At 36.9% G+C, this 115343-nt stretch carries 112 protein-coding genes, 1 tRNA gene, 1 other RNA gene, 3 pseudogenes and 1 other annotated feature (2 of these 118 only partly in view); of the genes and pseudogenes, 29 read left to right on the top strand and 88 right to left on the bottom strand.

Annotation, left to right across the window (positions count from 1 at the left end; all coding sequences use genetic code 11):
• Nucleotides 1–5, top strand: partial view of a DUF418 domain-containing protein gene (locus NSQ40_RS25645; RefSeq protein ID WP_258248355.1) — the final stretch only. It extends 1168 nt beyond the left edge of the window; 5 of the gene's 1173 nt are visible here — the last part of the coding sequence; its start codon lies beyond the left edge, outside the window; the stop codon is at nucleotides 3–5.
• A 40-nt stretch (nucleotides 6–45) separates the two neighbouring features.
• Here the strand turns inward: NSQ40_RS25645 and NSQ40_RS25650 are convergent, their stop codons facing one another.
• The 3 genes from NSQ40_RS25650 to NSQ40_RS25660 all read right to left on the bottom strand — a co-directional run bounded on the left by NSQ40_RS25650 (nucleotide 46) and on the right by NSQ40_RS25660 (nucleotide 4492).
• On the bottom strand, nucleotides 46–1227 hold the full coding sequence (locus NSQ40_RS25650; protein WP_033796559.1) for a NupC/NupG family nucleoside CNT transporter: 1182 nt from the start codon (nucleotides 1225–1227) through the stop codon (nucleotides 46–48).
• 346 nt (nucleotides 1228–1573) lie between these two features.
• The gene (locus NSQ40_RS25655) at nucleotides 1574–2755 is read right to left on the bottom strand and encodes a NupC/NupG family nucleoside CNT transporter (RefSeq protein WP_033796558.1); all 1182 of its coding nucleotides are present in this window, start codon (nucleotides 2753–2755) and stop codon (nucleotides 1574–1576) included.
• 300 nt (nucleotides 2756–3055) lie between these two features.
• Nucleotides 3056–4492 (bottom strand): alanine/glycine:cation symporter family protein, encoded by a 1437-nt coding sequence (locus NSQ40_RS25660; protein WP_003201744.1) that lies wholly within the window; start codon nucleotides 4490–4492, stop codon nucleotides 3056–3058.
• Nucleotides 4493–4816: 324 nt separating this feature from the next.
• Here NSQ40_RS25660 and NSQ40_RS25665 point away from each other — a divergent pair, with 324 nt between their 5' ends.
• Nucleotides 4817–5455 carry an NAD(P)-dependent oxidoreductase gene (locus NSQ40_RS25665; RefSeq protein ID WP_258248356.1) on the top strand — a complete coding sequence of 213 codons (639 nt, stop codon included), beginning with the start codon at nucleotides 4817–4819 and terminating at the stop codon, nucleotides 5453–5455.
• 36 nt (nucleotides 5456–5491) lie between these two features.
• Here the strand turns inward: NSQ40_RS25665 and NSQ40_RS25670 are convergent, their stop codons facing one another.
• The 4 genes from NSQ40_RS25670 to NSQ40_RS25685 all read right to left on the bottom strand — a co-directional run bounded on the left by NSQ40_RS25670 (nucleotide 5492) and on the right by NSQ40_RS25685 (nucleotide 9355).
• Entirely contained in the window at nucleotides 5492–6394 is a 903-nt protein-coding gene (locus NSQ40_RS25670) for a thioester domain-containing protein (RefSeq protein ID WP_003202008.1), read from the bottom strand.
• Nucleotides 6395–6535: 141 nt separating this feature from the next.
• Nucleotides 6536–7096, bottom strand: a complete 561-nt coding sequence (locus NSQ40_RS25675; protein ID WP_003209123.1) for a biotin transporter BioY — start codon at nucleotides 7094–7096, stop codon at nucleotides 6536–6538.
• A 142-nt stretch (nucleotides 7097–7238) separates the two neighbouring features.
• Nucleotides 7239–8081: an aldo/keto reductase gene (locus NSQ40_RS25680; RefSeq protein WP_162617467.1), complete on the bottom strand. Its 843-nt coding sequence runs from the start codon at nucleotides 8079–8081 to the stop codon at nucleotides 7239–7241.
• A 68-nt stretch (nucleotides 8082–8149) separates the two neighbouring features.
• The gene (locus tag NSQ40_RS25685) at nucleotides 8150–9355 is read right to left on the bottom strand and encodes an MFS transporter (protein WP_098159040.1); all 1206 of its coding nucleotides are present in this window, start codon (nucleotides 9353–9355) and stop codon (nucleotides 8150–8152) included.
• Between the two features lie 319 nt (nucleotides 9356–9674).
• Between NSQ40_RS25685 and NSQ40_RS25690 the strand changes: the two genes are divergently transcribed.
• The 3 genes from NSQ40_RS25690 to NSQ40_RS25700 all read left to right on the top strand — a co-directional run bounded on the left by NSQ40_RS25690 (nucleotide 9675) and on the right by NSQ40_RS25700 (nucleotide 12150).
• Nucleotides 9675–10025, top strand: a complete 351-nt coding sequence (locus tag NSQ40_RS25690) for a winged helix-turn-helix transcriptional regulator (RefSeq protein WP_003202000.1) — start codon at nucleotides 9675–9677, stop codon at nucleotides 10023–10025.
• Nucleotides 10026–10486: 461 nt separating this feature from the next.
• Complete coding sequence (locus NSQ40_RS25695) at nucleotides 10487–10927, top strand: DUF1641 domain-containing protein (RefSeq protein WP_003201998.1); 441 nt, start codon at nucleotides 10487–10489, stop codon at nucleotides 10925–10927.
• Nucleotides 10928–10971: 44 nt separating this feature from the next.
• Nucleotides 10972–12150, top strand: coding sequence for an NAD(P)/FAD-dependent oxidoreductase (locus NSQ40_RS25700; RefSeq protein WP_098159041.1), 1179 nt, complete (start codon nucleotides 10972–10974; stop codon nucleotides 12148–12150).
• A 323-nt stretch (nucleotides 12151–12473) separates the two neighbouring features.
• Here NSQ40_RS25700 and tyrS read toward each other — a convergent pair whose 3' ends face one another.
• The 12 genes and pseudogenes from tyrS to psiE all read right to left on the bottom strand — a co-directional run bounded on the left by tyrS (nucleotide 12474) and on the right by psiE (nucleotide 25016).
• Nucleotides 12474–13736, bottom strand: a complete 1263-nt coding sequence (gene tyrS, locus NSQ40_RS25705) for a tyrosine--tRNA ligase (protein WP_098159042.1) — start codon at nucleotides 13734–13736, stop codon at nucleotides 12474–12476.
• 70 nt (nucleotides 13737–13806) lie between these two features.
• Nucleotides 13807–14028: a binding site (T-box leader), on the bottom strand.
• A gap of 273 nt (nucleotides 14029–14301) precedes the next feature.
• Nucleotides 14302–15219, bottom strand: a complete 918-nt coding sequence (gene murB, locus NSQ40_RS25710; RefSeq protein WP_003201991.1) for a UDP-N-acetylmuramate dehydrogenase — start codon at nucleotides 15217–15219, stop codon at nucleotides 14302–14304.
• 474 nt (nucleotides 15220–15693) lie between these two features.
• Entirely contained in the window at nucleotides 15694–17088 is a 1395-nt protein-coding gene (locus NSQ40_RS25715) for a DUF4179 domain-containing protein (protein ID WP_033796556.1), read from the bottom strand.
• Nucleotides 17058–17618 (bottom strand): sigma-70 family RNA polymerase sigma factor, encoded by a 561-nt coding sequence (locus NSQ40_RS25720; RefSeq protein WP_018765075.1) that lies wholly within the window; start codon nucleotides 17616–17618, stop codon nucleotides 17058–17060. The genes NSQ40_RS25715 and NSQ40_RS25720 overlap by 31 nt, the downstream gene beginning before the upstream one ends.
• Nucleotides 17619–17732: 114 nt before the next feature.
• Nucleotides 17733–18128 (bottom strand): SET domain-containing protein, encoded by a 396-nt coding sequence (locus tag NSQ40_RS25725; protein ID WP_141521864.1) that lies wholly within the window; start codon nucleotides 18126–18128, stop codon nucleotides 17733–17735.
• A 222-nt stretch (nucleotides 18129–18350) separates the two neighbouring features.
• A complete protein-coding gene (locus NSQ40_RS25730; RefSeq protein WP_003201983.1) occupies nucleotides 18351–18839 on the bottom strand; it encodes a YndM family protein in 489 nt (162 codons plus the stop codon).
• Nucleotides 18840–19186: 347 nt separating this feature from the next.
• Nucleotides 19187–20389: a Ger(x)C family spore germination protein gene (locus NSQ40_RS25735; RefSeq protein WP_018765078.1), complete on the bottom strand. Its 1203-nt coding sequence runs from the start codon at nucleotides 20387–20389 to the stop codon at nucleotides 19187–19189.
• Entirely contained in the window at nucleotides 20370–21476 is a 1107-nt protein-coding gene (locus tag NSQ40_RS25740) for a spore germination protein (protein WP_341286159.1), read from the bottom strand. The genes NSQ40_RS25735 and NSQ40_RS25740 overlap by 20 nt, the downstream gene beginning before the upstream one ends.
• Nucleotides 21473–23017: a spore germination protein gene (locus NSQ40_RS25745; RefSeq protein ID WP_371411663.1), complete on the bottom strand. Its 1545-nt coding sequence runs from the start codon at nucleotides 23015–23017 to the stop codon at nucleotides 21473–21475. The genes NSQ40_RS25740 and NSQ40_RS25745 overlap by 4 nt, the downstream gene beginning before the upstream one ends.
• 465 nt (nucleotides 23018–23482) lie before the next feature.
• Nucleotides 23483–23629: pseudogene (locus NSQ40_RS25750) on the bottom strand (DUF3955 domain-containing protein); the annotation flags it as partial.
• Between the two features lie 202 nt (nucleotides 23630–23831).
• The gene (speG, locus tag NSQ40_RS25755) at nucleotides 23832–24350 is read right to left on the bottom strand and encodes a spermidine N1-acetyltransferase (protein ID WP_016112470.1); all 519 of its coding nucleotides are present in this window, start codon (nucleotides 24348–24350) and stop codon (nucleotides 23832–23834) included.
• A gap of 261 nt (nucleotides 24351–24611) precedes the next feature.
• The gene (gene psiE, locus NSQ40_RS25760; RefSeq protein WP_003201971.1) at nucleotides 24612–25016 is read right to left on the bottom strand and encodes a phosphate-starvation-inducible protein PsiE; all 405 of its coding nucleotides are present in this window, start codon (nucleotides 25014–25016) and stop codon (nucleotides 24612–24614) included.
• Nucleotides 25017–25383: 367 nt separating this feature from the next.
• On the opposite strand from psiE, the gene NSQ40_RS25765 reads away from it, so the two are divergent.
• The 3 genes from NSQ40_RS25765 to NSQ40_RS25775 all read left to right on the top strand — a co-directional run bounded on the left by NSQ40_RS25765 (nucleotide 25384) and on the right by NSQ40_RS25775 (nucleotide 28553).
• Nucleotides 25384–25713, top strand: coding sequence for a PadR family transcriptional regulator (locus tag NSQ40_RS25765; protein ID WP_003201969.1), 330 nt, complete (start codon nucleotides 25384–25386; stop codon nucleotides 25711–25713).
• Nucleotide 25714: 1 nt separating this feature from the next.
• Nucleotides 25715–26482, top strand: coding sequence for an NADH dehydrogenase subunit (locus tag NSQ40_RS25770; protein ID WP_098159045.1), 768 nt, complete (start codon nucleotides 25715–25717; stop codon nucleotides 26480–26482).
• 577 nt (nucleotides 26483–27059) lie between these two features.
• A complete protein-coding gene (locus NSQ40_RS25775; protein ID WP_003201966.1) occupies nucleotides 27060–28553 on the top strand; it encodes a peptide MFS transporter in 1494 nt (497 codons plus the stop codon).
• A 581-nt stretch (nucleotides 28554–29134) separates the two neighbouring features.
• On the opposite strand, the gene NSQ40_RS25780 is transcribed toward NSQ40_RS25775, so the two are convergent.
• The 5 genes from NSQ40_RS25780 to NSQ40_RS25800 all read right to left on the bottom strand — a co-directional run bounded on the left by NSQ40_RS25780 (nucleotide 29135) and on the right by NSQ40_RS25800 (nucleotide 32028).
• Entirely contained in the window at nucleotides 29135–29641 is a 507-nt protein-coding gene (locus NSQ40_RS25780) for a DUF3995 domain-containing protein (RefSeq protein WP_224796002.1), read from the bottom strand.
• A gap of 176 nt (nucleotides 29642–29817) precedes the next feature.
• Nucleotides 29818–30225, bottom strand: a complete 408-nt coding sequence (locus tag NSQ40_RS25785; RefSeq protein WP_050780603.1) for a VOC family protein — start codon at nucleotides 30223–30225, stop codon at nucleotides 29818–29820.
• A gap of 165 nt (nucleotides 30226–30390) precedes the next feature.
• Entirely contained in the window at nucleotides 30391–31047 is a 657-nt protein-coding gene (locus NSQ40_RS25790) for a GAP family protein (protein WP_258248357.1), read from the bottom strand.
• Between the two features lie 13 nt (nucleotides 31048–31060).
• Nucleotides 31061–31819: a MerR family transcriptional regulator gene (locus NSQ40_RS25795; protein WP_003201960.1), complete on the bottom strand. Its 759-nt coding sequence runs from the start codon at nucleotides 31817–31819 to the stop codon at nucleotides 31061–31063.
• A gap of 65 nt (nucleotides 31820–31884) precedes the next feature.
• Entirely contained in the window at nucleotides 31885–32028 is a 144-nt protein-coding gene (locus NSQ40_RS25800) for a hypothetical protein (RefSeq protein ID WP_003201958.1), read from the bottom strand.
• A 396-nt stretch (nucleotides 32029–32424) separates the two neighbouring features.
• On the opposite strand from NSQ40_RS25800, the gene NSQ40_RS25805 reads away from it, so the two are divergent.
• Nucleotides 32425–33093, top strand: coding sequence for a DUF4097 family beta strand repeat-containing protein (locus tag NSQ40_RS25805; RefSeq protein WP_003201956.1), 669 nt, complete (start codon nucleotides 32425–32427; stop codon nucleotides 33091–33093).
• 51 nt (nucleotides 33094–33144) lie between these two features.
• Here the strand turns inward: NSQ40_RS25805 and NSQ40_RS25810 are convergent.
• The 19 genes and pseudogenes from NSQ40_RS25810 to NSQ40_RS25900 all read right to left on the bottom strand — a co-directional run.
• Nucleotides 33145–33359 (bottom strand): annotated as a pseudogene (locus NSQ40_RS25810) (heteromeric transposase endonuclease subunit TnsA); the annotation flags it as partial.
• A gap of 88 nt (nucleotides 33360–33447) precedes the next feature.
• Nucleotides 33448–33525: pseudogene (locus NSQ40_RS25815) on the bottom strand (VOC family protein); the annotation flags it as partial.
• A 459-nt stretch (nucleotides 33526–33984) separates the two neighbouring features.
• Nucleotides 33985–34343, bottom strand: a transfer-messenger RNA (tmRNA) gene (gene ssrA, locus NSQ40_RS25820).
• Nucleotides 34344–34469: 126 nt separating this feature from the next.
• Nucleotides 34470–34937, bottom strand: a complete 468-nt coding sequence (smpB, locus tag NSQ40_RS25825) for an SsrA-binding protein SmpB (RefSeq protein ID WP_001123909.1) — start codon at nucleotides 34935–34937, stop codon at nucleotides 34470–34472.
• A gap of 221 nt (nucleotides 34938–35158) precedes the next feature.
• The gene (rnr, locus tag NSQ40_RS25830; RefSeq protein WP_033797423.1) at nucleotides 35159–37573 is read right to left on the bottom strand and encodes a ribonuclease R; all 2415 of its coding nucleotides are present in this window, start codon (nucleotides 37571–37573) and stop codon (nucleotides 35159–35161) included.
• Between the two features lie 330 nt (nucleotides 37574–37903).
• On the bottom strand, nucleotides 37904–38644 hold the full coding sequence (locus NSQ40_RS25835) for an alpha/beta hydrolase (RefSeq protein WP_018765082.1): 741 nt from the start codon (nucleotides 38642–38644) through the stop codon (nucleotides 37904–37906).
• A 199-nt stretch (nucleotides 38645–38843) separates the two neighbouring features.
• Nucleotides 38844–39077, bottom strand: coding sequence for a preprotein translocase subunit SecG (gene secG / locus NSQ40_RS25840; protein ID WP_003201945.1), 234 nt, complete (start codon nucleotides 39075–39077; stop codon nucleotides 38844–38846).
• Between the two features lie 94 nt (nucleotides 39078–39171).
• Complete coding sequence (locus NSQ40_RS25845) at nucleotides 39172–39864, bottom strand: LrgB family protein (protein ID WP_018765083.1); 693 nt, start codon at nucleotides 39862–39864, stop codon at nucleotides 39172–39174.
• Nucleotides 39861–40229 (bottom strand): CidA/LrgA family holin-like protein, encoded by a 369-nt coding sequence (locus NSQ40_RS25850; RefSeq protein WP_018765084.1) that lies wholly within the window; start codon nucleotides 40227–40229, stop codon nucleotides 39861–39863. The genes NSQ40_RS25845 and NSQ40_RS25850 overlap by 4 nt, the downstream gene beginning before the upstream one ends.
• Nucleotides 40230–40545: 316 nt before the next feature.
• Entirely contained in the window at nucleotides 40546–41094 is a 549-nt protein-coding gene (locus NSQ40_RS25855) for a hypothetical protein (protein WP_239499958.1), read from the bottom strand.
• A gap of 177 nt (nucleotides 41095–41271) precedes the next feature.
• A complete protein-coding gene (gene eno / locus NSQ40_RS25860; RefSeq protein WP_003201939.1) occupies nucleotides 41272–42564 on the bottom strand; it encodes a phosphopyruvate hydratase in 1293 nt (430 codons plus the stop codon).
• Between the two features lie 33 nt (nucleotides 42565–42597).
• On the bottom strand, nucleotides 42598–44127 hold the full coding sequence (gene gpmI / locus NSQ40_RS25865) for a 2,3-bisphosphoglycerate-independent phosphoglycerate mutase (protein WP_033797424.1): 1530 nt from the start codon (nucleotides 44125–44127) through the stop codon (nucleotides 42598–42600).
• On the bottom strand, nucleotides 44124–44879 hold the full coding sequence (gene tpiA, locus NSQ40_RS25870) for a triose-phosphate isomerase (RefSeq protein WP_003201936.1): 756 nt from the start codon (nucleotides 44877–44879) through the stop codon (nucleotides 44124–44126). Before tpiA ends, gpmI begins: the two co-directional genes overlap by 4 nt.
• A 32-nt stretch (nucleotides 44880–44911) precedes the next feature.
• A complete protein-coding gene (locus tag NSQ40_RS25875; protein WP_003201934.1) occupies nucleotides 44912–46096 on the bottom strand; it encodes a phosphoglycerate kinase in 1185 nt (394 codons plus the stop codon).
• 136 nt (nucleotides 46097–46232) lie between these two features.
• Nucleotides 46233–47237, bottom strand: a complete 1005-nt coding sequence (locus NSQ40_RS25880; RefSeq protein ID WP_003201932.1) for an ArsJ-associated glyceraldehyde-3-phosphate dehydrogenase — start codon at nucleotides 47235–47237, stop codon at nucleotides 46233–46235.
• Between the two features lie 26 nt (nucleotides 47238–47263).
• Complete coding sequence (cggR, locus tag NSQ40_RS25885; RefSeq protein ID WP_033796552.1) at nucleotides 47264–48292, bottom strand: gapA transcriptional regulator CggR; 1029 nt, start codon at nucleotides 48290–48292, stop codon at nucleotides 47264–47266.
• Between the two features lie 135 nt (nucleotides 48293–48427).
• Nucleotides 48428–48673 (bottom strand): glutaredoxin family protein, encoded by a 246-nt coding sequence (locus NSQ40_RS25890; protein WP_018765089.1) that lies wholly within the window; start codon nucleotides 48671–48673, stop codon nucleotides 48428–48430.
• 9 nt (nucleotides 48674–48682) lie between these two features.
• A complete protein-coding gene (gene rpoN, locus NSQ40_RS25895; RefSeq protein WP_018765090.1) occupies nucleotides 48683–49990 on the bottom strand; it encodes an RNA polymerase factor sigma-54 in 1308 nt (435 codons plus the stop codon).
• Between the two features lie 453 nt (nucleotides 49991–50443).
• Nucleotides 50444–50519 (bottom strand) — tRNA-Arg (locus NSQ40_RS25900).
• A gap of 182 nt (nucleotides 50520–50701) precedes the next feature.
• Here NSQ40_RS25900 and NSQ40_RS25905 point away from each other — a divergent pair.
• The 8 genes from NSQ40_RS25905 (at nucleotide 50702) to clpP (ending at nucleotide 55333) form a co-directional block, all read left to right on the top strand.
• On the top strand, nucleotides 50702–50908 hold the full coding sequence (locus tag NSQ40_RS25905; RefSeq protein ID WP_003201925.1) for a DUF1657 domain-containing protein: 207 nt from the start codon (nucleotides 50702–50704) through the stop codon (nucleotides 50906–50908).
• A gap of 115 nt (nucleotides 50909–51023) precedes the next feature.
• Entirely contained in the window at nucleotides 51024–51512 is a 489-nt protein-coding gene (locus tag NSQ40_RS25910; protein ID WP_018765091.1) for a YhcN/YlaJ family sporulation lipoprotein, read from the top strand.
• A gap of 34 nt (nucleotides 51513–51546) precedes the next feature.
• Nucleotides 51547–52023, top strand: a complete 477-nt coding sequence (gene spoVAC / locus NSQ40_RS25915; RefSeq protein WP_003201921.1) for a stage V sporulation protein AC — start codon at nucleotides 51547–51549, stop codon at nucleotides 52021–52023.
• Nucleotides 52024–53040, top strand: coding sequence for a stage V sporulation protein AD (gene spoVAD / locus NSQ40_RS25920; RefSeq protein WP_003201920.1), 1017 nt, complete (start codon nucleotides 52024–52026; stop codon nucleotides 53038–53040). It abuts the gene before it with no gap.
• Nucleotides 53037–53387, top strand: coding sequence for a stage V sporulation protein AE (spoVAE, locus tag NSQ40_RS25925; RefSeq protein ID WP_016112492.1), 351 nt, complete (start codon nucleotides 53037–53039; stop codon nucleotides 53385–53387). Before spoVAD ends, spoVAE begins: the two co-directional genes overlap by 4 nt.
• An 11-nt stretch (nucleotides 53388–53398) precedes the next feature.
• Complete coding sequence (locus NSQ40_RS25930) at nucleotides 53399–53605, top strand: DUF1657 domain-containing protein (RefSeq protein ID WP_003201916.1); 207 nt, start codon at nucleotides 53399–53401, stop codon at nucleotides 53603–53605.
• A gap of 20 nt (nucleotides 53606–53625) precedes the next feature.
• Nucleotides 53626–54501: a DUF421 domain-containing protein gene (locus NSQ40_RS25935; RefSeq protein WP_003201914.1), complete on the top strand. Its 876-nt coding sequence runs from the start codon at nucleotides 53626–53628 to the stop codon at nucleotides 54499–54501.
• Between the two features lie 250 nt (nucleotides 54502–54751).
• Nucleotides 54752–55333 (top strand): ATP-dependent Clp endopeptidase proteolytic subunit ClpP, encoded by a 582-nt coding sequence (gene clpP, locus NSQ40_RS25940; protein WP_001049163.1) that lies wholly within the window; start codon nucleotides 54752–54754, stop codon nucleotides 55331–55333.
• 203 nt (nucleotides 55334–55536) lie between these two features.
• Here clpP and NSQ40_RS25945 read toward each other — a convergent pair whose 3' ends face one another.
• From NSQ40_RS25945 to NSQ40_RS25970, 6 genes are all read right to left on the bottom strand, one after another.
• Entirely contained in the window at nucleotides 55537–56247 is a 711-nt protein-coding gene (locus NSQ40_RS25945; RefSeq protein ID WP_003201913.1) for a Crp/Fnr family transcriptional regulator, read from the bottom strand.
• A 220-nt stretch (nucleotides 56248–56467) separates the two neighbouring features.
• A complete protein-coding gene (rd, locus tag NSQ40_RS25950; protein ID WP_003201911.1) occupies nucleotides 56468–56632 on the bottom strand; it encodes a rubredoxin in 165 nt (54 codons plus the stop codon).
• Between the two features lie 26 nt (nucleotides 56633–56658).
• Nucleotides 56659–57879, bottom strand: a complete 1221-nt coding sequence (locus tag NSQ40_RS25955; protein ID WP_003201909.1) for an NAD(P)/FAD-dependent oxidoreductase — start codon at nucleotides 57877–57879, stop codon at nucleotides 56659–56661.
• Nucleotides 57880–57900: 21 nt separating this feature from the next.
• Entirely contained in the window at nucleotides 57901–59136 is a 1236-nt protein-coding gene (locus NSQ40_RS25960) for an FprA family A-type flavoprotein (RefSeq protein ID WP_003201908.1), read from the bottom strand.
• Nucleotides 59137–59299: 163 nt separating this feature from the next.
• Nucleotides 59300–60007: a class I SAM-dependent methyltransferase gene (locus NSQ40_RS25965; RefSeq protein ID WP_003201907.1), complete on the bottom strand. Its 708-nt coding sequence runs from the start codon at nucleotides 60005–60007 to the stop codon at nucleotides 59300–59302.
• Between the two features lie 164 nt (nucleotides 60008–60171).
• Nucleotides 60172–60894 (bottom strand): YwiC-like family protein, encoded by a 723-nt coding sequence (locus tag NSQ40_RS25970; RefSeq protein ID WP_033796550.1) that lies wholly within the window; start codon nucleotides 60892–60894, stop codon nucleotides 60172–60174.
• Nucleotides 60895–61244: 350 nt separating this feature from the next.
• On the opposite strand from NSQ40_RS25970, the gene ric reads away from it, so the two are divergent.
• The 4 genes from ric (at nucleotide 61245) to NSQ40_RS25990 (ending at nucleotide 64714) form a co-directional block, all read left to right on the top strand.
• On the top strand, nucleotides 61245–61952 hold the full coding sequence (gene ric / locus NSQ40_RS25975) for an iron-sulfur cluster repair di-iron protein (protein WP_003209082.1): 708 nt from the start codon (nucleotides 61245–61247) through the stop codon (nucleotides 61950–61952).
• A 279-nt stretch (nucleotides 61953–62231) separates the two neighbouring features.
• Nucleotides 62232–62918, top strand: a complete 687-nt coding sequence (locus NSQ40_RS25980; protein ID WP_003201900.1) for a Crp/Fnr family transcriptional regulator — start codon at nucleotides 62232–62234, stop codon at nucleotides 62916–62918.
• Between the two features lie 326 nt (nucleotides 62919–63244).
• Nucleotides 63245–63472, top strand: a complete 228-nt coding sequence (locus NSQ40_RS25985; protein WP_003201898.1) for a DUF1858 domain-containing protein — start codon at nucleotides 63245–63247, stop codon at nucleotides 63470–63472.
• A gap of 12 nt (nucleotides 63473–63484) precedes the next feature.
• The gene (locus NSQ40_RS25990) at nucleotides 63485–64714 is read left to right on the top strand and encodes a DUF438 domain-containing protein (RefSeq protein ID WP_003201896.1); all 1230 of its coding nucleotides are present in this window, start codon (nucleotides 63485–63487) and stop codon (nucleotides 64712–64714) included.
• Between the two features lie 93 nt (nucleotides 64715–64807).
• On the opposite strand, the gene NSQ40_RS25995 is transcribed toward NSQ40_RS25990, so the two are convergent.
• From NSQ40_RS25995 to NSQ40_RS26085, 19 genes are all read right to left on the bottom strand, one after another.
• Nucleotides 64808–65065 (bottom strand): HPr family phosphocarrier protein, encoded by a 258-nt coding sequence (locus NSQ40_RS25995; protein WP_003201894.1) that lies wholly within the window; start codon nucleotides 65063–65065, stop codon nucleotides 64808–64810.
• Nucleotides 65066–65088: 23 nt separating this feature from the next.
• Nucleotides 65089–66039: a DNA-binding protein WhiA gene (gene whiA / locus NSQ40_RS26000; protein ID WP_003201892.1), complete on the bottom strand. Its 951-nt coding sequence runs from the start codon at nucleotides 66037–66039 to the stop codon at nucleotides 65089–65091.
• Between the two features lie 87 nt (nucleotides 66040–66126).
• On the bottom strand, nucleotides 66127–67080 hold the full coding sequence (locus NSQ40_RS26005; RefSeq protein ID WP_003201891.1) for a gluconeogenesis factor YvcK family protein: 954 nt from the start codon (nucleotides 67078–67080) through the stop codon (nucleotides 66127–66129).
• A gap of 3 nt (nucleotides 67081–67083) precedes the next feature.
• The gene (gene rapZ / locus NSQ40_RS26010) at nucleotides 67084–67965 is read right to left on the bottom strand and encodes an RNase adapter RapZ (RefSeq protein ID WP_003201889.1); all 882 of its coding nucleotides are present in this window, start codon (nucleotides 67963–67965) and stop codon (nucleotides 67084–67086) included.
• 20 nt (nucleotides 67966–67985) lie between these two features.
• Complete coding sequence (locus tag NSQ40_RS26015) at nucleotides 67986–68444, bottom strand: NUDIX hydrolase (RefSeq protein ID WP_001190078.1); 459 nt, start codon at nucleotides 68442–68444, stop codon at nucleotides 67986–67988.
• Nucleotides 68445–68688: 244 nt separating this feature from the next.
• A complete protein-coding gene (locus tag NSQ40_RS26020; RefSeq protein ID WP_018783320.1) occupies nucleotides 68689–69390 on the bottom strand; it encodes a LutC/YkgG family protein in 702 nt (233 codons plus the stop codon).
• Complete coding sequence (locus NSQ40_RS26025; RefSeq protein WP_003201883.1) at nucleotides 69371–70804, bottom strand: LutB/LldF family L-lactate oxidation iron-sulfur protein; 1434 nt, start codon at nucleotides 70802–70804, stop codon at nucleotides 69371–69373. The genes NSQ40_RS26020 and NSQ40_RS26025 overlap by 20 nt, the downstream gene beginning before the upstream one ends.
• A 16-nt stretch (nucleotides 70805–70820) precedes the next feature.
• Nucleotides 70821–71546 (bottom strand): (Fe-S)-binding protein, encoded by a 726-nt coding sequence (locus NSQ40_RS26030; RefSeq protein WP_003209079.1) that lies wholly within the window; start codon nucleotides 71544–71546, stop codon nucleotides 70821–70823.
• 214 nt (nucleotides 71547–71760) lie between these two features.
• Nucleotides 71761–72570, bottom strand: a complete 810-nt coding sequence (locus NSQ40_RS26035; RefSeq protein ID WP_003201878.1) for a DUF368 domain-containing protein — start codon at nucleotides 72568–72570, stop codon at nucleotides 71761–71763.
• Nucleotides 72571–72743: 173 nt separating this feature from the next.
• A complete protein-coding gene (gene trxB, locus NSQ40_RS26040) occupies nucleotides 72744–73700 on the bottom strand; it encodes a thioredoxin-disulfide reductase (protein ID WP_003201876.1) in 957 nt (318 codons plus the stop codon).
• A 77-nt stretch (nucleotides 73701–73777) separates the two neighbouring features.
• Nucleotides 73778–75289, bottom strand: coding sequence for a tetratricopeptide repeat protein (locus NSQ40_RS26045; RefSeq protein ID WP_003201874.1), 1512 nt, complete (start codon nucleotides 75287–75289; stop codon nucleotides 73778–73780).
• 131 nt (nucleotides 75290–75420) lie between these two features.
• Nucleotides 75421–75942 (bottom strand): acyltransferase, encoded by a 522-nt coding sequence (locus NSQ40_RS26050; RefSeq protein ID WP_003201873.1) that lies wholly within the window; start codon nucleotides 75940–75942, stop codon nucleotides 75421–75423.
• Between the two features lie 21 nt (nucleotides 75943–75963).
• Complete coding sequence (gene ppaX / locus NSQ40_RS26055; RefSeq protein ID WP_003201871.1) at nucleotides 75964–76602, bottom strand: pyrophosphatase PpaX; 639 nt, start codon at nucleotides 76600–76602, stop codon at nucleotides 75964–75966.
• Between the two features lie 65 nt (nucleotides 76603–76667).
• A complete protein-coding gene (gene lgt, locus NSQ40_RS26060; protein WP_003201869.1) occupies nucleotides 76668–77480 on the bottom strand; it encodes a prolipoprotein diacylglyceryl transferase in 813 nt (270 codons plus the stop codon).
• A 23-nt stretch (nucleotides 77481–77503) separates the two neighbouring features.
• Nucleotides 77504–78433: an HPr(Ser) kinase/phosphatase gene (hprK, locus tag NSQ40_RS26065; protein ID WP_016112515.1), complete on the bottom strand. Its 930-nt coding sequence runs from the start codon at nucleotides 78431–78433 to the stop codon at nucleotides 77504–77506.
• A gap of 163 nt (nucleotides 78434–78596) precedes the next feature.
• On the bottom strand, nucleotides 78597–78971 hold the full coding sequence (locus NSQ40_RS26070; RefSeq protein WP_018765105.1) for a phage holin family protein: 375 nt from the start codon (nucleotides 78969–78971) through the stop codon (nucleotides 78597–78599).
• A 319-nt stretch (nucleotides 78972–79290) separates the two neighbouring features.
• Complete coding sequence (gene uvrA, locus NSQ40_RS26075) at nucleotides 79291–82161, bottom strand: excinuclease ABC subunit UvrA (protein WP_003201864.1); 2871 nt, start codon at nucleotides 82159–82161, stop codon at nucleotides 79291–79293.
• Between the two features lie 5 nt (nucleotides 82162–82166).
• Nucleotides 82167–84143, bottom strand: coding sequence for an excinuclease ABC subunit B (gene uvrB / locus NSQ40_RS26080; protein WP_003201862.1), 1977 nt, complete (start codon nucleotides 84141–84143; stop codon nucleotides 82167–82169).
• 310 nt (nucleotides 84144–84453) lie between these two features.
• Nucleotides 84454–84882: a DUF4362 domain-containing protein gene (locus tag NSQ40_RS26085; RefSeq protein WP_003201860.1), complete on the bottom strand. Its 429-nt coding sequence runs from the start codon at nucleotides 84880–84882 to the stop codon at nucleotides 84454–84456.
• A 214-nt stretch (nucleotides 84883–85096) separates the two neighbouring features.
• On the opposite strand from NSQ40_RS26085, the gene NSQ40_RS26090 reads away from it, so the two are divergent.
• The gene (locus tag NSQ40_RS26090; RefSeq protein WP_003201858.1) at nucleotides 85097–86506 is read left to right on the top strand and encodes an amino acid permease; all 1410 of its coding nucleotides are present in this window, start codon (nucleotides 85097–85099) and stop codon (nucleotides 86504–86506) included.
• Nucleotides 86507–86525: 19 nt separating this feature from the next.
• Here NSQ40_RS26090 and NSQ40_RS26095 read toward each other — a convergent pair whose 3' ends face one another.
• From NSQ40_RS26095 to NSQ40_RS26105, 3 genes are all read right to left on the bottom strand, one after another.
• A complete protein-coding gene (locus NSQ40_RS26095; RefSeq protein ID WP_033796549.1) occupies nucleotides 86526–87137 on the bottom strand; it encodes a hypothetical protein in 612 nt (203 codons plus the stop codon).
• Entirely contained in the window at nucleotides 87134–87895 is a 762-nt protein-coding gene (locus tag NSQ40_RS26100; RefSeq protein WP_033796548.1) for a MerR family transcriptional regulator, read from the bottom strand. The genes NSQ40_RS26095 and NSQ40_RS26100 overlap by 4 nt, the downstream gene beginning before the upstream one ends.
• 105 nt (nucleotides 87896–88000) lie before the next feature.
• On the bottom strand, nucleotides 88001–89023 hold the full coding sequence (locus tag NSQ40_RS26105) for a YeiH family protein (protein ID WP_003201850.1): 1023 nt from the start codon (nucleotides 89021–89023) through the stop codon (nucleotides 88001–88003).
• Between the two features lie 302 nt (nucleotides 89024–89325).
• Between NSQ40_RS26105 and NSQ40_RS26110 the strand changes: the two genes are divergently transcribed.
• The 4 genes from NSQ40_RS26110 (at nucleotide 89326) to abc-f (ending at nucleotide 93098) form a co-directional block, all read left to right on the top strand.
• Nucleotides 89326–90219 (top strand): LysR family transcriptional regulator, encoded by an 894-nt coding sequence (locus NSQ40_RS26110; protein ID WP_003201848.1) that lies wholly within the window; start codon nucleotides 89326–89328, stop codon nucleotides 90217–90219.
• 51 nt (nucleotides 90220–90270) lie between these two features.
• Complete coding sequence (locus tag NSQ40_RS26115; protein ID WP_003209068.1) at nucleotides 90271–90639, top strand: MerR family transcriptional regulator; 369 nt, start codon at nucleotides 90271–90273, stop codon at nucleotides 90637–90639.
• 6 nt (nucleotides 90640–90645) lie between these two features.
• Complete coding sequence (locus NSQ40_RS26120) at nucleotides 90646–91179, top strand: flavodoxin family protein (RefSeq protein WP_033796547.1); 534 nt, start codon at nucleotides 90646–90648, stop codon at nucleotides 91177–91179.
• Nucleotides 91180–91463: 284 nt separating this feature from the next.
• Nucleotides 91464–93098: a ribosomal protection-like ABC-F family protein gene (abc-f, locus tag NSQ40_RS26125; protein ID WP_003201843.1), complete on the top strand. Its 1635-nt coding sequence runs from the start codon at nucleotides 91464–91466 to the stop codon at nucleotides 93096–93098.
• A gap of 158 nt (nucleotides 93099–93256) precedes the next feature.
• On the opposite strand, the gene NSQ40_RS26130 is transcribed toward abc-f, so the two are convergent.
• The 5 genes from NSQ40_RS26130 to ftsE all read right to left on the bottom strand — a co-directional run bounded on the left by NSQ40_RS26130 (nucleotide 93257) and on the right by ftsE (nucleotide 98157).
• Complete coding sequence (locus NSQ40_RS26130) at nucleotides 93257–93568, bottom strand: heavy metal-binding domain-containing protein (protein ID WP_003201842.1); 312 nt, start codon at nucleotides 93566–93568, stop codon at nucleotides 93257–93259.
• Between the two features lie 90 nt (nucleotides 93569–93658).
• The gene (locus NSQ40_RS26135) at nucleotides 93659–94861 is read right to left on the bottom strand and encodes a PDZ domain-containing protein (RefSeq protein ID WP_080547262.1); all 1203 of its coding nucleotides are present in this window, start codon (nucleotides 94859–94861) and stop codon (nucleotides 93659–93661) included.
• Between the two features lie 171 nt (nucleotides 94862–95032).
• The gene (locus tag NSQ40_RS26140; RefSeq protein WP_018765116.1) at nucleotides 95033–96469 is read right to left on the bottom strand and encodes a S41 family peptidase; all 1437 of its coding nucleotides are present in this window, start codon (nucleotides 96467–96469) and stop codon (nucleotides 95033–95035) included.
• A 118-nt stretch (nucleotides 96470–96587) separates the two neighbouring features.
• Nucleotides 96588–97481 carry a permease-like cell division protein FtsX gene (ftsX, locus tag NSQ40_RS26145; RefSeq protein ID WP_033796545.1) on the bottom strand — a complete coding sequence of 298 codons (894 nt, stop codon included), beginning with the start codon at nucleotides 97479–97481 and terminating at the stop codon, nucleotides 96588–96590.
• Entirely contained in the window at nucleotides 97471–98157 is a 687-nt protein-coding gene (gene ftsE, locus NSQ40_RS26150) for a cell division ATP-binding protein FtsE (RefSeq protein ID WP_003209063.1), read from the bottom strand. The genes ftsX and ftsE overlap by 11 nt, the downstream gene beginning before the upstream one ends.
• 177 nt (nucleotides 98158–98334) lie before the next feature.
• On the opposite strand from ftsE, the gene NSQ40_RS26155 reads away from it, so the two are divergent.
• Nucleotides 98335–98478 (top strand): hypothetical protein, encoded by a 144-nt coding sequence (locus NSQ40_RS26155; RefSeq protein ID WP_003201830.1) that lies wholly within the window; start codon nucleotides 98335–98337, stop codon nucleotides 98476–98478.
• A 566-nt stretch (nucleotides 98479–99044) separates the two neighbouring features.
• On the opposite strand, the gene cccB is transcribed toward NSQ40_RS26155, so the two are convergent.
• The 10 genes from cccB to NSQ40_RS26205 all read right to left on the bottom strand — a co-directional run bounded on the left by cccB (nucleotide 99045) and on the right by NSQ40_RS26205 (nucleotide 111328).
• Nucleotides 99045–99368, bottom strand: a complete 324-nt coding sequence (cccB, locus tag NSQ40_RS26160; RefSeq protein ID WP_003201828.1) for a cytochrome c551 — start codon at nucleotides 99366–99368, stop codon at nucleotides 99045–99047.
• Nucleotides 99369–99822: 454 nt separating this feature from the next.
• Nucleotides 99823–100924 (bottom strand): peptide chain release factor 2 gene (gene prfB, locus NSQ40_RS26165; RefSeq protein WP_097786915.1). Its coding sequence is split into 2 segments (ribosomal slippage): nucleotides 99823–100851 and nucleotides 100853–100924, totalling 1101 coding nucleotides; the frame shifts between segments, so codons are not numbered across the junction.
• Nucleotides 100925–101212: 288 nt separating this feature from the next.
• The gene (secA, locus tag NSQ40_RS26170; RefSeq protein WP_003201826.1) at nucleotides 101213–103723 is read right to left on the bottom strand and encodes a preprotein translocase subunit SecA; all 2511 of its coding nucleotides are present in this window, start codon (nucleotides 103721–103723) and stop codon (nucleotides 101213–101215) included.
• A 413-nt stretch (nucleotides 103724–104136) separates the two neighbouring features.
• On the bottom strand, nucleotides 104137–104679 hold the full coding sequence (hpf, locus tag NSQ40_RS26175) for a ribosome hibernation-promoting factor, HPF/YfiA family (protein ID WP_003201824.1): 543 nt from the start codon (nucleotides 104677–104679) through the stop codon (nucleotides 104137–104139).
• 646 nt (nucleotides 104680–105325) lie between these two features.
• On the bottom strand, nucleotides 105326–105523 hold the full coding sequence (gene cspC, locus NSQ40_RS26180; protein WP_001162040.1) for a cold shock protein CspC: 198 nt from the start codon (nucleotides 105521–105523) through the stop codon (nucleotides 105326–105328).
• Nucleotides 105524–105649: 126 nt separating this feature from the next.
• A complete protein-coding gene (locus tag NSQ40_RS26185; protein ID WP_033796544.1) occupies nucleotides 105650–106354 on the bottom strand; it encodes a ComF family protein in 705 nt (234 codons plus the stop codon).
• A complete protein-coding gene (locus NSQ40_RS26190; protein ID WP_098715658.1) occupies nucleotides 106354–107700 on the bottom strand; it encodes a DEAD/DEAH box helicase in 1347 nt (448 codons plus the stop codon). Before NSQ40_RS26190 ends, NSQ40_RS26185 begins: the two co-directional genes overlap by 1 nt.
• A 517-nt stretch (nucleotides 107701–108217) precedes the next feature.
• A complete protein-coding gene (locus NSQ40_RS26195; RefSeq protein WP_098101112.1) occupies nucleotides 108218–109513 on the bottom strand; it encodes a C40 family peptidase in 1296 nt (431 codons plus the stop codon).
• A 276-nt stretch (nucleotides 109514–109789) separates the two neighbouring features.
• Nucleotides 109790–110104, bottom strand: a complete 315-nt coding sequence (locus NSQ40_RS26200) for a winged helix-turn-helix transcriptional regulator (RefSeq protein WP_033796543.1) — start codon at nucleotides 110102–110104, stop codon at nucleotides 109790–109792.
• Nucleotides 110105–110485: 381 nt separating this feature from the next.
• Nucleotides 110486–111328 carry a DegV family protein gene (locus NSQ40_RS26205; RefSeq protein ID WP_006096565.1) on the bottom strand — a complete coding sequence of 281 codons (843 nt, stop codon included), beginning with the start codon at nucleotides 111326–111328 and terminating at the stop codon, nucleotides 110486–110488.
• A 240-nt stretch (nucleotides 111329–111568) separates the two neighbouring features.
• Between NSQ40_RS26205 and NSQ40_RS26210 the strand changes: the two genes are divergently transcribed.
• The gene (locus NSQ40_RS26210; RefSeq protein WP_003202049.1) at nucleotides 111569–112210 is read left to right on the top strand and encodes a YigZ family protein; all 642 of its coding nucleotides are present in this window, start codon (nucleotides 111569–111571) and stop codon (nucleotides 112208–112210) included.
• A gap of 27 nt (nucleotides 112211–112237) precedes the next feature.
• Nucleotides 112238–113338, top strand: coding sequence for an LCP family protein (locus NSQ40_RS26215; protein ID WP_006096566.1), 1101 nt, complete (start codon nucleotides 112238–112240; stop codon nucleotides 113336–113338).
• Between the two features lie 69 nt (nucleotides 113339–113407).
• On the opposite strand, the gene wecB is transcribed toward NSQ40_RS26215, so the two are convergent.
• Together wecB and NSQ40_RS26225 are read right to left on the bottom strand one after the other, a co-directional pair.
• Nucleotides 113408–114526, bottom strand: coding sequence for a non-hydrolyzing UDP-N-acetylglucosamine 2-epimerase (gene wecB / locus NSQ40_RS26220; protein WP_003202045.1), 1119 nt, complete (start codon nucleotides 114524–114526; stop codon nucleotides 113408–113410).
• Between the two features lie 458 nt (nucleotides 114527–114984).
• Nucleotides 114985–115343 carry the 3' portion of a UDP-glucose dehydrogenase family protein gene (locus tag NSQ40_RS26225; protein ID WP_003202043.1) on the bottom strand. Its footprint extends 967 nt past the window's final position, so 359 of the gene's 1326 nt are visible here — the last part of the coding sequence; its start codon lies off the right edge, out of view — the gene reads right to left on this strand; the stop codon is at nucleotides 114985–114987.

Consider the following 115343-nt stretch of genomic DNA (forward strand, 5'->3'; position numbering starts at 1 on the left):
GTTAAATAAAAAAAGCAATGAGCGCGCCCATTGCTTTCCTTATTTTTATAGCATAACCCCAACGATAACCGCTGATAATATACTTACTAACGTTGCACCATACACAAGCTTTAATCCGAAAGAAGATACAACGTTTGCTTGTTTTCCATCGATACTCTTCGTTGCACCTGCGATAATCCCAATAGATGAGAAGTTTGCAAATGATACAAGGAAGATTGATAAAATACCTACTGTACGAGCTGATAAATCGCCAGCTACTTTTCCTAAATCAAGCATCGCAACAAATTCGTTTGTTACTAATTTGGTTGCCATGATTTGTCCTGCTTGTAGCATCTCTGATGTTGGGATACCCATAACAAATGCTAATGGTGAGAACACATATCCTAAAATGCTTTGGAACGTAATGCCGAAAATAGAATCAAATACACCGTTAATTGCTGTAATTAATGCTACGAATCCAATTAACATTGCTGCTACTGTTACTGCAATAGAGAATCCAAGCATAATGTATTCGCCTAACATTTCGAAGAACGTTTGCTTCTTATCTTCTTGTAATTCTAAAATGTCTTCTTCTTCACTTACATCATAAGGGTTGATAATATGAATGATAATAAATCCACTAAATAAGTTTAAAACAAGTGCTGTTACTACATACTTGGGATCAAGCATTTTCATGTAAGAACCGACGATTGACATTGATACTGTTGACATAGAAGATGCACAAAGTGTATATAAACGATTTTTTGGCAGCTTGCTAAGTTGATCTTTTACTGTAATAAATACTTCCCCTTGACCAACAATTGCCGCTGCTACTGCATTATAAGATTCAAGCTTTCCTAAACCATTTACTTTACTTAATAAAAATCCAACTGCTTTAATAATGATTGGTAAAATTCTAAGATGTTGTAGTATCCCAATTAACACCGCTAGGAAAATAATTGGAAGTAATACTGAAAGGAAAAACGTAAATTCTCCTTTATTTACAAGTCCACCAAATACAAAATTAACGCCAGATTCCGCATATTTTAAAATGGCTCCAAAGCCATCTGAAATTCCTTTTACTAACACATACCCAATCTTTGTATTTAATAAGAAGTATGCCAATGCTAATTGAATAACAAGCATAATTGCAATTGGTTTATATTTAATTTTCTTCCGATCTGAACTTACAAGAAAACCTAGTACAAATACAGCAAGTAAACCGACTAGAAACATAACTAATTTCATATGTGAATCCTCCACTTTCCATGAGTTATTGGTTGTCCAACGAATGACGTCTGACCATTGATATTTAAAAAATTTAAACCTCTAAAATACTATTTACTTTAAACTGTAACCTAAAACCAGTAAGCGTTTACATAAATTATAATTTACAATTAGTAGTCTCTTCTTCCCTACTTGATTTAAAGTATGAAACTGATACCACCCACAAACAAATTGTAAGCGTTATCTAGAGGAAATGCAACATAATTTTTTCAATAAATGATCTGTTAATTTCTCCCTTACAAATCTCGCTAGAATTTATGCCTATGAAATAAAAAAGCAATGAGCTTCTGCTCACTGCTTTTTATTTCTATAACATCACACCAACGATAATCGCTGATAAAATACTTACTAACGTTGCACCATATACAAGCTTTAATCCGAATGAAGAAACAACATTTGATTGATTTTCATCGATCCCTTTCGTTGCCCCTGCAATAATTCCAATAGATGAGAAGTTTGCAAATGATACCAGGAATACAGAAAGGATACCAACTGTACGAGCTGATAATTCTCCTCCTACTTTTCCAAGGTCAAGCATCGCAACAAATTCATTTGATACTAATTTTGTTGCCATAATTTGTCCCGCTGTTACCATTTCTGATTGCGGGATACCCATTACAAATGCAAGTGGTGAGAAAATGTATCCTAATATTGCTTGGAATGTAATGCCGAAAATAGAATCGAACAAGCTATTAATTGCTGTAATTAACGCTACGAAACCAAGTAACATCGCTGCTACTGTAATCGCAATTGTAAATCCAAGCATAATATATTCGCCAAGCATTTCGAAAAATGATTGCTTTTGTTTATTTTCTAACTTAAGTGTGTCCTCTTCTTCCGTAATATCATACGGGTTAATAATATGAATGATAATAAAACCACTAAATAAATTTAATACAAGTGCTGTTACTACATATTTCGGATCAATCATTTTCATATATGATCCAACAATCGACATAGATACTGTCGACATAGAAGAAGCACAAAGTGTATATAAACGATGCTTCGGTATTTTGCTTAATTGATCTTTTACCGTAATAAATACTTCAGCCTGCCCGACGATTGCTGCCGCTACTGCATTATATGATTCTAGTTTCCCTAGACCATTTACTTTACTAAGTAGATAACCAACAGAACGAATAAATAACGGTAAAATTTTAAAGTGCTGCAGGATTCCAATTAATACGGCAAAGAACACGATTGGTAATAATGCTGTTAAGAAGAAGGAAATTTCCCCTTTATTAACAAGACCACCAAATACGAAAACGATTCCAGATTCTGCATATGTAAGTAATGCTCCAAATCCATCAGAAATTCCTTTTACTAAAATATAACCAATCTGTGTATTTAATAGGAAGTACGATAATGCTAACTGAATAACAAGCATAACCACAATTGGTTTATACTTAATCTTCTTTCGATCCGTACTTATAAGAAACCCGAGTATAAATACAACGAGTAATCCTACAAGAAACATAACAAATTTCATAGATAAAATCCTCCATTTAAACCTTATTCAACGCTATAGAAAATTATTTAACGTTGAACGTCTGACCATATAAAAAATAAATAATCCGAACTTTCACCTAACATATAAAAATATATATGCTATACCTCAAAACCCGTCTTACCTCTTACCTGGAAAGACCTTATACATTCTAACATAAATTTCAACTCACATCTTTATATTTCTAAAAAAATATAATAAACATAAAAACTCTATTAATGTTCGGTTTTTCCTACAAACCATAAAAAAAGGCATCAGATTCTCTCTGATGCCCTTTCCTTATTATACAGCTTTTTCTTCTTTTTCTTTTGTTACCATAGAATCTTCCCAGCATTCTGTGTTTTCCAAACCTGGAATAGAGCTTGCATGGAAGACTGGATCTTTCCCTTGTTTCTTTTGCTTTACATAGTCTGTCAACGCAGCATATGCAAATCGGCCAAGAAGTGTAATCGCAATTAAGTTTGTGATTACCATTAGACCCATAAATAAGTCTGCCATATTCCATACGACTTGAAGCGTCGCAACAGAACCGAATAACACCATTCCAACTACTGCAGCACGGTAAATCATTAACCATGTTTTACTTTTCTTAATGAATTCGATATTTGTTTCACCATAATAATAGTTTCCTAGAAGTGAACTGAACGCAAATAGGAAAATAATAATCGCTAAGAAGCTACTTGCCCATGGACCAATTTGTGAGCTTAGCGCCTTTTGTGTTAATTCAATTCCTTCTAAATTCGTTGCCTTATATGCTCCAGAGCATAGTACGATAAACGCTGTTGATGTACATACTAAAAATGTATCTACTAAAACTCCAATTGTTTGAATAAATCCTTGTTTAGCTGGATGCGTTACATCTGCTGTCGCAGCCGCATTCGGCGCACTACCCATACCTGCTTCGTTCGCAAATAATCCACGCTGAATACCATACTTCATCGCAGCCCCGATACCGCCACCTACAGCTGAATCTAAACCGAATGCACCTTTAAAGATTTCTGTGAAAACATCTGGTAGTAAATAGAAGTTTTTAATAACAACGAAAACAGCTACTGCTATATAAATAATTGCCATTGGTGGAACAATCATTTCTGACATACGTGCAATACTTTTAACGCCGCCAAAAATAATAACTGCGACTAATGCAGCTAATGCGATTCCTACAACATAACGCTCTAAACCGAATGCATTTTTAAATGCTAGCGTAACTGTATTTGCCTGTACTGAGTTGAAAATTAAACCGTAACTAATTGTAATCAGAATAGAAAACCAAATTCCCATCCAACGTTTATTTAAACCTTTTTCCATATAATAAGCAGGACCACCACGGAAGCCGCTGCCATCTTTTACTTTATAAATCTGTGCAAGTGTACTTTCTACAAAGCTTGAAGATGCCCCGATAATTGCAATTACCCACATCCAAAAGACTGCGCCGGGTCCTCCCATAGAAATAGCTAGTGCCACACCAGCCAAGTTCCCGATCCCAATGCGGGCTGCTGAACTCATACAGAAAGCTTGGAAAGAAGATACGCTGCCCTTTTTACGTGTCTTTCCAGTTAATCCATCACTCATTAATCGTACCATTTCGCCTAGATGGGTAATTTGTACGAATTTCAATTTAATAGAAAAATAAAGCCCTAAGCCTATTAACATTGCGATAAGAATATATGACCAAAGAATCGTATTCGTTGATGAAACGAACTGTTCTAAAATATTCATACGATTAGTCCCTCCCTTTTCTTCTCATAAATTGAATTATATTTAAAAAATATTCAAAAATCAACATTTTTCGACAGATTATCGCTTCCAAATGTTAGGTTTTATAACACAATCGTGTTACTTGTTAAGAAATATGACTTCTTATTTTTAGAAGCGCACATACTACTTGAAGAAATATTTTTTATAAACAAAGCGATTGACAAAAACCAACTCTGTAACTATAATAGTTACAACGAGTGGTATCAAACTTGCTTAACGACATCAATTCATTTTTGCACATACATTTTAGGCATTTATTCTATTAAACATTTGGAGGTATATATTATGAAAATCGGAATTATCGGAGCAAACGGAAAAGCTGGAAGTCGTATTATGAAAGAAGCACTTGATCGCGGTCATGAAGTTACTGCAATCGTAAGAAACGCTGCAAAAATCACAGAGAATAATGTAAAAGTTTTAGAAAAAGATGTTTTCGATCTTACTGCTAATGACCTACAAGCATTTGACATAATCGTGAATGCGTTTGGCGCTCCTGCTGGAAGTGAACATCTTCACGTAGATGCAGGGAACGTATTAATTGAGGCAATGAAAGGTGCACCTAATACGAAGTTACTTGTTGTCGGAGGCGCTGGAAGTTTATTTGTAGATGAGGCAAAAACAACACGTGTATTTGATACACCAGGTTTCCCTAAAGAATATCTTGCAACAGCTCAAAACCAAGGAAAAAACCTAGAAATTTTACAACAAACAAACGATATCACTTGGACATTCATTAGTCCTTCTGCTCTATTCGCATTAGGAAAACGTACTGGTTCTTACAAATCTGGTAAAGACCACCTTCTTGTTAACGAAAAAGGCGACAGCTATGTAAGTTACGAAGACTTCGCTGTAGCTGCACTTGATGAAATTGAAAATCCAAAACACGTGAACGAACGCTTTACAGTTGTATCAGAAGCTGAATAATAATATAAAAAAGCGCTGGCAAACGCCAGCGCTTTTTTATCGTTTATAAGGTTTATTCGGTTTCTGCGGAGCTTCAGTCTTTTTCCAGCTTACCGCTAAATCTGGGCTTGTTTTTTCTTCACTGCGCTCTAATAAAACTACCGCATCTTGAATTTTCGGTGTTCCCTTATGCGCGATACCTTGTAATTTTGTTAAAGTTCCTGATACTTTAAAGCTAAATTCACCAGATGGCGTCTGTTTTGGAATTAAAATACGGAACTTTTCCCCCACATTAAACTGTGTTTTTGTTTCGCCCTTTTCATTCACAAATTTAACTCCTGCAGGCGCACCAGTTGCTTGCACTTGGTACGTTCCACTTTTCGCATTTGTTTGCACCGTATATAAACCTGTTTCGAAGAACTCATCTTTTAATACTGCTTCTTGCTTTTCTGACGGCGTAACACTCATCGTAATTTCTTGTACTTCTTCACTGCTCTTTGCTTTCGCAACAATATCTTTCATTACTTTTTCTACATTTTTATTACGAAAATCTAAATCATTAATATCCACTTGTCCCAGCGCATTCCATACAGCGAGCTGCGTCGCATAATGCGCCTCTCTCCAATCAGAGACACCTAATTCTTGTGGACTCTTCTGTGGATATCCATTTAATAACACGCGGTACACCCCAATATCCACCTTACCTATTTCAGGTAAATCTTGACCGCTTGGTGATTTCAAATCTACATTCAAGCAGAATGCAATTTTCCCATCTGCTGTTTTAATAAGCTCTGTTCGGATTGGTTTCTTTTTTGATTTACTGTAGCTCCAATCCATTTGATACTTTGTATGATCCATGACTTCTGCCGATGCTTTTTGGAGTGGGAATAATAAATTCGCAAATACAAATAAAACACTCAAAAAAGCAACCAATAACTTATACGATTGTTTAATATTCATGTTCACAACCCCTTATAAAATAACAAATTTACTACTGTATAGTATCTAGTTAAAAAGTCTTTTTATACATTACTTTTCCCTTCTTAAGACGCTATAAAAAAACACGCGCAGAGATCATTCTACGCGTGTTTCTATTATCATTTAGTTTTCTTGCAATAATAATTTCGAACGCACTAACGCTCCTCTTACCTTAATCCCAACCCATGCAGCTAATGCAGCTTTTATTACACCTACAATAAGGAAGGGCACAAAACCACCCATGAAAGCCGCTTGCCATCCTAGCGATGCCACATACTTTAAGAATACAGTCCCAATTGTTAATGTCACAAACATTCCTAAAACATTTGCCATTAACGAATTCCAAAATGTAAGCTTTGTCTTCTCAGTTAACAAACCAATTAAAAAAGCAGTTGGAATGAAGGCTAATAGGAAGCCGCCTGTAGGACCAAATAAAACGGATAAACCGCCACTAAACCCAGCATAAACAGGAATTCCAGTTGCACCAATTAAAACATATAACAGTACAGATAAAGTGCCATAACGTGAACCTAAAATTGTAGCAGTAAGACCAATCGCTAATGTTTGTCCTGTTATCGGAACGAGCGGCAGAGGAATTGTAACTTGGGCCAAAATACCAATAATAGCAGCAAATAGTGCAGTAACAATTAACATGCGGAAATGATTTGTACGATGATTGTTCATATGTGCCTCCCTAGGAAAATTTCATATTATAAATTTAAGATATCCTATTTCATATACAGAGTAAATATTTGTTTGAATTTTTAGTTTTCTGCAATTAAAAAGAAGAGCACAAATTTTTTTGTGCCCCTCTCTTCTGTTCATTTTAGAAATCAAAGTTATCCGGATCTGGACCAACGCGATGATTCTGATTTAACGCATCAATTTGTTCCATATCTTCTTTTGTTAATTCAAAATTAAATATATCCGCATTTTGGATAATACGGTGTTCTTTTGTTGATTTCGGAATCGTTACAACTTCATTTTGTAAATCCCAGCGCAAGATAATTTGCGCAGTCGTTTTACCGTATTTATCTGCGATTTCTTGTAATGTTTCGTTATCTAATAACTGCCCTTGCATAAGAGGTGACCAAGCCTCCATTTGAATACCTTGTTCACGACAGAAGTCCCGCAATTCTTTTTGCGTTAAACGCGGATGATATTCTACTTGGTTAATCATCGGTTTCACTTCTGCATCTTCCATTACATCTTTCAAATGATGGATTTGGAAGTTACTCACGCCAATTGCACGTACGCGTCCTTCTTTATATAACTTTTCTAACGCTCTCCACGTATCTTTATATTTTCCTTCTACCGGCCAATGAACAAGATATAAATCTAAATACTCAAGCCCTAACTTTTGTAGACTTTCTTCATAAGCTGCTAACGTCTCTTCGTATCCTTGATCTTTGTTCCATACTTTTGAAGTGATGAATAAGTCTTCTCTTGAGATACCTGCTTCTTTAATACCTTCGCGAATTCCTTCTCCTACCGCTTTTTCATTGGCATAAATCGCCGCTGTATCAATGCTGCGATATCCTTGTTTAATCGCCATTTTTACTGCATTAACAAGTTCAGGTCCTTCCTCTACTTTAAATACACCTAAACCAAACCAAGGCATTTCCACGCCGTTATGCAACACTACACGATCTTGTAAATTCTTAATCATATTCTCTTTCTCTCCTATCATCTTTTCATTTGTATAATATGGTTCACTTATGAATACTAACTTTTTGCTTAATCTCGTTTTTCTAATCCCATACTCCATGCCGTTAATATGACTGCACCAACTACCATAATCGCGCCGACCCACGCTGTGTGAATTAACCCTAATGAATTCGTTACAATGCCACCAAGGTAAGCCCCAAGAGCAATCCCTGCATTAAAGGAGGCAATGTTAATTGCAGATGCAACATCTACAGCGCTCGGAACAAAGCGTTCAGCTAATATCACAACATATACTTGTAATCCTGGAACATTCATAAACGCGAATAATCCCATTAAAATAATCGTGATGAGCCCTGCTACCTTAAACGGCGCCGTAAATTTGAGTACGAATAGCACAATCGCTTGAATGAAAAACATATAGAATAATGCACGAATTGGATTATGGTTCGATAGTTTTCCACCAATCACATTTCCAATCGCAATTGCAATCCCATACACTAACAAAATGATTGTAACTGTACTTGCTTTAAACCCTGTCACCTCTTGTAATAATGGAGACAAGTACGTAAATGTTACAAATGTTCCGCCGTACCCTAATGCGGTAATTACGAAAACAAGTAATAGTCTTCCGTTTGTTATTAATTTAAATTGATCGCGAAATGATACAGACGTACCTTTTTTTAAACTAGATGGAATTAACAAACTGTTTGCGATAAGGGCAACAATTCCAATTGCTACGATAACCATGAACGAAGCTCTCCAGCCAAATTGTTGACCAATAAATGTTCCAATTGGTACACCTGTGATAGTTGCGACTGTTAAGCCTGTGAACATAAAAGCAATTGCACTAGCACGTTTATCTTCTGGTACAAGAGCTGCAGCGATTGTTGAACCTATCGACATAAATACCCCATGCGCAAATGCAGATACAACTCTCGCAACAAGCAGTACACCAAAGCCTGTTGCCACTCCTGCAATACCATTACCAATAATGAAAACAATCATAATCCACATTAATAACGTTTTCCGTGACATACTAGCTGTCAACGACGTTAATACAGGAGCGCCAAATGCTACTCCTAGTGCATATAAAGACACGGTTAAACCTGCTGTTGTAACTGAAACATGTAAATCGTTCGAAATAGATGGCAATAAACCGACGCTAATAAATTCAGTTGTACCAATTCCAAACGCACTAATCGCTAATGCTAATAAAGCAAACACACTTCTTCTATTTGTTTGAACATCTGAAGACGGTACTGTATATGAACTCAATCGAACTCCTCCTTAATATGAGAAATCCAATCATAATAGTATGATAAAAAGGCCCTTTTATCTTCTAATAAACACAGTTTTACTGCTCACAACTGCTATTATGAATGGTTTCATTCTTTTTCGAAAGAACGCACTTTAAAGTGCGATAGGTACCAAAAGGTAACATAGTTACTTTTTGGTACCGTACTACTCATTTACCTCTTACGTATGCTATTATGAAACATGTTCAACATGAAAAACAGTACGTACTTTAAAGTGCTATAGGCACTAAAAAGTAATATATGATTATATAAAAGTTCATTAAAGGTGGTTGTAATATATGAAGACATATAATATTCCTGTAGAAGCAACCTTAGAAGTAATCGGGGGAAAATGGAAAGTCGTCATCCTTTGTCACTTAACAAAAGGAACAAAACGAACAAGTGAATTAAAGCGTTTAATGCCTGGCATTACGCAAAAGATGCTCACACAGCAATTGCGTGAATTAGAAGAAGATGGGGTTATTCAAAGAAAGGTATATAATCAAGTACCACCAAAAGTTGAATACTCTCTTACCGACTACGGTCGGTCCTTAGAAGCGATTCTTGATTCCCTTTGCACTTGGGGGGAGTGCCATCTTGAAAAGAACGGGAATTCGTCCATGCTTATCCCGCAAACAGATCAATCTTAATCAGAAAAAAAGGAAAAAATGAACATTCATTTGCTCGTTTTTTCCTTTTTTTCTCTATAATTAAGTATATTTTAGGTAACAGTAAAATAAAATATATGCTTTTTTCCCTTGCTAATACTAAGTTATGGACTCAAAGTCAAATAATTAGGGATCATTTTTATGTTAACCTGGGTGTATATAGTATATAATATAAGATATATATTATATACACTTTCCGATAAAGGAAGTTTCCATTATACGGACAAGCCATGTATCGGACAGTCCATAAATAATAGGTAAGAAATTATGGTTTTGAATTTATGATTGTCTACTACTTGCAATCATAAGTTTAAAGGCATTTTATTGCGTTTTGTGAAGCTTTGTATAAAGTTTTGCAAATTTTTGCTAACGCTTACCTGTTACTTGGGAATGTTTTATTCCTAAAAAAATAAGAGTATTGCTATCGTAAAGGAGAATTGGAGATGCCAGAAACTATCACTCAAACAAAGCCTGAACAAGAATCTTTACAAATTTCTGCTAGCCAAGGACAACTTGATGTACTTGATCAATTGTTAAAACCTGAAGTACAAGAGTCATTAACTACACTAGTAGAACAGCTTCCAAAATTAACTGAGCTTGTTAACATTTTAACTAAGTCTTATGACTTCGCTCAAACTGTTGCTACTGACGAAGTATTAAAAAGCGACACTGTTGGCGCAATCCAAGAGATTGTAGAGCCTGTAAAAGATACAGTGAAAAGCATGGCAGCAACTGCTATCGAAGCAAAAGATCGTGCTGAAGAAAGCTCTGAAGTTATCGGTCTTTTCGGTCTGTTAAAATTACTAAAAGATCCACAAGCACAAAAAATGTTCCGTTTTATCAATGCTTATCTTCAAATTAGTGCAGAACGCAATAATAAATAATTTATCTTATAACAACAATTAGTAAAGACGGGAGATATCATACTATGTCAAAACAAATTGTCATCTTAGGCGCTGGTTATGGCGGACTTCTTGCCGCTTTAAATGTACGTAAATATTACAGCAAATCAGAAGCACAAGTTACAGTAATCAACCAATACCCAACACACCAAATCATTACAGAACTACACCGCCTAGCAGCAGGTAACGTTTCTGAACAAGCTATTGCAATGCCACTTACAAAACTTTTCAAAGGCAAAGACATCGATCTTAAAATTGCAACAGTTGAGTCATTCTCAGTAGACAAAAAAGAAATAAAACTAGCTGGTGGCACTACTTTATCTTACGATGCACTTGTAGTTGCTTTAGGAAGTAAAACTGCTTACTTCGGTATTCCAGGACTAGAAGAAAACAGCATGGTATTAAAATCTGCTGCTGATGCAAACAAAATCTACAAACATGTTGAAGAACGTATTCGTGAATACGCAAAAACAAAAAATGAAGCTGATGCTACAATCTTAATCGGTGGTGGCGGATTAACTGGCGTTGAGCTAGTTGGTGAGCTTGCTGACATTATGCCTAAACTTGCAAAAAGCCACGGCGTAAACCCTAAAGAAGTAAAATTACTTCTTGTTGAAGCAGGTCCAAAAATCCTTCCAGTATTACCAGACGATTTAATTGAACGTGCAACTACTAGCTTAGAAGCACGCGGCGTTAAATTCTTAACAGGTCTTCCTGTAACAAACGTTGCTGGCAATGAAATTGACTTAAAAGACGGTCAAAAAATCGTTGCAAACACATTCGTTTGGACAGGTGGCGTACAAGGTAACCCATTAATCGGTGAATCAGGTCTTGAAGTAAACCGTGGCCGTGCAACTGTTGATGCATACCTACAATCTACTTCTCACAAAGACGTATTCGTTGCTGGAGACAGCGCTGTTGTCTTCGGTCCAGAAGGTCGTCCATACCCACCAACTGCACAAATCGCTTGGCAAATGGGTGAGTTAATTGGATACAACTTATACGCAGCACTAGAAGGCAAAGCATTCGAAGAGTTCGCACCAGTAAACTCTGGAACACTTGCAAGTCTAGGTCGTAAAGATGCTGTTGCTACAATCGGAGCAAGCTCAACTCCACTTAAAGGCTTACCAGCATCATTAATGAAAGAAGCAAGTAACGTTCGTTACTTATCACATATTAAAGGATTATTCAGCTTAGCTTACTAATCTGATTACTAGCCCGAATCGTGATTCGGGCTTTTTTTTATTCTTAAAAAAACTTTCTTTTTTAGATAGAAGAGAGCATCCGCCCATGCATAGGAGCGGGCAGTTCCTTTTTTTTGCCCCATGCCATGTTTAAAACAAAGAGAAATGATGAGTGCAAGGCTCCTTTTGTTCTTCGTGGCAACGATTTATATATTATTCTTATTCGGCATGAAAACTAAATAAACCTCCATAACAATCTTAATATACTGACTTTTTATGACGAAATTGTGTACATAAAAGAGTAGAAATGAGGATATCTCCTCACTTCTACTCTATAACAAACTTTATTCTCCTAATTTCACCAAGCTGTAATTCTTTTTACCTTTACGGATAATAATAAATCTTCCATCGAATGAATTTTCTACTGTAACATGTGTATTCACATCAGTCACTTTTTCACCGTTCATAGAAATAGCTCCATTATTAATATCTTCTCTGGCTTGACGTCTAGAAGGTTCAATTCCTAAATCAACTAACCACTCAACGATATTTTTTGTTTCTTTTGAAGCATGGAAAGTCGGCATATCTTTAAATCCTTGTTCAATTTCATCCGCAGTTAATGATTTAATATCCCCACTAAATAATGCTTCTGTAATTTTTAGTGCTTGGGACAGTGCATGCTCACCATGAACAAATTTCGTCATTTCTTCTGCTAGCACTTTTTGCGCTTCACGCTTATGTGGCTCCGTTTGAACCTTTACTACTAATTCATCAATTCTATCCTTCGTTAAGAACGTAAAGTATTTCAAGTACTTAACTACATCACGGTCATCCGTATTCAACCAGAACTGGTAGAATTCAAATGGCGTTGTTTTTTCAGGATCTAACCAAACTGCTCCGCCTGCTGATTTACCAAATTTCGTACCGTCTGATTTTAATAATAATGGAATTGTTAATCCAAAAACTTTGGCTTCATGCCCTTCTAATTTACGAATTAAATCTAAACCACTTGTAATATTTCCCCACTGGTCACTACCACCAATTTGTAGTTGTACCCCTTCTTCTTTGTATAAGTGATGGAAATCCATTGCTTGTAATATTTGGTATGTGAATTCCGTAAATGAAATCCCTGTATCTAAACGGCTCGCTACTATATCTTTCGCTAACATACTATTTATACTAAAGTTTTTACCGTAGTCACGTAAAAACTCGATAATATTGATTTGATGCGTCCAGTCGTAGTTATTTACCATTTTCACTTCACTATTGCCGCCAAAATCAAATAGCTTTTGCATTTGTGCTGTTAATGCGTCAACATTATGCTGTACCTGTTCTAACGTCTGCAACTGACGCTCTGTTTGGCGTCCACTTGGATCCCCAATCGTCCCTGTTGCTCCCCCAATTAAAATCACTGGATGATGCCCAGCTAATTGAAACCGTTTCATCATCATAAACGGAATCAAATGTCCAATATGCATACTGTCACCTGTTGGATCTACACCACAGTACAAGGAAATCTTTTTCTCTTCTACTAATTCACGTAATCCGTCTGCATCTGTTTGTTGATTTATGGCATCGCGCCATTCTAATTCATCAATAATGTTCATGTCTTTCCATCCCCTTTAATATTTAAAATTCCAATTTAAAAAACAAAAAAGCCCCTATGTCTACATTAGACATAGGGACGATTATTAACCGTGTTACCACCCAGATTGCACAAATAGGAACAATTTCACTATCCATACCACTCTTAGCAATAGTATCGATTGCTACTCCGCTTAGCATTACCTAAGATACTCCAGAGTGTAATTCACAAGTTTGTTTGTGCTAGGTTCCATCAACCCCTAGCTTTCTCGATAACAGTGACAAACTGCTACTGGGCTCTTTCAACGTATTTGATATATTAAATTATAGCCATTATAGTGAATTAAAATTTTATTGTCAATTCTATAGAAAAATGTTTTGAAAATATTCACACTTTATTTTTGTTATACCACAAAAATAAAGTGAAGGATAAACCTATCCTTCACTAATTAAAATCCTATAAAGATCAAACGTTTGAAAGGGTTCCATACTCTATTTATTCCAGCTTTCATTGGAACCTTACATCCACAAATAATATTTCAATAACACTTTTATAACTTTTAAAATAAACACCTACTGCTTTAAAAATTATAATAAATCTTCTCCAATAATCCTTACTTCTCTTTCTAACGTAACACCACATTTCTCTTTAACTGTCTTTTGAACGAAATGAATTAAATCGATATAATCTTGCGCTGTTCCGTTATCAACATTCACCATAAAGCCAGCGTGCTTCGTTGACACTTCCACACCACCAATTCTCTTTCCCTGCAGCCCAGAATCTTGAATCAACTTACCAGCAAAGTTGTTCGGTGGACGCTTGAAAACACTACCGCATGAGGGATATTCTAATGGCTGTTTCGATTCTCTTTTATACGTTAAATCATCCATTTTTTCTTTAATCTCTTCATATACACCATTCTCAAGTTCAAATGTAGCTTCAAGTATGATGTAATGATTATTGGCAAATATACTTTTACGATATCCAAAATCAAAGTCGTCTTTTGAAAGAGTAATTAGCTCTCCCTCTTTTGTCATGACAACCGCTTTTGTTAATACATACGCTACCTCACCACCGTATGCACCTGCATTCATATATAAAGCCCCTCCAACAGACCCTGGTATACCACAAGCAAATTCAAGACCTGTTAAAGAATGCTTTAATGCTATTCTTGATATATCAATAATCGCTGCACCACTTTGTGCTACAATTGTCTGCTCGTTCACAGTAACATCCGTAATATGAGTCAAACTTAATGTAATTCCACGAATACCACCGTCTTTTATAATGACATTAGAGCCGTTTCCTAAAAACGTAATTGGAATGTTGTGTTTATTTGCATACTGTACAACTTGTTGAATTTCAGTATAGGTAGTAGGCTGTACAAACACATCTGCTTTTCCCCCTACTTTTATATGCGTATGATTCTTTAACATCTCATCTTGTTTTACATGTTCTTCCGGTAATACTGTACGTAAATATTTATATACTTCCTGCATATTCATTCTATGATTCCTCTATTTCTATTAATAATTAATGGCCTATCCTCTCGATAGTTCCAGCATTCTTAAAACTAGTTCTCTTATTCTCTTCCATTTCGCTTACAAGTTCATTCACTACACTACATGTAATGCCATGCTGAAAATAAGTAGATAATCGGCCACCACATAGATTACCTAAATAGTTTAGTAAGATAGCTTCCGTCTCTATCTTATCAAAAAATCGAGAAGAAAACTTTACCTTCAAAAATTTTCCGGTATAATCAAGTTTAAGATAGAAAAATTTAAAATCTAATCTCTTCCTTTACAAAACTCTATTATATCGCATGTCAATGCGAAAAAATATGTTTAAAGATGGAACTTTTCAAACTGATAAAAATGTCTATATTTTGTCATATCAAAAATAGACATTACAAAACTGTAAGGCTCTTGTAATATAAAAGGATGCCCCCTTATATGTTAAGGCCATCCTTTTTTCGATTATTTTAATTGAATTTTGACTGACGGTAATGGTTTTTCAGGATGATATGGTGACATCTCCACTTCTAATACATAATTCTTTAAACTAAAATTCTTCACACCATATTCGCCATCTAGCTGAAACGTTGCCTGGAATTGTAACTTCTCCTTATTCAATACCTTCACATCACTGCCCTTTACAACATGACCAATTGGTGCAAATTCCTTATCTACATATGAAGAATCCATTAAATTCATAACTTCCCCACAATTTATCAATTCATCCATAGATTTATGTTTTGTATCGACATTTTGAAGTGTATACTGTACGATTAATCGCTGTTTTTTATGTTGAATTTTATTCACGACAATCTTTAAATCACTACGAGTGCTTTGTATTTCAAATGGTGTCTTTTGATTTAAAGCCTGAATAGACGGCTTTTCAGATAATCTCACATTCGGATGTAGCGTAATAAATTCCGCTCCCTCTGGAATTTTCCCGAAAATAGATCGTTCATCAGATTCTATCTGATTTCCAACCTTTTCTCTTCCAAATTCAATACCCGACGTTTTAAAATCAATTTCATTCCCCTTATCATCAGTTACATTTCCAATTCTCGCTAAATCATTTTCTCCGGCAAGTGGATACATTGCTTTATAGTCGATAGCAACGGATCCTTTTCCCACTGTAATCTTTTCAAAGTTAAATGTATGTTCTTTATCTTCACTACTTACGGATTGCTGCGGGTTAATCATTTTATTTTCTAGTTGCTTTACTGGAATATCAAATTTCCAAATCCCTTTTGTGTCTCCGATAGACGTAATGGTAATTGGTAATGTAGTATTTTGGGGAAGCTCTTTTTCTGGATAATTAATATGAATATTTCCGAACCAACCGTCTTTTGTTATTTTGCCATCAAATGAAGCTGCACGCATCCATTTCTCGCTTCCATCAACAAGTTTAAAATCATAATAAAAGTCTCTGTCAGAATTATGCCTTATCTCTACTTCATCTGGGTTATCCACTTTAAATGTAATACCAATTCTACCACCATCATAATAAACACTATTCATTGTTACGCTAATCCCATTGCTCACCGCCTGCTGATTTAACTCTGTTACAAGCTTACTTGCCGACAGATTTTGACCAATTGTATCATGAAAATGCGAATAAATTTTCCCGATAATCGGAACTTCCGCCAAGACACGGCTCATTTGTGGAAACACAAATCCAGAGCCTAGTACACCTATACAGATTGAAGCGGCAGTTAACAAAGCGATTCTTCTTTTCTTATATGTTCTTTTAACAGGTTTTTCCGCCTTCGCTCTAGCAATCCCTTTTTGTATAGTCAAATTTAATTCTTTTTTTGGAACATCAATTTTATTTACCTCGTCATTAAACCACTGCTTATCCAATTCTCTTCACTCCCCCCTAATAAATTTTTTAACGCTTTTCTTGCCCGGTGCAAATATGTCTTTACTGTTCCCTCTGGTATATTCATTTGCCAAGCAATTTTATTGATTGAAAGATCATGATAATAATATAAAATGATTACTGTTTGATAATTTTCATCCAATTTTTGAATTGCTTCTTGTAAGTCGATATTTTGTTCAATTTGATGTAATTTATTTGGCATCTCGCCATATGTATCCGCTTCTCTTCCGTCCTCTATCTTCTTCACTTTTTTCTTTTCACTTAATAGCTGATAGGCATTGTGTATAAGAATACGTGTCAACCATGTCAAAAAATAGTTCGGTTTCTTTAATTGCTCTATGGATAAATACGCTTTATAAACTGTTTCTTGTACAATATCTAGTGCATCTTCTTTATTCTGTACATACAGATAAGCAGTCCGATACAATTGATCTTGATATAAACTAATAAGCTGTTCGAAAGCTGCATCGTCACCTTTTCTTGCCTTTTTGACTAATTTTATTTCATCCATCGTATCCCCTCCTTTCATTTATTAGATAGATAGAAGGGCAGTTTGGTTTCAAAAATTTATTTTTGTTCCATACAAAAGAGCACATCCAATCGAATGTGCTCTTTTTACACTTAATTATTTATCGTTTTCTTCTTTTTCCCTATCAAACCATAATAATTCATCATCATCAACATCACCATTATAGTTGATCAGAATTTCTTCTCCTGCTTTTATATCCTTGTAAGCAAAGAATTTAAACGTGTGATTCTCAAAAACGATATCATACGTCGCATTCGGCGTATAAGAATGATTAAATAACATACCGTAACCTAAAAGAATTGCCGTATGATTCACTCCATACTCAAATGCGTAATCAGCAAGTAATGTTTTCTCTATAAACTCATGCTGTTCATTCGGATAAGAGATAACGGGTGCTTCGTGTAGAAGTTCGCCCTTTTTTATATCACGCTTTGCGAATACTCCTCTATTAAATTCTCCATCGCTAAGTGCGGAAGTCTTGATTTCAATCATATTCTTCACCTATACATTTCTTTCTCTGAAGTATTTTGTCCCGCATTAACGGGCAGTAAGACCCCCACTAATGGAAGTTTCACTTTATCTCCTTAAGCTTGGCAGATAATGAGAAGAAAAGCAATTGGTTTTATTTTTCCTTTTTATATAAATGGGAGCTAATATTCCATTAATCCCTAGATCATATATAATTAAATGATAAAAAGTGACTAAAGCCACTTTTTATTTCCATTCATTATCTCGATCTTCTACCTTCTCAGATAAACGCTTTTTTTGTATTATAGCGTGATCTATATACTCCTCTGAGAATTCCGTAGCGTATCTCTTATGATAAGATACTCCTCGTAACTGGTCATCTTCATGTAGAACCAATCTCTTCATATAGATATGAAAAAGTATTTCTACTACACCAATAAGAAGAGCCGACCAAAATGAAGCTGCTGTAATGCCACGAGGCACATTAACATTTGTAAGAAAATAAGTTAATACCCAAATTCCTAAAAAACTTAAGCCAAAGTCAACAATTGTAGCAACCGTATTTCCATACTTAGGCAAAATAAACAAATCTCCAATTAGATAGGCTACTCCTGTAATTACTAACGAAATAAACAAAACCCTAGGAATAGAAACACCTTGAAAAATACTTAATATCATGAGTAACACAGCACTAATTGCAGTATATTTGATTAATAAAGCAACAATATGTTTCATTCGTGCTCCTCCATTTTCCAGCTTTCATTTAGAAATAAAATTTTCATTTTTATACCTTATATTAGATTGTGTTCGTACTGTAAAAACATACAGGAAATTATAAACAAAAAAAATGTTGGCGGAAGGTCACTCACTATTCCACCAACATTTTTTCATTTATCTCATACTATGTCATGCAATAAAGTGAAACTTTAATCAGTGGGGGTTTTCTCCATCCTCCACTGATTATTAGCCCTCACCAATCGGGCTTTTACGGACAGTTCATCTCCCACCTAACTTCTTTGCTTTCACTGAATTTTGAAGTGGGAGTGTTACTGTCCGTTAATGCGGGATAAAGAATCTCACTTCTAAGTCCCTTCCGTACCATAGTCCTCAATAGTTAACTTTACGCTATATTTGATTGGAACCTTACTAAATGTTTTATCCCAATCTTTTTCGACCTTTTTCCATACTTTTGGATACTCAATTTTTAATCTGTTACCGAAGCCAGCGACATCGACCTGATATTCCTTTTGAATCTTTTTTAATGTCCGCTTCACCAATCGATTCACTTCTTGTTCCGCAGATTTTTCTACACTTCTTAGAAATTTATTTTCAAAAGGTTCTCCTGAAGCGACCCAGTTTTCAGATAGCCGTCCCTCTGATTGGATGTTCACATCAAAAGAGATGTTATTTCCTTTAACGTGGGGTTGGATTTTACTTTTCATAGATTTCACTTCATACAGGATGGGCTTTCCTGTCTTTTCATCAAAACTTTTCACCAAACCGCTTTTCCCTTTCCCAGTTATCCATGTTAACCCTTCTAACTCATTTTCATTCAAAAAACCGCGCAGCTTTTTTGTCTTTCCTTTGATTACGGCAGCCCCCGCAAATTTCACTTCTCCATTTATCGAAATCACATTTGGCAAAAGAAAACTAGCCCCTGAATGGATCTTTCCTGGTAATTTAGCAAGCGGCACGGGAGGTAAAATCCGTGATGATCTATATTGATTATCCCCAATTCCAATCAAAAGGAACGCTGGAATTTCTCCTGCTTCCCTCGATTTCAATGTCTCACTAGCTCGCCCCTTACTAATTAACACGAGGCAACTTGGTCTCATCTCATTATCACGGATGTAAATATCCAGTAACTGCTTCAAACTATACATTCGTGCAAGACTTTCACTAACAACAATCACTTTCGTGTGATGGAAGATTATAGGACGCTGCCTTCTTAATGCGACTTCACGAATCGATTGGTGAAGAGAATCTCCGGTTTCAGAAATATTCGTGTAGGCTTTTTGTTGTCCCCCTCCACCCTTTCCTTTACCTGATAATTCTGGTTTAACAAACTGATAGGTCGATGTTATAAGATTCCTTTTTCGATAACCTCCTCCATGTTCTTCTATCTCTTTCTCAACTTTCGTCTCCTTCCCTTTATCAAATGCCAGCCCTACCGCGAACCCCTGCTCTTCAATTTCACGACTGCTCCAACACCCTGTAAGAGCCAGCAGCAAAAGAACTGATGATAAAGCCAAAAGAAGTCGTACATTATTCACACTTCGGTTCATTCTTTCTCTTCCTCCATCTTGAAATTACAAGGAGAAGCAGTGGTAGGATACCAAATAATATCATCGCCGCATTACCAATCACATCCCCCAATTTAAATAGATCATTAATGTTTTTCGGAATTTGAGAAACGATATAAATAACCGGGAGTAGCCCATACAAAAAGGAATGAATATTTTTATTAAAGAGCTGTGCCAGTCCCAAAGCAGCAGCATAATAGCAAATTGTATAAGTTGCGAAGATTTGCATAATCCATATCACAAGTAATAAAGACTCAAATCTCTCAAATATCAAACCAGGGAGTTCAAAACTTCGCATAAGATCGATCGTAGGCCATGTTCTCATTAATACCCCATCGACAGAAAACGTTCCTATAACCATCACAACTGTAATGACATAAAAAATTAAGGGAATAGCAGTTCCAATTAGAACGACTTTTACAGCTTGGCGTGGTTGTTTCATAAATGCCAAAAGGAGCAACATGATTTCGGCACCTGAATATGCAAGCGTTGTTGTTTTTAAGCCTTTTAGTACTGGGATAATCCCTAACCCTAATACAGGACGAAGATTGTCTATCTCAAATATTCCAATGCTCATAAAGGAAGTGAACAAGAAAATAAAGACTGTAATTGGAAATATAATTTCAAATAAACGTGCTATTGAGTTTATTCCGCCTAGGTTTAAATAGAGACTCACCCACATAAATGGCATGATAATAGCCCATCCAGGTGTTCCTTCCAGTAAAAAGAAACTTGTTATTCCTTCCAGCGTTTTGACTTCAAATGAAGAAAGCATAAAAAAGTAACCTACAATAAATAGACTAAGTATCGCTCCTACCCATTTCCCTACAATTTCTTGATTATATTGATAAAATGTTTTTTCAGGAAATTGTTGACTTAATTTGACCATGATTATCCCTGCAACCATCGCAATTAATCCGCCTAAAATAACGGTTATCCAAACATCTGGTGTGTTTACTTTCTCAGCAGCTGTTCTGGGCAAGGTGAGAATTCCTACTGCGAGTATATAATTGATAAGAATGACAGCCGCTTGCGAAGTCGGAATTCGATCTTTAGAGTTGGTAATCATTCCTCTTCACTTCCTTTTCGTATCGAATCTTTCATATTCATCATTTTTGGGCGACGTTTCATCATCTGAAGTGGCATGCGAATCACGAAATCTTTCCAATCGCTTAAATGATAAACAACAGCTGGACTGGCATAGGGTACGCCGAAACTCTTCAATCTCGCTATATGACTGCATAGAACGAGAAAAAACAGAATGACTCCGTATAGTCCAAATATGGCAGCGCAAAACATAGCTACAAAGCGAAGGATCCGTAGTGGAATTGCTGTACTATAATGAGGGAGCGCAAAGGAAGAAATAGCAGTGGCCGCTACTACAATTACCATAATTGGACTAATAATTCCCGCTTCTACGGCAGCCTGTCCAATGATTAATCCACCGACAATTCCCATCGCTGAACCAATCGGCTTAGGCAGGCGTAGCCCTGCTTCCCGCAAAATTTCGATGGCTATTTCCATAAATAATGCTTCTATAATTGCAGGAAACGGAACTCCTTCCCGTCCCCCAAGAATTGAAATAGCCAACTTGGTCGGAATTAATCCAGGATGAAATGAGATAAAGGAAATGTACAAAGCAGGTGCAAAAAGAGAAATAATAGCTGCTCCAAAACGCAATAAACGGATAAACGTGCCTGGAATCCAACGTTCATAATAATCTTCGGGCGATTGCATCAGCATGCTAAATGTAACTGGAACAATCAGGGCAAAAGGTGTTCCATCCAATAAAATCGCAACACGCCCTTCCATCAACGCTGCGATGACGCGATCAGGGCGCTCCGTACTCTGTGCTTGTGGAAACGGGCTGAGGTAATTATCTTCGATGAGCTGCTCCACATATCCTGATTCTGGCACATTATCAATATTGATTTTCTGAATTCTTTTCTTAACCTCTTCTACCAATTCCGAATCAGCAATCTCTTTCATATAGGCAATAACCAACTCTTTTTTTGCCCGCTCTCCTACATGAAATTTTGTTAATGACAATCCCTCGTTTTCGCCATGTAGCCGTAAAAGAGCGGTATTATCAGACAAAACTTCTGTGAAACCTACCCGTGGACCTCTAACTGATCCCTCTGATATCGGCTCTTCAACATTGCGTGTTTTTCCTTTTTTTGTACCAAGAATTAATACACCTGCTAATCCATCAACTAAGAGTGCCGTTGAACCTATCAACACTTTTGCCATCAACTCTTTTATAGAATAGACTTCTTCTACCTCACTAATAGAAAGGACGCGATTCTTAATAAACTCTTTTGAAATGGTACCTTCCACATAAGATGGTGCACTCTTATATTCTTCATAAAAATTAAACATCAATGACTTCAAAATATGCATATTAATGAGATCCTTATCCGACAGTCCTTCCACAAAAACAAGCGCCGCTCGAATATTTGTCCCCCCTATGTTAAACTCTCGAAAGTGGGCATCCGAGTTATAACTAACTTCTTTTTTTACAAGCTCTAGATCCAAGGTAAAATCGCCTGTAAAATAATCTGTTACGTTTTGAAAAGGCTTATCCTGATATGTATCGGTTTGTTGCCTCATCTTTGATTCCTTCTCTTTCATCCTCATCACTCTTTCTCTAATGTACGGATCCAACTAAAAACTCTTGAGGTCACATAAGGAACGAAAAATACTATAAAAGTTTGCACAAACACTTTCCAATCTGGAAGATAAGAAACAAGCATTTTCCACATTTTAATCACCCAATATCCGCAGTTGACACTGCGATTTCTCACCCTAATTGGAATTTCTTAAGCATTATTATGTCTGATGTACGGAAATTTAATCCATTCAAAGCTTTATCATTACTTTCTTGTTGATATTAGCCTTCTACTATCAAAAACTTATAATTGGCTGTATGATTAGACAAAAAAGCCCATCTTTTTATAAAGATTGGGACTTCTTTGTTTATTACTAACGATGAAGCATACCCTTGGACAATCAAAAAAGAAGCATAACCCTAAGTTATGCTTCCTTTTATATATTTAAAACGGTACATCAATTAAATTAATTAAGTTTCCCTTTTTTGAACATCGAAATGATAGCCACAAACAATATTGCAATAATACCACTAAAAACAAATAAATAACTTAATGGAATTAAGAAGAAAGGCTCCACCAAAGTACCGTCTGGTTCCACTCTTGAGCCAATCATACTATAGATAACTAAGCATAAAGTGAAACTTTAATCAGTGGGGGTTTTCTCCATCCCCCACTGATTATTAGCCCTCACCAATCGGGCTTTTACGTACAGTTCATCTCCCACCTAACTTCTTTGCTTTCGCTGAATTTTGAGATGGGAGTGTTACTGTCCGTTAATGCGGGATAAATATTTATTTTTCATCATACATTAAAACTTATGATTTCATTTCTAAATATTGATGCTGGAAAATACACATTCTGATTGCATTATGGTAGTTACCATCAACAAAAAATTCATCTTGTAACTCGCCTTCAATCGTAAAGCCGACTTTTTTGTAAATATGCGTAGCTTTTTCATTTTCTTTATCCACTACTAAATAAAGTTTGTGCATATTTAATACTGAAAAGGCGTAATTCATCGCTAAACGGGTTGCGCACGCTGCATAACCATACCCTTGATACTTTGGATCAATGATAATTTGAAATTCTGTTCTTCGATGAATGTAATCAATCTCCACTAATTCAACTAATCCAATCATATTATTATCTTTTTCTACTATAAATCGACGTTCACTTTGATCATGAATGTGCTTATCATATAGATCCTGCAACTCCACAAAAGCTTCATAAGGTTCTTCAAACCAATAAGACATAATATGTGCATTGTTGTTAAGTTCATGAACAAATTTCAAATCTTCTCGTTCTAATGGGCGCAGTTTAGGTTCTTGACTCATTTTTTCAATCTCCATTCTTCATTTCATTTCTCAACAGTTTTCACTTCAAAACGCTCCCTTACAACTCTCTACTCACATTCTAATCCTTCAAGTAACTTGAAGGTCAAGGAGGAAGTAAACATACATTTTGTCTCTTTTCATCACTAGAATTAAAAAAGTAGTGCGAACCAATACCTTGGTCTGCACTACTTTTTAGTATGCTTTATGTAATTCATGCAAAAGTGGTTTCATATACGATATAGCTTTGCATCAAAATCATATTTAATGTTTCTTCAAATCCCTCATATTAGATATATATAAAGCAATCACTAAAATGAGAATAGATCCTGCATATAATAATGTTTCAAATGGCTCTTCATGAGAAACAATAATTAATCGAATTAGAGCTGTAATTCCTATGTAAATAAAATAACGTAATGGAAAATGATAATTCGATTTAAAATATTTAATAATCAATGCAATAAATTCAAAGTATAAAAAGTAAACAATAATACTTTCAACTAATTTATAGGATGTGTATTTCTTTGCGGAAAATATGTATTGTATAAATGTAATTGTTTCATTAATTAAAAAGATAGATAGAACAATGGATAATATGATTAAAGCTGTATTTAATATCCATTGTAAAACACTGGCAATAAAGTCATCGACATTAAATGATCGCATTTTCTAGCACTCCTCTACGTATATGTCATGCTCATATATTATAGCAAAATTATCCTGCTATATAAATTGCAGAAGCGTTAAATCGTAGTTTCTTCCTCGTATAAGCAAGTCTTATCGTATGAATTAATTTTATTTAATATTGATAAATTATCAATTGATAATCATCACTCCTAAAATAAGTACATAATCCTGTAAAGCATACTTATATGCACATTGAGAAATACCATTGAAATTAAATTCACATACCTTGCATTACAAGTTAATTTTATGTTACCTTTATTACAACACTTGCATTGCAAGGTATCCTCACAATTATATACCTTGTATTACAAGATATATATAAAGATATACGAACAGGAGGGCTAAAATGGCTGACTCAACGCAAATGCTAAAAGGAATTTTGGATGGTTGTATTTTAGCCATTATTCAAGAAGGTGAAATATACGGTTACGAATTAACAGAGAAATTACATAGCTATGGTTTTCACTCTTTTAGTGAGGGCACGATCTATCCATTACTATTACGTATGCAAAAAGAAGGATTGGTTACGAGCGTATTAAGGGAATCAACTGCTGGCCCTAAGCGGAAGTACTATCAGCTATCAGAATTAGGGGAGAAAGAATTAAACAACTTCAAAGAGCGCTGGACTGATTTAAAGCTATCTGTTGAAAAAGTGATTAATAAAGGGGGCGAATAGAATGTTATCAACAAAGTCTGAACAATTTTTAATTGAACTCAGAATGTACTTACTGCAACGCGGAAAAAAAGATGAAGATATAAATGCAATAGTAGACGAACTAGAAGTTCATTTAACAGAAGCTGAACAAAGAGGCCAGAATGTTGATCATATTATTGGAAAAAGTCGTAAACAGCACATGAAGAATATTGGGAAAGAACTACCTGTAGACAAGAAAGGATTGCTCGTCATCATTCCTGCAGCGATTTTAGTTATCGTTGCTTCTATGTGCTTTGCTCCAGCAGTAAGAGGGCAGTTCAAGATTTCACAAAACATATTGTTATTTGGATCATTACCTTTATTCTTGGCCCTTGCTATATTTGCATTTACGCTATTTAAAGGACTTCCAAAAGTATACCCATCTACCAAAAACTCAGTTCTTCTTTTAGTATTCGCTCATTTCATGGCCATCGGCGGATGGGTTGGTTTTTATTTTTGGTTAGATGGACGACTTGATACAGATTACTTTGTAGCAACTACTACGCAAAACTATATCATCGCTAGTATATGTGTCCTTATTTTTATTCTTTTTGCATCATATACAAAATCATGGTTAATAATTGGGGCAGCATTCACGATGTGTATTGGGCCGATCCTAGAGCAGGTTATCCCAAGCGAAATAAATAAAGACCCAATGTATATTACACTAACGATTATCATTAGTATCGTCATAGGTATTTTGCTAGTAATCTATTTCTACAAGAAAGCGAAAACCACTTCCAATACTTAGGAAGTGGTTTTCTTCCTATTCCACTGATTATTCCCCCTCACTAATCGAGCTTTTATGGGCAATTGATCTCTCACCTAACTTCTTTGCTGATAATTGTTTCTTTACATATACACTTTCTAACTGCTTAATTTTATTTGGGAGATTTGCAATATGAACAATTTTTTAGGAAGCTCTTGATTATGAACTGAAGTCTTAACAATTGTACGCGTTGTACTAATCACAAGGTTCAAAGGAGTATCCCCTTGTATAATCTACCTTATCCTACTATATTGTTCCCCTTAAATATTATCTACCCTCTTAAAAACAACACCATATTGCCTTTTCAAAAGCACTAGCTGCAAGCAGTAAGAGTTGATCTAAATAAACTAGATGTTTTTAACATCTAGTTTATTTTAGTTAGATAGTAATACAAGTCTTTATCACTTATAACATACAGATTGAATACAAAAGACCAATACTCCCATCAAATTCAAGCGAGAGATACATTTTAAAAAGATACATTTCAATATTCTACTTTCAATCCTAAACATTTACGTTATACTAAAATAATATATAAATATACGAAGGAGAAAGCGGTATGGATATGAAAGAAAAACAAACAATGATGGAGAGTATCCCTCAACAAGGTTTTTTTGGTCACCCTAAAGGTTTATTCACTTTATTTTTCACCGAGTTTTGGGAAAGATTTTCTTATTATGGAATGAGAGCTATTTTACTTTACTATATGTATTATTCCATCGCAAAAGGTGGATTAGGACTTGATCAAGCTACTGCCACTTCAATCATGGCAATTTACGGCTCTCTATTATACATGTCCAGTGTTATCGGCGGCTGGGTCTCTGATCGTTTACTCGGTTCAAGTAAAACAGTCTTTTGGGGTGGAGTTTTAATTATGATTGGCCACCTTATTCTAACATTGCCAGGTAGTATCATTACTTTATTTATTTCCATGGTATTTTTAATACTTGGGACAGGATTATTAAAACCAAATATCTCTAACATTGTTGGAAATTTATATCATGAATCAGACACACGCCGAGACTCTGGTTTCAGTATTTTCTATATGGGCATTAATTTAGGTGCTCTTGTAGCTCCTTTAGTTGTTGGTACATTAGGTCAACAATATAACTTCCATCTTGGTTTTGGAGTCGCAGCAATTGGTATGGTAATAGGTTTAATACTATTTGTTTTTACGAAAAAAAAGACTCTTGGAGTAGCTGGCACTCAAGTGCCAAACCCTTTAACAGATATTGAAAGAAAAAAAACTATTAAACACTTTAGCATCAGTATCATTGTAATCATACTTTTATGTGCTATTACAATACCAACGGGTATATTAACTATTAATCGTTTTACTTTTTTAATTAGTATCTTAGGAATTATTATTCCTACTTGTTACTTTATTTATATGTATCGTAGTCCAAAAACCACTAAAGTTGAACGTTCTCGCCTGCTTGCTTATATACCCCTATTTATTTCAGCTGCGATATTTTGGGCGATACAAGAACAAGGTGCAATTATTTTAGCAACATATGCAGATCAACGAACTCAGTTACAATTCGCTGGATTTAAAATACAACCTGCATGGTTCCAATCATTAAGTCCTATATTTATAGTAATACTAGCACCAATATTCGCGTGGATTTGGGTAAAACTGAATACAAAACAACCTTCCACTCCTAAAAAATTCGCTATTGGATTACTTTTTGCTGGATTGTCATTTTTAATCATGATGATCCCTGCCTTTATTAACGGTACAGAATCTCTAGCAAGCCCTATATGGCTAGTTCTTAGCTTTTTGTTAATCGTAATTGGGGAAGTTTGTTTATCGCCTGCTGGATTATCAATAACAACAAAATTAGCTCCAGCTGCTTTTTCAGCGCAAACAATCAGTTTATGGTTTCTATCTACCGCATCTGCACAAGCCATAAATGCACAAGTTGTAAAACTGTATAATCCCGCAACAGAAATCATTTACTTTGGAGTAATTGGAGCTATATCCATTATAGTAAGTATCACTTTATTTATGCTATCAACAAAAATTCAAAGCTTCATGAAAGGACTTCAGTAAAGAGTCACTCGAATCGTTCAACGATATAAGTTATTTCAATTCAATATCTATTTCATAAAAAATAAAGAAGCTGGTACTATACCAACTTCTTTATTTTTTATAAATGGAATTATTTTTTATGCCATTGTCACTTTTTGATTCTTTTACATAAAAACATGTCACTTTACCCATAAGTTTGCTGCAGTTGGAAGCATAAACTTGCCGGAAATCGCTTATTTTAGAAGATATTTAACTAATTGTCCAAAGAAAATGGAAGCATAACTTTGCCGTGAGTTAATTATTAACCCATAAGCTTGCCGTGTGTTTTATTAATGTAGCTTTGGAATAATGTTTGGTCAAATTGATACTAATAACCTTGATAAACGAGCAAAAAGAAAGAGCGTGTTTTGAAAAAAGATTGATCAAAACACGCTCTTAATTTATTTAATTGAATCATTCTTTTATAAAAAAGTCTGATCATTTCTGTGATCCTTCTTCCATTAAAGCGCCCTTTAATTGGATAAGACATCTGAAATTTTATCCACAATTATTATTAATTACAGTAACTTTTCGGGTTTTTTACATTATTTATTGCTCAAATCTTATTTAATATTACATTGTTGATCCATTACTCCCCTTATATCACTCTGATAGTGCAAAGTAGCCAATCCGAATAAGATCCCTGCGATTAAAAACCAAGGTTCGAAAAGTAAAAGGTCAGTTAGGATCCAATATTCGACGTTTAAAGTTGCCCATACAGAGAAATCAAAGAACTCTAAACGAATAATGCCAGCCAATAAGAGCCCCTTTGTAACATAGCCATATACAGCATGCATGAATGGAAGTATACAAGCAGTCCAGCCCATAACAAGCATTAACCATCGTGGGATACTTTTCCCCCAAGGATGAACCAATGAAAGCGCAAGTATTGCAGCTACTAACAACATTGCAGATGCTCCCCAGTTTACTGCTTCCCACATCGCCTCATCTTTCAAAACCCCAGGCATCCATGCCATTCCTCCAAATGCCCAATAAACGTGAATCGGAATATACAAGAGCGACCAGATACATGCGGCATAACCAGCCCATTTCATTTGACTAATCTTCAATTCCTTTCACCCCACCATCATTATATGCAGCAAAATTAAAAGTAGAGGTTTGATTTACTTTCTAATAATTCTTTACTTTACTCTACAATCTGGCCCGATTGCGGAATAATGATTTAACTTAGTTGGCACCATATTAATTCCTGAAAATCCACTGTTTATTGAATGATCAAAATCCCTTATTGCGATATTAGATATTTTTGTTTGAAGATGGGACTTAATTCACTCCAGACATCAAATTTATTACCATCTAAATCATAAAAAACAAAGTTCTTTCCAGTGTGTCCTCTGTTCTCGATCTCTCCAACTTTTATTTCTTTTTTAATAAAATCACTATGGATTGATTCAAGTGCATTTAAACCATTAACTTCAAATGTTAAAGAGAAGCGCTCTTCACCACAAAAATCGTAAAAATTTAAGCTTTGATTTGCTTGGGATTTAACCAGAAAAAAACTTTGGTTTGCAAAGTTAAGAATAGCCTTGTCTTCGTCTTTATAGCTTAACTCTGCACCTAATTTGTTTACATATGTAGCTTTGAAATAAAGTTTGATCAAAAATGCCTCATAAACCCATATTTTACGATAAATCAATAAAATCCATTTTGAAAAAAGTTTGATCAAAATGGATTCTTCTTCAGCAGAATTAAAATTGGTCTTTATAAAAAAGTTTAATCATTTTTTGCCTTTGTTATTCAAAAATCGTACCCGATTGTTGAATAATTCTACTTTCATCTAATACTCTGGTCAAACATCCTACAAATAATCCAGGCTATTAAAAATCAGGATGAGTCCAACTATACACATAATCCACGAAAGAGCCGATCCTGTATAATTAGCGATTTTCACTCGAAGCTTCTCGAGAGATGTTTGCATCCACCGCCCAAACAGGAGATAGAAGAGAAACAGCACGAGGGAAGGCAACACCATGATAAAGTTGTATCCAGCTAAAATAGAAGACCATTCCACCCACGATAGATTAGAAGTAGTCATTATGCCAATTGCTGCAAAATAAGGAAATACAGTACCTACTTCAATTAATGAAGTAGTGAATCCCAGAGCAACCATTGAAAGAATGCTTTTTGATTTTGGTGCAGGTAGGTCTGAACTTTTCTTTGTTGGAACATAAAAACTTGCTATGAACAATATCACCCCAATAATAAAGAACGTCCAGCTTACGATTCGATTTTGAAATACGCCAGAAATAATCTCAAGCAAGAAATCTAATCCTAACATGAGTGAAACTCCAACAGCAAAATAAAATCCTGCTATCGTCAATAAATAAACCAATAAACGCTTGGTAAGTCTCTCTTTATCTGTTAAAAGCAAATATACTGTTACCCCTAATGTGGCAGGGCTTAGCGTGTCCAATAGGGCCAATCCCCCTATTAGGAGAAGTAGTTCTGTACTCATCATTCTTTCCCCCTTATTCCGGTTGGGGATTATTCTTTTCAGCCATAAAAATGGCATATGCCTGATCCATAAACTCAAGCACATCCTGGTCAATTGGATATAATCTCAGTTTCTCTGATTGCTTTGGCGACATCCTTATTTCCCACAGCTTATCTAAAAATTCATCCTCACCTTCAAACTCCTCTAAGCGCTTTTCATCCATTCTTCTAATGATATTTTGGACTTTGGGTGCTTTTGGGCCGTCCTCCATATAACGCTTTAACTGACCTATCAGAGCAATCCATTCGAGTGAATCACAGCTGTCACTTGTCATATTGGGAACCTTTTCCCATAGTTTTATTTCTCTGTCTTTAAATACAGATTCACGATAATACTGCTGTATTTCTTTATCTTTACTGGATAATTGCATAATCTTCTGAATCGCGATCCAGTTTTCTTCTCCTTCTATCGCGATTCCATGTATCATTTCCCGTAAGAATAACTCTATTTTCTTTAAATTTTCCTGTTCTTTCATTACAAAAGATAATTGACTCTTTAAACTATCCGACCAATCCCACGCACTGGAAGCGAGCATATTCTTAATCTCATGTAACGGAAATCCAACCTTTTTTAAAAATTGAACCTGCTGTAGTTTTTTTATTTCTTCATTCGTATATAAACGATGGCCACCCTCTGTTTTGGATGCTGGTTTTAATAATCCGATTTGATCGTAGTAACGCAGTGTTCTTACTGTAACACCTGTCAGCTCCCCAACCTTATTAATGTGTATCAACTGATAAACCTACCTTTCTGTACGTTAAGACTCTATCGTTAACAATTGTTTTATTCATTCCACATTTATTCTTCTTTACGAAAAAAATTTTTAAGTAAGTATCCTGCTCCTAAGCCAATCAGTACACCAGGAAATGCATTATCCAGTGTCAGTCCAATACCTGCACCTATAATGACGCTTCCATAAATAATAATATCTCCCTGTTTCATCTAAAAACCTCCTATTTTCCTAATCTCTTTTATCTAGATATCTCTAAATATATAAATACAAATTAAAAAACCAATATAAAACCCTTCTTTTTAGGTGGGAGAGAGCATCCGTTCATGCATAGAAGCGGTTAGATCCTTTTCCTGTGCCCCATGCCAAGTGAAAACAAAGAGAAAAAACGAGTGCAGGTCACCTTTTGTTATCCATAGCCGCGACTTATATGTCGAAAAATCAAAATGGATATATATAGTAGTTACTAAACAGTATATAAAATGACGCAACGTAAACTTCAAGTTTTTTTAGACTTTTTTTAATTTTCATTAATAAATCTATATAAAACTTGAAATTGATGTGACGTCACCTTCTATAATGGTATCCAACGAGAGGAGTGTTGAAAGATGAAGAAATACTTTATGGTCATGTCGGTTATTCTTGCTGTAATGTTTTTAAGTGCCTGTACGGAAGGTTTGGAAAGTGAAGACTTTCAAATGGCTTCCCTTAAAGATATAGATACCATTCACATAGATCATGGAAGCACAAAGATAAATATAGTATCAGCGGATATAGATGAATTGGAAGTGTACTTACTTTTATACGACAATGGTCCGAGAATTTTAATGGATAAGGGGAAACGAAAAATAATGATTCGAGTAAAAAATGATATAACCCGTCTGTTTAAAATCGATCGGATGCCCCAATTGGAAGTTCGAATTCCCACTGAATTCACAGGAGAAATCATAGTCGATGGCTCTTCTGGCAGCGTCGTTGGTAAGGAGCTGCAAACGCACAACCTGCGAGTTAATGGAAGTAGTGGTAACGTAAAACTTGACTTCCTTCACTTTCATAGTGAGGTTTACGTTACTACAACAAGTGGAAATGTGGACGTTTCCTTGAATGGGCATGAACCAGATGTCACGCTACTCCTCAAATCCAACAGCGGGAGACGTTCAGTCGGCATCGTATTAGATAATCATCAACAAGGTAAAAAAGAAACAAAAGGAACGTCTGGGAGCGGGGATTATAAAGTGCAATTGGAAACCTCTTCAGGAAATATATCATTGAAATAATACAGGTACTATTTGAAGTAATAGAGGGAATTTCTCTCTGATATCTATCTATAAACACGAAAATTCAGTTAAGTAAAAGTGGTTTCGTTCCAAGTCTGATAAAAATTCATGCTGACGCTTCGTTTTGATACCCTTAATCTCGTCGATCCACCCAATGATGAAACATCTTGAATCTTCAACTAAGGCTGATAATCTGGACCTATACCTGAACCTCGATCTTGCTTCATCCACTTTTCAATTTCAGATGTTCTTTTTCTTTTAGACATAAAAAACACCCCCTTTAGACAATCATATCTAAAGGGGGTAAAGCTTCGCAACTTTATTAAAAACATCGCGACTTTATTTCAAATCCACAACATACCATTTTGAAGAAAGTTCTACATTGGTAACAGGAATATAAATAGTTCCAACCCTCAATAATTTATCTTTCATTCTACTCTCTCCTTTCAGTAATTCAAATAACATTAATAAATATGTTCTCTTTTTATGTACCTATTGCCTTTGAAAATCCCACAATTTTCTTTATGATGTTTCGTTAGTTCCACAAACTCGCTCCATTAAATGGCCCTTTAATGGAGTAACTTTATTGCTACTCAACAGTTCCTTAATCCGCCTTTCAGTTCAGATCTTCTTCTCACTATAAAAACATCCCTTTAGATAAACAGATCCAAAGGGACAAAACATCGCAATTTTTTATAAACGTCGCGACTTTATTCAAAACATCACGTCTTTTTTATAAACACCGTGACTTTATTTAAAAAGCGACATTAAAAATATTCTTCAAATCCTGGAAGCATAAGTTTACCACAAACAAAAAGAACCATAAGCTTGCCGTTCCGGCAAACTTATGGTTCATATCACAACAAAATAAAAAAACCACCAAATATGTATTGGTGGAGACGGTGGGAGTCGAACCCACGTCCAAAGATATTGGCACTTAAGCTTCTACGAGTGTAGTCGATATATTGGCATTTCGCAAACTCTTCGGCCTATCGACAGGCTTCCAAGTTGCTAGTCTGATTGTTCTCTTCCTTCGTCCTCAGACGGCGAACTCCGGCGTAGTCCACTTAGTTTGAGTCCCTTACCCTACCACATGGACGATGGAGGGAGGAACCGCTAAGCTGTATTAAGCAGCTAAAGCGAAGTTGTTTTGTTGTTTGCCAGTTATTGGCTTTGACGTTTTAACGAGGCCGATCCCCTCGACTCGCAACTTAAGCTCAAACTACCCCTGTCGAATCCGTAACGTCCCCATATAAGAATGGAGCATACGAAGTATATTCGTGATAGCTACTTAATGAGCTGTTTTTCAATGTTCACTGGCCTTACATGAATTATTATATCATACGTTCAACATTTTACAAATGTAAATTTTTGTATTACATCTTTTGACGATCACGGAATGCACGTGCGATTTCGCGTTTCGCTTCCTTCTCTTTTAAATCATGACGCTTATCATATTGTTTCTTCCCTCGTGCTACACCAAGTGCCATTTTCGCAAATCCATTTTTTAAATAGATTTTAACTGGAACAAGCGTATAACCTGTTTCTTTTGAATAGCCAATTAGCTTGTCGATTTCTTTCTTATGAAGAAGTAATTTCCTTGTACGAAGCGGCTCGTGATTGAAACGATTCCCTTGCTCATATGGACTAATATGCATATTATACACCCAAACTTCACCATTATGTATACGTGCGAAAGCATCTTTTAAGTTTACGCGTCCGGCGCGAATAGACTTAATTTCCGTTCCTTGAAGGACAAGCCCTGCTTCGTATGTTTCGTCGATGAAATAATCATGAAATACTTTTTTATTTTGTGCAATAACCTTACCACTACCTTTTGGCATTTTATGTCCCTCCTCTATTTGTACCATTTTAACAAAAATTACGAAAAAGTGGAAGTGCTCGCTCAGAATGTTCGGCTCTGATCGGCTAAGGTTCTTTCGCATAGAGGATGCTTTTTATCTTCTTTTGCAGAAGGTTCTTAAACACGAAGAGCTTGCCGCCTTAACTAGATACCACCAGAAAAGAAGTGGCTTCGCTCAGTATATAAGCAAAGCCCTCCTTCTTACTTACGCTTTTTCTTTTTCTTCTTAAATCCTGGGACATTTTCAAAGAATGGCTTTTTCTTTTTACCGTTACCATCTTTTTTCCCTGGACGACCAGAGGATTCTTTCCCTTGACCACCACGTTCGTATTTTCTTCCACTACCACGTTCATTGTCACGTGCACCGCCGCGCTCATTATTACGTTCGCCGCGACCACTGCGTCTCTTTCTACCACCTTTTGGCTGTTCAATCACAACTGGACGATCTTTGAATTTACGTCTTGGGCTACCTTTCATACCGACGATTTCAAAATCAATTGCGCGTTCATCTTTGTTTACATTAATAACGCGAATTGTAATTTCATCACCGATGCGGAAGACGTTACCTGTACGTTCACCGATCATCGCAAAGTGCTGTTCGTCATAACGATAGTAATCATCCGTTAAATAGCTAACGTGAACAAGACCTTCAATTGTATTCGGAAGCTCTACGAATAAACCGAAGTTTGTTACAGAACTAATCATACCGTCGTACTCTTCACCGATCTTATCAAGCATATATTCTGCTTTTTTCAGTTCGTCTGTTTCGCGTTCTGCCTCAACAGCGCGGCGTTCCATGTTAGAAGAATGCTCTGCAATCTCTGGTAACTTTTCACGCCATTTTGCTTGTGTTTCGTTATCAATTTTACCGTTAATAATATATTCACGAATTAATCGGTGAACAATCGTATCTGGATAACGACGAATTGGTGATGTGAAATGTGTATAGAATTCTGTTGATAAACCGAAGTGACCTAAGCTATCTGCATCGTAACGAGCTTGTTTCATCGAACGAAGCATAACTGTTGAAATCACGACTTCCTCAGGCTGCCCTTGTACCATTTCAAGAATTTGTTGCAGCGCGCGAGGATGTATTTCATTCGCACGTCCTTTTACCGCATAGCCAAAGTTTGTTACAAATTCGAAGAAACGCTCTAATTTATCTTCTTTCGGATCTTCATGGACACGGTACATAAACGGTACGTTCATCCAATGGAAATGCTCTGCTACCGTTTCATTGGCAACAAGCATGAACTCTTCAATTAGCTTTTCTGATACCGAACGATCACGCATTACAACATCTGTCGGTTTACCTTCTTCATCTACTAGTACTTTTGCTTCTTTAAAGTCAAAGTCAATCGCACCACGTCTCATACGTTTTTCACGTAAGATTTGCGCTAACTGACCCATCTCTTTAAACATCGGTACTAATGGCTCATAACGTTTAATTAACTCTTCGTCTTCATCTTCTAAAATACTTCTTACATCAGCGTATGTCATACGCTCTGTCGTTTTAATGACACTTTGGAAAATCTCATGGCTCACAACATCACCAAGATTGTTAATTTCCATTTCACAAGATAGTGTAAGGCGATCCACTTTCGGATTCAAGGAACAGATTCCGTTTGATAAACGATGTGGAATCATCGGAATTACACGGTCAACAAGATACACACTCGTTGCTCTCTCTGCTGCTTCAACATCAATTGGAGATCCTTCATGGACATAATGACTTACATCCGCAATATGAACACCAAGTTTATAGTTACCATTCTCAAGCCTTGTTACTGTTACCGCATCATCTAAGTCTTTTGCATCTGCACCATCAATTGTCACAATCATTTGATCACGAAGATCTCGGCGGTCTTTTAAATCTTCTTCTGAAATCGTTTCTGGTACACTGTTCGCGTGTTCCATTACATCTTCCGGGAATGCTAATGGCAAATGATGTTTATGAATAACAGATAAGATATCTACCCCTGGGTCATTTTTATGACCTAGAATTTGAATAACTTCCCCCTCCGCACTTAAACGATCTTGCGGATAGCTTGTAATTTTCACAACAACTTTATGCCCTTCTACCGCACCCATAGATGCACTTTTCGGAATAAAAATGTCACTTGTCCAACGTTTATTATCAGGAAGTACAAATCCAAAATTTTTTGATTCTGTATATGTACCAACTAGTTCCTTCGTACCACGTTCTACAATACGAATGATCGTACCTTCTTGGCGTGATCCGCTAGATTGTGAATTAATACGAGCTAACACTGTATCGCCATGAAGTGCACCATTTAATTCTGTGGGCGGGATAAAAATATCATCGTCCCCTGTCTTCTTCTCTTCCGGCACGACAAATGCAAAACCACGTGCATGTCCAATTAACTTACCGCGCACTAAATTCATCTTTTCTGGAAGGCCATAGCGATTGCTACGTGTACGAACAACAAGTCCTTTCTCTTCCATCATAACAAGTGCCTTTACAAAATCTTTAAAGCCAGCGGAATCTACAATTCCAAAAGCAGCTTCTAATTCTTGTATCGTTAGCGGCTTATACGCTTCTTCTTTCATAAATAACAATAATTTATCAATATGTTCTTGAATAATGTCTTCCAAGCACAAATACCTCCTTTAAATCCTCATATTATTTAGTGTATCCGAAACATTGACTCTATATAAAGTGAAACTTCTATAAACACTCGTTTTTCACCATTTATTCTGCTGCGTAATCCTCATCTCAAAAGTTTATTTCTATATAAACCCCTTTTGATTTACAGGAACCTACGTTGCGTCTATAAAAGAAGCCCTCCACTCATTCTCTCCTTCTGTTCTCACACAGCATGGGGCGAAAAAAGGCACTGACCACTTCTATCCATCGATGGACCCTCTCTTCCACCCTAAAAAGAATGGTTTTAATACCTCATGAAAAAAAGAGGCAACTAGATCTTACCAATCTAGTTGCTCCAAGAAGTTATATACATCCTCGTGTAGCTCATCACGTTGTTTATCAAGCGTAATAACATGCGTAGAATCTTCATACCACTTAATTTCTTTTAACGTGGACTCTACACCATTATAGATAATGTTTGCACTGTCTGTATTAATCATTTCATCATGGCGTGCTTGTACAACAAATGTTGGAGCATAAATCATATCAACATTATTGCGTACGTCACGAATTAAATCTTGTAATGCTTTTAATGTATTCATTGGTGTCTTTTTAAATTCCATCATTTCTTCTGCAATTTGCTCTGGTGATTTCTGCTCACGTTTTTTATATTCACGTGCGTATGCCAATATACCTTGGTACATAATTTCTTCGCTCTTAATGTACATTGGCGCACACATTGGTACTACACCTAAAATCGGTAATGTATAAGCAAGTTTTAACGAGAATACACCGCCCAGTGATAGTCCAACAGCCGCAATTTTCTCATATCCTTGATCCTTCAAATGTTGATACGCAGCCATAGCATCTTTCCACCAGTCTTCAGGACCTGTACGAACAAGTTGTTCTGGCGGTACACCATGACCTTTATAAATTGGGGCGTGGCAAGTATAGCCTTTTTTCTCTAAAAAACGCCCGAGCATACGTACATCAGCTGAATTTCCCGTGAATCCATGTAGTAATAAAACAGCACGGTCTCCACCTTCAAATGTAAATGGTTTCGGAGATGCTAATTTCATCATCTTCTTCTCCTCTTTCTCTTCTATAATCTAGTCGTATTGTTTCTATCCTTAGTTTACCATAGTTCCATTTCCATAATCTAATTAGAAACTTTTTGCGAATAATGAAATACAAATGAGACAAAAAAAGAAGAACCATTAGCGCGAATCCGCTAACGCTTCTTCTTTTTTCATATCTGTCAAAAAGCAAGACCTTTACTTATATGCTTAAGTACGTAACTCCAATTGTTAGTGCAAAGAATAGTACAGCTAAAACAACTGTAATACGGTTTAATACCGCTTCAATTCCGCGTGCTTTTTGCTTACCAAATAATTGCTCTGCACCGCCTGAAATAGCACCTGAAAGGCCTGAACTATTACTAGACTGCATAAGTACCATAACAATCATTAAAATCGATACAATAATAAGTAAAACTGATAATAACGTATGCACCTGGCGTACCTCCTACAAAGATTCAGTTAATTTAACTGTAGCACAAATCCAACAGAAAAGCGAGAGCTGTTCCTATTGCTCTCGCTTTCATCTATTACATAAACATGGTTGCAAATAGCGGTCCAAGCAGACAAGTTAAAATAGCCGTCAATGTCATTGTTACCGATCCAATAACACCTTCATGTTCATTGTTTTTCATCGCTCTCATCACACCCATAATATGTGATGCACATCCAAAACCAATCCCTTTACCAACAGAGTTTGTAACGCGGCTCCATTTCAATAAAAGCGGACCTGTAATTGTTCCTGTAATCCCTGCAACAACAACGAATGCTGCTGTTAAAGATGGAACGCCGCCAACCTGCTCAGATACACTCATTGCAACTGGCATTGTTACGGATTTTGGTAAAGAAGATAAAATTAAGCTTTTATCTGTTCCCATAAGCGTTGCAATCACTAAGTCACTTGCAATCGCAACTGTTGTTCCGACTAATACACCACCCGCAATCGGTACAATATATTTTTGCAACACATGACGCTGTTTATATAATGGAATAGCAAATGCTACCACCCCTGGACCAAGCAGTTTTGAAATCCAGCCGCCACCACTCTGCATGTATTGTTGATATGGTATATCCAGCACAAGTAATAAGACAATCATTAATGCTGTTGCTACAAGCATTGGAATGGTAAATGGTGTTGGCAATACTTTATAAATCTTTTTAGATAATTGATATAATAACAATGTAAGAATAACCCAACCAATTCCGATTAATATTTGGCTCATCGCGATTCTTTTTCCTTTCTATTCGCAAGATATTGTCCTGTATGTCCTGCGACAATAATAATTAAAAATGTACTCGCTACAATTGTAATGAAAAGAGAAATTCCTTTACTCATAAAAAAAGCACCGTAATTCATTAAGCCAATCGTTGGCGGAATCAATAAAAACGGCATAATAGCAACGAGTGTTTCTGCTCCTAAATCAAACCATTTCACAGGAAGAACCTTCATGCTAAGTAAAATAAGCAACAAAAATAAGCCAATCAAACTACCTGGAATTGGAATATTCAACATTTCTTGCACCCATGTTCCAATCATGTAAAACACGTAAAGAGCTACAACTTGGACAATAATCTTAGTAAACTTCATGTTCATCATCCCTCATGTTTATACGATCTTCTGTTTTCTATTCTTATCATAGTATAAATTGTAAAAAGCTGCAATTTATCAACTTGACAACAAAAATGACATATGTTATACGCTTACACCCTTGGTATGACTGGGTTTCCGAGCGGAATTTACGTCAAAAACATTGACCTAAAATGAAAAGTTTATATTTTCTGATTTTTAGGATTTACTATTTTAAAAAAGAAATATCCTCATATAGATTTCTTTAAATATACGAATCAAGTTCACAATATCCCTAAAAATTTTTCCTAAAAAACATAAAAAGAACACTAATACGTTACCTAGTGTCCTTTTTATATAATGCCTGATATACTACATCACAAAATTCTTTACTCCCATGTACTATGAAATTTATCTTCGTTGCAAATTCAATTGTTAGCATCCAATCTTTATTTCTTCCAATAAGCCCCGTATAACTTGTGCCACCTTCAACTGCTCTGTTTTCTGTTAATAGGTAATACAATGGGAATAGCGCATAGTTCTTTTCTGCTCTCTTTAAGCTATATGATCCAATACTCTCTACTACCCTTGCAATATTATCATGAACATTAACGTTAAAATAGTAACACCCTTCATTTAGTCCTGTTTTTCTACACCCTTCTAATATAGCTGCGTTTAGCTCTTCTGGAGAAAAAGTGGCGGGTTCGGAATTATGAACAATTGAACATACTATTGTATGATGTTTGGCTAAATTGACTGAATATAAAATGGTGTTTACATCAAAGTAGCAGTCTTCCAGAAAATCAATTGGAAAGATGTATTTTTCTAACCATTCTGTAATTTCATTAGATTCTTCATTATCTATCGCTGTAGCCAGTTTAACCATTCTCATTACCCCATTTCCTCTCTTGATTAAACATTTTCTATTTATATCACAGGTTCATTATATTAAATTATTTTATTGATGTTAACTCACATGCATTACAAACATATAAAAAAACCTCCTATCATAAATAGGAGGTTTTTTATCACTTAATTTAAACAATTAAAAACTACATTTAAATTATTTTTTTAAGTTATAGAAAGATTTTAAACCATCGTAAACAGCGATTTCGCCTAGTTCGTCTTCGATGCGTAATAATTGGTTGTACTTAGCAATACGGTCAGTACGGCTCATAGAACCAGTTTTGATTTGGCCAGCGTTCGTTGCAACTGCGATGTCAGCGATTGTAGCATCTTCAGTTTCACCAGAACGGTGAGATACAACTGCTGTGTAACCAGCACGTTTAGCCATTTCGATTGCTTCGAAAGTCTCAGTTAAAGTACCGATTTGGTTAACTTTAATTAAGATTGAGTTAGAGATACCTTTTTCGATACCTTCAGCAAGTTTTTGAGTGTTCGTTACGAATAAATCGTCACCAACTAATTGAACTTTTTTGCCAAGACGGTCAGTTAATAATTTGTGGCCATCCCAGTCGTTTTCGTCTAAACCATCTTCGATAGAGATGATTGGGAAGTCGTTGCAAAGACCTTCGTAGAAATCAACCATTTCTGCAGAAGTCATGCTGCGGCCTTCGCCTGTAAGATCGTATTTACCAGTTTCTTTGTTGTAGAACTCAGAAGAAGCAACGTCCATTCCTAAGAATACGTTCTCGCCAGCTTTGTAACCAGCTTTTTCGATAGCTTCGATGATTACTTCTAATGCTTCACGGTTAGAACCAAGGTTTGGAGCGAATCCACCTTCGTCACCTACTGCAGTGTTAAGACCTTTGTCATGTAATACAGCTTTTAATGCATGGAATACTTCAGCACCCATACGGATTGATTCTTTGAATGTTGGAGCACCAACTGGTAAGATCATGAACTCTTGGAAGTCAACGTTGTTATCAGCGTGAGAACCACCGTTGATGATGTTCATCATTGGAGTTGGTAATTGTTTTGCATTGAATCCACCAAGGTAACGGTATAATGGAAGACCTACAAAGTCAGCTGCTGCGTGAGCTACTGCCATAGATACACCAAGGATAGCGTTAGCGCCTAATTTACCTTTGTTTGGAGTGCCATCTAATTCGATCATAGCGTTGTCGATACCAGCTTGATCAGTTACGTCGAAACCAACGATTTCTGGAGCGATAATTTCGTTAACGTTGTTTACTGCGTTAACAACACCTTTACCAAGGTAACGAGATTTGTCACCGTCACGTAATTCTACTGCTTCGTGCTCACCAGTAGATGCACCACTTGGTACGATAGCGCGTCCGAATGCGCCACTTTCTGTGTAAACTTCTACTTCTACAGTTGGGTTACCACGAGAGTCTAGGACTTCGCGAGCATAAACATCAATAATTGTTGACATAATATTTTCTCTCCTTTTATATGTGCAATTTAATTATTTAATAATTGTTTTACCTGTCATTTCTTTCGGTTGTTCAACATTTAGAAGTGTAAGCATTGTTGGAGCGATATCTCCTAAGATGCCATCTTCACGTAATTCAACATCATTTTTCGTAACGATGAAAGGAACCGGGTTCGTTGTATGAGCTGTCATTGGCCCACCGTCAGGAGTTAACTCTTGATCAGCATTACCATGGTCAGCAGTAATAAGTGCTACACCATCTTTTGCAAGAATCGCTTCTACAACTTTTCCTAAACATTCGTCAGTTGCTTCTACTGCTTTAATTGTTGGTTCCATCATCCCAGAATGGCCAACCATATCACAGTTTGCAAAGTTAAGAATGATAACATCATGTTTATCATTTTCGATTTCATTTACTAAAGCGTCGGTTACTTCGTAAATGCTCATTTCAGGTTTCAAGTCATAAGTTGCAACCTTAGGTGAGTTAATTAAGATACGCTCTTCTCCTGGGAATTCAGCCTCACGACCACCGCTAAAGAAGAATGTAACGTGCGGATACTTTTCAGTTTCCGCGATGCGAAGTTGTTTTAATCCCGCTTGCGCAACAACTTCACCTAATGTGTTATCAAGGTTCATTGGCTTGAATGCCACGTAACCATCTACTGTTTCACTAAAGTGTGTCATACAAACGAATTCTGGAATGTGAGGTACTTTTTCACCACGATCGAACTCACGGAAGTCTTCATTTGTAAATACACGTGCAATTTGAATTGCGCGGTCTGGACGGAAGTTATAGAAGATAACTGCATCATCATCATTGATTGTTGCAACTGGCGTTTCATCTTCATTAACAATTACAGATGGCAATACGAATTCATCATAGATACCATTTGCATAAGAGTCCTCTACGCATTCATGTGCTGATTTATAAGTAGGTCCTTCGCCATTCACCATAGCACGGTAACATTTTTCAACGCGATCCCAACGCTTGTCACGGTCCATGGAGTAATAACGACCAGAGATTGTTGCGAATTGACCTACTCCTGTTTCTTTAATTACTTCATTTGTTGCATCGATATAACCTTTTGCTGTTTGTGGTCCAACATCGCGGCCATCTAAGAATGCATGGATGTATACTTTCTCCACGCCTTCTTTTGCTGCTAAGCGAAGAAGAGCAAACATATGGTTCATGTGACTGTGCACACCACCATCAGAAAGTAAACCGAATAAATGAAGAGCTGTACCTTTTTCTTTTACGCTTTCAATTGCATTTTGGAATGTTTCGTTCTTATCGAACTCACCTTCACGAATTGCAACGTTCACACGTGTTAAGCTTTGATATACTACGCGGCCAGCACCGATATTTAAGTGACCAACCTCAGAGTTACCCATTTGACCTTCTGGAAGACCCACTGCCTCGCCACATGCTGTAAGCGTTGTGTGAGGGAACTTGTTCCAGTAACCATCAAAATTAGGTTTCTTAGCTTGTGCTACAGCATTCCCGTAAGTTTCTTCACGTAGTCCGAAACCGTCAAGAATGATTAAAGCTGTTGGCTTTCTCATTTTACCGCCCCCAGAAGACCTAAGAAGGAAGCAGGCTCTAAGCTAGCACCGCCAACTAAAGCGCCGTCGATGTCAGATTGTGCCATGTATTCTTTAATGTTTTCTGGTTTTACGCTACCGCCGTATTGAATACGAACAGCTTCTGCAGCTGCTGGAGAAACAGCTTCTGCAACAACTTTACGGATGTGCGCACATACTTCGTTTGCATCTGCAGAAGAAGAAGATTTGCCTGTACCGATCGCCCAAATTGGCTCATATGCGATAACAGTAGCTTTCACTTGCTCTTCTGTTAAACCTGCAAGTGCTTTTGTCACTTGACCTGCTACTAGATCAAATGTTTTTCCGCTTTCGCGTTCTTCTAAAGTTTCACCACAGCAAACGATTGGTGTTAAACCATGTTCAAATGCTGCAAGAGTCTTTTTGTTTACTGTTTCGTCTGTTTCAGCAAACATTTCACGACGCTCAGAGTGGCCAAGTACTACGTAGCTCACTTTTAAGTCGCTAAGTGCTACTGGGCTAATTTCGCCAGTGAATGCACCATTTTTTTCGAAGTGCATGTTTTGTGCACCTACTTTTAAGTCCGTTCCTTCAGTTGCCGCTACTAAGCGCTCTAAGAAAAGAGCTGGAGAGCAAACTACTGCATCAACAGCTGAAGCTGCTGGGATTTGACCTTTTACTTCCTCTACGAAGCTAACTGCTTCAGATAAAGTTTTATTCATTTTCCAGTTACCTGCGATAATTGGTTTACGCATGCTTTGCACCGTCCTTTTTCTTTGGCTGCTACTTATTTGTCGTTAAGACAAACTACACCTGGAAGTTCTTTACCTTCCATAAATTCTAATGACGCACCGCCGCCAGTAGAAATGTGGCTCATTTTGTCAGCCATACCGAATTTTTCAACAGCTGCTGCAGAGTCACCACCGCCGATAACAGAGTATGTACCTTCTGCATCTGCTAATGCTTGTCCTACTGCTTTTGTACCTTCTGCAAATGGAGTCATTTCAAATACACCCATTGGTCCGTTCCATACAACAAGCTTAGAGTTTTTAATTACATCGGCATAAATTTCACTTGTTTTCGGTCCGATATCCACGCCTTCCCAAGTTTCAGGAATTGCATCGATACCTACAACTTTTGTTGTTGCAGTTTCAGAGAACTCTTCTGTAATTACAACATCAACTGGCATATAGAAGTTTACGCCCTTTTCTTTTGCAAGTTCCATAAACTCTTTTGCTAAGTCAATTTTGTCATTTTCACATAGAGATTGTCCGATTTCATGTCCTAATGCTTTTACGAATGTGTAAGCAAGGCCACCACCGATAATTAGGTTATCTACTTTGTCTAATAGATGACGAATTACACCGATTTTATCTTTTACTTTCGCACCACCGATAATTGCTGTAAATGGGCGTTCTGGGTTAGAAAGTGCTTTACCTAATACTTCTAACTCTTTTTCCATTAGGAAACCAGATACTGCTGGTAGGTAGTCTGCAATACCTGCAGTAGAAGCATGAGCACGGTGAGCTGCACCGAATGCATCGTTAACGAATAGATCAGCAAGAGCTGCAAATTCTTTCGCTAGTTCTGCATCGTTCTTTTCTTCGCCCGCATAGAAACGTACGTTTTCAAGAACTAATACGTCGCCTTCGTTCATTGCTGCAACCATTTCTTGCACAGCTGGTCCGAATGCTTCGTTTGCTTTTTTCACGTCTTTACCAAGAAGCTCACCTAAACGTGCTGCTACTGGAGTAAGACGCATTTCTTCTACTACTTGTCCTTTTGGACGACCTAAATGGCTTGCTAAAATTACTTTCGCACCTTGCTCTACTAAATATTGAATTGTAGGAAGAGCTGCACGAATACGAGTCTCGTCTGTAATTTTGCCCTCTTTCATAGGTACGTTGAAGTCAACGCGGCAAAATACTCGTTTACCCTTTAAATCTACGTCACGAATTGATTTTTTGTTCATTGGATTTCCCTCCGACTAGTTAGGATTGACAAAACCCATTCAAAAGCTTATCACATTTGCTTCTAAAACGAAAGAAGAGAGAGAGGGAACAAACCCTCTCCCTCGTTTTGTCATTGAGAACTTATAAACTTAAGAATTAAAGACCTTTAGAAGCGATGTAATCTACTAAGTCAACTACGCGGTTAGAGTAACCAGTTTCGTTGTCGTACCAAGAAAGAACTTTAATCATGTTGCCTTCCATAGTCATTGTAGATAATGCATCGATTGTAGAAGAGTTTGTGCATCCGTTATAGTCGATAGATACTAATGGCTCTTCGCTGTATCCAAGGATACCTTTTAATTCGCCTTCAGCAGCTGCTTTGAATGCTGCATTTACTTCTTCAACTGTTACTTCTTTGTCAAGTTCAACAACTAAGTCAACAAGAGAAACGTTAGCAGTTGGAACACGTACTGCGCCACCGTTTAATTTACCTTTAAGTTCTGGTAATACTAATGCTACCGCTTTAGCTGCACCAGTTGTAGTTGGGATCATGCTCATTGCTGCTGCACGTGCACGACGTAAGTCTTTATGTGGTAAGTCTAAGATTTGTTGGTCGTTAGTGTAAGAGTGAATTGTTGTCATCATTCCACGTTTGATACCGAACTTCTCGTTAAGAACTTTAGCGAATGGCGCTAAGCAGTTTGTAGTACAAGAAGCGTTAGAGATTACATGGTGTTGAGATGCATCGTATGCTTCGTGGTTAACACCCATAACAACAGTGATATCTTCGTCAGAAGCTGGTGCAGAGATGATAACTTTTTTAACTGATCCACCTAAGTGTTTTTCAGCGTCTGCTTTTTTAGTGAAGCGTCCAGTAGATTCTACTACTACTTCTACTCCGTAGTCGCTCCATGGTAATTGTGCTGGGTCACGCTCAGCGATAACTTTGATTTCTTTACCGTTAACAACGATGCTGTCGCCGTTAGCAGATACTTCTGCGTTTACTGTTCCGTGAACAGAGTCATATTTTAAAAGGTGAGCTAAAGTGTTAGCGTCTGTTAAGTCGTTGATTGCTACTACTTCCACGTTAGGGTTGTTAAGAGCTGCGCGGAATACCACACGTCCGATACGTCCAAATCCATTAATACCAATTTTAGTCATTTGAATTTCCTCCTTGGGGGATTATATTAAAGGGTAATACCCTTTGTTAATTGTTTCGCTGCACCTTCATCTGTAATTAGAATCGAAGTGTGCCCTTGTTTAATTACAGCCTGTATTGCTTTTGCTTTTGAAGATCCTCCAGCAACCGCAACAACGTGAGATACGTGTTGTAAATCTTTCAGTTGCATACCTACTGTTTGTACTTTATGAACGACATTACCTTGTTCATTGAAGTAATAACCGAAGGCCTCGCCGACTGCTTCACTTGCTTTAATTTTCATCCAATCTGCTTCTGAAGTATTTCTGCGCCGTGCCATTGTTAACGCATCACCAATTCCATGAATGACGATATTGGAAGATCGAATCAACTCAAGAACTTCTTTCACGGAAGGCTCTGTCACAATAGACGCATATGCTTCGCCACTTACATGGTCTGGAACATACAATAAGCGATAATTACTCATCGTATTTTGTGCCATCTTCGCACAAATGGTATTGGCCTCTAATTCGACACCTTCTCCAATTCCACCACGCGCTGGGACAAATAGCATATGTAAATCTTTGCAATCAAGTTGCATCATGTCCGCAGCAGCAGCTAACGTTGTTCCTCCAGCCACAGCAACGATATTATTCGCTGTCAGACGGTCTTTTATACAAGTCACACAAGCACGGCCCATCTCCAGTTTGACCCAAGGTGATTCATCACTATCACCAGGGACAACGAAAACTTCATCCAAGTCTAATGTTTCCTTAAGTTGTTTTTCTAAAACCTTTAACCCGGAAATTTCTTTCATAAAGTCTTCCAAAGCAAGAACCACAGTTGTTCCTTCTTCTGTTAAAGTCATTCCAGAAGAGGCGACGTGAACTAAGTTTTGTTCTTTCAAAACTTGTACTTCACTTCGCAATACTCGTTCTGTCATACCAAGACTTGCAGATAAATTTCTTCTGCCAATCGGCTGCATGAGACGAATGTGCTGAAGAATTTGCATTCTCGTTTGCATAACAGGTAGCAGATCAGGTAATAATTTTTTTGTATTTTGAATCCATGAGCGCATATCTTTTCTCCTCACTGCATCGGTTCATTTTCCCTCGTGGTCGCTTTGTGTCCCGTAGTGACATTTTACGTCCCACTAGGTTTAAAAAAATAATCCCTGCTACGTTTATTATTGTAACAGGAGATAGAAACTTATTCAACTCTTAACTGCATTCTTTATATAGTTTATTATGACATCTTTGTGAATGACACCGCATTCCGCCTGTTTTCCGTCAATTTCCACAACAGGAATCATAATTTGATACTTTTCTAAAAGCTCATCATCTTCATATATATCTATTTCCTCGATTTCAAAAGAATATTCATGTTGCACTTCTTTCAACAGCTGTTTTGCCTTCTCACAAAGGCCACAATCCGTTTTCGTATATAAAACAACCTTCATCTTCTTCACCTATCCAATTGTTTTTCGAAGAGAAGAAGCAGGAATATTCATTTGTTCTCGATATTTCGCAACCGTTCTTCTTGAAATAACGATTTCATGCTCTTCTTCTAACAATTTTGAAATTTTTTGATCTGAAAGTGGTTTTTTCTTGTTTTCTTTTTCTACAAGCGCTTGCATCAATTGTTTAACACGCTTTGTAGAAACAGCTTCATCTTCTGTTGTAACCACTGCGTTACTAAAAAATGACTTCATTTCAAACAATCCGTGCGGCGTTTGTACATATTTATTACGGGTAGCACGGCTAATTGTAGATTCATGTACACTTAGTTCTTCAGCTACTTCTTTTAAGGAGAGTGGTTTTAAGTACTCTGGCCCCTGCCAAAAGAAATCACGTTGTTTCTTCATAATGATTTCCATCACTTGCAAAAGCGTTTGTTTCCGTTGCTTTAAACTGCGCATAATCCACTGCACATGCTGATATTTCTCAGATACATAAGAAGCAACCTCACTTTCACTATTATGAAGAAGTGCACTATACTCTGAATGAATTTCAATCCTTGGCATGTTACGTTCATTCATTTGTAAAACGAGACGATCACCGTCTTTTTTAACAGCCATATCAGGAACAATATAAAGCGGTTTTTCAGAGCTAAACGCAAGCCCTGGTTTTGGCTGAAGCGATGTAATACAATCAACAGCTGATTGTAATTCTTCATTATTACATTTCATAACATGGATAAGTTTCCGCCAATCTTTCTTAACAAAATACACGAAATGTTCATCCACAATCATTTCTGCCAGCTCATCCCGTTTTTGTAAGCGCTTCAATTGAAGTGATAGACACTCCTGAATATTACGCGCTCCCACCCCTGCTGGCTCTAATGACTGGACAAGCTCCATAGAACAGTCCACTACATCAATATGTGCTGCAAGTAGTTCTGCTAATTCTTCATTGGTTTCTTGTAAATAACCATTCTCATCCATGTTCATAATGATGAAAGAAGCTGCTTTTCGCTGCTCTTCATCTATTTTATAATACTGTATTTGATCTAATAAGTGTTGCTGAATCGTTGTCGAATCCACACTGTAAATTTCCATTTGATTATTAACTTGTTTGCTTGTACTTTTACTTTTGCTTGAGCTCTTTTTCTTCTCCCTCTCAAAGCCACCTAACTCAATAAGGGGATTCTCTAACGATTGCTCATACAAAAACTCCGATAATTCCTGCACATTATATTGGAGCATTGTAATCGCTTGTCTTAACTCTTGTGTCATGGCCAAACGTAAGCTTTGTTCTTGTAAAAGACTTGCCTTCAATCTAATCTCCCCCTTGTTTCTATTGTACAATAAGTTTCCTAAAAGGAGAATCCTGCGCAGATACCCATTCCAAATATTATTAATTTATATGTATTAATGAAATTTACATCTTACAACTGAAAAATGGATAATATTGAAAGAAAACAATAAAAAATATATATAAATACAAGTTGAAGAACTGACATAAAACCTTTCTTTTGGGATGGAAGAGATAATCCGATCATACGTAGAAGCGGTCAGTTCCTTTTTTAGCCCCTTGCCAAGCGAACACAAAAGGAGAAAATGCGTGGAGACCTCCTTTTCTATTCATAGCCCCGGCTTATAGGCTTGAAAATCAAAATGAATATATAGAACAATTTTATTACCATGTACTAATAGTAAATCTTATGAATAGATATAACAAGAAGGAAATAAAAAAGTCCTAACCTACAAATGTAAGTTAAGACTTTTTGACGCGCCCAGAGGGATTCGAACCCCCGGCAGACGTGGTACCGGAAACCACCGCTCTATCCGACTGAGCTATGGGCGCATAAACGATATATTGGTAATTATATCTTCTTATGTCAATGTACGCAACTACTATCATATAAAAAAGCTCTCCTCACTATTTCTTCAAAAACAAATCGTCAATCCTAAATTTGGTAATTATATTTTTGGGGCTACTCACAAATTATAATCATTGAATTCATATTCTTAAGGAGGCTTCATTCAATGACTGTAATTACAAAATTAAAACAAACTGTTTCTGGATTAAAAAGTGCGCAAGCAAGCTTAGAGGGGTTCGCTCTTGATACGGACAACCAACAAGCAAAACAACTTTTCCAAACAGCTGCACAACAAACACAATCTATTATTGATTCTTTAAACCCACGTGTTGATGAAGTTCAGCAAGAAGAGCCTCAATACGGACAACAATAAGTGAAAGTACTATACCATCTCATGGCACTCACTTTTTGAGAAACAGAAAAAGGATGATTCCATATCATCCTTTTTCACTCAGATTACATAAAGCAATAGAAATGGAATGATCGTAATGCGAAAACTTGGAATCATAACCGCGTTATTCGTACTACTACTCAGCTCATTTACCGGCTGTGGTAGTAGTCCATTAGATAAAAAAGTAAAAAAAGAAGAAGCGAAACGAACAGAGGAAAAGAATGGTCCAAAGTTAACGAAGATGAGTACAGAATCCTTTAATCAGTCTATCTCTCAAGAAGCAAAGAAGAAAGTACTTGCTATGGAGGAAATAATAAAAGCCACAGCCGTTAACTCCAACTTAGATCTTTACATAGCTGTCAAACCAGAGCATCACGAAAGATTCGGTTTAAAACCTCTGCGCACCAAAATCAAAAAACAATTGAGCGATGAGTATCCTACTTTCAATATTCAAGTAAGTACAGATCGAAAAATTTTCATGCTATTAGATAACCTGGAGAACAAAATTAAGAAAAAAGAAGTAAACAAGGATCAGATCAAAAAGCAATTAAAACTCATTCAATCAGAAGTGAAATCCGATACGTAATTGTACGTTTTCTAAAAGAAAAGGAAGGATCCAAATGTCCAGTAAAGACAAAAATTTAACACCTGTACAACAGGAATATAAAAAATTTGCACAACAGCGCGAACCGAAACGGCCTGTTTTAAAAAATTGTATAAAAGCTTTTTTTGTTGGCGGTCTTATCTGTTTTATCGGCCAACTCATCTCTACCTTTTATATCACCTATTTCGATTTCACTGAAAGATCTGCAGGAAACCCAACAGTAGCGACACTCATTTTCATCTCTATGTTGCTAACTGGATTCGGTGTGTATGACCGTCTTGGACAATTTGCTGGCGCTGGTACAGCCGTACCGGTTACTGGTTTTGGCAATTCTGTTATCGCCGCATGCATCGAACACCGAACGGAAGGCTTTGTCCTTGGGGTAGGTGGCAACATGTTTAAATTAGCAGGATCCGTTATTTTATTTGGTGTATTTTCTGCTTTCGTAATCGCTCTTATTAAAACCATTCTTGTTCAATGGGGAGGCTTGTAAATGTTACAAGGACACCGAACATGGGTATTTGAAAATAAACCAGTTATCATCTCAACAGGTGTAGTCGGTGGGCCATTTGAAGCAAAAGGAAAAATCCCTGAAGACTTTGATACTCTTCATGAAGATTTATGGCTCGGACAAGATTCTTATGAAAAGGCGCATAAAATTTTATTTGAAGAAGCTTGTAGCCGTGCAACGGAAAAAGCAAGACTTCGTAAAGAAGATATTCAATTTGTACTCGCCGGAGACTTAATTAACCAAATTACACCTTCAAGCTTTGCTTGTCGTACACTTGGCACTCCTTATCTTGGATTATTTGGTGCTTGCTCTACTTCTATGGAAGGCCTTGCTCTCGGTGCAAGCATTGTAAATGCAAAAGGTGCAAAATATTTATTAACAGGTTCATCAAGTCATAATACAGCCGTGGAAAAACAATTCCGCTATCCAACTGAATACGGCGGTCAAAAACCACCTACCGCTCAATGGACCGTAACTGGTGCTGGTGCTGCGCTTTTAAGTAGTACAGGAGATGGACCGCGTGTGACATCCGCAACAATTGGACGGATTGTTGATATGGGCTTAACTGACCCCTTTAACATGGGAGGCGCGATGGCTCCAGCTGCTGTCGATACAATCGAAGCACATTTACGCGATATGCAAATTGATGCATCTCACTATGATTTAATCGTAACGGGCGACCTAGGTCATGTCGGACGTGAAATTTCCTATGATTTACTGCATAAGCACGGAACAAAAGTAAAGAGCGAGCAATTTCAAGATTGTGGATTGCTCATTTATCGGGAAGGCCAACCCGTATTAGCTGGTGGAAGCGGGGCAGGTTGTTCAGCAACAGTCGTATACGGACATTTATTAAACCGAATGAAGAAGGGTGAGTTCAAAAGGATGCTTGTCGTAGCGACCGGCGCTTTATTGTCTCCTCTTACATTTCAACAAGAAGAAACCATTCCGTGCATCGCCCATGCCGTATCGATTGAATTTGGAGGTGTAGAGCAATGATATTTTTCTGGGCTTTTGTCATCGGTGGACTCATCTGCGTAATCGGGCAGCTTATGTTTGATGTCGGTAAGCTCACGCCCGCTCACACAATGGCAACACTCGTTGTTGCTGGTGCTATATTAGATGGATTTAATTTATATGAACCACTAATCGATTTTGCCGGAGCTGGGGCAACCGTTCCGATTACAAGTTTCGGAAACGCCCTTGTTCATGGAGCAATGGCAGAAGCGGCAAAGCACGGGATTGTCGGCGTTATAACAGGTATGTTTAAAGTAACAAGTGCTGGTATCTCCGCAGCCATTATATTCGGATTTATCGGCGCATTACTATTTAAACCAAAAGGATAAGAGGTGTTCCCATGACCGTTGTTGCTAGTGTAAAAACATGCCTCGCTAGTTTAAAAGGTGCACAAGCAAGTTTAAGTACCCTTTCACAAGACGCGGCTGACGAAGAAGCAAAACGCGTTTTCCATGAATGTATGTTAGAAATGGATAGTGTTATCGCTGATTTAAAGAACAGAATTTCGATGTTAGAACGGGAAGAACCACAATATAAAGGATTTTAGGCAAACTGGAGGGAATTTATATGCCTCACATTCACATACCAGAATGGCCACTTGTCATTATACGTTCTTTATGTATCTTGATTATTTTATTCGCTATCACAAAATGGCTTGGAAAAAGACAAATCTCTCAGCTTTCTTTTTTCGAATACATAGCCGGTATGACAATTGGTGATATCGCTGCTGAAGTATCGACTGGGCTAGAACAAAACTTTTTCCACGGTGTTTCCAGTATACTTGTTTTTGCGATCGTACCTTTTTTCGCTGGACTTGCTTCTTTAAAAAACAAAACAGTAAGAGACTTCTTTGAGGGAAAATCTACTGTTTTTATAAAAGATGGAAAAGTACTCGAAGATAATTTGAAAAAGGAAAAATATACAAGCGATGAATTACTCGAACTCCTTCGTAAAAAAGATGTATTCAACATAGCTGATGTTGAATTTGCTGTATTAGAGCCAAATGGCGAATTAAACGTCTTATTGAAAAAGGATAGACAACCACTAACCGCAAAAGACATCGGACTAAAAGTGCCGAACGAAAAGGAAACACATACAGTAATTATGGATGGCAATGTACTAGATGAACCACTTTCAGCTAGCGGTCATAATCGCGCTTGGCTTCACATGGAGTTAGAGAAGATTGGAGTTGTAATAGAAAATGTCTTTCTTGGACAAGTCGACTCTTACGGACAACTTACTGTCGACATCTATAATGACAAAATCCAAATGCCTTCGCCTCAAAATAAGCCATTGCTATTAGCTTCTTTAAAAAAATGTCATGCTGATCTTGAATTATTTTCTTTAGAAACAAAATCGAAATCAGCAAGTCAAATGTATAGCAAAAATGCAAAACAAATCGAACATGTTTTAAATAAAGTAACCTACCTCTTAAAAGAATAGGAAACAAAAGGACGCTTCTACGAAAAAGGCGTTCTTTTGTTTTTTGCGAATACTATACTTCTCCTATTACGTTTAAATTTATATAATTCGGTTATGATGTTGAAGATACATAAGCAGGGAATTCCAAAAACATAGCGAATAAATCATGATACAACTACATATTTTTTTGATTTAAAGTGGTTTCGTTTGACCTTTATTGACCATAATTGTATTATAAGACTAAGAAAGCTTTCAAAGGAGGAAATAACAGATGAATTTAATTCCTACAGTAATTGAACAAACAAATCGTGGAGAACGCGCTTACGATATTTACTCTCGACTATTAAAAGACCGCATCATTATGCTTGGTAGCGCAATTGATGACAACGTAGCAAACTCAATCGTTTCCCAGCTTTTATTCTTGGAATCTCAGGATCCAGAAAAAGATATTCACATCTACATCAACAGTCCTGGCGGTTCTATCACAGCAGGTATGGCAATTTACGATACAATGCAGTTTATTAAACCACAAGTATCAACAATTTGTATCGGTATGGCAGCATCTATGGGTGCTTTCCTACTTGCAGCAGGTGAAAAAGGAAAACGTTATGCACTTCCAAACAGTGAAGTAATGATTCACCAACCACTTGGCGGAGCACAAGGTCAAGCGACTGAAATCGAAATCGCTGCAAAACGTATCCTATTCTTACGTGAAAAATTAAACCAAATTCTTGCTGATCGCACAGGTCAACCATTAGAAGTTCTACAACGCGACACAGACCGCGACAACTTCATGACAGCAGAAAGAGCACTAGAATACGGCTTAATCGATAAAATCTTTACAAATCGTTAATATACTTAAAAGCGGAAACGGCTCGTTTAGAAAGGTCGCTTCACAAAAAAAGCTATCGCATATGCGATAGCTTTTTTCTTATAAAGTAGTGGCTAATTCTACGAAAGAACAGATTAAGAGCAATATGTTTCCAAAAGTAGAAAGGAATTCAATATTATGTGTAGTCTTCATAACATTGCTTTTAGTTTAATATCCCTACCCATTTACTCGATATATTCTCTAAAAGCTAACTTATTTTCAACTATAATCTGCTTATTTCCAATTGACGTCATAAATCCTAACTCTTCAAATTTACTTAATTTACGACTAATTGTTTCTCTTGTCATTCCTATATAGTTTGCCATTTCTTCTCGTGTCAATGGTAAGTTTATAAGTATTCCTTTATCAGTATCTTTACCATACGTTTCACAAAATTCTAGAATTATATAGGCGATTCTAACTTCCGGATCATTTGTTGCCAGATTGTGTGCTAAATTCTCCGTATGTGCTAACCGTTGTGTAACGGTTTTTAACAATTTTAATGCAATACCTGGATTCCGCTCCATAATACTATCCATATCAGCTTTTGTTAACATACAAATTTTTGTATCTTCTATAGCATATGCACTGAAATTACTCTTCTCATCGCAATTAAATATATTCAATTCACAAAAACATTCACCACTTGTTAAAATATGCAAGATTTGCTCTTTTCCTTGAAGAGTTAATTTGGATAACTTTACTTGCCCCTGATTAATAATAAATAATGTATCTGACTTCTCTCCTTCATGAATTAATGGTTGCCCCTTTTTAAATTGCTTATGTTTTGTCATTGAAGCTATTTTTAAAATTTCTTCATCAGATAGGGACTGAAAAATAAGGACCTTTCTTGGACAAGGCTTCACTGTATTTTTACGATAACATTTTTCTTTCACATTACCTCACCTAACTTTAAATATATTATATAAAGTGAAACTTTAATCAGTAAGAATTTTCTTATCCCTTGCCTAATTTCTCTACTTTTGCTGAATTTTAATCGTATCTACATTATTATATCTTTTCTTAAAGTACCCACGTGTGACCCCAATCACATAAAAAACTCTTTCCTTATAAAAAATAACGAGAGATTAAATAATCTTCTCGTTACTTTTTTTGCTATTCTTCTACTGGCGCAAAATGCTCAGTATCTTCTCCACATACTGGACACACCCAATCTTCTGATAAATCTTCAAAACTTGTTCCTGGTTCTATATCTTCATCTGGATCTCCAATTTCTGGATCATAAATATAACCACATGGTAAACAAATATATTTTTTCATTATAATGCCCTCTTTCTATTACCATATTAAGATTGTAGTTTCTCTTTTACCTTGCTCATTATTTCACTTATATTCGTATTTTTCATATCAATCTCTTCCAATGATACTTGTTCTTCAATAGCGGATTTGTAAGGGATAGATGCAACTACTCCTTCTAATGAGATAACACCTACTATTTTATTATCTTTAATAAACAACCTTGTATATTTCTCTTTGCCATCCTCTTCAACAATCGTTGTATCACATTGTTTTTCATCAATACATCCAATTGAGAATAAAGATATATCAAACGCATTAAAGATTGTAACTGGAATTGCTTTCTTGTAAGTAGCAGAAATAGAAACCATGTTACTACCTGCAATTTTCCCTTGATCTATTGCTCGTCCCCATAGACCGTCAATTTCACCATTTACCTCCGCTACATCCCCAGCAGCATATACAGATTCCACATTCGTTTCCATCATCTCATTGACAACAATACCTCTATTTACGTGGATAGGAGTATGATTCACTAGTGAAATGTTAGGAGTGACTCCAATTGAATACACAACACTATCACAAGCAATTCGTTGATCACCATTTACTTTAATTCCAGTTACTTCTTCTCCTCCGAGAATAGAATCAATAGTTGTATTTAAATATACCTTTACTCCTGCACTTTCAATTTTTTGTTTTAATAAAAGAGACGTTTTCTCATCTAATTGTCTTCCCATTAATTTATCTGCAACTTCCACAATGGATACTTTTTTACCCGCGTTCACGATAGACCAAGCTGTTTCTAATCCTTGTACGCCTCCCCCAATGTTTACAACACTCTTTTTACCTTCTAAACATGTTTTAAAATCACCCGCGTCATGCATGTCTCTAATCGTAAAGACATTTTTTTTATTTATTCCATCTATTCGTAGCTTCTTATTATTTGCACCTGTACAGATTAACAGTTTGTAATAAGCAATTTTCTCATTATTCGCTGTAACAATATGTTGCTGCTCCGTATCAATTTTTACCACCTTTGTATTTGTAAAAATTGATATATTATTTTTTTGGTACCACTTCTCTTTTTTGATTAAAACTTTTTCGCTATGCAAATCTGTGTATAACTCTTTTGATAGTTTAATTCTGTTATAGGGTAAAGATGATTCTTCACCAAAAATGAATATATTTGAATCTTTATTATGGTCTCTAACTATTTTTGCAGCATTTACAGCAGCTACTCCGCTTCCGATAATAACAAAATTCTTTTCCATGTCTTCACCTACGTTTTTCTATTAAATAGAGCTTAATAATAAATCTGTAACAAATGTTGTTGCATGTTTGATTTGTTGTGTTTTTTCTTCACTCTTTGGAGAAAATCTTATGCGAATAGGGAATTCAACATGAGTCATACCTGTAGATTTAATAACATTTGATGTACTTTGGACTCTCATGTTTGTTTCATTTAGGTAATCTTGTACTACCTCGATTGCTTCACCACTCCAACCGTATGATCCGAATGCAGCTGCGATTTTCCCTTCTAAGTTCATTTCCTTCATTTCTATTAAAATTTCTTCTAAGTTTCCAATCATATCTGCATATTTAGTTGACGATCCGATGAAGACTGCATCTGCTTCTTGAATACTTCCTAGAATCTGAGCTTTATCCGATTTATCAGCATTAAATACTGTTACTTTAATATTATCTGCCTCGAATGTTTCTTTAATGATATTCGCGATTTTTTTCGTGTTGTTTTTAATAGTTGTATATACAATTGTTACTTTTTTACCTTGCGTTGTATCTTTACTCATTTCTGCATATAAATCGATATATTTTTGGACATCTTTTCGTAAAATGTACCCATGAGATGGAGCGATCATTTGTACATCTAAACCTTCTAATGCCTCTATTAACGTTCTAACATATCTTCTATGTGGATGAATGATCGCATTATAGTAGCCTATGAAATCTTCCGTAATATCTTCATTCACTTCATCGTTAAAGAATTCATAATTCGCTACATGTGTACTGAAAATATCACATGGGAATAAAATTTTATCCTCGATACAATACGTGATCATTGTTTCTTCTGTATGAAGATATGGGGTTTCTTTAAATTTCAACGTTTTTCCACCAATATCTAATGTATCTCCATCTTTGACGACTAAGAAATTTCTGTGATGCAATTTGTACATTTCCTGCAACTCAGGTACTGCAATTTCTGTGCATACAATTGTAGCCTTTGTAGCCTTTGAGGCTAATGCTGCCAAGCCACCTGAATGATCTGGCTCTGTATGATTTACTACGATATATTGAATTTCTTGTGGATCAATTAATTTACTTAAACATTCTACAAATTCTCTTCCAAACTCTAGATCAACTGTATCAATCACTGTTGGTTTTTCAGTTTTTAAAAGATACGCATTATAAGTTGTTCCTTTTGCTAAAATCAAACGATGAAACGGTACTTCCCTATCATCAATCTTTCCAACCCAATATATATCTTCTGTTAGCTTCACTTCTCTATCCATATTGTTTCACTGCCTTCCAAATGGTATCTGTTAACAACAACTGTATTATAAAAATTTTCCTAAGATAAAAAGATGACTGGAATCACATTTTGCAAAACTAAATAAAAAAACACCTTAGCGAATGGGAAAGGTCTCCTTCACTAAGGCATCTTGAATAACGTATTTATTTTGTAGCTACAAGCACTAATGCTGATTTATTAGGTAAATAAGCCTCTTTCTCAAAATTACCGAACGTTTCTATAGTCCGAAAACCAGATTCTTTTAACATAGGCAGTAATTCCTTTTTCGTAATAGGATATAACGAAATACTATTTGATAATTCTTTATCATCTACATTCAATGTTGCAGTAAATAATACTTTTTCTCCTTCTAGCGTATAATTACGCTTAAAGGAGAAATGTTTCTTCTCTAGTACTGGAAATTTGAAATTATTTTCATCTAATACTTTTTCATAATTTACAATTTGAATCATTAGTTTTCCGTTTACTTTTAATTTTTCATAAGATCCACAGATAAAATTAAAGATTTCTTTCGTATTATCTAAATGAACAAGTGTATTTCCAATACAATAAATACCATCAAATACTCCAGGCACATTTTTAATTTGTTGCATCCCAAATGTATTTACACTAAATATCCCTTCGTAAACTGCAGCCTTCTCTCGAATTTTTGCAGCCAGTGTCTCCTCTGGTTCCATTGCAGTAACAGCAAAACCCTTTTCAACTAGCGCTTGGGCTACATTACCTGTTCCTGCGCCCACATCCAGTATAGAGCTACCTTTTTGTAAATAAGAGACTATAAAATTTGTTTGTTTCTCATTTGCAGGAAAAAGTTCATCATAATATGGCGTTAACGTTTGATAGAAAGTCATTATTTATACAGTCCTTTCAGTATCTAGCATTCAAATCATAATCAATTACTACCCGTAAATAGCAGGATAATATATATGAAATGTAAAAAAGCTATTTGAATCAGTTTCCTTATCAAAATATTACTGAACCATCACAAATTTACTGTAATAATTACGAGAAATTATTACAGTAAGGCTTTGGCTAACAACATTACTGTAATAAAAAAGTAAATCGAATTTACAATCTCTAAAATACCCAATTTTAAAATTGAAATATTTCTACCATAAAATATTATGGATCGTACTAAACTTGGTATAAAGATAATGCTAAACCACGGTGATACAATTAAAGTAATAATCACGAGTAAAGAATGGTAACCCCACGAAACCAAACGATACGTTGGATTCTTTTTCTCACGAATCATCGACTTTACATAAAACGTACTTCCCATAAAATATAAAAATGATATCACTACAATTACACATGCTTTCTCATCAACTGTTTTCATTGTGAAATAATAACTAATTATTCCACCTATACAAAACAAAATAATAGCAAATATATCATTTAACAAAGCTCGTTCGTTTTTTTGACGTGAATAATAAATATTTATGAAAAAGCATGGAAGCATAACAATGGAGAACAATAAAATACGCCATTCATATATAAGAGCGACAATCGCGAACACACAGGCCACACTAAAATAAAGAAAGAAATAATATAGGTAATACTTCTTCCTTGGTTGCTTCACATACATTAGTAAAGGATACGTAGCTAAGTATACGAATAACCATGCAAAAAAAAGCGGAATATGGTACCACGTCCCTTTACCAATTAAAACGCCCAAAATAAATGGAATAAGTAACATTCCCCATGCTCCATGCTGCTTTGGAATAATTAACTTCATTCTTTCGACACTCTCCCCCAAAGTTTTGATCAATAATGTCATACGTGCTACATACAAAAATATTTCAAATGTTTTTATAATGCTTTGCTACTGAATCAAACAAAAGGATCGAGATCAATATTTATATAAAATAGATTCCCTATATCCTCTTTCATTAAAGATAAGCCATGTTCAAAAAGGATACTGTGAGTAAAATCACTGCATTATTTTTTCTTTGCAATTTTAAATTTATATAAAAATCACTAATGATAAAATTCACTCATTATAAGTGATTTATATCACCACATGAACGCTAAATTATCGATATTCTTAACCCAGATCAAACATTTAAACTTTATGGAGGTATTCATATGAAACATATTTTTACCGAAGATTCCGTTATTGGTGATATTGTTACACAATTTCCAAAGGCAAGTGACCTTTTCAAATCATATAGAATAGATTTTTGCTGTGGTGGTAATAGACCCATTATCGATGCTATTAATGAAAGAAATTTATCCTCAGAAGAAATTTTAACAAAGTTAAATACGCTCTATCATGAAACAAAACAATTAAACGAATCTGAAATTGATTGGAAAACAACTTCGTATAGTGAATTAATCGATTATATTGTGAATAAACATCATCGCTATTTGAATGAAGAATTACCGTTGTTAAGCCCCTACGTAACAAAAGTATTACGCGTTCATGGAGCAGGACAACCACATTTAGCTCAAATTCATAAGCTATTCCATGAATTAAAAACAGAATTAGAGCAACATTTAATTAAAGAAGAAACAGAAGATTTCCCTTTGATTTTAGCATTTGAACAAAATCCAACTGATGAAAATTATATGAAATTACGCAAAGTAGTAGATGAATTAGAAAATGAACACAACCACGCTGGTGATATTATTAAAGAACTTCGTAAAGTTACAAATGACTTTACTCCCCCAGTAGGCGCTTGTGGCACTTATCGTCTTGTCTATCAACGACTTGAAGCTCTTGAATCTGATTTATTCGAGCATATACATTTAGAAAATAACGTTTTATTTCCACGTGCAATTGCACAAGCTTAAATAAGAATAAAACAGGATAATTGAAAAGAGGAATAACGACCTCTTTTCAATTAATCCCGTTTTATCCCGCATTAACAGGCCGACATCTGCATTCATGAAAAGCGTATACCTCCATCTTCCTCTCTTATTTTTCACAAATCTTACAAGTTCCAATTTTGTTTTTGAAATTCATCTCACCTTCACCAAAAGTATGATTTTTATCACTGCTTCATTTTTCTATTTAGGATACATTAATAAGAAAAGCACTATCTTTTGGATGATGTTAGGAGTGATGAATACATGTCAGAAATAATAAAAAAACACTTACAGGGCGTTTCCCTCTTTAAAGAACTTTCAGAAGAAGAAATTCAACCCATTGTGGAAATTTCACGAATGCGAATGTATAAAGCAAAATCATTTGTATTTATGCAGGGTGATACACTTGACCGAGTATTTTTTATTCACTCTGGCAAAGTGAAAATTCAAAAAACAGATACATCTGGCAAAGAACAAATTGTTTCTATACTTCAAGATGGAGAAATGTTTCCTCACTCTGGCTTCTTTCGAAAAGGTTCATTTCCTGCTCATGCTGAAATTCTTGAAGATGCCCAATTAATTGTCATTCCTATCGTTGATTTTGAGATGATTTTAATTAAGTACCCTGAATTATGTATTAAATTATTTAGAGTTCTTGGAGAGAAAATCGTAGATCTTCAAAATAGATTAGAAGAACAAATTCTTCATGACACATATGCGAGAATTATTATGCTACTGCTACGCCTATGTAAGTCAAATGGTGTACAGATAGATGAAAAATATAAAATAACAACCCATTTTACGAACCGAGAGCTCGCCAACATGATTGGAACATCAAGAGAAACTATGAGCCGAACCATTACTTACTTAAGAAAAAATGAACTAATTGCTACGGATGGAGATGGTCATTTCCTTATCGATCTAAACAAGTTGGAAAATGAAATTATATAATCTGATCCCAAGCTGTCCTAAATCAATATTCTATTCGAAGTCATCACCCTTTTATTAGTGATACTCCCATCAGTGGAGGCCCTCCATCCTCCACTGATGGCGATCCTTCATGACAGCTTTTTACAAGACTGTGCACTCTGCTCTAACTTCCTTTTTCCCTTTAAATCTTAATATCGCAATGTTACTAATTGAGAATAGTAAGATAAAAGCAAAAGTGACAAACTTGTTAAAAAGAAAGAATGTGTGATTTGACTCACAATTCTATCCCTACCTTTATGTTACATTGTAATTGAAAATTACTATCATTTGTTTTCGAGGTGAGAATAATGACAAAGTTAATTGATTTTCATCAAACTGTTTATGATTTAACTACCCAATACCCTGAGATCATCCCTCTTTTAAAAGATCTTGGCTTTGAAAATATAACGAAACCTAATATGCTTCAAACAGCCGGCCGTATAATGACAATTCCAAACGGATGCCGAATGAAAGGAATTTCACTTGATACAGTAAAGGAAAGTTTTAAAAATAATGAATTTCACATTAACGAGTAGAGGAGAATTCTTATGAGCGAAATCATTAATAACAGGGAACAAGAAAGTATAAATAACTCTGAACGACAAACAGTCTTAAAGACTATTATTAAAGATCTTCATAACGGAAAAAATATTGAAGATGTAACAGCTCAGTTTCAAGAAGCGATCGGAAATATTACCGTAGCAGAAATTTCAAAGCTCGAACAGGCACTTATGGAAGAAGAAGGAATTCCAGTTGAAGAAGTCCAACGCTTATGCTCCGTTCATACAGCTGTTTTTAAAGGATCCATTGAAGAAATTCATCAATCTAATAAACAAGAAGAGCAACCAGGCCATCCCATTCATACATTTAAAATGGAAAACAAAGAAATCGATCTACTTGTGAATTTCAAACTTCAACTTCACTATGAACGTTTTGAAAAAGAAGATAGCGAAGAAAATATTTATAAACTAATAGAAGACTTAAATTTATTAATCGATGTTGATAAACATTATAGCCGGAAAGAAAATCTACTTTTCCCTTATCTAGAGAAATACGGCATTTATGGACCAACTCAAGTTATGTGGGGCGTTGATGACAGAATTCGTGCTGCTATTAAAGAAGCAAAACAAAAATTAGTAAATTATAATCAAGATAAAAAATCAGTCTTAGACAGCGTTTCCTTCGTCATCCATGACGTAACTGAAATGATTTTTAAAGAAGAAAATATTTTATTTCCGATGGCCCTTCAAACTCTTACAGAAGATGAATGGCTAAAAATCGCTCATGAAAGTGATGAAATTGGCTACTGCTTAACAAGTCCTACAAGTACATGGAAACCAGAAAGAAATATGATCAAAGAAGAAGCCCTATCCGAAGGCCTGATTCGTTTTGAAACAGGTATATTATCTTTAAAACAGTTAGAACTAATGTTAAATCACTTACCTGTTGATATTACATTCATTGATGAAAATGATGTTGTGCGTTACTTCTCTCATGGAAAAGAACGAATCTTTGCTCGTACGAAAGCTGTCATTGGTCGAACAGTGCAAAACTGTCATCCACCAAAAAGCGTTCATGTCGTTGAAAAGCTCTTAGAAGATTTCAAATCTGGAAAAAAAGATTGCGAAGATTTTTGGATTCAATTTCAAGATAAATATGTATATATTCGTTACTTCGCAGTGCGAAATGCAGATGGAAAATATATAGGAACTGTAGAATTCACACAAAACATTCAACCAATTCGTGAGCTCCAAGGAGAAAAACGGATTCTTTCATAATTTATATGAGAATGATAAAGTAAACTCATTGACGATTCAACACAACATATCGACCATTCACAGTAAAAAAGCTATCGCTACATGCGATAGCTTTTACTGTTTATTTTGCACATAAGCAGCCAACGCTTCTAAAGCAGCTTCTGCATCTGACCCTTCTGTTATAATCGTTACCTTACTGCCAGATCCAATCGCTAAGCTCATAATTCCCATTATGCTCTTCGCATTGACTGTTTTACCATCTTTCTCAATGAAAATATCAGCATGAAAACGATTCGCCTCTTGTACAAACAACGCAGCCGGACGTGCTTGCAAGCCGTTTTTTAATGCAACCTCAACCTGTTTTTGAACCATAGCTCCATTTCTCCCCTTTACCGTTATTTTTTTGCTACCGGTTCCCCCGCGCGTAATTTCTCTGCAATTTCATCGATTTTACGCAAGCGATGATTGATACCTGATTTACTGATTTTTCCCCCAGATACCATCTCGCCTAATTCTTTCAATGTTACATCTTGATAATTAATACGTAATTGTGCAATCTCGCGCAGTTTATCTGGCAAGACATCCAGTCCCACCGTCTCATCAATGTAACGAATATTTTCGATTTGCCTTAAAGCAGCACCAATTGTTTTATTTAAATTAGCTGTTTCGCAATTCACTAAACGATTGACCGAATTACGCATATCACGAACAATACGAATATCTTCAAATCTTAACAACGCATTATGTGCACCAATAATGTTTAAGAACTCCGTAATTTTCTCCGCTTCTTTTAAATACGTAATATACCCTTTACGCCTTTCCAACGTCTTACTATTTAAATCAAATCCGTTCATCAGTTCACATATAGAATCATTATGTTCCTTGTATAGCGAAAAGACCTCTAAATGATAAGATGATGTTTCTGGGTTATTTACTGAACCACCTGCTAAAAATGCACCTCTTAAATACGATCGTTTACAGCATTTCTTTTCAATCAATTCCTGTGAGATATTGCGAATAAATGAAAAGTCTTCTCTTACAATATGCAAATCTGCTAATATTTCACGTGATTTTTCAACAAGCCGAACGATATATACATTATTTTTCTTAAGTCGCATCTTTTTACGAACAAGTAATTCTACCGTTACGTCATATCCTTTTTTCAGCAATGTGTAAATTCTTCTGGCAATTGCTGCATTTTCTGTTTGAATATCAATCGAAAGACGACGGTTTGAAAAAGAAAGTGATCCGTTCATTCGAAGCAATGCTGATAACTCCGCTTTCTCACAGCACTCCTTCATCTCAAGCTTTGTCAGCTCTTTCTTTGTTTCTGATGCAAATGACACAGCCCCACCTCCTTATACGATATTTGGGAACAACAATTTTGTCCTATATGAATGAGTAGCGTTATCTCATAAAGAGATAACGCATGCTTATAACAACGAATATAAAATAGAAGCTAGTTTTAATGTATCATGTCTTACAACTTGATCATCATACTTTGCTAATTCATCTTGAATTAAACGAATCTTACTTTCAGCAAAACGATCTTCATCAACCACAACAGGTTCAGACAGCTCTTTTGCATACAGTTTACGTAATTCAGCAGGAATATCATGATTATTTACAATCGCTGTATCGATGAAAGGTGCTCCAAGATGATCATGCAAAGCTTGCACATGATCAAATGCTGTATACCCCATCGTTTCACCGGCTTGTGTCATGACATTACATACATATACCTTTTTCGCCTTTGCAGTAAGAACAGCGTCCCCGATTTTTTTCACGATTAAATTCGGTAAGATACTTGTATACAAACTACCAGGACCAAAAACAAGCAAATCAGCCCGCTGAATCTCCATCAATGTCTCAGACAGTGGTTCTACATCACCCGGTGTTAAAAACACACGATTAATCTTTTTCCCAAAATACGGGATTTTCGATTCGCCTGTTACAATTTGCCCATCTTCCAGTTCTGCATGAAGCACAACACTTTGGTTGGCCGCTGGTAAAACACGCCCTCTTACATTTAACACTTTACTCGTTTCTGTAATGGCATGGAAAAAGTCTCCTGTAATCGACGTCATCCCAGCTAGCAATAAATTACCTAATGCATGACCCGTTAAACCTTCTCCGGATGTAAAACGATGTTGAAATAAAGCTTCCACAAGCGGCTCTACATCTGATAACGCAACAAGTACGTTACGAATGTCGCCTGGTGGTGGAATTTCTAACTCATCACGCAATCTACCTGAACTGCCACCATCATCAGCTACTGTAACAACCGCTGTAATATCAACAGGATATTTCTTCAATCCTCTTAATAAAACAGATAGTCCAGTTCCTCCTCCCATGATGACAATTTTAGGTTTTCTCTCTTTTTTCATCCCCTAATGGCCCTTTCTCTTCTCCACATCACGATGAGATACATGAACGATATATTCTGGTTTCAAATGTTTTCCAAGGTATTCTGCAAGCGTAACAGAACGATGTTGCCCACCTGTACATCCAATTGCAATTACAAGTTGACTCTTACCTTCTCTTTTATAATGAGGAAGCATGAAAGTAATGAGATCCGTCAGCTTTTCTAAAAATTTATGTGTTTCATTAAATTTGAGCACATATGACGAAACTTCTTCATCCAGTCCTGTTAAAGGCTTCATCTGTGGAATATAATATGGATTTGGTAAAAAACGAACATCAAATACTAAATCAGCATCAATCGGAATACCGTACTTAAATCCAAATGACATCACATTTACACGAAACGCTTGCTCATTTTCTGTTGAAAACAGATGAACAATTTTCTCGCGCAATTCTTTCGGTTTTAACTCAGACGTATCGAGTACAATATTAGCTCTTGCCTTCATATCTGTTAATAAATCACGCTCTGCCTCAATCCCTTTTAACGGCAAACCAGTCGGCGCAAGCGGATGCGAACGTCTCGTTTCTTTGTAACGCGTTACAAGCGTGCTATCTTTCGCATCTAAAAATAAAATATGAGGAATGATCCAAGTGCGTTCTGATAAATCATCAAGCGCTCCCCATAAATGTTCAAAAAATTCGCGGCCACGCAAATCAATACCAAGTGCCACTTTATTCATTTTCCCTTTCGAGTCTGCCATAAGTTCAACAAACTTCGGCAATAACATCGGTGGTAAGTTATCTACACAAAAATATCCTAAATCTTCAAAACTTTGTAAGGCTACTGTTTTTCCTGCACCGGACATTCCTGTAATAATTACCATTTTAATATCATTATTCGCTGTCATTGTATCCCCTCCTTGACGGTTTAGCTCGGATCCAATCGATATGAAAGTAATTCAAAATCTGGTGTATATACAAACGTACCGTAGATTATTCCATTTCCTTTAATTAAATAATCAATAATGTGATAATCTCCTGGTGCCATTGCTAACTCATCAATTTTATCAAATGTATGCCAGCCAATGATGCCTTCTTCGCTTTCCAATTTGTTTTCTCCTGCAAAATCTGTCGCTAAAAAGGAGAACATCATCCATTCAGAAACAACTTTATCACCTTCTTGAATGACAAAAGTGAAGACCCCCTTTAACGCTGGGTTCTTTAAATAAATACCTGTTTCTTCACGATATTCGCGAACAACGGAATCTCTTACTGTTTCACCGCGTTCCATTTTCCCGCCCGGTGCAACCCACCAGTTCCGACGAGGTTTTTGTAATAGGAGAACTTCATTATCTTTGATTAACACACAGTTTGTTACTCTTTGCATGTTTCTTCACCTCAGCTACTTATGATGAATTTCTTCATCACATACTCATTTCATTATACTATCAAAAACACTTTGTCACAATGAAGGAGCTCCCGGCCTAAAGAAACAAAAAAACGATGGAAATTAATTCCCATCGCTGTTGGATTACAAAATAGAATCCCTCACAATTGGCATATCTTATACGCAATATACAAAGATCAAGTCAAATCTTTTAACTCATTATTTGGTAAGGAGACGTAAATCCTTATTGATCATCCACAATAATATACGCTGTTCTGATTGGCCCATGTACACCTACGACGAGATTCATTTCAATATCTGCACTATTTGACGGACCAGAAACGAAATTCACACAAGCTGGCAATTTGTCTCCCGCTTTATTTTGATGGTGAATGACTTTTGTAGCCTGGGTTAACCTTGGCACAATCGTACTTTTAGGAACAATTGCAATATATGACTCAGGAAGAAGACTAACGTGCCTTCCTTTTAATCCATCATTAAATAGAACAACGGTTCCTGATTCAGCAAGAGCGATATCACTGAACGTAATGCCAAGGTCAGCAGCTTTCGCAAATTCTATGTTCTCTTCTTTATGATCTAAGCCCCACTTACGAAAATGCATTGTACCTTCATTGCTTAAAAATTGACTGAGACCATATTCCTCAAACCGTTCATCATTAGAATACACAGCAGATTGAATATTCCATTCTGTGAGAAAAGATTGTAATGTTTCAACAAGCCTGGCCTTTGTTGTTCGCTTAACTTGTGTATGGATTACCTCGCATTGCTCTATTAATTTCAATACAAGTTCATCTTGTGTTAATCCGTCAAAAACAGTCCACTGCGGAGAAAAAGACCAGTTCGGTTTTTTTACTGCTTCCGGACGTTTTCTGCCAAGCTTTTCTGATAATTGGAATAAAAATTCCTCACGATTTTGGATGGCCATTATCGTTCTCCTTTTCACGTTTTTTAAACCAATCTCTAAACGGTTGTTTTTCTGGAACTGGAAAATCTCTCGCATCCGTCCAAGCTTTTAACGGACCGATTCCACGCTCGATCTTGTCCCCTTTTGTAAGAGGCTTTAATGCATACGGAGCGGTCTTTGCAGCAAGAGAAAATAATCTGGAGCTATTCACCGCTTTTTCAAAACCTTTCATAGCAACGTTCCAAGCCACAGGTGATTGTTTCGCTTCTTCTACAATGTGGCGGCGATGTTTAATTAATAAATCGTGTAACGGTATTTTCACTGGACACGCTTCTGTACAAGCTCCACAAAGGCTAGATGCATAAGGTAAATCTTTATATTCATCATATCCTCCTAAAAGTGGTGTCAACACAGCTCCAATCGGTCCTGGATAAATGGAGCCATACGCATGTCCACCGATATGCCGATATATGGGACATACATTAATACATGCCGCACAGCGAATGCACTGAAGGATACTTTGAAATTCTGTTCCTAAAATATTAGAACGACCATTATCAACAATGACTAAATGAAACTCCTCAGGTCCGTCTGTCCCACCGGGCTCGGTTAACCCTGTAATATAACTTGTTAACTTTTGTCCTACAGAACTTCGGCATAGAAGTGTTACTAATACATCAAGCTCTTCCCATGTTGGAACAATACGTTCCATTCCCATAACTGTAATTAACGTTTTCGGAAGCGTCGTGGTAAGTCTTGCATTTCCTTCGTTTGCCACGATAGAAATAGATCCAGACTCTGCAACAGCAAAGTTACATCCTGTCACCCCTACATCCGCTGTAAAGAAATCATCACGCAAATAATCCCTTACAAACCTCGCCATTTCCGTAGGATCAGATGTTCCAGTATAATCTAACTTTGTTTTAAATATTTCACAAATGTGTTCTTTATCCTTATGAAGACACGGAACAACAATATGTGATGGAGGATCGTGGTCGTTCACTTGCAGAATAAATTCGGCAAGGTCCGTTTCTAACACTTCTCCTCCAGCCTCTTCAATCGCTTCATTTAAACTAATCTCTTCCGTTACCATAGATTTTGATTTCACAATTTTTTTCGCGTTTTTCTTTTTTACAATCCCTTTTACATATTCCCTTGCGTCTTCTGCAGTCTTTGCAAAATAAACAAAACCACCATTTTTCTCAATATTTTCACTCAGTTGATACAAATAATAATCAAGGTTTTCTAATGTATGCTTTCGAATTTCTTCCCCTAAAGCTCGCCATTCCTCCCAATTCCCAAGACTCTCAGTAGCTTTTAATTTCTTGCCTCTAAGACCATCTTGCGCTTTCCTGACAGCCTGTCTCATGAATTGATCCCCTATACCTGTTTCAGCACGCTTATGAAAAGGATCATTCCCAATTTTCATTCCCATCTTTATATCCCCCCTCTTATTTTCGATCTTCATTTAATACTTGAGCAATATGCTTTACATCAATTGGATAACCATTGCGTGTTAAACGTCCTTTTATATTCATTAAGCAGCTACAATCCATCCCGATTAACAGTTCTGCACCGGTTTCCATAATATGCTTTACTTTTTCATCGACCATTTGCTCAGAGATTTCTGGCATTTTCACTGAGAATGTGCCCCCAAATCCACAGCAATCATAATTATGTGGTAACGAAACAACTTCCAGTCCCTTTACACATTTTAATAATTTTTGCGGCGGTTCCTTAATCCCCATTAATCGGCTCATATGGCAAGATGTATGAACCGTTGCTTTTTTATGAAGCTCCGCACCTAAGTCTTCTTTCCCTAATACTTCAACAAGAAACTGTGTGAATTCATATGTTTTATTTGCAAGTTCAGTAGCTTTTTTCTTCCACTCTGCTTCACTTTCAGAAAATAAACTAGAAAACTCGTGAACCATCATAGCGCAAGATCCTGATGGCGCTACAACATATTCCGAATTAGCAAAAGCATTAATCATATGTTTTGCAGCTGTTTTTGTTTCTTTATGATAACCGCTATTATAAGCAGGCTGTCCGCAGCAGGTTTGGTCTTTAGGGAAATCAACTTCACACCCTAAATCTTCAAGAATTTCCACAACATCTTTTCCTACTTCTGGATAAAAAACATCTGCAACACAAGTGATAAATATTGACACTTTCATATTTGACACCCCCAAATAAAGTAAAGTAGCCCATCATGAATTGTACTTTTACAGGTGGTTTACTTTCCTACCAAATGTTAAGGGGCAAGATAAAGCAGAAAAGTAAGCTCAAGTAACTTTTTCACCAAAACGATCGCTTTCGTATATTCTTGGTAAAAAATACAAAAAATATAAATACAAATAACAAAAAAAGTGATTGAGAGCTATCTCTCAATCACTTTTTCTTACTAAAATACGATACAATCGCAAACCCTAAAATAAACGTAATAATAGAACTTACAATCGACATACCACCGGCTGGAATCCCAGGAAACACTACTGCAATCGATCCGATGACAAGCCCAATAATTGCAGCGAATGTTGCACTTTTAAAATGTGCTAATAAGTAGCTAATCCCTTTACTACTCACCACAAATCCAACCATAACACCTGCACCAATGACTGCAATTAGCGGTAGGTTTAATGTTGTTAATGCATTAATCGCTGTTGGATATACACCAATGATTAATAAAATAAATGATCCGCTAATCCCTGGAAGTAGCATAGCCATACTCGCCATCCATCCTGCCAAAAATAGCCCAATTGTATTTAAAATTGTTAACGTAGTAATTGGATCTGCCGCTTTATCTGGCTTAAAGAATGCTGTTACAGCTACAAGAGCCGCTGCAACGATTAGTATAACAATATGTCCTGCTTTAAATGTTTCCTTTGCATTCGCTTCCTTCATTAACATTGGTAAAATACTTAAAATTAAACCAAGGAAGAAAAACTGTGTTGGCTCATAATAATATTCCAGCAAATACTTAATCACATGACTTAATGTTAAAAGTGCCACCGCCACACCAGCAGCAAGCGGAATTAAAAAGCCTAAATGTTTTTTCCATTCACGACTAAAGAATCCGCTAATTGCCGCAAGCAATCTTTCATAAATCCCTAGTACAACAGCAATTGTCCCGCCGCTTACACCAGGAATTAAATCACTAACTCCCATACAAAAACCACGGTATATATTACGCCATTCCATACTGAATAAACTCCTCATTTCCCATAATCATTTTTTCCGTAGATTCTAGTATAACAATAACCATTTGTGTGCTCCATGAGAAATTTGACAAATATTTTACATTCCAAACGAAAAATAAAGAAAGCTACCTTCTATACGAAGGTAGCTTTCTTCTTCGAAAAGGATTTACATCCTTATTTTTCTGTTACAGTTTTTAATTCCTCTAACAACTCTTCTACGTAGTGCTGTGCACTTTGTGCTGCAATACTGCCATCGCCAGTTGCAGTTACAATTTGACGAAGCATCTTTTCGCGAACATCACCAGCTGCGAAAATACCAGGAACTTTTGTTTCCATGCGTTCGTTTGTTTCGATATAACCATTTTCATTTGTAATGCCCAGCTCAGTAAATGGTTTTGATAATGGTAACATTCCGATATAGATAAAAGCACCGTCTGCTTTAAATTCTTGTTCTTCACCAGTGTTAACATCTACAAGTGTTACACTACCTACCTTACCATTCTCTTCGTTAATTTCTTTTACAGTATGATTCCAAATGAAGTCCACTTTCTCATTTTGGAAAGCACGGTCTTGAAGAATTTTCTGTGCGCGAAGAGCATCACGACGGTGAACGATTGTTACTTTTGATGCGAAACGTGTTAAATACACACCTTCTTCAACAGCAGAATCTCCGCCGCCAATAACAACAAGTTCTTTCCCTTTAAAGAAAGCGCCGTCACATACCGCGCAATATGATACACCACGGCCGCCAAGTTCTTTTTCACCTGGTACACCGATCTTTTTATACTCTGCACCACTTGCAACGATAATTGCGCGTGTTTTGTATTCTTTTTTACCAGCTACAACTGTTTTGTATTCTTTGCCATCGATGACTTCTTTCACATCACCATATGCATATTCAGCACCGAATTTCTTCGCATGCTCGAACATTTTATTTGATAAATCGGGTCCTAAAATAGATTCATAACCTGGATAGTTTTCTACATCTTCTGTGTTTGCCATTTGTCCGCCTGGAATACCACGTTCAAGCATAAGCGTGCTTAAATTTGCACGAGACGTATACACTGCAGCTGTCATCCCAGCTGGCCCAGCACCAATAATAATGACATCATAAATTTTTTCTTCTGACACACTATTCACTCCTATTCATTCCTACCATAACTTACCCTCATTATACTGTTAGCATCTGTTTTTTCCCAATGATTTGCCTACGCGTGAGTACGCTTTACTACTTGCACATATTTTCTCACAGTTGCCACAGATACATTATATATATTTCCAAGTTCGGCCTGTGTCATTTTATTTCTCTGTTCTCCGCGCACAATATACTCGATTGCCGCAGACCAACCAAACACGTTTGTAAATACCGTCCCAGATGTATATAGGCGTATAAAAGTACAAAACCAAAAATGTAAGCACTCTTCAATCAATTCATCTTCTTTATTTGTATAGTTATATAAGGCATCCGCAATCCGAATACATTGTTCAAACGGTTGTAACTCGCTCGGAATACTCTTATGACTGCTCATTAAAAAGAAGTATTTTGCCAGTTGCGAAACAATTGGCACACGATTTTTCGCCTGCGTCACATCAAAGAAAAAGCCAATCTTCTCAGGTGTTGTTAATTCATTCATTAAATACAGTGCTAACATTTGCTCTTCTAACGTTGTACTTTGCTGGAAAGATTTCCTCAGCTCTTCAAACAAAACATTCTGTCCTTCATCAGCTAAATGCAGGGCATTCCACGGCTCTTTCCCTTTTTTATCAGGGTGTAATTCTACAACAGATTGCCACATCTTTTCCGCTGTCTGTTGATCTTTTATCATATAAGCAGAGTATGCAAACCAATAGTAAAAGCTGACATCTCCTTCATAACCTTGACGCTTTAATAACCTTAACCATTTATATGCCGATGCAAAGTGACCAATTGTCGCGAATGTTGTTCCTAGCTTTAATCGATGCTCAAATGACATCGGATATACGGATTCTAGTTGCTTCGCTAACGCTTCTACTTGCTTATGCTCTCCAATTGAATATAGAAAAATAAGCGTATTACATAACGCATGCATATTACCAGGATTTTTCTCTAAAATCATCTCTGTTAACTTTAATGCTTTATCTACATTTCCTAACTGAAAATGAGCAATTGCTAAATTATTATAACCCGACCAAAATTCCGGATAATCTTTCGTAACAACTTCAAGTGTAGCAATTGCTTCTTCTAATTGTCCGTTGCGAATATAACGGTTCGCTTGTTCCTGCATGACAATTAACTCATCTTCATCTTCAAACTCTTCCGCATCCATTGATTCTTCTTCCATAATTTCAAGCAATTCTAACGTCTCTTCCACAAATTCCTTCTCTGTAGCTATCTCTAAATATTGCTCCGCATACTTCTTCGCCTGCTGAAACAAGCCAAGATATGCGTAATTATTTGCTACAAAATAATAGCACTGTTCAATATTAGAATTCGAACGAATCAGTTTCAAGAAAATTTGATTTGATTCTTGATACTCACCGACTTCCGATAATACCGTAGCTAATTGACATAAAATAAACGGCTCTTTCTCACTTTGTGCCGCTCTTCGAAAATATTTAATCGCATCTTGTAATTTATGATTGCGATAAGACTTCATCCCTTTTTTATAAAAGAAATCAGCTAATTGATTAAAAGAGATAACTTGTCCGTTCTCCTTAAATATTCTTTGATTTTTCCCCATATATCCTCCAGTTTTTTGTTTTCTTCGTTCATACCTTCTTCTATTTATAAGTATAAACGATTCCGTAAAAAACAAAACAGTATATTATAATCAATTATTTCCTTTTTATTCATAAAAAGAGAAGGGAAATGTTACATTTTTAACATTGACTTTCTCCTCTCTGCCATCTCTTCCTTCGTATAAATGATACGCATTGGATTTCCACCTACAAAAGCACCGCTTGGTACATCACGGTGAACAAGCGTACCTGCTGAAACAATAGCACCGTCCCCAATCTTCACACCTGGCAATACAGTGGAATTTGCTCCAATCATCACTTCATTCCCTATGATTACTTCTCCAAGACGATATTCCGTAATTAAATATTCGTGAGCTAAAATCGTTGTATTGTAGCCAATTATTGAATTTGCTCCAACTGTAATCTTTTCTGGAAACATAGTATCAGGCATAGCCATAAGTGCAAATGATGTTTGCTCTCCGACTTTCATCCGTAAAAACGTGCGATACAACCAGTTCTTCACGGATAAAAATGGCGTATAGCGTGCAATTTGAATAACAATAAAATTTTTCATTACCTTAAAGAAGGATACTGTTTTATACACATTCCATAATGAATTTGCTCCTGAAACAGGGTAGCGCGTTGTCCGTCGCACTTTGCTCTCTCCCCTTATCTACTATTCAGACAAAATGGATAATAAATCACTCATTCTATCTAGTACATAATCCGGCTTATACGATTCTAAGTACTCTCTACCTTTAATCGTCCATGCCACTGCCGCTGTTTTCGTACCTGCGTTTTGTCCGCCTACTATATCATGATGGTTATCACCAACCATTAATGTTTCTTCCGGTTTTGCATCCAATAGTTTCAATGCTTTTTGAATGGGTTCTGGATGTGGTTTCACGTGTTCTACATCATCAATTGTTACAACAACATCAAAGAACTCCTTTAATTTTGAAAGCTTTAAACCCATTTCTACTGTTTGTCTCGCCTTCGTGGTCACAATTCCAATTTTATAACCTTGTTTCTTTAATTCCTGAACGGTTTCATAGACAGTTTCATATTCTTCCACTAGTTCATCATGATGGTCATGATTAAACTGACGATAGCACTGAATCATCTCATCTACCTTGCCCTCATCCATTGAACGAAACGTCTCATGCAAAGATGGACCGATAAATGGCAATATATCTTCGCGCTTATACTGATCTGGATAGTACTTATTTAACGTGTGTAAAAAAGAAGAAATAATAAGTTCATTTGTATTTATTAATGTTCCATCTAAATCAAATAACACTGTATTTATTTTCATATGCTCGATCCTTTCACTGCCTGAATATGAAAGAAGCAGCATCTCATATAAGATGCTACTTTTCTCTAGTTTTCTGAATATCTTTTATCAGCTTGCCCCATTATACGTCTCACAATAATGAAAATGATAGAAATAACAACAAGCCCGATGGACATCACTTGCGCAATGCGAAGCGGTCCTAACATTAAGCTATCCGTACGTAAGCCTTCCACAAAGAAACGTCCAACTGAATACCAAATTAAATACGTAAAGAATAATTCACCACGGCGTAAATTCGCTTTGCGTAATAACAATAATAGAATTACACCTGCAAAATTCCATAATGATTCATATAAGAACGTTGGATGATAATATACACCATCAATATACATTTGATTCACAATAAACTCTGGTAAATGTAAGCCTTCTAAAAACTGTCTTGTTACTTCACCGCCGTGAGCCTCTTGGTTCATAAAGTTCCCCCATCGGCCAATTGCTTGTCCAAGAAGAATACTTGGTGCTGCAATATCAGCCAGCTTCCAGAAGGAAATACCGCGTTTTTTCGCAAAGAAAATCCCCGTAATCACCGCTCCGATTAAACCACCATGAATCGCCAATCCACCTTGACGAATATTAATAATTTGCCTTGGGTCTTGCACATAATATTCCCACTCAAAAATAACATAGTATGCGCGTGCGCAAATAATCGCAATTGGTACCGCAATTAAAACAAGATCGACAAAAGTATCTTTTGGAATACCTAATCGTTCACCCTCGCGCGTAGCTAGCCAAAGTCCAAGCAAAACACCTGTCCCAATAATAATCCCATACCAATAGACTGGGAACGGTCCAAGTTGAATCGCTACACGATCTAGCTGTGGTACAGAACCTAACAGCATATGTATGACCTCTCTCTCCTAATTTATTCTTGATTTCCTAGTTCAATCGCACTCATTAAGCGCTCAGAAAATTGTTGTGCTGCATTGACTCCCATTCGTTTTAATCTGAAGTTCATTGCTGCTACTTCAATAATAACAGCCAAGTTTCGGCCAGGACGAACTGGAAGTGTAATCTTCGTAAGTTCTGTATCTATAATTTTCATTTTCTCTTCATCAAGACCTAGACGATCATAGTTTTTCTTTTGATCCCAAATCTCAAGATTAATCACAAGTGTAATACGCTTGTAGTTTCGCACAGCCCCTGCACCAAATAACGTCATGACGTTAATGATACCCAGACCACGAATTTCTAGTAAATGCTCAATTAAATCTGGCGAGCTTCCTACTAACGTATCTTCATCTTCTTGACGAATTTCTACGCTATCATCCGCAACTAAGCGGTGACCGCGTTTAACAAGTTCAAGTGCTGTTTCACTTTTCCCCACGCCACTTTGACCTGTAATTAAAACACCAACGCCGTAAATATCTACTAATACACCGTGAACGGCAGTTGTTGGTGCTAACTTACCTTCTAAATAATTTGTTAAACGACTTGATAGTCTTGTCGTCGTTTGGGAAGAGCGTAAAAGAGGCACACCAAACTCACGTGATGCTTGCAATAATTCTCCAGGTACATCTTGACTACGCGTTACGATAATACACGGCGTTTCTTCTGTACAAAGAGCTGTCATTCTTTCTTGCTTTTGCTCAGTTGTTAATGTATCAAAAAAAGTAAGCTCCGTTTTTCCAAGAAGCTGTACGCGATCTGCTGGATAATATGTAAAGAATCCTGCCATTTCAATTCCAGGTCGCGATAAATCACTTGTATCAATTGGACGATGAATTCCTTCCTCACCACTTACTAATTCCAATTGAAATTGCTCAATTAAATCTTTTGTCCTTACTTTCGGCATATGTAAACCTCCACTCCGCTGCGGGTTCATTCTCATTTGATGTAAAATTCCATTCTAACCGATATTGTACCATTTTTTTCTGAAAACAAGAAATATGGTTTCTACTAAATAGAAAAAAACATTTCATGAGATTCATGAAATGTTTTTCTTTTTGTCATTTTTTCTATTTTTTCTCAGATAATGGCTCGACAATTACTTTATCAATCAGCATATTTAAAATAGAAATACAAATTGCCGCAAGAATTGCTACACCAAATCCTGATATGTTAAAAGCATCACCTAACAAAGAATCTGTCATCTCTAATGTAATTGCATTAATTACAATTAGGAAGAAACCAAATGTTAAAACAGTAATCGGTAACGTAATTAAAATTAATAACGGTTTTACAAATACATTTAAAATCGACAAAATAACGCTCGCGATAATCGCGGTTTGTATGTTTTCTATGTAAAATGCGTCTGGTGCAATTCCCTTTAGAAGACCTGATACAACAATTAATACGACGCTATTCACAAGAAGTGATAGAATCCATCTCATTTTCTTACACATCCTTTTGATATATATACTTAATCATACGCTAATGGATAGCAAACGCCAAGTAACCATAAAAAAAAGCGAGGGAAAACCTTTCTTTTTTTTGGGGAAGAGAGCATCCACCCATGCATAGGAGGTTCGCCCCATGCCATGTGAAAACAGAGGGAGGAAATGAGTAGGAGTCTCCTTTTGGCTTCGTAGCCGTGATTTGTATGCTGAAAATCGAAATGAGTTTATATAACAACTTATTCCAGCCCTTATACTTGTATACCTGTCACGCTAAATCCTCTCCCAAACAAAAACAAGGAGCTAGCCAATTGGCTTAGCTCCCTACCTCAACCTCATTCATCTTCTCTTTCATACGAGCCGTATCACGCTCTAAAATCTCTTTTAAATACTTCCCTGTATAGGAACGCTCTTCTTTTACAACTTGCTCCGGCGTACCTGACGCAATGATTTGACCACCTTTGTCTCCGCCTTCTGGACCAAGGTCAACAATGTAATCTGCTGTCTTAATTACATCTAGGTTATGCTCGATAACAAGCACAGTTTCCCCACTTTCAACAAGGCGCTGTAATACTTCTAGAAGTCGTGCAATATCATGTGCATGTAAGCCGGTTGTCGGCTCATCTAAAATATATAACGTACGACCTGTAGAACGGCGATGTAATTCAGATGCAAGTTTCACACGCTGCGCTTCACCACCCGATAATGTAGTAGCCGGCTGCCCTAATTTCATATAGCCTAGCCCTACATCTACAAGCGTCTGCAACTTCCGTTTAATTTTCGGGATGTTGGCAAAGAATTCTACCCCATCTTCAATCGTCATTCCTAGTACTTCAGAAATGTTCTTATCTTTATATTTCACTTCTAACGTTTCACGATTATAACGTTTTCCATGACATACTTCACATGGAACATATACATCCGGTAAGAAATGCATTTCAATTTTAATAATCCCATCACCGCGGCAAGCCTCACAACGGCCACCTTTCACGTTAAAACTAAAACGTCCCTTTTGATACCCGCGTACTTTTGCTTCATTCGTTTGCGCAAACACATCACGGATATCATCGAAAACGCCTGTGTATGTTGCTGGATTCGAGCGCGGTGTACGTCCGATTGGTGATTGATCAATATCAATAACTTTATCTAAATGCTCAAGGCCTTTAATTTCCTTATGAGCTCCTGGCTTACTTTTCGCCTTATATAATTTCTGTGCTAACGATTTATATAGAACTTCATTGATCATCGTACTTTTTCCTGATCCAGATACGCCGGTTACTGCTACAAATGTCCCAAGCGGGAATGACATCTTCTCATTTTTTAAGTTATTTTCTTTTGCACCAATAATCTCGACCTTACGCCCATCCCCTTTACGTCTCTCAAGTGGGACCGGAATAAATTTCTTACCGCTTAAATATTGCCCTGTTAATGAATTATCATCATTCATCACTTCATCTGGCGAGCCAGATGACACAACTTGCCCACCATGAATTCCTGCGCCAGGGCCAATATCAAGTAAATAATCGGCCGCCATCATTGTATCTTCATCATGTTCAACAACGATTAGCGTATTTCCTAAATCACGCATTTCCTGTAGTGTACGAATCAGGCGATCATTGTCACGCTGATGTAAACCGATAGAAGGTTCATCAAGAATATACAATACACCAGTTAAACGAGAACCAATTTGCGTTGCAAGACGAATACGCTGTGCTTCCCCACCTGATAATGTTCCTGCTGCACGGCTTAATGTTAAATAATCAAGTCCAACGTTAATTAAGAAACTTACGCGCTCTTTAATTTCACGTAAAATTAAACGAGCAATCTTTTCTTGTTTTTCTGTCAGTTCAATGCCCTCAAAGAAATCATAAACTTCTTGAACAGAGTACTTCGTTACATCCGCAATCGTTTTTCCGCCAACAAAAACAGCTAAGCTTTCTGGCTTCAAGCGGCCGCCCTTACATTTCGGACACGCCTGCTCCGCCATATACTTCTCCATTTGTTCACGAATGTAATCAGAACTTGTTTCACGGTAGCGACGTTCAATATTTGGAATAACTCCTTCAAATAAAATATCACTTTCTTTCACTTGTCCAAAGTCATTCACATAACGGAAATAAACCTTCTCTTCTCCACTTCCGTACAACACTTTATCAAATAACTCTTTCGGTATATCCTTCACAGGCATATCCATATCAATGCCGTAATGATTACACACAGATTGCAGTAATTGCGGATAATATTGCGAACTAGTCGGTTCCCAAGGGGCAATCGCATGCCCATTTAACGATAAATCCCAATTTGGAATTACAAGTTCTAAATCTACCTCTAATTTTGAGCCAAGCCCATCACAAGACGGACACGCACCAAATGGGCTATTGAAAGAGAACATACGAGGTTCTAATTCACCGATCGAAAAACCACAATGCGGGCAAGCATGATGCTCACTAAATAAAAGCTCCTCTTCTCCAATCACATCAATTAATACACGACCTCCACCTAGTTTCAATGCACTTTCAAGAGAATCTGCAAGGCGGCTTGCAACCCCTTCTTTCACAACGATACGGTCAATTACGACTTCAATGGAATGCTTCTTGTTTTTATCTAACGTAATTTCTTCAGACACATCAAGCATTTCTCCATCAACACGAACGCGAACATAACCTTGTTTCTTTATATCCTCTAATACTTTCACGTGTGCACCTTTACGACCTGATACAATCGGTGCTAACACTTGTAATTTCGTGCGCTCTGGATATTCCAAAACACGGTCTACCATTTGTTCTACCGTTTGTGATGTAATTTCAATCCCGTGGTTCGGACAGATTGGTGTCCCAATACGCGCAAATAATAGGCGTAAATAATCATAAATCTCTGTCACCGTTCCGACTGTTGAACGCGGGTTACGACTCGTCGTTTTTTGATCAATTGAAATTGCTGGCGATAACCCTTCAATTGTATCCACATCCGGTTTATCCATTTGCCCTAAAAATTGGCGCGCATACGCGGATAAAGACTCCACGTATCTGCGCTGCCCTTCGGCATAAATCGTATCAAATGCTAATGATGATTTCCCTGAACCAGACAGACCTGTCACAACAACGAGCTGATTTCTCGGAATGGTTACATCAATATTTTTTAAGTTATGCGCCCTCGCACCTTTTACAACGATAAAATCTTTGCTCACTATTTTCACCCTTCCGCTTTTAATTCTAGCAGTAAATCTCTCAACTCAGCTGCACGCTCGAAGTCTAGTGCCTTTGCCGCTTCCTTCATTTCTGCTTCCATCTTCGCGATTGTTTTTTCTCGTTCTTTCTTCGTCATTTTCTTAGCCGGCCCAGCTTCATACACTTCTGTTTCTTCTGCAGCTGTTGTTGCACGAATCACGTCACGTACTTCTTTTTGAATTGTTTTCGGTGTAATGCCATGTTCCTCGTTGTAAGCTTCTTGCTTTTGACGACGGCGTTTCGTCTCTTCAATTGCAATTCCCATCGATCTCGTTATGCGATCTGCGTACATGATTACATGACCGTGTTCATTACGCGCGGCACGACCAATTGTCTGAATTAATGATCGCTCTGAACGTAAGAACCCTTCTTTGTCCGCATCTAAAATCGCTACGAGTGATACTTCTGGAATATCAAGCCCTTCTCGCAACAAGTTAATACCAATAAGCACATCAAATTTACCAAGACGAAGATCTCGAATAATTTCAATCCGCTCTAGCGTTTTAATTTCAGAATGTAAGTAGTTTACTTTAATACCAACATCTTTTAAATAATCTGTTAAATCCTCTGACATTTTCTTTGTTAATGTCGTAATCAATACACGCTCATTTTTCGCAATGCGGTCATGGATTTCTCCTAATAAATCATCTATTTGCCCTTCAATTGGTCTTACATCAATTTGCGGATCTAAAAGCCCCGTTGGACGGATAATTTGCTCCACAACTTCCGGTGTAAGCTCTAGTTCATATGGACCCGGTGTTGCTGATACATACACAACTTGATTCGTTTTCTCTTCAAACTCTTCAAACATAAGCGGTCTATTATCCATCGCTGACGGCAAGCGAAATCCATGGTCAACAAGCACTTGTTTACGCGCTTGGTCCCCATTATACATCGCTCTTACTTGTGGCACTGTTACATGCGACTCATCCATAACAATTAGGAAATCTTTAGGGAAATAATCTATTAATGTATATGGTGTTGAACCAGCTGGACGGAGCGTCAAATGACGGGAGTAGTTTTCAATCCCCGAACAAAATCCCATCTCTCGCATCATTTCTAAATCGTAACGAGTTCGCTGTTCAATACGCTGGGCTTCTAACAATTTACCGTTATCATTTAATTCTTTTAAACGTTCTTCTAATTCTTTTTCAATATTTTCAATGGCAACTTTCATTTTTTCTTCACGTGTAACGAAGTGAGATGCCGGAAAGATTGCTACATGTTCACGTTCTGCTAATACTTCACCTGTTAAGGCATTCACTTCACGGATACGATCAATCTCATCGCCAAAAAACTCAATCCGAATACAATGTTCATCAAGCGATGCTGGGAAAATTTCAACTACATCTCCGCGCACTCGAAATGTTCCGCGTTTAAAATCAATATCATTACGACCGTACTGCACATCAACAAGTTCACGAAGCAATTGATTACGGTCCTTTTCCATACCAACGCGCAAAGAAACCACAAGTTCACGGTATTCTTCTGGCGAACCTAAGCCGTAAATACAAGAAACACTTGCTACAATAATGACATCATCTCGTTCAAATAAAGCTGATGTCGCTGAGTGACGTAATTTATCAATCTCATCATTGATTTGTGCATCTTTTTCAATAAACGTATCGGTTTGTGGTACATACGCTTCCGGTTGATAATAATCGTAATAACTCACAAAATACTCAACAGCATTGTTCGGAAAAAAATCTTTGAGTTCACTATACAGTTGTCCTGCTAATGTTTTATTATGAGCCATTACAAGCGTTGGCTTCTTCACTTCTTTAATAACATTCGAAATCGTAAATGTCTTTCCCGTTCCTGTCGCTCCAAGCAACACTTGATGTTTCTTACCATTATTAATCCCCGCTACCAGCTGCTTTATCGCTCTTGGCTGATCACCTTGCGGGGAATATTCTGAGACAATCTCAAATTGATGTTCCAAACAAAACCGACCTCCTCGTAAAAAATCTGTATTCTCATTTTACCACGAATGCCCATGAAAAAACCAAGAAAACGAACAGATATTCGGTAAAGTTTTCGACAATATAAAGTGAAACTTCCATCAGTAGGGGTTTTCTTCATCTCCACTGATGATTAATGAATCTGTCTTTTACGGGCAGTTGTCCCCCGCCTATCTTCCTCGTTTCTCTCTGAATCTTGAGATGGGAGTCTTACTGCCCGCAAATAGCGGGATAAACATAGCAAAAGGAAGGTTTCTTCTTTTTATAAGCCCCTTCCTTTTTTAATCCCATTTATTTTGCCGGTATACGAAACAGGTCATATCCATTATGACCTGTTTCTTTCACACAATCATGTAGCGTATACCTTATATCTTCACGAGTATCTTTCATTATCTTTTTACAAGTATCGGAGTAAATCCCTTTATCTTTACCAGCAAATTTATCATAAGAATTATCTACCTTATAGCTGATTTCTCTCCCAACATATTCTAGCGTTTGAAAGATTGGATCTCCTTCATGTGTATAATTCACAATGCATATTTTATCCGCTCTACCTTTTTCAACATTCATGAAGAACTTCTCGAATTTATGTAAATTAGAAATTTTATGTCCTTTTGCAATCACATCATTATTCTCGTCAATTTTACCGCCCGATTGTGAACATGCTACTAAGCTTCCAATACAAAATAGAAGACACAATGAGGCAATTCCTTTTCTCATATTAAATCCTCTCCAGCTTGTTTTGGCTTTATACTCTCATTCAACACGAGATTAACTAGAAGAACAATATTAATAGGTAGAATTTTCTAAAAAATAAATATTTACAAAAATATTATTTTACTTTAGAATACGAACTACAAAGATTCGACACGATACGACAAAACGGGAATATTTTTTTCAGAATATTATAATAACTAAGGGGTGAGGGATCTATATGAATCTATTTCGGAAAAAATCCATTTCAGCATTATTAGCACAGGCAGAACAAAAAGGGGCATCTTTAAAGAAAGAACTCGGTGCATTTGATCTCACAATGCTCGGGGTCGGCGCCATTATTGGAACAGGCATTTTCGTCCTTACTGGTGTTGCCGCAGCAGAACACGCAGGACCAGCACTTATTCTATCGTTTATTTTATCCGGTTTAGCCTGTGTATTTGCAGCACTATGTTATTCTGAATTCGCATCAACTGTACCGGTATCTGGTAGTGCATACACTTATAGCTATGCAACATTTGGAGAATTAATCGCCTGGATTTTAGGGTGGGATTTAATTTTGGAATACGGCTTAGCTTCCTCAGCTGTTGCCTCTGGTTGGTCAGGATATTTCCAAGGATTATTAAGTGGATTCGGGATTACATTACCTACCGCTTTAACAAGCGCATATAATCCTGAAGCTGGAACATACGTAGACTTACCGGCAATCTGTATTATCTTTCTAATGACATTGTTGTTAACAAGAGGAGCAAAAAAATCAGCTCGCTTTAATGCGATCATGGTAGCTATCAAACTCTTTGTTGTCTTACTATTTATCGGTGTTGGCGCTTTCTATGTCAAACCTGAAAACTGGACACCATTTATGCCGTTCGGCTTCTCTGGCGTAACAACTGGAGCTGCAACTGTATTCTTTGCTTACATCGGATTTGACGCTGTATCAACAGCTGCTGAAGAAGTAAAAAACCCACAGCGTAACATGCCAATCGGCATTATTGCTTCTTTAACAATCTGTACAATTTTATATATCGTTGTTTCATTAATTTTAACTGGAATTGTGCCTTACGATCAGTTAGGTGTTAAAAACCCTGTTGCATTTGCACTACAATACATCCAACAAGATTGGATCGCAGGTTTCATTTCTTTAGGAGCAATTACTGGAATTACAACTGTGTTACTCGTTATGTTATATGGACAAACACGTTTATTTTACGCAATTAGCCGCGATGGCTTACTACCAAAAGCACTTTCTCGCGTGAACAAGAAAACAAAAACACCTGTTATCAATAGTTGGATTACTGCAACTATGGTTGCTTTCTTTGCTGGTTTCATTCCTTTAAACAAACTAGCAGAATTAACAAATATCGGTACACTATTCGCATTCATCGTTGTATCCATTGGGGTAATCATCTTACGCAAAAAACAACCAGAACTACCGCGTGCTTTTAAAGTGCCATTAGTACCATGGATTCCTGCTTTAGCTGTTCTATTCTGTGGATACCTAGCATTGCAGCTCCCAGCAACAACATGGATTGGCTTTGCAGTATGGCTTGTAATTGGACTTGTTGTCTACTTCAGTTACGGTTACAAAAATAGTACGCTACAAAATAAACAAAAAGAAGACGTTGCATAATGAAAAAGCTGTTGTCCCATTAGGACAGCAGCTTTTTTTCTTTTTTTGGAAAAAACACATATGAAAATGTAATTACCGTATCAACTAAAAATACAATTCCCCAAACTTGACTCACACGGCTGGCTGCCTCATTTAACACAATTCCTTTTTCAAGCCAATTTCCCCACTGTTCAATCGGCACGAATCCATACATAAAGAAAAAGACAATATGAACAACGATAAACAAAACGAGATGTAAACTCCATTCTCCAATCTCCTGCTTTGTGTAAGCCCAGCCTGTTAGCTCTAGTGGTTCTTCTATATGTGTAAGTGGTTCATTCCGCCATTTCGCAACGAGTTTCTGTACACGTATATCTAATTTCTTTAAATCTTTTTTCCCATAAAAGAGTGCATATAGCAATATCACTAATGTAATGATTTGAAAGTTAGAAAACTTACCAGTTTCATAATAATCCATGACACCTAAAGCTAAAATAAAGACTTCATTGAGAAGTAACACAATGCCAGCAATGAAACTAGCTTTCCGTAATCGAAATCCGTAACGAAGTAAAAAGAAACCAATTGCTGATATCCAAAACACAATTTCTGCACCAATTAAGAAATACCAACGATACTCTGCAAGTATACTCATTTTCCGCGCTCCTTCTCATCATATATACGAAAAGCCTCATCCATATACACTAGAAGCTCCTCTTCAATTGGATACATATTCATCTTCTGCGAGTCTTCTTTTGACTTTCGTACTTCCCATAATTTATCTAGAAATGCTTCATCCCCATTTGCCATCTCCAAACACTTAGCCATTAGCTTTTTTATAGTTTCTTGCACGGCATCATGAGATGCATCCTTCCCTTCTTTCATAAAGCTGCGTAACTGTTTTAACACATCTACCCATTCTCGAACATTCTCATCCTCCTCGCTCATATTTGGCAAATTGCGAAGAAGTTTTTGCTCACCCTCTGAAAACACTTGCTTTTGAAATATTTCACGTATACGAGGAGACTGCCTCGAAAGTTGAATAAGTTCGAACATAATTTTCCAATCTAACTCTCCCTCTAACTCAGCCGAATACACAACAGCTTGTAAAATCCGTTCCATCCGATTAAACTTTTTCTGCTCTTCTTGTACAAACTCAAGCTGTTTTTCCAATGATTCTCTTAAGCTAAATTCATCTGTCATTAGTATATTCATAATCTCTTTTAACGAGAAACCCATTTCTTTTAAAAATAAAATTTGTTGCAAACGAATGACGTCCCCTTCACTATATAAACGGTGTCCACCTTCTGTTTTCTCGCTTGGTTTCAACAAATCAATTTGATCATAATAACGAAGTGTTCTTACCGTAACTCCTGTTTCCTTTGTAAGTTCTTGAATCGAGATCATTTCCATCACCCTTTCCTCTTTCATTGTAAAAGATGACGTAACGTAACTTTCAAGTGTTTTTGTAAAAAAATTCAAAAAAGAGACATATTCACTATGTCTCTTTTTGTTACCTTACATAAAGCCTAACGCATATACGAGAATATACCCAAGAACAGAAAGGCAAACAGATCCTACCAATCCAGCTACAAATGCTCTACTTCCTAATTTACGGAATGTCGTAAATTCTACATTTAAACCAAGTCCCGCCATTGCCATCGCAATGAGCATATAAGCAAGGATTACGATATAGCCTGCTACCACTTCCGGTATAACACCTAATGAATGAAATGCACTCATTGCCAAGAACCCTAAGATAAACCACGGAATCGGAATATCACGCCAAGAGCCTTTTTGCCCATTTCCCTCACTACGCTTAAACCATAAGCCAATTAAAATCGCTACTGGTACAAGCATGGCAACACGCGTTAATTTTACAATAACCGCAATATCAACAGACGCGCTTCCACCTGGCGCCGCAGCAGCGATGACATGTGCAATCTCATGCAGCGTCGCTCCAGAAAATACACCGTAACCATACGGGGATAATCCAAGAACTGGGTATAATAAAGTATAAATCAACGTAAAAATTGTACCTAAAATAGCAATAATCGCTGCACCGACCGCTGTTTCATCGTCCTTCGCTTTCACTTGCGGTGCAATTGCCACGACCGCGGCCGCGCCGCAAATTGCCGTCCCGCATGCTGTTAAAATCCCAAGTGTTTTATCTACTTTAAAAACACGTGTTAATGCGTATACAACAACAAGTGTAAAAGCAATGACAATCGCTGCAATAACTAGCACCTTTGGCCCAGCCTTTGCAATATCAACAAGATTTAATCGCATACCTAGCAAAATAATTCCGAAGCGAAGTAACTTCTTACTCGCAAAATTCGTTCCCGCTATCGCTTCGCTTGGAACACCAATTGTAGCTCTCCAAATCATTCCAATTAGAATAGCGATAACTAATTGGCCCATAATATTTAAAAATGGAAGCTCCGCTAAATATTTCGCGCTAATCGCAATCAACAATGTAATCCCAATCCCCTGCGAAAAACCGAGACGCTTCTTCTTTTGTATAACAAGTGTTTGTTCCACTTTGGATCACTCCAATAATCGTATTAAAACATGCATGTTTCTTATACTTCCATTATAAAAGCATTCCAATAATAAGTTTAATACCAATATTCAATCTCAATCATCAGAAAAACTTATGATAAACTAAAAAAATGGAGGCGGCTCGTTCAAAATCTCAGGGCGTTGGAGCCCCCGACAGAGAGGCACTTTTTGCCTCGTCCGAGGGGACGAAACGACCGGAGATTTTAGCTGCCGGAGCTAGACAATAGAAAAGCCGAAGCTAATCTCTAGATCAATAACAAAAGAGCAAAGGAGCAAACATCATGAACGTCGATATTTTAAAAATATTTGTGACCGTCGTAGAACAAAAGCATTTCTCTCGTGCGGCAGAATTGCTCAATCTCTCTCAGCCTGGCGTCAGCATGCATATTCGCAATTTAGAAAACGAATTTGGCACTACGCTCATTCAGCGTTCTCCAAAACACGTCCAAGTTACGGAAGCTGGCAATATTCTATACATACATGCGAAGCAAATGCTATCTCTTTATGAAGAAGCAAAACAAGAAATTAACGAACTACATAACGTTGTTACAGGTACACTGCGCATAGGGGCAAGTTTTACAATTGGTGAATATTTACTCCCAAAAATATTAGCACGCTACGCCAATGAAAATCCGCGTGTGGAAGTACACACGTTTATCTCCAACACAGAAGAAGTTCTCCAAAGCATTCGTTCCAACCAAATCGATATTGGCTTAGTAGAGGGTCAAGTCGTATACACTGATATAGATGTAGAGACTTTTATGAAAGATGAAATGAAACTAGTCGTTCCACCAAAACATCCTCTTCTGGGTGCACATGCAATTAACGAAGCTTCACTTCAAGATCAAGTATGGATTCTCAGGGAGATGGGATCTGGAACACGCGCCTATAGCGATCGTTTTATCCATCAGCACCATTTAAAAATGAAGCGTTTCTTTACATTTAGCAGCATTCAAAGCGTAAAAGAAGCCGTTGCTGCTGGGCTCGGCATTGCAATCCTTTCTGACTGGACCGTAAGGAAAGAGCTACAAGCAAAAGAACTTTTCCATGTCGAAGTTCCAAACGAAAAACTCATCCGTCCTTTCTCTATCGTTCGTGGCAAATACTTTATTCCTTCCAAAGCCATTCAAGTCTTTTTAGACCACGTTCATTCATTTGCACAAAAACAGAGTTGACCTTCACATTAGTGTGAAGGTTTACAATATATACGAAAGGAGTGAAATGCAGTGCGAATTGGAGAATTATCAAAGCGAACTGGCGTCAGTGAACGTTCATTAAGGCATTATGAAGAAAAAGGGTTGCTTCCTTCGAAACGCCTTACAAATGGCTATCGTGATTTTGAGGCAAGTGCCACCAGAAAAGTTGAACTCATTCAGATGTACTTACAGCTTGGCTTAAATTTAGAAGAAACTGCAAGAATGCTGCGCTGCTTAGAAATTGAACCACAATTATACGAAAATCCATGCAATAGTATTCTTACACTTTACGAAGAAAAGCTGGCTGAGGTAACAAAGCAAATTTCACTGCTCTCCAATATTCAAGCGAATTTACAGAAGCATGTTTCACTCCTAAAAAAAACGAAGAAAAAGGAATGATTGCATATGTTCGTTATACACGGAAGCTCCCGTTCAAATGGAAATACAGAAGCCCTTACACACATGATGATTGATGGTATCGATGCAGAACAAGTTTATTTACGAGATCATACCGTTCATCCTATTACAGACCAACGTCATGAAGCAGAAGGATTTCAACCAGTAGATGATGATTACCAAAACCTAATTGAGCAAATGCTAGAACACGACACAATTATTTTCGCTACACCTCTATATTGGTATGGGATGAGCGGACATATGAAAAACTTTGTTGATCGCTGGTCACAAAGTTTACGTGATAGATCCCTTCATTTTAAAGAAAAGATGAAAGAAAAAAAGATGTACGTTGTCATTGTTGGTGGAGATAATCCAAAGTTAAAAGCATTACCACTTATCGCACAATTTCAATACATCTTTGATTTTACCGGTTCTTCTTTTGAAGGCTACATTATCGGTGATGCTAATGCACCAGATGAAATTTCAAACGATAAAGAAGCATTAGCAAAAGCGAAACTATACAATGAACAATTCCGGAAATAATAACCAGAAACTAGTTTGACAAATCTCTTTGTATACGCATACAATAAAAATAACATTATGAAAGGAAGGTAATCCGGCCAATGAAGTTCTAATTCTCTTATTTATTCATCCATCACGCATAGTGAAACAAAATGATGAAAACTAGAAGAGGATTAGTCTGTCCATTTGTCGATACTTTCTTTTATCGCGATCGTGTAAAAATATGTGCATCGCTTATTTCTGCACACTTTTTTACATCTATGGGTGACGTCTATCCTCTCTAGTGAAACTAGGGAGGTTTTTTTATGACCATTTTATTCGCACGCAATATTGAAAAAAACTTTGGTGACCGCACTATATTTACAGTACAATCGCTTGAAATTCAAGGAAATGACCGCATCGGCATTGTCGGAGTCAATGGAGCCGGAAAATCTACGCTACTACAAATATTAAGCAAAGAAATAGAGCCGGACGAAGGTTCTGTCTCACATTATGGTTCGATCGCCATTATCCCTCAATTTAGCGAGGAAACATTGGAGGATACTTCCACTTTTGCAAAAGGAAAGTGGAACATTTCAAACGTTTCAGATGCAATGAGTGGCGGTGAACGAATGCGCTTAAAGATCGCTCATGCTCTTGAGCAGGAAGCTTCCATCTTATTTGCAGATGAACCGACAAGTCATTTAGATATGTATGGCACAGAGCAATTAGAACAAGCACTCTTATCTTATAAAGGTGCACTCGTTCTAGTTTCTCATGATCGTGCATTTCTAGATACGATTTGTACAAAGATCATTGAAATTGAAGACGGTACAGTTCGTGAATATAAAGGGAACTATTCAAATTATCGGGAACAAAAAGAACGTGAACGCACTGAACAAAGAGCTGAATATGAACAATATGTACAAGAAAAGAAACGATTAGAACAATCTATTTTACACCGAAAACAGCGCGCTTCTAGTATGACAAAGATTCCAACCCGGTATAGTTCTTCTGAGTCTAGGCTTTATAAGTTAGGTGCTGCCCATGGCCAAGAAAACGTTAGTAAAGCAGCAAAAGCATTAGAAACGAGACTTGAAAAACTAGAAAAGAAAGAAAAACCGAAAGAGTTAGCTCAAACTCAGTTTGATGTACAACACCATGCACCGATTCATAGTAAAACAGCTGTACAATTTAATAAAACAACGAAAAGGCTAGGCGACCGTACACTGTTTCAAAATATGAACGGCAGTGTTTCTCCCGGTGCAAAAATTGCTATTTTAGGTGCAAACGGAAGCGGGAAAACAACGTTATTCAAAATGATTCTCTCAAATGAGCGCGGCATTCAGCTTTCAAAAAGCTGTAAAATTGGATACTTTGAACAGACATTATCTATTTTAAAAACAGATAAAACAATTTTAGAGAATGTTTTAGAAGAAACAAATTATACGGAAGCTTTCGTCAGAACAATATTAGCTCGCCTTCTCTTCCGGCGCGAAGATGTGCATAAACCTGTGCATGTATTGAGCGGTGGCGAGCGAACAAAGGTAGCACTAGCGAAAGTGTTTTTAGGAAACTATAACATGCTTCTGCTCGATGAACCAACGAACTATTTAGATTTAACAACTCAGGAAGAACTAGAAAACATGTTGCAAGAATATCCTGGCACCGTCCTTTTCATTAGCCATGACCGTACATTTATTCGTTCGGTTGCAGATTATATCTTACACATAGATGAGACTGAACCACGACTCTTCCACGGAAATTATGATCAATATATGAATCGAACAGAACAAACTTCTGTAAACACTACCGAGCAAGAACTGTTACGATTGCAAACAAAATTAACAGAAATCATCAGCCGGATTTCGATGCCTGATCGACAGGATGATGTTACAATTCTTGAACAAGAATATGAGCAGTTATTGGAGAAAATCAGGAATTGTAAGGAAGCACTCTAATGTCTTCCCTATATCTCGACGAGGCCGCTGCCATTTCCCAAGAAATATCGATGATTCGACATGCTAGGATGCTGCAAATATATCGGCACTTCGACAATATACGACATAAGCAAGCATACAAAAAGCCGTGCATTAAGCACGGCTTCTTTCTTTATATTCTACACACGGACAGCTGTTCCACTTACCGCAACCATTAACATCCCTTCGCGAACTACCTCATAGTCTACGTCAATGCCAACAATCGCGTTTGCACCTTTTTGCTTCGCAAGAGATTTCATCTCTTCCATCGCAATATCACGTGCTTCTTTTAATTTACTTTCATATGCACCAGAACGGCCACCGACAATGTCACGAACAGAAGCAAATAAGTCGCGGACGATATTTGCACCCATAATTGCTTCACCGTTTACGATATCAATGTACTCGATAATTTCTTTCCCTTGAATAACAGAAGTTGTTGTTACGATCATTTTTTACAGCCTCCTATATATGTATCTTTTTCTTACCTACCTATATGGTACGCTAATTCTGTTAAAATTACATATACAAGGTCTTTTAAATTACACTGCTTCCGTATCCCACTTATGATTCTGTTCTACAAACACAATTCCCAATTCATGATGTCCATCTGCATATAGTGCCGTTTGAGCAAGGCGGAGCTCGCCTTTTGTATCAAGTACTTCTAACTTACAAAATGCCCCTGTCGTCTTGGACTGAAGCGCATCATAAAACTCTTCTGCACTTTTAGGAATTACACCGTTTACTTTCGTAATAACCTCTCCGGGCTTCAGATTCATTTCTACACCGACTGTATTCGGAATTATACCTAATACAACTAATCCATCGTCGCGCGCTGCAAAATATGCTGGGCACGTTTCATCAGCTATACGTTCCCGCATCGCAATAGTAAAGCGACCAAGCATCGCGACTCCCATCGCAAGAATAGCTACAACAGGCCACCAATAACTGACCACTCCTAAAACAAGAACAAGGGTCGCTAAACCAAATATACGTCTTCCTGTAAATAATAATGCTTCTGTCGGTTCCTCACTTCTAATTGTTCGCATAAAGCCAATTAAAAGCGGTACAAGGAATAAGGAATACGTTTGTGAACCAACAGAAATGACCGGCCACCACGAAACAAATTGTGTAACAGCATCTCCCGGCACAAGAATAAAAATCGGAACGAGCCATAAACGCTTTGATTCATGTAGTCCAATATTTAAACCGCGCTTTCCTTTACGCATTTTAGGCGTTGAATGCCGCACCGCATTTTTCGAAATTAATAATCCTTCTACTACTAACATCAAGCCAAGTAAAATGGCAAGTGATGCAATGGTACTCTCTTCTCCTTCTCCAAGCTGTAAGAAAGAGATTGGAAGTTTAGAAGATAATAAAGCTGCTACAATCGCCACGCCAAATGTGTAAGCAGAAGATAAATATCTATATTGAGCAGCTAGTCCAAATACTAGTGTCCAAATTAAAATCATCCATATACTTGCTTGCGACATAACTAGTCCGGCTCCAACTGTTATGATGGATACAACGAATCCATATCCAACTCCTGAAAATAAGGATGTTCGTAGTTCAAACCAAATATCATATACTTTAAAAGAAAAATCTTTTCGTTCTCGTAATATACGTAAGTATCCAACAAAAATGCTACTTATCAAAAATACATAGACAGCAGGGTGTAAGAAAAAACGCCCAACTGCTCGCATTATCTCAAAAGACCACGCCTCCACGAATCGCTTCACCACCATTTATTCTTTCTTTTTATCTTATCATAAAGTGAAACTTTAATCAGTGGAGTTTTCTCCATCCCCCATCTACCTTCTTTTCTTTTTCTAAATTTTGAGATAGAAGTGTTACCGTTCATAAGTAGCGGGATAAACACACAAAAAAATACAGGCAATAATATGCCTGTATTTTCCTTATTTCGCCATTAATTTTAATGCTGCCTGCAATTGCAGATCATTTTCACCAGAACGAATCTTTTCAATGATTTTATTTTGAATCGCTTCAGCTGTCTTCTTATCAAGCTGACCTGTCATTTCCATTTCATTTGCATTTTGGAATGCTTTTAAAGCCGACTCTGTTTCCTTACTAAAGTATCCATCCTCACGTCCAGGCACATATCCTAAACTTTTCAACATTTCTTGCGCATGCTTCACTTGTACATCATTTGAATTATAAGAAAGTGTTTTCTCAATTTGAATTGGCGTTGCATGATAATAATCTGGCTGTTTCACTTCCACCGTTGGGGCAATTCCTTTCTTATGAATCCAATTGCCATCTGGTGTAAGCCATTTAAACATTGTCAGTTTAATATTGCTGCCATCTTTAAACGGAACAGCTTGCTGAACAGTACCTTTTCCAAATGTTTTTTCACCAACTAAATCATATCCTTCGCCTTCTTTTAATGCACCTGCTAAAATTTCTGAAGCCGATGCACTTCCTTTATCAATTAATACTGAAATCGGATATGATTTTCTCTCTTTTAATGCAGTTGAGAATTTCTTTTTCTCACCATTTCTTTGTTCAACTTGCATCATTGGCTTTTTGTCCGTCATAATTAATCCTAAAATATCTTGTACGCTATTTAAGTAACCTCCTGGATTACCACGTACATCAATGACAAGGCCTTTTATATCTTTCTTTTCAAGTTCTTTTAATTGATCTTTAAATTCTTTCGCTGTATTTTCAGAGAAAGATGTAATTTGGATATAACCAATATTTTTCTCCTTCTCTTTCTTTACAGAACTAAACACAGTAAAAATCGGAATTTTTTCACGTTTAATTTTAAATTCTAGTGGATCTGCTACTCCTGAACGCTTTATCTCAAGCGTAACGTCCGTTCCTTGTTTACCACGAATCTTTAAGACCGCTTCTTCACGTGATAAATCTTTTACACTGTTTCCATTTACTGATAAAATTTGATCATTTGGCTTAATGCCTGCTTTTTCTGCTGGTGACCCTTTAATCGGAGAGACAATGATCAGTTTTCCATCCGTTTTGTTCACCTCAGCACCAATACCTTCAAGCTCCGGATCAAGCGACTCTGTAAATTGCTTCGCTGTTTCCTTATCCATATACGTGGAATAAGGGTCCTTCAGCGTCGACAACATACCCTGTATCGCACCCTCAACAAGCTTTTCATCCTTCACGTCTTCCACATAACGCGAATCAATCAGTGCATACGCCTCATTAATTTTAGCTAAATCCCCTTGTTTCGTGCCGGCACTATCGCCTGTAATTGTTTGCGCCATATATGATGGATTGATTCCAAACATATACATACCTGCAAACATTCCGCCAGCACCAATTAAAAATGCAACAATCATTCCAATAATCGCAACTCTACGTTTCAATGCGGAATTCCCCTTTCCAGAACACACAGGTGGTGTAGCAAAAGGCATCACACATTGTGTGATGCCTTTACCTATTTCTACTATATGATAAGCTTGTACGAATTATGTTTGCAACTTTTTATACTTTTAAGAAGCGACGAATTGACATTACGCTTCCCCACATACCGATTAATGCACCAATTAACATTAATAAACCGGAAAGTTGGAATACAAACGGACTATATGGAAGAAGTTCGAAAATCGTTCCTCCAAGCTTCTGGTTAAACATACCTTGAAGCGAATTATAAGTAGATAAAATTACAACAATTGGGAGAATTGAACCAAGTACACCTAAGAATAAACCTTCTAATAAGAACGGCCAACGGATAAACCAGTTTGTCGCACCTACAAGTTTCATAATTTCAATCTCCGTGCTTCGTGCATAAATTGTAATTTTGATTGTATTAGAGATTAAGAACATTGCTGTGAATAATAGACCAGCAATTAACAAAATCCCAATATTACGGCCTGTGTTCACTGTATCAAATAATTTTTCAACTTGGCCTTTACCATATTGAACTGTACTTACAAACTGCATTTTTTCAACTTTTTTCGCAATTGTAGCTGTATCTGTTGGTTCTTTCGCCTTTACAATAAATACGTTTTTAAGTGGATTATCTTGCTCAAATAACTCAAACGTTTTTCCGCTGTCACCTAAGCTTTTAATCAAACGTTTTAACTCTTCTTCTTTAGAAGAATATTTAACAGAATCTACTTTTGCAATTTTGCTAAGATCTTTTTCCAATTTCTTTTGATCCGCTTCTTTCGCCGCTGGATCAATGTGTACACGAATTTCTACATCTTGCTCCACTTTCGTTGCAAAGTGGTTCATATTCATAATCGCTGTTAAAAAGACACCTACAAGTAATAATGTAACTGTTACTGCACTTACAGAAGCAAACGTCATCCATCCGTTACGGGATAGATTTTTTACACCTTCTCGTAAATGCCGACTAAGGGTTTTAGTCTTCATATCCGTATCCTCCCTCAATCTCATCTCGAACAATTTTTCCGCCTTCAATCGCAATTACGCGATGACGAATTGTATTTACAATATCTGCGTTATGTGTTGCCATAACAATTGTTGTACCGCGCTCATTAATACGTTTAAAGATACTCATAATATCAAGTGCTGTATCAATATCTAAGTTTCCTGTCGGCTCATCGGCAATCACAACTTTTGGCTTATTTACAATCGCCCTTGCAATCGCCACACGCTGTTGTTCTCCACCTGAAAGTTCAGTTGGAAGTGCGTCCGCACGATCTTCAAGGCTTACAAGACCCAGTACTTCAGTAACACGCTCACGAATTGCATCAGGCTCTTCTTCAATTACTTCTAAAGCAAACGCTACATTCTCATATACCGTTAATTTAGGTAGCAATTTAAAGTCTTGGAAAATTACGCCTAGCTGACGGCGAAAATATGGTACATCTCGCTCTGCTAACGTTTCAATTACAAGTCCATTCACATTGATAGATCCTGTTGTTGGTTTTTCTTCACGATACATCATCTTAATAAATGTAGATTTTCCGGCTCCACTCGGTCCAACTACGTATACAAATTCACCCTGCTTAATGCTAACTGTGAGTCCATCGATGGCTTTCATACCATTTGGATACTCCTTATAAACATTCGTCATTTTTATCATTATTTATCACCCAATACTTAATGATTTTTTTCGACATACTTTTTCTGTCTATCTGAACATGCAAGCAAAAGCTCCCACTCTTACTTACACTCTGCTGTACTACAAACCTATTAAAGTATTTCTGTTGTTTCAAATAACAGTAACAGCAGTTTCAGTCTATCACTGTTGCTTATGTACATGTTTCAGCAAAATTCTACAAACTACATTGTAACATCATTCGGTTTCCAATTCGGATACAGTTTTGTTACAGTTATGTTACAGCGCAAAAAGAAACAAGAAAAAGCAGTTATTCAAAGCTTCCTTTCCTCGATAAAAGGTTAATTCCTAACTATATAAGTACAAATTGAAAAAACAAACATAAACCCTTTCTTTTTTAGATGGGAGAGATCATCCGGCCATGCATAGAAGCGGTCAGATCCTTTTCCTACCCCATGCCAAGTTAAAACAAAGAGAGAAAACGAGTATAGGTCACCTTTTGTTCTTCATAGCAGCAGTTTATCTATTTTAAAATCAAAATAGATACATATATATCATAAACAAGTCTATATCATTTTATGAAGCATCTTATAAGTCTAGCCTTTTATAAAATAGCCCCAAAAACTGACTGTTTAGCCCCTCATGTCTAAGAACCTTCCACACAAAAAAGCCCCTTAGCCAACACTGCTAAACAGTCAGCTCCACTTTTTTTACGTTCTAGCTTTAGCGGCTAGAATGCTCAGTGGCTTTGCTTCTTCCTTCTATTCTAAACAAGCCACTTCCGCTTTTCTTTTGTCTAGCTGCAGTGGCTAAAATCTCCGGCCGTTTCACTCCCTCGGACGAGACAAAAAATGCCTCTCTGTCGGGGGTTCCAACGTCCTACGATTTTAAACAAGCCACTTCCGCTTTTCTTACTTATGTTCTGCTAACCACTCTGATACTTTTTTTGCATCCTCACCTTGAATAAGTTCCGCTGGCATTGAACCGCGGCCTTTTTTGATAATATTTTCAATCTCCGCCGCGTCGTATTTACCGCCTACTTTTCGTAAATCAGGTCCAGTTGCACCAGATAAGTCGCTAGCATGACAACCTGCACAACTTTTTTTGAAAATTTGCTCTGCACTATCTGTACTTGCAGATTGATTAGAAGATTTATTTTCTTCTTTCTTTCCACATGCTCCTATAGTAAAAGCTAATGATGTTCCTAATGCAATAGCCAACAATTTCTTTTTCACTTATATCGCTCCCCATTGTTGATATCCTTCTTATTATTGATATAGCCATACTTTCACATAGCTCTCACTTGCCATTATAATAATTATCCCCTTATAGAAAAACCAACCTCCATAGGATATTTTTTACAAAAGGGATGAGAACCCTACTCATATAAAGCTTTCACCAATTGTTTCAATTCTGTGAACAAATGTAAATTACTATAAAGATACTGTTTTTACAAAACAGAAAAGGAAAAATTCTATACGGCTTCCTTATCATTTATAGCTTGCTTCTTAATATTTTTTACTTTTTACAAAACAATATACGACCTTGTATCATAAAACCAAGCTCATCAAAAAGAGAAGTTGTCACCCAACTCCTCTTCCTCCTTCTCTCATCAATACAGACAAGATGTACCTCATTATTCCCCTCTATCTCCTCAACGATAGGCCAACAGTCCGTTGGCTTTTTTTCTTAAGAAATACGAGAGCGTAAATATGCATCAATAAACGGATCAATTTCTCCATCCATAACCGCTTGTACATTACCAACTTCCGTATTTGTACGGTGGTCTTTCACTAGAGAGTATGGGTGGAATACGTAAGAACGAATTTGGCTACCCCAGCCAATTTCTTTTTGTTCACCACGAATTTCATTTAACTGCGCTTGCTGTTCTTCTAATTTCTTTTGATATAATTTCGCCTTTAACATTTTCATCGCATGTTCACGGTTTTTAATTTGCGAACGCTCGGATTGACATGTTACAACCGTATTCGTTGGCGTATGTGTAATACGAACCGCTGAATCCGTCGTATTAACGTGCTGTCCACCCGCACCACTTGCACGGTACGTATCTATTTTTAAATCTTCCGTACGCACTTCAATCTCGATATCATCATTAAATTCAGGTACAACTTCACAAGATACGAACGATGTATGACGACGGCCTGAAGAGTCAAACGGTGAAATACGTACAAGACGATGTACACCTTTCTCTGCTTTCAAGTAACCGTAAGCGTTATGACCTTTAATTAACAATGTTACGCTTTTGATTCCTGCTTCATCGCCTGGTAAATAATCGACTGTATCTACTTTAAACCCGCGTTTTTCAGCCCAGCGTGTATACATACGTAATAGCATAGAACCCCAGTCTTGTGATTCTGTTCCACCAGCACCTGGATGTAGTTCTAAAATCGCATTATTTTTATCATAAGGATCGCTTAATAATAGCTGAAGCTCGTACTCATTCATTTCTCGAACTAAAGATTTTACTTCAGATTCTAATTCCTCATGTAAATCTTCATCATATTCTTCTTTTAAAAGTTCATGCGTCACTTCTAAATTTTCGAATGTTTCATCTAACTGACGAAACTTCCCAACCATTTCTTTTAACGCATTCGCTTCATTAATTACAGTTTGTGCGCCTTGTTGATCATCCCAAAAGCCTGCACCCATCATTGTTTCTTCTAATTCTGCAATGCGTTTTTCCTTTGTAGGAAGGTCAAAGAGACCCCCTAAAAGCCGCTAATCTCTTAGCCATTTTCTCTAATTCTTGCCTAATTTCTACTAATTCCATGCTCTTCACCTCTATGTAATTGCTATCGCTTTTATATAAAACAAGGGAAACTCCCTCCGCTTATTACAGAGAGAGTTTGTCCCTTTTTATTATATGGATATTTTTAAAACTTTTCCATTTTGAAAATAAAATTTCGTGTAAGATCGATTTGGAGCGCCTGATATTCTGAACGAGCCGCTTCCGCTTTTCTTTTGATCCAGTTCTGCCTCCTAGCCCCTCATGTCTAAGAACCTTCCGCACAAGAAAGAACCCTAGCCAACGGGGCTGAACAGTCGGCGCCACTTTTCCTTATTTCCCAATACCACAGCAGTTTTTATATTTCTTACCACTGCCACATTTGCATAGGTTGTTACGTCCTACTTGTTCACCTTTTACGACTGGTTTCTTTTTCACTTCTTCACCGTCATCTTTCGGATGAACTGCTTCACCTTGAGCTACTTCTTGGCGCTCTAAGTTTTGTTCGATTTCTGCTTTCATAATGTAACGAGAAACCTCTTCTTCAATGGAAGCAATCATGGATTCAAACATTGCGAATCCTTCCATTTGGTATTCACGAAGCGGGTCAATTTGACCGTAAGCACGTAAATGAATACCTTCACGAAGATGATCCATCGCATCGATATGATCCATCCATTTCGTATCTACAACGCGGAATACAACAACCTTTTCAAATTCACGCATTTGTTCTTCTGGTAGAAGTTTTTCTTTTTCATCATAACGCTCTATTAATTTTGCAATGATTAGCTCGCTCATTTCTTCTGGTGCAAGGCGACGTAATTCTTCTTCCTTAACATCACCTTCCTCAAGAAGGTTTGTATTTAAGTAGTCAATCAGACCTTTAATGTTCCAATCCTCTTCAATTTCCTCTTGCGTATGAAGGGCAACAGCACGTTCTACAGTAGATTTCATCATACCTTCGATAATGCCTCGTAAGTTTTCAGATTCCATTACTTCTTGACGTTGTTTATAAATTACTTCACGTTGTTGGCGAAGTACATCGTCATACTGCAAGAGCTGTTTACGTGCATCGTAGTTGTTTCCTTCTACACGTTTTTGCGCAGATTCTACAGCACGAGATACCATTTTACTTTCGATTGGTTGTGAATCATCCATACCAAGGCGATCCATCATCGCTTTCATATTATCTGCACCGAAGCGGCGCATTAATTCATCTTCCATTGATAAGTAGAACTGCGTCACACCAGGGTCTCCTTGACGACCAGAACGACCACGTAACTGATTATCAATACGACGACTTTCATGACGTTCTGTACCGATAACCGCTAGGCCACCAGCTTCTTTTACACCTTCGCCTAGTTTAATATCCGTACCACGACCAGCCATGTTTGTCGCAATCGTTACAGAGCCTTTAAATCCTGCTTCTGTAATAATATCCGCTTCACGCGCATGGTTTTTCGCATTCAAGACGTTATGACGTACACCTTTACGTGTTAACATGTTTGAAATAAGTTCAGATGTTTCAATTGCAACTGTACCAACAAGAACTGGTTGCCCTTGCTTATGGCGTTTTACAATATCCTCAACAACCGCATTGAATTTTCCTTCCATCGTTTTGAAAATTAAATCGGCACGGTCATCACGAACAACTGGTCTGTTTGTTGGTATCACGATAACATTCATATTATAAATGTTACGGAATTCCTCTTCTTCCGTTTTCGCTGTACCAGTCATACCTGATAACTTTTCGTACATACGGAAGTAGTTTTGGAATGTAATGGTTGCTAATGTCATACTTTCATTTTGAATTTCTACGCCTTCTTTTGCTTCAATCGCTTGGTGTAAACCTTCACTATAGCGGCGGCCTTTCATAAGACGACCAGTGAATTGGTCTACAATTACAATTTCGCCTTCTTGTACAACATAATCTGTATCGCGGTGCATTACAACGTGTGCACGAAGCGCCTGATTAATATGATGAAGAAGTGCAACGTGTTTTAAATCAAATAAGTTTTCAATATGGAAAGCTTTCTCTGCTCTCGTAATCCCGTCTTCTGTTAACATGACATTTTTCGTTTTCACGTCAAATGAGTAATCTTTTTCATTTTCTAACGTACGAATAAATGCATTTGCAAAGATATATAGTTCTGTTGATTTTTGTGCTTGTCCAGAAATGATAAGCGGCGTACGCGCTTCATCAACTAAAATGGAATCGACTTCATCAATGATTGCGAAATGAAGTGGACGCTGAACACGTTGCTCTTTATATAGCACCATGTTATCACGCAAATAGTCAAAACCAAGCTCGTTGTTTGTACTATATGTGATATCAGCAGCGTAAGCAGCTTGCTTTTCTTCACGTGACATGCTATTCAAGTTAATTCCTACTGTTAAGCCAAGGAACTCATGTAGTTGTCCCATTTCCCCTGCGTCACGCTGCGCTAAATATTCATTGACTGTAACAACATGAACACCTTTACCTGTTAAAGCATTCAAATAAACCGGTAAAGTAGAAGTTAATGTTTTACCTTCCCCTGTTTTCATCTCAGAGATATTCCCTTCATGTAAGGCAATACCACCCATTAATTGCACAGGATAGGGGCGCATACCAAGAACGCGTGTCGCTGCTTCACGAACAACCGCAAAAGCTTCTGGTAATAAATCGTCTACTGTCTCGCCTTTCGTAAGACGCTCTTTAAATTCAATTGTTTTCCCTTTTAATTGTTCGTCAGTTAACGATTGAATCGATGATTCAAACCCTTCTATTTGATCCACAGATTTCTGCATACGTTTAATTTGGCGCTGGTTTACATCAAACACCTTTTTTAAAATACCGATCATAGGAAATACGCTCCTCTTTTATTAAAATAAAACTTCCGATCGTGCTCTATATTTCTGCTCACTAATCAGTCGTTATAAAACGCAAATTTATTTTCTAGCATTTTCTCTCCTAATTAAAAAAACAAAAAAAGTATAAACCTAATGATAATTGTAACACTTGTTTTATAGCTATGACAACAACTGGCCAAACGCATAGCCTAAATTAGCTGAAATTTTGATTAATAGGCGTTTTATAGCGATTTCATCCTTTACTAAACTTCTTTGTTTCCTGTCCCATTCTGAGACAGCGGTATGTCTTCCCAAAAATAACAGAGTGAAAACTCAAAGACTTTCATATGTTTCATCGGTCTACACGTAAAACATTTTATAAACAATAAAAAAACGCAGCCTTTTACAGCTGCGTTCTTTACTTATTATTTTGTTTCAATTAATCCATATTTTCCATCTTTGCGGCCATAGACAACATTAGTTTCATTTGTATCCGCATTTGTGAAGACGAAGAAGTTATGACCTAACATATCCATTTGTAAAATGGCTTCTTCAACATCCATTGGTTTTAAATCAAATCGTTTTGTACGTACAAGCTCTAATTCATCCTCTTTCACTTCCTCCAACGTTGCCGCTGGCTCTGTAAGGATAAATGCAGTTTTCGGAGAGCCTTTTTCACGTAATTTACGATTTACTTTTGTTTTATGTTTACGAATTTGTCGCTCAACTTTATCAACCACTAAATCAATTGCAGCGTACATATCGCTATGAGTTTCTTCTGCACGAAGTAATAAATCTGTAAATGGGATTGTTACCTCGACACGTTGCTTGTCAGAGTATACTTTTAAATTAACTTTAACCTCTGGGAATGTATCAAAATAACGCTCTAATTTGCTAAGTTTTTTCTCTACATATTCCTTTAATGCTGGAGTTACTTCAATATTTTCACCACGAATGTTGAATTTCATAGATGAATTCCTCCTTTCAAGCCTATGTATACAATTTCGACAATGGCTTAAAAAATCCTGCTAACTTTTTTGAAAAAGTTAGGGAAATTGAAATTTTTTATCGTTTTTTGTTGAAAAGAAAAGATGCATCGTTTCTATTTACATTTTACCCTATTAACATCGTAAATAACGAATATAAGTATGGACAATTCGTTACAGAAAAGAAACAACTTTTTGACAACATTTTTATCATTTGAATGGAAAGACCGGCCGAAAACACAACCATCTCTTTTAGGTGGGGGGGAGCATCCGCCCATGGCTAGTAGCGGGCAGAGCCTTTTTTGGCCCCATGCCATGGAAAAACAAAAGGAGATAATGAGCGGAAGTCTCTGTTTGTCTTTTATAACCGTAATTTATGTGCCGTGAAATCAAATTAAAGTTATAAATTGAAAGAACCATATACAACCATTTCTTTTTGGTGAGAACGAGCGTCTTTGCATAAGAGCGGACAGGACTTCCCCCCATGCCACGCAAAAAAAACAGAAGGGGACAAGTCTCCTTCTGTTCTTCATAGCCGCAATTTATATTTTGGAAGATCAAATTGAATATATATAAACCGTTGCCACAACCCCAGCTCTATGTTTCTCACAAAACCCTTCGTTCGAAATTATAATTTCACAACATTCGCTGCTTGTGGTCCACGCGCACCATCTACAATGTCAAATTCTACTTTTTGTCCCTCTTCTAACGACTTATACCCATCCTGTTGAATTGCAGAAAAATGAACAAAAACATCATCACCGTCTTCACGCTCGATAAACCCAAATCCTTTTTCTGCATTAAACCATTTTACTCTTCCTTGCATGTTCGTTCCATTCCCTTCACTCTAAAAATAAGGGTATTTACCCCATAATTTGACTATAACGAATGACAACATATCAAGTCAAAGAAGTCTTGTCGTCTTTTTATTGTATCTTTCGACATACATATATTACCCGCGGCAAAGAGTAAGGCTAGAAATTTTTTGAGCACCTGCATCATACAGGCACTTTGCAACTTGCCTAACCGTAATTCCTGTCGTATACACATCATCAATGAGTAAAAGATGCTGCCCAATAAACATTTCTTCTTTGTGAAAATAAAAGGGATTCGCTACTGAAAGCCTCTCTATACGTTTCTTTTTACTTTGCTTTTCCGTCTCTTTTCTACTTAAAGATGTTTGTAGAAAACTAAGTGGTAAACAAGATGCTAACAATTCCGCTTGATTAAAACCACGCTCGTATTCTCGCTCCTTACTAAGCGGAATCGGAATCATCGCATGACAGTCTGAAAAATACTTACGAAATGTAGCTACAAAGTGCGCATGAAAAATACGAACAAGCTCAGCATCCCCACGAAATTTAAACTGAGCTAATACTTCCTTCATCCAATCATTATAGACGTACACAGATCGATTTTTTATAGGTAGAAACTTTCTCTCTTCCTGCCATCTTACGCAATCCTTGCAAAGGTTACCTTCTCTATACTCCTCTGACAGAGACTCAAATGGTCTGCCGCAGTCATCACAAATTTCTCCTATAATATAGGAAAGTTTCCGTTCACATCGCTCACATATACACCGCCTGTCAGACTGAATAAAAAAAGAATACCAGCTAACGCTTTCTGAAATAAAATCATGACAAAGTAGACAATGCATTAATGTATCAACCCTTCTTGCTTTGCCTTTTTATTCATAAATTGAATATGTTTTTTTGCGCGTATCATTGCTTCTGTTTTTCCATAATGAAAATAAAGAATATCACCATCTGGCCTGCGATGACTTCTGCCGGCCCTGCCAGCAATTTGTACAAGTGCACTTTCCGAAAAAATGACTTCTTCCGCCCCTAACACAGCTACTTGTAAATTCTCTACCGTCACGCCGCGTTCCAAAATCGTCGTCGTTACTAATAATGGGATATTTCCTTTTCGGAACGAAGCTACCTTTTCTTTTCGCTTTGGATCCTCAGCATGAACACCTTCAATGCGATCATCTAATTTTTTTAATAATACACTTACTTCATCAATATAACGTACGTAAGGAACAAATAGAAAAACAGGAGATTGTTTAAGGAGATGATACTTTAGCCATTCAAAAACAACATGTGGGATTTCTTTTCGTTTTAGCGCCTTTTTCCAATTACCGCACCACCGGAACCTTGGGACTGGCAAAGGCTGACGATGATAACGCCCCGGAATGATTACACCTTTTTGTTTACCACTCCATAGCTTACGTTTCCATGTTTCTTCCGGGGTTGCAGTTAAATAAATTTGCGCAGCTCGCTCTTTACTCGCTTGCTCTACTGCATGATGAAGCATCTTGTCCATCGCATATGGAAAAGCATCAATTTCATCCACAATCATAACATCAAATGCTCTATAATAACGAAGCAACTGGTGCGTTGTAGAAACGATGAGTCTCGCTTCCTTTTCACGGTCCAAACTACCACCATATAACGCAGCAATCGGTACATCTGGAAAAACAGTTTGTAAACGGGGTGCGAGCTCTAACACCACATCAGTCCGTGGTGTTGCAATACAAACCCGCTCGCCTTTTCGTAAAGCTTCATCTATACCATAAAAAAGCATCTCTGTCTTACCAGCTCCACATACTGCCCATATAAAAAAAGATTCTTTTCGGCGGACAGCTTCCGTTACGCCGCGCGCTGCTATTTCTTGTCCAGGTGATAGCTGTCCCTCCCACTGCAAAGGTTGTGACAAGGACTCGCTTTCTATATCACGAGTACCGCGAACAATTACTGTACATTCTCCCACTCGCCCCATCGTGATGCACTTTCGGCAATACGTGCACATTTGATTACACCTTTTACATAAAAACGAAGCAAATAACCGTTGCTCGCTATTTCCGCAGCGCTGACATACATAATGTGACGATTTCTTTATGACACCTCTTTCCAAAGAAATATCTCCTTGTCTTTCCAAACGCTCTAGTTCATCTTTCGAAAACGAAAGTTCTTCTCGTAGCATTTGTCTTCCTACTAGCATAGTAACGCCCCCTATATAAATCCATTTTGATTTTTCAGCATATAAGTCGCGGTTACGAAGAATAAAAGGTGACCGCTACTTGTTTTCTCTTTTGGTTTTAAACATGGCATGGGACTAAAAAAGGCACTTGACCGCTCCTATCCATAAGCGGATGCTCTCTCCCGTCTAAAAAGAAAGGTTTTATTTCATTTTTTCAATTTACACTTATATATCCATTTTAATTTTCTGGCATATAAGTCGCGGTTATGCAAACAAAAGAAGTTCTCCACTCATTTTCTCCTTCTGTTTTTACTTGGCATGGGGCTAAAAAAGGCACTGACCGCTCCTATCCATAAGCGGATACTCTCTCCCACCTAAAAGGAATGGTTTTATGTCGGTCTTTCTATGCGTATTCATATTTATATAGCTTTACTATAAGCCTTTCTCTTTCTCTCGTAAAAACTCAAAAAAGCCGATAACCTACTTTTAAAATAGTAAGCTATCGACTTTATACACATGTTTTATTTAGTTAAAAATCTTATAATCTACCGTAACCTAAGAAATGAGCTGTGTTATAACTGCTATTTACACTACCGTACGTAACACCAGTTGATTCATCAGCAGCGTGAATCATTTGACCATCACCAATGTAAATACCAACGTGTGATACGCCTGCTCTGTAAGTACCTTGTAAGAAGATAAGGTCACCTGGTTGCGCTTCAGATGCGCTAATTTTTTGTACAGATCCCCATAAACTTCTTGTATCTTGTTGTCCTAAACCATATACATAAGAAACTAATCCACTACAGTCAAAACCGCCATTTGACGGTGAAGAACTACCCCAAACATATTTCATACCAACTAAGCTTTTTGCTTTTCCAATTACACCCGTATCTGGAACTGGTTTTGAAACTGGTTTTGGAGCAGGTGCTGGCTTAACATCTTCTTTCTTAGCTTGTCCACCATTATTTGCAGGTGCCGGTTGCTGAGCTTGTTGCTGAGCTTGTTGCTGAGCTTGTTGCTGAGCTTGTTGCTGAGCTTGCTCTGCTTGTTTCTTCGCAGCAGCTTCTTGTGCTGCTTTTTCTTGCGCTTCTTTTTCAGCTAGTTGTTGTAAGTATAATGCTTGCTTTTCAAGCTCTTTTAATTGACCCTCTGTGCTTGTCATGCTGTTTACAACTGTATCCATTTTACCGCTTAAATCGTTCACTGCTTCTTGTTTTTTCGCTTTTTCAGCATCAAGTTCTTTCTTTGCAGTTTCGATTTTCACTTGCGCTTCTTTTAATTCTTTTTGTTTTTCTTTTACCGTTTCAACATCTTTTTTCACAGTTGCTTGATCTTGTTGTTGTGTTGTCATGATATCTTCATCAGATTCAAGAATTTTCGAAACAGAAGTTAAACGATCTACTAAATCTGCAATGTTTTTAGAGTTTACAACAACTTCTGTTACAACGTTTGTATTTGGTTGCTCTTGAAGCGCTACTAAACGCTTTCTTAATAACTCTTCACGTTTTGCAATTTTCGTTTGTAAATCTGCAATGTTTTGATTTTTCTTCTCGATTAATGCTTGCGTTTCTTCAACTTTTTTCGTTGTTTCATCAAGTTTTGCTGCATTTTCTTGAACAGACGTATCTAAATCTTGAACCGTTTTATTTAAGTCGTTCATTTGTTTTTGAAGCTCGTCACGTTCTTGTTGTTGTTTATGTAAAGTGTCATTTTGTGAGTTAATTTGTGTTTTTACATCCTCAATCTTTTCCGCAAATACATTTGGTGTTACCACTGAAAACATCATAAATCCTGCAGCCAATGCGCAAGATGCCATTTTTAGCTTTTTCATTTTGTTTTTACACCGCTTTCTTTTTTTCTTTTCCGTATATAATCTATTTAAATTTATACCATATTTCGGGAGATATTTTATCAATGTTACGATTTTGTAAAATAAATGTAATATTACGTTTGTAATTTCCTGACATTTTCCTTCTAATCCTGTATTTTCTTGTAGAATCTTAAGGGAATCGCGCTATTTTTTTGTACAATTGTCATACATTTGTTATAAAAAAAAACACAAGGAACACTCCTTGTGCTTTTTTCTCTCTATTCATCGAACAATCTATTATTCCACCCATTTTTCAGCCCAATTTTGGACTTCATTCATAACACTTTCTAATGCTTTTCCTTTGTCTGTTAATCCGTATTCGATTCTAACAGGTACTTCTGGGTACACATTACGAACGACTACACCTTCGCTCTCTAATTCTTTTAAACGCTCTGACAACATACGATCACTCATATTTGGGATAATATCCGCAATTTCTCTAAATCGCTTCGGCTCTTCTAACAAAGATTTAATAATTAAACCCGTCCACTTTTTACTAAGAAGTGTAAAAGCCGACTCAAACTTTGGACATAAACAAGAATTATGCTCCATATGTTTCACCTCTCCTTTATTATAAAATAGTTTCTTATAAAAAGTAAGTAATAAAACTTTCCTTATTTTTTATAAATGCATTTTGATTTTCCAACATATAAATTGCGACTATGAAGAACACAAGGAGACTCCCACTCATTTTCTCCTTCTGTTTTCACATGGAATAGGGCTAAAAAAGGCACTGTCCCTAAAGGCCCAATTGGCGAGGGCTAATAATCAGTGGGGGATGGAGCCCCCACTGATTAAAGTTTCACTTTATGTCGGTCTTTCAATCCGTATTTATATAAATTAAATTTTATCACTTCAAAATATTAACTTGTCAAATAGGCATACGTATATCCGTAAAAAACTCTCTACAAAAAGAGAGCTTTTACATTTTTATTATTTTGTATACCACCCTAGACCTAGTGATCCCTCTCCTAAGTGCGTTCCAATTACAGCACCAAAATAACTGATGCGGATTGTAACATGAGGGTACTTTTCCTCTAATTCTTGCTGCCACTCTTTCGCTTCTTCTTCACGATTTGCATGAATGATAACAGCTTCCATCGGCATACCTTTACTCGCATGTTCATCGAAAATTTCAACGATACGCTTTAGTGCCTTTTTGCGTGTGCGAATTTTTTCAAACGGGATAATAACTTTATCTCTAAAATATAAAACTGGCTTTACTTGCAATAAGCTACCGATAAATGCTTGCGCGCTATTTAAACGGCCACCGCGTTGCAAATGATGGAGATCATCAACAACAAAATAAGCATCTATCGTTTGCTTCATTTCATCAAACCTAGCTAAAATCTCTTCTGGCGCCTTTCCTTCGCTTACCATTCTTGCACCTTCACGCACATAAAACCCTTGTACTTCACAACTAATTTCAGAATCATACGTATATACGTTTATCCCTTCGACCATTTGCCCAGCTGTCGTTGCTGTTTGATATGTACCGCTAATTCCGCTTGAAAGATGGATACAAATCACCGCATCGTATTCTTTTGCCAGTTCTTCAAATAGTTCCACAAATTTTCCAATTGCTGGTTGAGAAGTTTTTGGAAGTTCTTCATGTTCACGTACTTTTACATAAAAATCATCCGCTGTAATTTCTGCTTCTTCTTGATAAGAATTCGTTCCAAAAATCACATTTAATGGAATCATATGTATATTGAGTTCTTCACGAATATGCTTCGGTATATATGCTGTACTATCAGTAACAATAGCTGTTCTCATTTTCGTACCTGCCTTATAAAAAAGTTTTTATTTCCTAATTTTACACGAAAATAGGAAAAGGTGCATTAATGTATGAAAAATGCCGGGGTAAGATTATAATAAACACTTGGACAATTTACAACAAAAATATTAAATTTATAATAGAATTTGCTATTTTCCTACAAAAAATGTTTGAATCTGAAAACTCCCCCTTTTACAATAAAAAGTACTAGTAATATTGAAAGGTAGGGGCGTATATCATTGTTATTACAATATTTAACAATCAAAGGCTACGGTGAGCACGAAATTGTCATTCAAAAGTCACGGTTTATTTGCTATATAAGTCGAGCGAAAACAGAAGAAGAAGCACAAGAGTTTATTCAAAAGATAAAAAAGCAGCATTGGAACGCAACACACAACTGCTCAGCCTATTTAATCGGGGAGCAAGATCAAATTCAAAAGGCAAATGATGACGGTGAACCAAGCGGTACAGCTGGTGTACCTATGCTAGAAGTATTAAAAAAACGTGGATTGAAAGATACCGTTGTTGTTGTCACACGATATTTTGGCGGCATTAAACTTGGTGCCGGTGGTTTAATTCGTGCATATGGAAAATGTACAAGTGAAGGAATTAACTATGTAGGTGTTGTCGAACGAAAATTAATGCGAGTTACGAAGACAGAAATTGATTACACACTACTTGGAAAAATTGAAAATGAATTACGCCACTCAAAATATGCTATTAAAGAGATTCATTACCTAGAAAATGTGACATTTGACACTTATGTGGAAGAAGATCAAAAACAAACTTTCACAGAGTGGATGATTGAACTAACAAATGGGAAATGTACAATACAAGAAGATGACATGCTGTATTTAGAACAAGACATTGTGCAACAATAACATATATATATTAAAAGGAGTTTATGTATGGAAGAGCGTTATCATCATCTCCAGAAAAGAAGAGTGAAAAAAAAGCGCAGACGTAGATTGTTTATCTACCTCATTTTTATGTCCTTAATTGGTAGTGTAGGGCTTTACATGTTTAACTCTTACTCTTCACTCATGGAGATGTATAGTGGCTTTACTCGTGATAAATCAAAATTACGTGCGGTAGATGTAGAAATTACAAAAGAACCTTTCAGCGTCCTTATTATGGGAATTGAAGATTATGCAACGGATGGACAAAATGGACGAACAGATTCTCTTATGTTCGCAACAATTAACCCAAAAACAAAAAATGTTTCACTCATGAGTATCCCGCGTGACTCACGTGTTACGATTGCTGGAAAAAATAAAAAAGATAAAATTAACGCGGCGCATGCTTACGGCGGAGAAAAAATGGCATTAGACACAGTCGAGAATTTTTTACGTGTGCCTGTTGACCACTACGTAAAAATTGATTTCAAAGGCTTTAAAGGAATTGTCGATGCCGTTGGTGGCATTACAGTCGATGTTCCATTTAATTTCGAGGAACGATCTGATATAGATTACTACAAGCTGATTCAATTTAAACAAGGACAGCAAGAATTAAATGGCGAAGAAGCACTCGCTTATGTCCGTATGCGAAAGCAAGATCCAAATGGAGATTATGGCCGAGCTGCAAGACAACGACAAGTACTTGCCGCGGTTGTCCATAAACTAAATTCCGCTTCTACAGTCTTTAAGATTAAAGATTTAGCGGAGGTTGTTGGAAAATATGTAAAAACTGATATACCTGTATCCGATGGACTTGCCTTATATAATAAGTTATCTGGATTCGATCCTTCTAACATAAAAACGATTAAATTAGAAGGTGAAGATAAAAAACTAAATGATATCTATTACTTTATTCCAGATGAAATGAGCGTTCAAAATGTTCGTAATGAAATTTTGAAAAACTTAGGACAAGATAAAACAGACACGAATTCTACAACCAATACAAGTTCTAATTCTGATACGAATTCAACAAATTCATCTACTAAGAAAAAAGAACAGGAATCTCCGTCTACGAACGCTAACGCGGAATGGTTAATGCGAAATCATCAGTAGAGATTACTACTTAAAAGAAAGGAGCCACTTCTTATATCAACAGATATGAGGAGCGGCTCTTTTTTCTACTTATTTTTTATTAAAATATTGTAAAATTGCTTCTACAATACGCTCTGAAGCAAGGCCATCACCATAAGGATTAGATGCTTGCGCCATTTTGTCATGTGCTTCTTTATTAGATAATAATTCGTCTGCAAGTGTAAAGATTGTTTCTTCGTCTGTACCTGCTAATTTTAATGTACCTGCTTCAATACCTTCCGGACGTTCTGTCGTATCACGTAGAACAAGAACCGGTACGCCAAGAGAAGGTGCTTCCTCCTGCACACCACCAGAATCTGTTAACATTAAGTATGAACGCGCTGCAACGTTATGGAAATCAATTACATCTAGTGGTTCAATTAAGTGAATACGATTATGATCTCCTAAAATATCGTTAGCTGTTTCACGAACAACAGGATTCATATGAACTGGATACACAACTTGTACATCTTCGTACTTTTCAACAAGGCGTTTAATTGCACGGAACATATTGCGCATTGGTTCACCTAAATTTTCACGACGATGTGCTGTCATAAGTACAAGTCGGTCATTTCCAAGCTTCTCTAGTACTGGATGACTATATTCTTCTTTCACTGTTGTTTTTAGTGCATCAATCGCTGTATTTCCTGTTACGAAAATACGTGCTTCATTTTTATTTTCTTGTTGCAAGTTCATTGCTGATTTTGCAGTAGGCGAGAAATGAAGATCTGCCATTACACCTGTTAATTGACGGTTCATTTCTTCCGGGTATGGAGAATATTTATCCCATGTACGAAGTCCAGCTTCAACATGGCCAATCGGAATTTGATTATAGAAAGCAGCAAGGCTCGCAATAAAAGTAGTTGTTGTATCACCATGTACAAGAACGATATGTGGCTTTGCTTCCTTCATTACTTTATCTAAGCCCTCTAAACCACGTGTTGTAATATCAATTAATGTTTGACGGTCTTTCATGATATTCAAATCAAAATCCGGCGTAATACCAAAGATATTCAATACTTGATCTAACATTTGGCGATGCTGTGCTGTCACTGCTACAATTGATTCAATTTTCTCAGGATGTTTTTGCAACTCTAACACAAGAGGTGCCATTTTAATCGCTTCTGGACGTGTTCCAAAAATCGTCATTACTTTTAAACGTTCAGTCATTTCAATGCCTCTTTTCTTTCACTAGTTACGATATATGAAAAACTAACATAAAACCTCCCCTTTTGAGTGGGAAAGAGCGTCCGGCTATGCATAGAAGCGGTCAGACCCTTTAGCTCCCATGCCATGTGAAAACAAACGGAGAAAACGAGTGGAAATCTCCTTTTATTTTCATAGCCGCAACTTATATACCAGCTAATCAACATGGATTTATATAAATACAAATTGAAAAACTAACATAAAATCTTCTCTTTTAGGTGGAAGAGAGCGTCCAGCTACGCATAGAAGCGGTCAGACCCTTTAGCCTCCATACCATGTGAAAACAAACGGAGAAAACGAGTGGAGATCGCCTTTTGTTTTCATAACCGCAACTTATATGCCAGCTAATCAACATGGATTTATATAGTACTGTTACACTCACCATTATATATTGAGAAGATAAAAGGACAAAAAAAGCGTTCTTAACAGACGGTAGAAACTTTCCTATTACGAATGCTCTTTCTGCCAACGGAATAGTAATCCATTCTATGTTTCTCAACATCTTTCCCAGTATAACAATTTCTCCCATCAAATAAAATAGGTTCACCCATAAGTTGCACATACCTTTCTAATGGATACATTCGTATGCATTCCCAATCGGTTACAATAAACGCCGCGTCCACTTCTGTGATTGCCTCATCTAAATCAGTTGTATATTTTATTTCTTCTCCAAACAACTGCTGCACATGCAAAATAGCTTGCGGGTCGTATACAATTACATTTGCTCCCATCTCTAATAACTCTTTTATAATAAGAAGAGACGGTGCTTCCCTAATATCAT

Source organism: Bacillus sp. FSL K6-6038 (assembly GCF_038050455.1).
Lineage (GTDB): Bacteria > Bacillota > Bacilli > Bacillales > Bacillaceae_G > Bacillus_A > Bacillus_A pseudomycoides.

Bases quoted from the DNA above. Each gene is read 5' to 3' on its own strand.
- NSQ40_RS25935 (WP_003201914.1), top strand. From the start codon at position 53,626: ATGCCTCACATTCACATACCAGAATGGCCACTTGTCATTATACGTTCT.
- NSQ40_RS25800 (WP_003201958.1), bottom strand. From the start codon at position 32,028: ATGAAACAGGGAGATATTATTATTTATGGAAGCGTCATTATAGGTGCA.
- NSQ40_RS25670 (WP_003202008.1), bottom strand. From the start codon at position 6,394: ATGAATATTAAACAATCGTATAAGTTATTGGTTGCTTTTTTGAGTGTT.
- NSQ40_RS25765 (WP_003201969.1), top strand. From the start codon at position 25,384: ATGGCTGACTCAACGCAAATGCTAAAAGGAATTTTGGATGGTTGTATT.
- NSQ40_RS25905 (WP_003201925.1), top strand. From the start codon at position 50,702: ATGACTGTAATTACAAAATTAAAACAAACTGTTTCTGGATTAAAAAGT.
- NSQ40_RS25835 (WP_018765082.1), bottom strand. From the start codon at position 38,644: ATGAAATTAGCATCTCCGAAACCATTTACATTTGAAGGTGGAGACCGT.
- murB (WP_003201991.1), bottom strand. From the start codon at position 15,219: ATGAATATGCAGGAAGTATATAAATATTTACGTACAGTATTACCGGAA.
- speG (WP_016112470.1), bottom strand. From the start codon at position 24,350: ATGAGTCAAGAACCTAAACTGCGCCCATTAGAACGAGAAGATTTGAAA.
- NSQ40_RS25740 (WP_341286159.1), bottom strand. From the start codon at position 21,476: ATGATTACCAACTCTAAAGATCGAATTCCGACTTCGCAAGCGGCTGTC.
- NSQ40_RS25855 (WP_239499958.1), bottom strand. From the start codon at position 41,094: ATGGTTAAACTGGCTACAGCGATAGATAATGAAGAATCTAATGAAATT.
- NSQ40_RS25735 (WP_018765078.1), bottom strand. From the start codon at position 20,389: ATGAACCGAAGTGTGAATAATGTACGACTTCTTTTGGCTTTATCATCA.
- NSQ40_RS25990 (WP_003201896.1), top strand. From the start codon at position 63,485: ATGAGCGAAATCATTAATAACAGGGAACAAGAAAGTATAAATAACTCT.
- NSQ40_RS25665 (WP_258248356.1), top strand. From the start codon at position 4,817: ATGAAAATCGGAATTATCGGAGCAAACGGAAAAGCTGGAAGTCGTATT.
- secA (WP_003201826.1), bottom strand. From the start codon at position 103,723: ATGATCGGTATTTTAAAAAAGGTGTTTGATGTAAACCAGCGCCAAATT.
- NSQ40_RS26190 (WP_098715658.1), bottom strand. From the start codon at position 107,700: ATGCTAGTAGGAAGACAAATGCTACGAGAAGAACTTTCGTTTTCGAAA.
- NSQ40_RS25890 (WP_018765089.1), bottom strand. From the start codon at position 48,673: ATGAAGGTTGTTTTATATACGAAAACGGATTGTGGCCTTTGTGAGAAG.
- NSQ40_RS26035 (WP_003201878.1), bottom strand. From the start codon at position 72,570: ATGGAATGGCGTAATATATACCGTGGTTTTTGTATGGGAGTTAGTGAT.
- wecB (WP_003202045.1), bottom strand. From the start codon at position 114,526: ATGACTGAACGTTTAAAAGTAATGACGATTTTTGGAACACGTCCAGAA.
- NSQ40_RS26110 (WP_003201848.1), top strand. From the start codon at position 89,326: ATGAACGTCGATATTTTAAAAATATTTGTGACCGTCGTAGAACAAAAG.
- NSQ40_RS26030 (WP_003209079.1), bottom strand. From the start codon at position 71,546: ATGAAAGTGTCAATATTTATCACTTGTGTTGCAGATGTTTTTTATCCA.
- NSQ40_RS26120 (WP_033796547.1), top strand. From the start codon at position 90,646: ATGTTCGTTATACACGGAAGCTCCCGTTCAAATGGAAATACAGAAGCC.
- hprK (WP_016112515.1), bottom strand. From the start codon at position 78,433: ATGCCGAAAGTAAGGACAAAAGATTTAATTGAGCAATTTCAATTGGAA.
- NSQ40_RS26095 (WP_033796549.1), bottom strand. From the start codon at position 87,137: ATGAGTATACTTGCAGAGTATCGTTGGTATTTCTTAATTGGTGCAGAA.
- tyrS (WP_098159042.1), bottom strand. From the start codon at position 13,736: ATGAACATTATTGATGAATTAGAATGGCGCGATGCCATAAATCAACAA.
- NSQ40_RS26130 (WP_003201842.1), bottom strand. From the start codon at position 93,568: ATGATCGTAACAACAACTTCTGTTATTCAAGGGAAAGAAATTATCGAG.
- smpB (WP_001123909.1), bottom strand. From the start codon at position 34,937: ATGCCAAAAGGTAGTGGTAAGGTTATTGCACAAAATAAAAAAGTATTT.
- abc-f (WP_003201843.1), top strand. From the start codon at position 91,464: ATGACCATTTTATTCGCACGCAATATTGAAAAAAACTTTGGTGACCGC.
- ppaX (WP_003201871.1), bottom strand. From the start codon at position 76,602: ATGAAAATAAATACAGTGTTATTTGATTTAGATGGAACATTAATAAAT.
- NSQ40_RS25985 (WP_003201898.1), top strand. From the start codon at position 63,245: ATGACAAAGTTAATTGATTTTCATCAAACTGTTTATGATTTAACTACC.
- NSQ40_RS25695 (WP_003201998.1), top strand. From the start codon at position 10,487: ATGCCAGAAACTATCACTCAAACAAAGCCTGAACAAGAATCTTTACAA.
- NSQ40_RS26185 (WP_033796544.1), bottom strand. From the start codon at position 106,354: ATGCATTGTCTACTTTGTCATGATTTTATTTCAGAAAGCGTTAGCTGG.
- NSQ40_RS25845 (WP_018765083.1), bottom strand. From the start codon at position 39,864: ATGAGCCAAATATTAATCGGAATTGGTTGGGTTATTCTTACATTGTTA.
- NSQ40_RS25965 (WP_003201907.1), bottom strand. From the start codon at position 60,007: ATGACTTTCTATCAAACGTTAACGCCATATTATGATGAACTTTTTCCT.
- NSQ40_RS26005 (WP_003201891.1), bottom strand. From the start codon at position 67,080: ATGAAAAAAGAGAGAAAACCTAAAATTGTCATCATGGGAGGAGGAACT.
- NSQ40_RS25745 (WP_371411663.1), bottom strand. From the start codon at position 23,017: ATGAGGCAACAAACCGATACATATCAGGATAAGCCTTTTCAAAACGTA.
- NSQ40_RS25910 (WP_018765091.1), top strand. From the start codon at position 51,024: ATGCGAAAACTTGGAATCATAACCGCGTTATTCGTACTACTACTCAGC.
- NSQ40_RS25960 (WP_003201908.1), bottom strand. From the start codon at position 59,136: ATGGATAGAGAAGTGAAGCTAACAGAAGATATATATTGGGTTGGAAAG.
- NSQ40_RS25880 (WP_003201932.1), bottom strand. From the start codon at position 47,237: ATGACTAAAATTGGTATTAATGGATTTGGACGTATCGGACGTGTGGTA.
- NSQ40_RS25995 (WP_003201894.1), bottom strand. From the start codon at position 65,065: ATGGTTCAAAAACAGGTTGAGGTTGCATTAAAAAACGGCTTGCAAGCA.
- NSQ40_RS25675 (WP_003209123.1), bottom strand. From the start codon at position 7,096: ATGAACAATCATCGTACAAATCATTTCCGCATGTTAATTGTTACTGCA.
- NSQ40_RS25720 (WP_018765075.1), bottom strand. From the start codon at position 17,618: ATGGATGAAATAAAATTAGTCAAAAAGGCAAGAAAAGGTGACGATGCA.
- cspC (WP_001162040.1), bottom strand. From the start codon at position 105,523: ATGCAAGGAAGAGTAAAATGGTTTAATGCAGAAAAAGGATTTGGGTTT.
- NSQ40_RS26215 (WP_006096566.1), top strand. From the start codon at position 112,238: ATGGAAGAGCGTTATCATCATCTCCAGAAAAGAAGAGTGAAAAAAAAG.
- psiE (WP_003201971.1), bottom strand. From the start codon at position 25,016: ATGCGATCATTTAATGTCGATGACTTTATTGCCAGTGTTTTACAATGG.
- NSQ40_RS25655 (WP_033796558.1), bottom strand. From the start codon at position 2,755: ATGAAATTTGTTATGTTTCTTGTAGGATTACTCGTTGTATTTATACTC.
- lgt (WP_003201869.1), bottom strand. From the start codon at position 77,480: ATGCTGTTAGGTTCTGTACCACAGCTAGATCGTGTAGCGATTCAACTT.
- tpiA (WP_003201936.1), bottom strand. From the start codon at position 44,879: ATGCGTAAACCAATTATCGCAGGTAACTGGAAAATGAATAAAACTTTA.
- NSQ40_RS26100 (WP_033796548.1), bottom strand. From the start codon at position 87,895: ATGGAAATGATCTCGATTCAAGAACTTACAAAGGAAACAGGAGTTACG.
- NSQ40_RS25730 (WP_003201983.1), bottom strand. From the start codon at position 18,839: ATGAAACATATTGTTGCTTTATTAATCAAATATACTGCAATTAGTGCT.
- clpP (WP_001049163.1), top strand. From the start codon at position 54,752: ATGAATTTAATTCCTACAGTAATTGAACAAACAAATCGTGGAGAACGC.
- NSQ40_RS25980 (WP_003201900.1), top strand. From the start codon at position 62,232: ATGTCAGAAATAATAAAAAAACACTTACAGGGCGTTTCCCTCTTTAAA.
- NSQ40_RS26205 (WP_006096565.1), bottom strand. From the start codon at position 111,328: ATGAGAACAGCTATTGTTACTGATAGTACAGCATATATACCGAAGCAT.
- gpmI (WP_033797424.1), bottom strand. From the start codon at position 44,127: ATGAGAAAGCCAACAGCTTTAATCATTCTTGACGGTTTCGGACTACGT.
- NSQ40_RS26015 (WP_001190078.1), bottom strand. From the start codon at position 68,444: ATGCAAAGAGTAACAAACTGTGTGTTAATCAAAGATAATGAAGTTCTC.
- spoVAE (WP_016112492.1), top strand. From the start codon at position 53,037: ATGATATTTTTCTGGGCTTTTGTCATCGGTGGACTCATCTGCGTAATC.
- NSQ40_RS26200 (WP_033796543.1), bottom strand. From the start codon at position 110,104: ATGGAGCATAATTCTTGTTTATGTCCAAAGTTTGAGTCGGCTTTTACA.
- NSQ40_RS25875 (WP_003201934.1), bottom strand. From the start codon at position 46,096: ATGAACAAAAAATCAATTCGTGACGTAGATTTAAAGGGTAAACGAGTA.
- eno (WP_003201939.1), bottom strand. From the start codon at position 42,564: ATGTCAACAATTATTGATGTTTATGCTCGCGAAGTCCTAGACTCTCGT.
- ftsE (WP_003209063.1), bottom strand. From the start codon at position 98,157: ATGATAAAAATGACGAATGTTTATAAGGAGTATCCAAATGGTATGAAA.
- ftsX (WP_033796545.1), bottom strand. From the start codon at position 97,481: ATGAAGACTAAAACCCTTAGTCGGCATTTACGAGAAGGTGTAAAAAAT.
- rd (WP_003201911.1), bottom strand. From the start codon at position 56,632: ATGAAAAAATATATTTGTTTACCATGTGGTTATATTTATGATCCAGAA.
- hpf (WP_003201824.1), bottom strand. From the start codon at position 104,679: ATGAAATTCAACATTCGTGGTGAAAATATTGAAGTAACTCCAGCATTA.
- spoVAC (WP_003201921.1), top strand. From the start codon at position 51,547: ATGTCCAGTAAAGACAAAAATTTAACACCTGTACAACAGGAATATAAA.
- NSQ40_RS25805 (WP_003201956.1), top strand. From the start codon at position 32,425: ATGAAGAAATACTTTATGGTCATGTCGGTTATTCTTGCTGTAATGTTT.
- NSQ40_RS25775 (WP_003201966.1), top strand. From the start codon at position 27,060: ATGGATATGAAAGAAAAACAAACAATGATGGAGAGTATCCCTCAACAA.
- spoVAD (WP_003201920.1), top strand. From the start codon at position 52,024: ATGTTACAAGGACACCGAACATGGGTATTTGAAAATAAACCAGTTATC.
- NSQ40_RS26195 (WP_098101112.1), bottom strand. From the start codon at position 109,513: ATGAAAAAGCTAAAAATGGCATCTTGCGCATTGGCTGCAGGATTTATG.
- NSQ40_RS26045 (WP_003201874.1), bottom strand. From the start codon at position 75,289: ATGGGGAAAAATCAAAGAATATTTAAGGAGAACGGACAAGTTATCTCT.
- rapZ (WP_003201889.1), bottom strand. From the start codon at position 67,965: ATGACAGCGAATAATGATATTAAAATGGTAATTATTACAGGAATGTCC.
- NSQ40_RS25660 (WP_003201744.1), bottom strand. From the start codon at position 4,492: ATGAATATTTTAGAACAGTTCGTTTCATCAACGAATACGATTCTTTGG.
- cggR (WP_033796552.1), bottom strand. From the start codon at position 48,292: ATGCGCTCATGGATTCAAAATACAAAAAAATTATTACCTGATCTGCTA.
- NSQ40_RS25850 (WP_018765084.1), bottom strand. From the start codon at position 40,229: ATGAAGTTTACTAAGATTATTGTCCAAGTTGTAGCTCTTTACGTGTTT.
- NSQ40_RS26155 (WP_003201830.1), top strand. From the start codon at position 98,335: ATGTTTCAGCAAAATTCTACAAACTACATTGTAACATCATTCGGTTTC.
- NSQ40_RS26085 (WP_003201860.1), bottom strand. From the start codon at position 84,882: ATGAGAAAAGGAATTGCCTCATTGTGTCTTCTATTTTGTATTGGAAGC.
- NSQ40_RS25790 (WP_258248357.1), bottom strand. From the start codon at position 31,047: ATGAGTACAGAACTACTTCTCCTAATAGGGGGATTGGCCCTATTGGAC.
- NSQ40_RS25680 (WP_162617467.1), bottom strand. From the start codon at position 8,081: ATGATTAAGAATTTACAAGATCGTGTAGTGTTGCATAACGGCGTGGAA.
- NSQ40_RS25700 (WP_098159041.1), top strand. From the start codon at position 10,972: ATGTCAAAACAAATTGTCATCTTAGGCGCTGGTTATGGCGGACTTCTT.
- NSQ40_RS25650 (WP_033796559.1), bottom strand. From the start codon at position 1,227: ATGAAATTAGTTATGTTTCTAGTCGGTTTACTTGCTGTATTTGTACTA.
- NSQ40_RS26070 (WP_018765105.1), bottom strand. From the start codon at position 78,971: ATGAGATGGATTCTATCACTTCTTGTGAATAGCGTCGTATTAATTGTT.
- NSQ40_RS25770 (WP_098159045.1), top strand. From the start codon at position 25,715: ATGTTATCAACAAAGTCTGAACAATTTTTAATTGAACTCAGAATGTAC.
- NSQ40_RS25725 (WP_141521864.1), bottom strand. From the start codon at position 18,128: ATGATTGAAATCAAGACTTCCGCACTTAGCGATGGAGAATTTAATAGA.
- NSQ40_RS26135 (WP_080547262.1), bottom strand. From the start codon at position 94,861: ATGGTGGTGAAGCGATTCGTGGAGGCGTGGTCTTTTGAGATAATGCGA.
- NSQ40_RS25955 (WP_003201909.1), bottom strand. From the start codon at position 57,879: ATGGAAAAGAATTTTGTTATTATCGGAAGCGGAGTAGCTGCTGTAAAT.
- ric (WP_003209082.1), top strand. From the start codon at position 61,245: ATGAAACATATTTTTACCGAAGATTCCGTTATTGGTGATATTGTTACA.
- NSQ40_RS26020 (WP_018783320.1), bottom strand. From the start codon at position 69,390: ATGGCCATCCAAAATCGTGAGGAATTTTTATTCCAATTATCAGAAAAG.
- NSQ40_RS25970 (WP_033796550.1), bottom strand. From the start codon at position 60,894: ATGAAGTTAATTATTCCAAAGCAGCATGGAGCATGGGGAATGTTACTT.
- NSQ40_RS25930 (WP_003201916.1), top strand. From the start codon at position 53,399: ATGACCGTTGTTGCTAGTGTAAAAACATGCCTCGCTAGTTTAAAAGGT.
- NSQ40_RS26090 (WP_003201858.1), top strand. From the start codon at position 85,097: ATGAATCTATTTCGGAAAAAATCCATTTCAGCATTATTAGCACAGGCA.
- NSQ40_RS25690 (WP_003202000.1), top strand. From the start codon at position 9,675: ATGAAGACATATAATATTCCTGTAGAAGCAACCTTAGAAGTAATCGGG.
- NSQ40_RS26025 (WP_003201883.1), bottom strand. From the start codon at position 70,804: ATGGGAATGAAAATTGGGAATGATCCTTTTCATAAGCGTGCTGAAACA.